The organism is Klebsiella sp. Q11 (assembly GCF_964241505.1).
GTDB classification, from domain to species: Bacteria; Pseudomonadota; Gammaproteobacteria; order Enterobacterales; family Enterobacteriaceae; genus Klebsiella; species Klebsiella michiganensis.
In genome coordinates this window covers 1-113,601 of the sequence record NZ_CAXSXW010000019.1, presented here as the reverse complement: position 1 = coordinate 113,601, position 113,601 = coordinate 1, and the positions used below count along the sequence as shown (strand labels likewise).

At 55.6% G+C, this 113,601-nt stretch carries 107 protein-coding genes and 1 riboswitch (1 of these 108 only partly in view); of the genes, 62 read left to right on the top strand and 45 right to left on the bottom strand.

The window, feature by feature from the left end:
• The 3 genes in view from ACESQ2_RS25230 to fabY are tightly spaced (at most 44 nt apart) and all read left to right on the top strand, a layout consistent with a single transcriptional unit that may run on beyond the window.
• Window positions 1-599, top strand: the 3' portion of a protein-coding gene (locus ACESQ2_RS25230) for a virulence factor BrkB family protein (RefSeq protein WP_004127107.1). The gene continues 262 nt to the left of window position 1, outside the view; only the last 599 of its 861 coding nucleotides appear in the window; the start codon falls outside the window, past its left edge; the stop codon is at window positions 597-599.
• Window positions 596-1,033: a D-aminoacyl-tRNA deacylase gene (gene dtd / locus ACESQ2_RS25225; protein WP_014227372.1), complete on the top strand. Its 438-nt coding sequence runs from the start codon at window positions 596-598 to the stop codon at window positions 1,031-1,033. The genes ACESQ2_RS25230 and dtd overlap by 4 nt, the downstream gene beginning before the upstream one ends.
• 44 nt (window positions 1,034-1,077) lie before the next feature.
• The gene (fabY, locus tag ACESQ2_RS25220; protein WP_046877901.1) at window positions 1,078-2,019 is read left to right on the top strand and encodes a fatty acid biosynthesis protein FabY; all 942 of its coding nucleotides are present in this window, start codon (window positions 1,078-1,080) and stop codon (window positions 2,017-2,019) included.
• 17 nt (window positions 2,020-2,036) lie between these two features.
• Here the strand turns inward: fabY and ACESQ2_RS25215 are convergent, their stop codons facing one another.
• The 5 genes from ACESQ2_RS25215 to fdnG all read right to left on the bottom strand — a co-directional run bounded on the left by ACESQ2_RS25215 (window position 2,037) and on the right by fdnG (window position 9,020).
• The gene (locus ACESQ2_RS25215) at window positions 2,037-2,954 is read right to left on the bottom strand and encodes an alpha/beta hydrolase (RefSeq protein ID WP_368768063.1); all 918 of its coding nucleotides are present in this window, start codon (window positions 2,952-2,954) and stop codon (window positions 2,037-2,039) included.
• Window positions 2,955-3,150: 196 nt separating this feature from the next.
• The gene (gene fdhE / locus ACESQ2_RS25210) at window positions 3,151-4,080 is read right to left on the bottom strand and encodes a formate dehydrogenase accessory protein FdhE (RefSeq protein WP_004132861.1); all 930 of its coding nucleotides are present in this window, start codon (window positions 4,078-4,080) and stop codon (window positions 3,151-3,153) included.
• 342 nt (window positions 4,081-4,422) lie between these two features.
• Window positions 4,423-5,058 carry a formate dehydrogenase cytochrome b556 subunit gene (gene fdoI / locus ACESQ2_RS25205; protein ID WP_004107380.1) on the bottom strand — a complete coding sequence of 212 codons (636 nt, stop codon included), beginning with the start codon at window positions 5,056-5,058 and terminating at the stop codon, window positions 4,423-4,425.
• The gene (gene fdxH / locus ACESQ2_RS25200; RefSeq protein ID WP_014227375.1) at window positions 5,055-5,957 is read right to left on the bottom strand and encodes a formate dehydrogenase subunit beta; all 903 of its coding nucleotides are present in this window, start codon (window positions 5,955-5,957) and stop codon (window positions 5,055-5,057) included. The genes fdoI and fdxH overlap by 4 nt, the downstream gene beginning before the upstream one ends.
• 12 nt (window positions 5,958-5,969) lie before the next feature.
• Window positions 5,970-9,020 (bottom strand): formate dehydrogenase-N subunit alpha, encoded by a 3,051-nt coding sequence (gene fdnG / locus ACESQ2_RS25195; RefSeq protein ID WP_014837000.1) that lies wholly within the window; start codon window positions 9,018-9,020, stop codon window positions 5,970-5,972.
• Between the two features lie 156 nt (window positions 9,021-9,176).
• Between fdnG and fdhD the strand changes: the two genes are divergently transcribed.
• From fdhD to ACESQ2_RS25180, 3 genes are all read left to right on the top strand, one after another.
• Window positions 9,177-10,013, top strand: coding sequence for a formate dehydrogenase accessory sulfurtransferase FdhD (gene fdhD, locus ACESQ2_RS25190; RefSeq protein WP_025106528.1), 837 nt, complete (start codon window positions 9,177-9,179; stop codon window positions 10,011-10,013).
• A gap of 128 nt (window positions 10,014-10,141) precedes the next feature.
• Complete coding sequence (locus tag ACESQ2_RS25185) at window positions 10,142-10,354, top strand: YdgH/BhsA/McbA-like domain containing protein (protein ID WP_004127125.1); 213 nt, start codon at window positions 10,142-10,144, stop codon at window positions 10,352-10,354.
• 145 nt (window positions 10,355-10,499) lie between these two features.
• Window positions 10,500-12,011 (top strand): family 43 glycosylhydrolase, encoded by a 1,512-nt coding sequence (locus ACESQ2_RS25180; protein WP_373171490.1) that lies wholly within the window; start codon window positions 10,500-10,502, stop codon window positions 12,009-12,011.
• Window positions 12,012-12,057: 46 nt separating this feature from the next.
• On the opposite strand, the gene ACESQ2_RS25175 is transcribed toward ACESQ2_RS25180, so the two are convergent.
• From ACESQ2_RS25175 to ACESQ2_RS25145, 7 genes are all read right to left on the bottom strand, one after another.
• Window positions 12,058-12,756 (bottom strand): oligogalacturonate-specific porin KdgM family protein, encoded by a 699-nt coding sequence (locus tag ACESQ2_RS25175; protein ID WP_038423905.1) that lies wholly within the window; start codon window positions 12,754-12,756, stop codon window positions 12,058-12,060.
• Between the two features lie 222 nt (window positions 12,757-12,978).
• The gene (locus tag ACESQ2_RS25170) at window positions 12,979-13,821 is read right to left on the bottom strand and encodes a PTS system mannose/fructose/sorbose family transporter subunit IID (protein WP_373171488.1); all 843 of its coding nucleotides are present in this window, start codon (window positions 13,819-13,821) and stop codon (window positions 12,979-12,981) included.
• Window positions 13,814-14,617 (bottom strand): PTS sugar transporter subunit IIC, encoded by an 804-nt coding sequence (locus tag ACESQ2_RS25165; protein ID WP_047722776.1) that lies wholly within the window; start codon window positions 14,615-14,617, stop codon window positions 13,814-13,816. The genes ACESQ2_RS25170 and ACESQ2_RS25165 overlap by 8 nt, the downstream gene beginning before the upstream one ends.
• An 11-nt stretch (window positions 14,618-14,628) precedes the next feature.
• On the bottom strand, window positions 14,629-15,126 hold the full coding sequence (locus ACESQ2_RS25160; protein WP_014837005.1) for a PTS sugar transporter subunit IIB: 498 nt from the start codon (window positions 15,124-15,126) through the stop codon (window positions 14,629-14,631).
• Window positions 15,127-15,139: 13 nt separating this feature from the next.
• On the bottom strand, window positions 15,140-16,318 hold the full coding sequence (locus tag ACESQ2_RS25155; RefSeq protein WP_049069821.1) for a glycoside hydrolase family 88 protein: 1,179 nt from the start codon (window positions 16,316-16,318) through the stop codon (window positions 15,140-15,142).
• Window positions 16,315-16,797 (bottom strand): PTS sugar transporter subunit IIA, encoded by a 483-nt coding sequence (locus ACESQ2_RS25150; RefSeq protein WP_014837007.1) that lies wholly within the window; start codon window positions 16,795-16,797, stop codon window positions 16,315-16,317. The genes ACESQ2_RS25155 and ACESQ2_RS25150 overlap by 4 nt, the downstream gene beginning before the upstream one ends.
• A 174-nt stretch (window positions 16,798-16,971) precedes the next feature.
• On the bottom strand, window positions 16,972-19,575 hold the full coding sequence (locus ACESQ2_RS25145) for a sigma 54-interacting transcriptional regulator (RefSeq protein ID WP_373171487.1): 2,604 nt from the start codon (window positions 19,573-19,575) through the stop codon (window positions 16,972-16,974).
• A 548-nt stretch (window positions 19,576-20,123) separates the two neighbouring features.
• Here ACESQ2_RS25145 and ACESQ2_RS25140 point away from each other — a divergent pair.
• Genes ACESQ2_RS25140 through ACESQ2_RS25110 form a run of 7 tightly spaced genes read left to right on the top strand, consistent with a single transcriptional unit; the run spans window position 20,124 to window position 24,944 of the window.
• The gene (locus tag ACESQ2_RS25140) at window positions 20,124-21,104 is read left to right on the top strand and encodes a 6-phosphofructokinase (RefSeq protein WP_046877893.1); all 981 of its coding nucleotides are present in this window, start codon (window positions 20,124-20,126) and stop codon (window positions 21,102-21,104) included.
• 11 nt (window positions 21,105-21,115) lie between these two features.
• The gene (locus ACESQ2_RS25135; protein ID WP_004855885.1) at window positions 21,116-21,430 is read left to right on the top strand and encodes a PTS sugar transporter subunit IIB; all 315 of its coding nucleotides are present in this window, start codon (window positions 21,116-21,118) and stop codon (window positions 21,428-21,430) included.
• On the top strand, window positions 21,423-22,790 hold the full coding sequence (locus tag ACESQ2_RS25130) for a PTS sugar transporter subunit IIC (RefSeq protein ID WP_004127157.1): 1,368 nt from the start codon (window positions 21,423-21,425) through the stop codon (window positions 22,788-22,790). The genes ACESQ2_RS25135 and ACESQ2_RS25130 overlap by 8 nt, the downstream gene beginning before the upstream one ends.
• Window positions 22,777-23,619, top strand: a complete 843-nt coding sequence (locus tag ACESQ2_RS25125) for a class II fructose-bisphosphate aldolase (RefSeq protein WP_046877892.1) — start codon at window positions 22,777-22,779, stop codon at window positions 23,617-23,619. The genes ACESQ2_RS25130 and ACESQ2_RS25125 overlap by 14 nt, the downstream gene beginning before the upstream one ends.
• Window positions 23,620-23,676: 57 nt before the next feature.
• Complete coding sequence (locus ACESQ2_RS25120) at window positions 23,677-23,946, top strand: hypothetical protein (RefSeq protein WP_014227380.1); 270 nt, start codon at window positions 23,677-23,679, stop codon at window positions 23,944-23,946.
• Between the two features lie 9 nt (window positions 23,947-23,955).
• On the top strand, window positions 23,956-24,393 hold the full coding sequence (locus tag ACESQ2_RS25115) for a PTS sugar transporter subunit IIA (protein WP_014227381.1): 438 nt from the start codon (window positions 23,956-23,958) through the stop codon (window positions 24,391-24,393).
• Window positions 24,390-24,944, top strand: a complete 555-nt coding sequence (locus tag ACESQ2_RS25110) for an ATPase AAA (RefSeq protein WP_025106530.1) — start codon at window positions 24,390-24,392, stop codon at window positions 24,942-24,944. The genes ACESQ2_RS25115 and ACESQ2_RS25110 overlap by 4 nt, the downstream gene beginning before the upstream one ends.
• A 90-nt stretch (window positions 24,945-25,034) precedes the next feature.
• Here the strand turns inward: ACESQ2_RS25110 and ACESQ2_RS25105 are convergent, their stop codons facing one another.
• Together ACESQ2_RS25105 and ACESQ2_RS25100 are read right to left on the bottom strand one after the other, a co-directional pair.
• Complete coding sequence (locus ACESQ2_RS25105) at window positions 25,035-25,358, bottom strand: AzlD domain-containing protein (protein ID WP_009653628.1); 324 nt, start codon at window positions 25,356-25,358, stop codon at window positions 25,035-25,037.
• Window positions 25,358-26,017, bottom strand: a complete 660-nt coding sequence (locus ACESQ2_RS25100; RefSeq protein WP_009653646.1) for an AzlC family ABC transporter permease — start codon at window positions 26,015-26,017, stop codon at window positions 25,358-25,360. Before ACESQ2_RS25100 ends, ACESQ2_RS25105 begins: the two co-directional genes overlap by 1 nt.
• A gap of 100 nt (window positions 26,018-26,117) precedes the next feature.
• Here ACESQ2_RS25100 and ACESQ2_RS25095 point away from each other — a divergent pair, with 100 nt between their 5' ends.
• The 9 genes from ACESQ2_RS25095 (at window position 26,118) to ACESQ2_RS25055 (ending at window position 36,121) form a co-directional block, all read left to right on the top strand.
• Window positions 26,118-26,666, top strand: a complete 549-nt coding sequence (locus tag ACESQ2_RS25095) for a helix-turn-helix domain-containing protein (protein ID WP_004855902.1) — start codon at window positions 26,118-26,120, stop codon at window positions 26,664-26,666.
• A 229-nt stretch (window positions 26,667-26,895) separates the two neighbouring features.
• Window positions 26,896-28,107, top strand: coding sequence for a PfkB family carbohydrate kinase (locus ACESQ2_RS25090; RefSeq protein WP_046877891.1), 1,212 nt, complete (start codon window positions 26,896-26,898; stop codon window positions 28,105-28,107).
• 17 nt (window positions 28,108-28,124) lie between these two features.
• The gene (locus ACESQ2_RS25085) at window positions 28,125-29,048 is read left to right on the top strand and encodes a dihydrodipicolinate synthase family protein (RefSeq protein WP_046877890.1); all 924 of its coding nucleotides are present in this window, start codon (window positions 28,125-28,127) and stop codon (window positions 29,046-29,048) included.
• Window positions 29,049-29,063: 15 nt separating this feature from the next.
• On the top strand, window positions 29,064-29,555 hold the full coding sequence (locus ACESQ2_RS25080; RefSeq protein ID WP_046877889.1) for a YhcH/YjgK/YiaL family protein: 492 nt from the start codon (window positions 29,064-29,066) through the stop codon (window positions 29,553-29,555).
• Window positions 29,552-30,829, top strand: a complete 1,278-nt coding sequence (locus ACESQ2_RS25075; RefSeq protein ID WP_046877888.1) for an MFS transporter — start codon at window positions 29,552-29,554, stop codon at window positions 30,827-30,829. Before ACESQ2_RS25080 ends, ACESQ2_RS25075 begins: the two co-directional genes overlap by 4 nt.
• Before the next feature lie 106 nt (window positions 30,830-30,935).
• Window positions 30,936-31,931: a substrate-binding domain-containing protein gene (locus ACESQ2_RS25070; protein ID WP_049069826.1), complete on the top strand. Its 996-nt coding sequence runs from the start codon at window positions 30,936-30,938 to the stop codon at window positions 31,929-31,931.
• Between the two features lie 114 nt (window positions 31,932-32,045).
• Window positions 32,046-34,169, top strand: a complete 2,124-nt coding sequence (locus ACESQ2_RS25065) for an alpha-galactosidase (protein WP_046877887.1) — start codon at window positions 32,046-32,048, stop codon at window positions 34,167-34,169.
• 41 nt (window positions 34,170-34,210) lie between these two features.
• Window positions 34,211-35,476, top strand: a complete 1,266-nt coding sequence (locus ACESQ2_RS25060) for an MFS transporter (protein ID WP_032751995.1) — start codon at window positions 34,211-34,213, stop codon at window positions 35,474-35,476.
• A 54-nt stretch (window positions 35,477-35,530) separates the two neighbouring features.
• On the top strand, window positions 35,531-36,121 hold the full coding sequence (locus ACESQ2_RS25055) for a DapH/DapD/GlmU-related protein (protein ID WP_373171482.1): 591 nt from the start codon (window positions 35,531-35,533) through the stop codon (window positions 36,119-36,121).
• Between the two features lie 132 nt (window positions 36,122-36,253).
• On the opposite strand, the gene ACESQ2_RS25050 is transcribed toward ACESQ2_RS25055, so the two are convergent.
• A complete protein-coding gene (locus ACESQ2_RS25050; protein WP_373171480.1) occupies window positions 36,254-36,445 on the bottom strand; it encodes a hypothetical protein in 192 nt (63 codons plus the stop codon).
• Between the two features lie 294 nt (window positions 36,446-36,739).
• On the opposite strand from ACESQ2_RS25050, the gene ACESQ2_RS25045 reads away from it, so the two are divergent.
• The 19 genes from ACESQ2_RS25045 to ACESQ2_RS24955 all read left to right on the top strand — a co-directional run bounded on the left by ACESQ2_RS25045 (window position 36,740) and on the right by ACESQ2_RS24955 (window position 56,422).
• The gene (locus ACESQ2_RS25045; protein ID WP_046877884.1) at window positions 36,740-37,435 is read left to right on the top strand and encodes a winged helix-turn-helix transcriptional regulator; all 696 of its coding nucleotides are present in this window, start codon (window positions 36,740-36,742) and stop codon (window positions 37,433-37,435) included.
• Window positions 37,436-37,758: 323 nt separating this feature from the next.
• The gene (locus ACESQ2_RS25040) at window positions 37,759-38,319 is read left to right on the top strand and encodes a fimbrial protein (RefSeq protein WP_049069828.1); all 561 of its coding nucleotides are present in this window, start codon (window positions 37,759-37,761) and stop codon (window positions 38,317-38,319) included.
• 71 nt (window positions 38,320-38,390) lie between these two features.
• Entirely contained in the window at window positions 38,391-38,948 is a 558-nt protein-coding gene (locus ACESQ2_RS25035) for a fimbrial protein (protein ID WP_046877883.1), read from the top strand.
• 46 nt (window positions 38,949-38,994) lie between these two features.
• Window positions 38,995-39,732 carry a fimbria/pilus periplasmic chaperone gene (locus ACESQ2_RS25030; protein ID WP_032751745.1) on the top strand — a complete coding sequence of 246 codons (738 nt, stop codon included), beginning with the start codon at window positions 38,995-38,997 and terminating at the stop codon, window positions 39,730-39,732.
• Between the two features lie 19 nt (window positions 39,733-39,751).
• Window positions 39,752-42,382 carry a fimbrial biogenesis usher protein gene (locus tag ACESQ2_RS25025; protein ID WP_345911896.1) on the top strand — a complete coding sequence of 877 codons (2,631 nt, stop codon included), beginning with the start codon at window positions 39,752-39,754 and terminating at the stop codon, window positions 42,380-42,382.
• On the top strand, window positions 42,382-43,416 hold the full coding sequence (locus ACESQ2_RS25020; protein ID WP_171820974.1) for a fimbrial protein: 1,035 nt from the start codon (window positions 42,382-42,384) through the stop codon (window positions 43,414-43,416). Before ACESQ2_RS25025 ends, ACESQ2_RS25020 begins: the two co-directional genes overlap by 1 nt.
• Before the next feature lie 131 nt (window positions 43,417-43,547).
• On the top strand, window positions 43,548-44,588 hold the full coding sequence (locus ACESQ2_RS25015) for a fimbrial protein (protein WP_171820973.1): 1,041 nt from the start codon (window positions 43,548-43,550) through the stop codon (window positions 44,586-44,588).
• 9 nt (window positions 44,589-44,597) lie between these two features.
• Window positions 44,598-45,140: a fimbrial protein gene (locus tag ACESQ2_RS25010; RefSeq protein WP_046877882.1), complete on the top strand. Its 543-nt coding sequence runs from the start codon at window positions 44,598-44,600 to the stop codon at window positions 45,138-45,140.
• Entirely contained in the window at window positions 45,140-45,655 is a 516-nt protein-coding gene (locus ACESQ2_RS25005; RefSeq protein WP_373171476.1) for a fimbrial protein, read from the top strand. The genes ACESQ2_RS25010 and ACESQ2_RS25005 overlap by 1 nt, the downstream gene beginning before the upstream one ends.
• Before the next feature lie 7 nt (window positions 45,656-45,662).
• Complete coding sequence (locus tag ACESQ2_RS25000) at window positions 45,663-46,358, top strand: molecular chaperone (RefSeq protein ID WP_373171474.1); 696 nt, start codon at window positions 45,663-45,665, stop codon at window positions 46,356-46,358.
• A gap of 1 nt (window position 46,359) precedes the next feature.
• On the top strand, window positions 46,360-48,084 hold the full coding sequence (locus tag ACESQ2_RS24995; RefSeq protein ID WP_373171472.1) for a Wzy polymerase domain-containing protein: 1,725 nt from the start codon (window positions 46,360-46,362) through the stop codon (window positions 48,082-48,084).
• A 170-nt stretch (window positions 48,085-48,254) separates the two neighbouring features.
• Window positions 48,255-48,545: a hypothetical protein gene (locus ACESQ2_RS24990; protein WP_046877879.1), complete on the top strand. Its 291-nt coding sequence runs from the start codon at window positions 48,255-48,257 to the stop codon at window positions 48,543-48,545.
• Window positions 48,546-48,742: 197 nt separating this feature from the next.
• On the top strand, window positions 48,743-49,600 hold the full coding sequence (locus ACESQ2_RS24985; RefSeq protein ID WP_373171470.1) for a mechanosensitive ion channel domain-containing protein: 858 nt from the start codon (window positions 48,743-48,745) through the stop codon (window positions 49,598-49,600).
• 37 nt (window positions 49,601-49,637) lie between these two features.
• Complete coding sequence (locus tag ACESQ2_RS24980; RefSeq protein WP_373171468.1) at window positions 49,638-49,886, top strand: YceK/YidQ family lipoprotein; 249 nt, start codon at window positions 49,638-49,640, stop codon at window positions 49,884-49,886.
• 31 nt (window positions 49,887-49,917) lie between these two features.
• Window positions 49,918-50,499, top strand: a complete 582-nt coding sequence (locus ACESQ2_RS24975) for a helix-turn-helix transcriptional regulator (protein WP_373171466.1) — start codon at window positions 49,918-49,920, stop codon at window positions 50,497-50,499.
• Between the two features lie 324 nt (window positions 50,500-50,823).
• Window positions 50,824-51,834: a LacI family DNA-binding transcriptional regulator gene (locus tag ACESQ2_RS24970; RefSeq protein WP_046877876.1), complete on the top strand. Its 1,011-nt coding sequence runs from the start codon at window positions 50,824-50,826 to the stop codon at window positions 51,832-51,834.
• A 70-nt stretch (window positions 51,835-51,904) separates the two neighbouring features.
• Entirely contained in the window at window positions 51,905-53,326 is a 1,422-nt protein-coding gene (locus tag ACESQ2_RS24965; protein ID WP_046877875.1) for a glycoside-pentoside-hexuronide (GPH):cation symporter, read from the top strand.
• A complete protein-coding gene (locus tag ACESQ2_RS24960; protein WP_049079701.1) occupies window positions 53,310-54,998 on the top strand; it encodes a glycoside hydrolase family 32 protein in 1,689 nt (562 codons plus the stop codon). Before ACESQ2_RS24965 ends, ACESQ2_RS24960 begins: the two co-directional genes overlap by 17 nt.
• Window positions 54,999-55,057: 59 nt before the next feature.
• Window positions 55,058-56,422 (top strand): NosD domain-containing protein, encoded by a 1,365-nt coding sequence (locus tag ACESQ2_RS24955; protein ID WP_224260741.1) that lies wholly within the window; start codon window positions 55,058-55,060, stop codon window positions 56,420-56,422.
• A gap of 54 nt (window positions 56,423-56,476) precedes the next feature.
• Here the strand turns inward: ACESQ2_RS24955 and rhaM are convergent, their stop codons facing one another.
• The 9 genes from rhaM to rhaB form a co-directional block, all read right to left on the bottom strand.
• Window positions 56,477-56,791, bottom strand: a complete 315-nt coding sequence (rhaM, locus tag ACESQ2_RS24950; RefSeq protein ID WP_009653649.1) for an L-rhamnose mutarotase — start codon at window positions 56,789-56,791, stop codon at window positions 56,477-56,479.
• Window positions 56,788-57,936, bottom strand: a complete 1,149-nt coding sequence (gene fucO / locus ACESQ2_RS24945) for a lactaldehyde reductase (protein WP_373171464.1) — start codon at window positions 57,934-57,936, stop codon at window positions 56,788-56,790. The genes rhaM and fucO overlap by 4 nt, the downstream gene beginning before the upstream one ends.
• Window positions 57,937-58,050: 114 nt before the next feature.
• A complete protein-coding gene (locus tag ACESQ2_RS24940) occupies window positions 58,051-59,055 on the bottom strand; it encodes an ABC transporter permease (protein ID WP_049069838.1) in 1,005 nt (334 codons plus the stop codon).
• Entirely contained in the window at window positions 59,052-60,056 is a 1,005-nt protein-coding gene (locus tag ACESQ2_RS24935) for an ABC transporter permease (protein WP_025106559.1), read from the bottom strand. Before ACESQ2_RS24935 ends, ACESQ2_RS24940 begins: the two co-directional genes overlap by 4 nt.
• Complete coding sequence (locus tag ACESQ2_RS24930) at window positions 60,056-61,567, bottom strand: sugar ABC transporter ATP-binding protein (RefSeq protein WP_373171462.1); 1,512 nt, start codon at window positions 61,565-61,567, stop codon at window positions 60,056-60,058. The genes ACESQ2_RS24935 and ACESQ2_RS24930 overlap by 1 nt, the downstream gene beginning before the upstream one ends.
• 144 nt (window positions 61,568-61,711) lie before the next feature.
• The gene (gene rhaS / locus ACESQ2_RS24925; RefSeq protein ID WP_004127197.1) at window positions 61,712-62,698 is read right to left on the bottom strand and encodes a rhamnose ABC transporter substrate-binding protein; all 987 of its coding nucleotides are present in this window, start codon (window positions 62,696-62,698) and stop codon (window positions 61,712-61,714) included.
• Window positions 62,699-62,779: 81 nt separating this feature from the next.
• A complete protein-coding gene (rhaD, locus tag ACESQ2_RS24920) occupies window positions 62,780-63,610 on the bottom strand; it encodes a rhamnulose-1-phosphate aldolase (RefSeq protein WP_032719438.1) in 831 nt (276 codons plus the stop codon).
• A 137-nt stretch (window positions 63,611-63,747) separates the two neighbouring features.
• Window positions 63,748-65,007 (bottom strand): L-rhamnose isomerase, encoded by a 1,260-nt coding sequence (rhaA, locus tag ACESQ2_RS24915; protein ID WP_025106561.1) that lies wholly within the window; start codon window positions 65,005-65,007, stop codon window positions 63,748-63,750.
• The gene (gene rhaB, locus ACESQ2_RS24910; RefSeq protein ID WP_085521409.1) at window positions 65,004-66,470 is read right to left on the bottom strand and encodes a rhamnulokinase; all 1,467 of its coding nucleotides are present in this window, start codon (window positions 66,468-66,470) and stop codon (window positions 65,004-65,006) included. Before rhaB ends, rhaA begins: the two co-directional genes overlap by 4 nt.
• A gap of 311 nt (window positions 66,471-66,781) precedes the next feature.
• Between rhaB and rhaS (ACESQ2_RS24905) the strand changes: the two genes are divergently transcribed.
• On the top strand, window positions 66,782-67,618 hold the full coding sequence (gene rhaS / locus ACESQ2_RS24905) for an HTH-type transcriptional activator RhaS (protein WP_014227422.1): 837 nt from the start codon (window positions 66,782-66,784) through the stop codon (window positions 67,616-67,618).
• Between the two features lie 73 nt (window positions 67,619-67,691).
• Window positions 67,692-68,540, top strand: coding sequence for an HTH-type transcriptional activator RhaR (gene rhaR, locus ACESQ2_RS24900; RefSeq protein ID WP_004127212.1), 849 nt, complete (start codon window positions 67,692-67,694; stop codon window positions 68,538-68,540).
• 5 nt (window positions 68,541-68,545) lie between these two features.
• On the opposite strand, the gene rhaT is transcribed toward rhaR, so the two are convergent.
• On the bottom strand, window positions 68,546-69,580 hold the full coding sequence (gene rhaT / locus ACESQ2_RS24895; RefSeq protein ID WP_004107493.1) for an L-rhamnose/proton symporter RhaT: 1,035 nt from the start codon (window positions 69,578-69,580) through the stop codon (window positions 68,546-68,548).
• A 291-nt stretch (window positions 69,581-69,871) separates the two neighbouring features.
• Between rhaT and sodA the strand changes: the two genes are divergently transcribed.
• Together sodA and yiiM are read left to right on the top strand one after the other, a co-directional pair.
• Entirely contained in the window at window positions 69,872-70,492 is a 621-nt protein-coding gene (sodA, locus tag ACESQ2_RS24890; protein WP_004127220.1) for a superoxide dismutase [Mn], read from the top strand.
• A gap of 71 nt (window positions 70,493-70,563) precedes the next feature.
• The gene (yiiM, locus tag ACESQ2_RS24885) at window positions 70,564-71,238 is read left to right on the top strand and encodes a 6-hydroxyaminopurine reductase (RefSeq protein ID WP_046877870.1); all 675 of its coding nucleotides are present in this window, start codon (window positions 70,564-70,566) and stop codon (window positions 71,236-71,238) included.
• A gap of 91 nt (window positions 71,239-71,329) precedes the next feature.
• Here yiiM and cpxA read toward each other — a convergent pair whose 3' ends face one another.
• Window positions 71,330-72,703 (bottom strand): envelope stress sensor histidine kinase CpxA, encoded by a 1,374-nt coding sequence (gene cpxA / locus ACESQ2_RS24880; RefSeq protein ID WP_004107505.1) that lies wholly within the window; start codon window positions 72,701-72,703, stop codon window positions 71,330-71,332.
• Window positions 72,700-73,398 carry an envelope stress response regulator transcription factor CpxR gene (gene cpxR / locus ACESQ2_RS24875; protein ID WP_004127228.1) on the bottom strand — a complete coding sequence of 233 codons (699 nt, stop codon included), beginning with the start codon at window positions 73,396-73,398 and terminating at the stop codon, window positions 72,700-72,702. Before cpxR ends, cpxA begins: the two co-directional genes overlap by 4 nt.
• A gap of 149 nt (window positions 73,399-73,547) precedes the next feature.
• Here cpxR and cpxP point away from each other — a divergent pair, with 149 nt between their 5' ends.
• The 3 genes from cpxP to pfkA all read left to right on the top strand — a co-directional run bounded on the left by cpxP (window position 73,548) and on the right by pfkA (window position 76,262).
• Entirely contained in the window at window positions 73,548-74,051 is a 504-nt protein-coding gene (gene cpxP, locus ACESQ2_RS24870) for a cell-envelope stress modulator CpxP (RefSeq protein WP_049069843.1), read from the top strand.
• A gap of 149 nt (window positions 74,052-74,200) precedes the next feature.
• Window positions 74,201-75,097 carry a CDF family cation-efflux transporter FieF gene (gene fieF, locus ACESQ2_RS24865; protein ID WP_014227425.1) on the top strand — a complete coding sequence of 299 codons (897 nt, stop codon included), beginning with the start codon at window positions 74,201-74,203 and terminating at the stop codon, window positions 75,095-75,097.
• 202 nt (window positions 75,098-75,299) lie between these two features.
• On the top strand, window positions 75,300-76,262 hold the full coding sequence (gene pfkA, locus ACESQ2_RS24860) for a 6-phosphofructokinase (RefSeq protein ID WP_004127238.1): 963 nt from the start codon (window positions 75,300-75,302) through the stop codon (window positions 76,260-76,262).
• A gap of 59 nt (window positions 76,263-76,321) precedes the next feature.
• Here pfkA and rraA read toward each other — a convergent pair whose 3' ends face one another.
• The 7 genes from rraA to priA form a co-directional block, all read right to left on the bottom strand.
• Window positions 76,322-76,807: a ribonuclease E activity regulator RraA gene (gene rraA / locus ACESQ2_RS24855; RefSeq protein WP_004127241.1), complete on the bottom strand. Its 486-nt coding sequence runs from the start codon at window positions 76,805-76,807 to the stop codon at window positions 76,322-76,324.
• A 92-nt stretch (window positions 76,808-76,899) separates the two neighbouring features.
• Window positions 76,900-77,826 carry a 1,4-dihydroxy-2-naphthoate polyprenyltransferase gene (gene menA, locus ACESQ2_RS24850; protein WP_014227426.1) on the bottom strand — a complete coding sequence of 309 codons (927 nt, stop codon included), beginning with the start codon at window positions 77,824-77,826 and terminating at the stop codon, window positions 76,900-76,902.
• Between the two features lie 384 nt (window positions 77,827-78,210).
• Window positions 78,211-79,545 carry an HslU--HslV peptidase ATPase subunit gene (gene hslU / locus ACESQ2_RS24845; protein WP_004127247.1) on the bottom strand — a complete coding sequence of 445 codons (1,335 nt, stop codon included), beginning with the start codon at window positions 79,543-79,545 and terminating at the stop codon, window positions 78,211-78,213.
• Window positions 79,546-79,554: 9 nt separating this feature from the next.
• Window positions 79,555-80,085, bottom strand: coding sequence for an ATP-dependent protease subunit HslV (hslV, locus tag ACESQ2_RS24840; protein WP_004107530.1), 531 nt, complete (start codon window positions 80,083-80,085; stop codon window positions 79,555-79,557).
• A gap of 90 nt (window positions 80,086-80,175) precedes the next feature.
• The gene (ftsN, locus tag ACESQ2_RS24835) at window positions 80,176-81,147 is read right to left on the bottom strand and encodes a cell division protein FtsN (protein ID WP_072057170.1); all 972 of its coding nucleotides are present in this window, start codon (window positions 81,145-81,147) and stop codon (window positions 80,176-80,178) included.
• A gap of 91 nt (window positions 81,148-81,238) precedes the next feature.
• The gene (cytR, locus tag ACESQ2_RS24830; RefSeq protein ID WP_004856005.1) at window positions 81,239-82,267 is read right to left on the bottom strand and encodes a DNA-binding transcriptional regulator CytR; all 1,029 of its coding nucleotides are present in this window, start codon (window positions 82,265-82,267) and stop codon (window positions 81,239-81,241) included.
• A gap of 150 nt (window positions 82,268-82,417) precedes the next feature.
• Window positions 82,418-84,613 carry a primosomal protein N' gene (gene priA / locus ACESQ2_RS24825; RefSeq protein WP_014227428.1) on the bottom strand — a complete coding sequence of 732 codons (2,196 nt, stop codon included), beginning with the start codon at window positions 84,611-84,613 and terminating at the stop codon, window positions 82,418-82,420.
• A 230-nt stretch (window positions 84,614-84,843) separates the two neighbouring features.
• Here priA and rpmE point away from each other — a divergent pair, with 230 nt between their 5' ends.
• Complete coding sequence (gene rpmE, locus ACESQ2_RS24820; RefSeq protein WP_004107543.1) at window positions 84,844-85,059, top strand: 50S ribosomal protein L31; 216 nt, start codon at window positions 84,844-84,846, stop codon at window positions 85,057-85,059.
• A gap of 97 nt (window positions 85,060-85,156) precedes the next feature.
• Here the strand turns inward: rpmE and metJ are convergent, their stop codons facing one another.
• The gene (gene metJ / locus ACESQ2_RS24815; RefSeq protein WP_004107547.1) at window positions 85,157-85,474 is read right to left on the bottom strand and encodes a met regulon transcriptional regulator MetJ; all 318 of its coding nucleotides are present in this window, start codon (window positions 85,472-85,474) and stop codon (window positions 85,157-85,159) included.
• A gap of 266 nt (window positions 85,475-85,740) precedes the next feature.
• On the opposite strand from metJ, the gene metB reads away from it, so the two are divergent.
• Window positions 85,741-86,901, top strand: coding sequence for a cystathionine gamma-synthase (gene metB, locus ACESQ2_RS24810; protein WP_014227429.1), 1,161 nt, complete (start codon window positions 85,741-85,743; stop codon window positions 86,899-86,901).
• Between the two features lie 2 nt (window positions 86,902-86,903).
• On the top strand, window positions 86,904-89,336 hold the full coding sequence (locus tag ACESQ2_RS24805) for a bifunctional aspartate kinase/homoserine dehydrogenase II (RefSeq protein ID WP_014227430.1): 2,433 nt from the start codon (window positions 86,904-86,906) through the stop codon (window positions 89,334-89,336).
• Window positions 89,337-89,375: 39 nt separating this feature from the next.
• On the opposite strand, the gene ACESQ2_RS24800 is transcribed toward ACESQ2_RS24805, so the two are convergent.
• The gene (locus ACESQ2_RS24800; protein WP_004856015.1) at window positions 89,376-89,747 is read right to left on the bottom strand and encodes a carboxymuconolactone decarboxylase family protein; all 372 of its coding nucleotides are present in this window, start codon (window positions 89,745-89,747) and stop codon (window positions 89,376-89,378) included.
• Window positions 89,748-89,837: 90 nt separating this feature from the next.
• Between ACESQ2_RS24800 and ACESQ2_RS24795 the strand changes: the two genes are divergently transcribed.
• Both ACESQ2_RS24795 and metF read left to right on the top strand, forming a co-directional pair.
• A complete protein-coding gene (locus ACESQ2_RS24795) occupies window positions 89,838-90,743 on the top strand; it encodes a LysR family transcriptional regulator (RefSeq protein ID WP_049079003.1) in 906 nt (301 codons plus the stop codon).
• 166 nt (window positions 90,744-90,909) lie between these two features.
• The gene (gene metF, locus ACESQ2_RS24790; RefSeq protein ID WP_004856019.1) at window positions 90,910-91,797 is read left to right on the top strand and encodes a methylenetetrahydrofolate reductase; all 888 of its coding nucleotides are present in this window, start codon (window positions 90,910-90,912) and stop codon (window positions 91,795-91,797) included.
• 122 nt (window positions 91,798-91,919) lie between these two features.
• On the opposite strand, the gene ACESQ2_RS24785 is transcribed toward metF, so the two are convergent.
• From ACESQ2_RS24785 to ACESQ2_RS24765, 5 genes are all read right to left on the bottom strand, one after another.
• Window positions 91,920-92,669 carry a DeoR/GlpR family DNA-binding transcription regulator gene (locus tag ACESQ2_RS24785; RefSeq protein ID WP_014227432.1) on the bottom strand — a complete coding sequence of 250 codons (750 nt, stop codon included), beginning with the start codon at window positions 92,667-92,669 and terminating at the stop codon, window positions 91,920-91,922.
• A 128-nt stretch (window positions 92,670-92,797) separates the two neighbouring features.
• Entirely contained in the window at window positions 92,798-93,901 is a 1,104-nt protein-coding gene (locus ACESQ2_RS24780) for a glycerol dehydrogenase (protein WP_049069613.1), read from the bottom strand.
• Between the two features lie 56 nt (window positions 93,902-93,957).
• Window positions 93,958-94,620 carry a fructose-6-phosphate aldolase gene (fsa, locus tag ACESQ2_RS24775; protein WP_004107558.1) on the bottom strand — a complete coding sequence of 221 codons (663 nt, stop codon included), beginning with the start codon at window positions 94,618-94,620 and terminating at the stop codon, window positions 93,958-93,960.
• Window positions 94,621-94,825: 205 nt separating this feature from the next.
• Window positions 94,826-95,689, bottom strand: coding sequence for an AraC family transcriptional regulator (locus tag ACESQ2_RS24770; RefSeq protein WP_046878572.1), 864 nt, complete (start codon window positions 95,687-95,689; stop codon window positions 94,826-94,828).
• A gap of 303 nt (window positions 95,690-95,992) precedes the next feature.
• Window positions 95,993-96,400: a DUF1090 domain-containing protein gene (locus tag ACESQ2_RS24765; protein ID WP_046878571.1), complete on the bottom strand. Its 408-nt coding sequence runs from the start codon at window positions 96,398-96,400 to the stop codon at window positions 95,993-95,995.
• A 608-nt stretch (window positions 96,401-97,008) separates the two neighbouring features.
• Between ACESQ2_RS24765 and zinT the strand changes: the two genes are divergently transcribed.
• Window positions 97,009-97,656 (top strand): metal-binding protein ZinT, encoded by a 648-nt coding sequence (gene zinT, locus ACESQ2_RS24760; RefSeq protein ID WP_116280656.1) that lies wholly within the window; start codon window positions 97,009-97,011, stop codon window positions 97,654-97,656.
• A 96-nt stretch (window positions 97,657-97,752) separates the two neighbouring features.
• On the opposite strand, the gene ppc is transcribed toward zinT, so the two are convergent.
• Entirely contained in the window at window positions 97,753-100,404 is a 2,652-nt protein-coding gene (gene ppc, locus ACESQ2_RS24755; protein ID WP_032747324.1) for a phosphoenolpyruvate carboxylase, read from the bottom strand.
• A gap of 254 nt (window positions 100,405-100,658) precedes the next feature.
• Complete coding sequence (gene argE / locus ACESQ2_RS24750) at window positions 100,659-101,810, bottom strand: acetylornithine deacetylase (RefSeq protein ID WP_004127321.1); 1,152 nt, start codon at window positions 101,808-101,810, stop codon at window positions 100,659-100,661.
• Between the two features lie 184 nt (window positions 101,811-101,994).
• Between argE and argC the strand changes: the two genes are divergently transcribed.
• The 4 genes from argC (at window position 101,995) to oxyR (ending at window position 106,418) form a co-directional block, all read left to right on the top strand.
• The gene (gene argC, locus ACESQ2_RS24745) at window positions 101,995-102,999 is read left to right on the top strand and encodes an N-acetyl-gamma-glutamyl-phosphate reductase (RefSeq protein WP_004870566.1); all 1,005 of its coding nucleotides are present in this window, start codon (window positions 101,995-101,997) and stop codon (window positions 102,997-102,999) included.
• A 6-nt stretch (window positions 103,000-103,005) separates the two neighbouring features.
• The gene (gene argB / locus ACESQ2_RS24740) at window positions 103,006-103,782 is read left to right on the top strand and encodes an acetylglutamate kinase (protein ID WP_086074234.1); all 777 of its coding nucleotides are present in this window, start codon (window positions 103,006-103,008) and stop codon (window positions 103,780-103,782) included.
• 77 nt (window positions 103,783-103,859) lie between these two features.
• Complete coding sequence (argH, locus tag ACESQ2_RS24735; protein WP_046878569.1) at window positions 103,860-105,233, top strand: argininosuccinate lyase; 1,374 nt, start codon at window positions 103,860-103,862, stop codon at window positions 105,231-105,233.
• A gap of 267 nt (window positions 105,234-105,500) precedes the next feature.
• Window positions 105,501-106,418 (top strand): DNA-binding transcriptional regulator OxyR, encoded by a 918-nt coding sequence (gene oxyR / locus ACESQ2_RS24730; protein WP_014227441.1) that lies wholly within the window; start codon window positions 105,501-105,503, stop codon window positions 106,416-106,418.
• Here the strand turns inward: oxyR and sthA are convergent.
• Complete coding sequence (sthA, locus tag ACESQ2_RS24725; RefSeq protein ID WP_004116922.1) at window positions 106,401-107,801, bottom strand: Si-specific NAD(P)(+) transhydrogenase; 1,401 nt, start codon at window positions 107,799-107,801, stop codon at window positions 106,401-106,403. The two genes, oxyR and sthA, sit on opposite strands and share 18 nt — an antisense overlap.
• 196 nt (window positions 107,802-107,997) lie before the next feature.
• Between sthA and fabR the strand changes: the two genes are divergently transcribed.
• Together fabR and ACESQ2_RS24715 are read left to right on the top strand one after the other, a co-directional pair.
• A complete protein-coding gene (gene fabR, locus ACESQ2_RS24720) occupies window positions 107,998-108,633 on the top strand; it encodes an HTH-type transcriptional repressor FabR (protein ID WP_004107582.1) in 636 nt (211 codons plus the stop codon).
• Window positions 108,634-108,648: 15 nt separating this feature from the next.
• Window positions 108,649-109,008 (top strand): YijD family membrane protein, encoded by a 360-nt coding sequence (locus ACESQ2_RS24715; RefSeq protein ID WP_004856046.1) that lies wholly within the window; start codon window positions 108,649-108,651, stop codon window positions 109,006-109,008.
• A gap of 46 nt (window positions 109,009-109,054) precedes the next feature.
• Here ACESQ2_RS24715 and trmA read toward each other — a convergent pair whose 3' ends face one another.
• On the bottom strand, window positions 109,055-110,155 hold the full coding sequence (trmA, locus tag ACESQ2_RS24710) for a tRNA (uridine(54)-C5)-methyltransferase TrmA (RefSeq protein WP_014227442.1): 1,101 nt from the start codon (window positions 110,153-110,155) through the stop codon (window positions 109,055-109,057).
• Window positions 110,156-110,271: 116 nt separating this feature from the next.
• Window positions 110,272-110,454: riboswitch (cobalamin riboswitch) on the top strand.
• Between the two features lie 65 nt (window positions 110,455-110,519).
• Between trmA and btuB the strand changes: the two genes are divergently transcribed.
• Entirely contained in the window at window positions 110,520-112,388 is a 1,869-nt protein-coding gene (btuB, locus tag ACESQ2_RS24705; protein ID WP_046878568.1) for a TonB-dependent vitamin B12 receptor BtuB, read from the top strand.
• Window positions 112,333-113,187 carry a glutamate racemase gene (gene murI, locus ACESQ2_RS24700; RefSeq protein ID WP_004856053.1) on the top strand — a complete coding sequence of 285 codons (855 nt, stop codon included), beginning with the start codon at window positions 112,333-112,335 and terminating at the stop codon, window positions 113,185-113,187. Before btuB ends, murI begins: the two co-directional genes overlap by 56 nt.
• Window positions 113,188-113,601 lie beyond the last annotated feature (414 nt).

Here is a 113,601-nt window from a genome sequence, read left to right as displayed (position 1 = left end):
AGGGCTATATTGAGCAGTTTGTCGCCAACTCCAGCCGGATGACCGCCGTGGGCGCTTTCGGCCTGATTGTGACATCGCTGCTGCTGATGTATTCGATTGATAGCGCGTTGAACACCATCTGGCGCAGTACCCGAACCCGGCCCAAAACCTACTCCTTTGCGGTTTATTGGATGATCCTTACCCTGGGGCCGCTGCTGGCAGGGGCCAGCCTGGCGATCAGCTCCTATCTCCTGTCGTTACGCTGGGCCAGCGATCTGAATAGCGTGATTGACGATGTGCTGCGTATTTTTCCGCTCATTTTATCCTGGGTGGCATTCTGGCTGCTTTACAGCATTGTGCCGACGGCCGAGGTGCGTAACCGCGATGCGATAATCGGTTCCCTGGTCGCGGCGCTGCTCTTTGAGGCGGGTAAGAAAGCTTTTGCTTTATATATCACCGCGTTCCCGTCATATCAGCTGATTTATGGCGTGCTTGCCGTGGTGCCTATTTTGTTTGTCTGGGTGTACTGGACGTGGTGTATCGTCTTGCTTGGCGCTGAAATTACTGTCACTCTCGGTGAATACCGCAAACTGAAAAAAGAAGAAACAGAACAATCATGATTGCATTAATTCAACGCGTATCCCGAGCTAGCGTTACCGTGGAGGGTGAAGTGACGGGCGAAATCGGCCCCGGGCTTCTGGTGCTGTTAGGCGTCGAGAGAGACGATGATGAGCAAAAGGCTAACCGCCTGTGCGAGCGCGTGCTGGGATACCGTATTTTTAGCGATGCTGAAGGCAAAATGAATCTGAACGTGCAGCAGGCTGGCGGCAGCGTGCTGGTGGTTTCGCAGTTTACGCTGGCAGCCGATACCGAACGCGGGATGCGTCCTGGTTTTTCGAAAGGGGCTGCACCGGATAAAGCGGAAGCGCTGTACGAGTATTTCGTTGAGCGCTGCCGCCAGCAGCAAATGAATACGCAGACCGGGAGATTTGCTGCCGATATGCAGGTTTCTCTGGTGAATGATGGTCCCGTGACCTTTTGGTTGCAGGTATGAGCCAGCTTCCGGGCAGGCTGCGGGTAACAAAAGAGAGTACAGCTATGTATCACCTTCGTGTACCGCAAACAGAAGAAGAGTTAGAGAGCTACTACCAGTTCCGCTGGGAGATGCTGCGTAAGCCGCTGCATCAGCCGAAAGGGTCCGAGCGCGATGCGTGGGATGCGATGGCGCACCATCAAATGGTGGTCGATGAAGAGGGCAATCTGGTTGCCGTCGGGCGGCTGTATGTGAATGCGGAAAACGAAGCCTCTATCCGTTTTATGGCCGTCCATCCGTCAGTACAGGATAAAGGGCTGGGAACCCTGATGGCGATGACGCTGGAGTCCGTCGCCCGTCAGGAAGGCGTTAAGCGCGTGACCTGTAGCGCCCGCGAAGATGCAGTGGAGTTCTTCGCTAAGCTCGGTTTTGTGAACCAGGGCGAAATCACGACGCCGACGACCACGCCGATCCGTCATTTTCTGATGATTAAGCCGATAGCCTCGCTGGACGATATTTTACATCGCGGCGACTGGTGCGCTCAGCTGCAGCAGGCCTGGTATCAGCATATCCCTCTCAGCGAGAAAATGGGCGTGCGTATTCAGCAGTATACCGGGCAAAAGTTTATCACCACCATGCCGGAAGCCGGTAACCAGAACCCGCACAATACGCTGTTCGCCGGCAGCCTGTTTTCTCAGGCAACGTTAACCGGCTGGGGGCTTATCTGGCTGATGCTGCGCGAGCGGCATCTTGGCGGCACAATTATTCTTGCCGATGCGCATATCCGCTACAGTCAGCCTATTAGCGGACGCCCCAGCGCCGTTGCCGATCTTGGCTCGTTAAGCGGCGATCTTGACCGGCTGGCGCGAGGCCGCAAAGCGCGCGTTCAGCTGCAGGTTGAGCTATTTGGCGACGAGCGGCTGGGCGCGGTTTTTGAGGGTATCTATATTGTTCTTCCCGCGAAACCGTTCGGCCCCTATGAAGAGGGCGGTAACGAAGAGGAGTAGTCTCCCTTTACGCTTAACTATCGGCCTGGTGTTTTAACCCGCCAGGCGATATCTCTCATCGCGCTGCCTGCCGCCGGGCTGATACCGCCCAGCTGAAAGAAGCCGTGAATCACCCCGAGATAACGCTGACAGGTGCAGTCAACGCCCTGTTCAAGCAGGCGCTGGTAAAGCGCTTCGCCTTCATCACGCAGAGGGTCGTATTCCGCAGTCAGAATATGCACCGGCGGTAAGCCGTGAAAGTCTTTACGCCACAGCGGGCTGGCTTCCGGATGGTGGAGCGCCGTCGCGGCAAGGTACATTTCATAGCCGCTGAGCAGGGTATCTTCGGTGATGATGTAATCTTTACCGTTATCGATATAGCTCTTCATGCTGGCGGTGGCGTCCAGCATCGGGTAAATCAAAACCAGCTGCGCGGGTTGCCAGGCCTGCGCTGTTTTGAGCCGCAGGGCGGTCACTAATGCCAGGTGTCCCCCGGCGCTGTCGCCAGCCAGCGTAATACGGGAAGCGTCGATGCCTAACTGCTCCGCGCGGCGGTGAATAATCAGCGCGCCTCTCTCCGCATCGTCATGGGCTGTAGGGAAAGTATGCTCCGGCGCCAGCCGGTATTGCACGGCGATAACGCGGCAGCCGCTGTGGTATGCCAGCTGGCGGAGCTGATGGTCATGCGTGGCGAAACCGCCGCTGATAAAGCAGCCACCGTGGAAATAGATAATGGCAGGCAGTGCGCCGGAAGCGTTAAGGGGAGAGACAACGCGAAATGCCATGCCGTCGAGCTCGATATCTGCTACCTGAACGCGCTTTTCCTGTTCCCCAGCCAGTACCGTACTGGCGAGATAGCCGCGTCTCCGGTCATCAATATTCTGTTCGCGCGATGAGGGGCGGCCCGCATCGATAAATTCCCGCACCAGCTCTGCGATACCCTTTTCAAGCGCCATTTTTCATTCCCTTAAGCTGTTTGGATATACAGTGTTATAGCCTGATTGTGAGCAAAAGAAAACCGGGGATTTTCGTCGGGAAGTGATTCTGGAAAGCGGCTCGCAAAACCAAAGACTTTGCCGGCATACCGGGAGTGTTTACGCCATTATCAATGGTAAGCCGGGCAGCAGGCGCCGCCCGACATGATGCCTGCCGTTATTCCCCTTCGCCAGGGAACAGGAACGGGTTGATGGAGCTGCGGGCGAAGCCCTCTTGTTCCATCCGTGCGTCCAGTACCAGCGAGGCGAGGTCGTCGGCTACGGCCTCCACTTTTGGGTCTTTTTCCTGATAGAGAATCTTCAGGTAGGTACCGCAGTCGCCGCAGGTTTCGGCTTTAATCGCCGACTGCTCGTTATCCAGTGACCAGTAGTGCAGATCGCGCGTTTGTTCGCAGTTGCTGCACTTCACGCGCACCACGTGCCATTCAGTTTCGCACAGGTTGCAGTGCAGATAGCGCAGGCCCTGTGTGGTACCAATTTGCACCATGCTGGAGACCGGCATCGAGCCGCAAACCGGGCAGAACTGACGCTGTTCACCATATTCAGCGCGGGCTTTTCCGGGGATCAGGCTGGCCATCTGCGCCCAATAGAGCGAAAGCGCGGCCCAGATAAACGGCGCCTTATCGCTGCTGACAGAGGCAAAATCGGACGCAAACAGCGCGCTTGCCATCAGTTCCAGCTCCTGCTCTGAGGCTTTTTCCAGATTCTCGATGACCGCCAGCGCCGGGCCGCTCATCTCCGGCTTCAGTTCGGCAATCAGCGAATGCAGCAGCTTGTGCCAGTGCTTATCGCGCGGCAAAACGTGGATATCCAGCGGCGGTTTACCCTGGTCGTTCGCTTCTTTGATGCGCGCGGTGAGATCCATCTGCAGAGGATGGTCGTACAGCACCACTTCCTGCGCGTGGGCGATAAGCGCGGCAAAGCGCAGGTAATCACCCAGCGGGTTATTTTCAGCCAGTTCGCGCAGGCGTTCGGCGCGACGGTTATATAAATTTTTGAGCCGGGGAAACAACAGCGGCGGGATCATATCCGTCGCGCGTTTCTCGCTCTTTTCCAGCTCATCTTGCGGGATGATACGAATGCTCATTCAGTCACTTCCTGGTTTCAGCAGATTCGGCGATGGTCGCGTCCGCTCTGCGATTTGGCGGGCATCATGCGCCCGCTCTGGTGATGTCATTAATGATAACCGCAATCGGCATACGGGATATAGCCACGACATCGCAATGTGTGCGCTACGATACCTGATATCGATACCCCCGACTATGCACCGTTAGGATTAGCTGCCCTGCGCCATGGCCTAAGCGAAACGGGAAACGTGCCGCTCCCGCCTGCGGCGCACTCTGGCTAACGTTGTCAAAACAGCGCGTTATCCGCAAAAAAATGGCGTCGATATACGACGCCATTTCAGAGACGAACAACGCGCTCGGGCCTACGACTGGCGCTTATCCTGCTTTTCGCGGACTTCACGATACCAGCGCGGGTGATGTTTCTTCGCCCAGGTCTTCGTGACCCAGCCTTCCACCATCGCGGTTATCGTGCCCTTCACCCACAGCGCAGCGTAAATATGCACCATGATCACCACAATCAGCGCCACCGCAGAGAAGGAGTGCAGCATCAGCGCGAAGCGGATAACCGGGATGGAGAAGGCCGGCGCAAAGTACGGACGCCAGATGATCACGCCGCTCACCAGCAGCAGCACCAGGAAGATAATCGCCGCCCAGAACACGCATTTCTGGCCGAAGTTATAGCGCCCGGTGTCGCCCACTTCCTCGTTGACGACAATCTTGCGAATATTTTTCGCCCAGAAAATATCGTCCCGGTTGATCAGGTTGTGGTGCCAGTAGCGGAAGAACATGATGATGAATGAAGCAAACATAATCACGCCCACGAACGGGTGCAGAATACGCGCCAGCTGCGGGGTGCCCATGATTTGCATCAGCCAGTTGAAGGACGGGAAGAAAAAGCCCAGCCCGCTCACCGCCGCCAGCACGAAGCAGAAGGCGGTGACCCAGTGGTTGATTCGCTCCGGCGCGGTGTAGCGCACGATGGTGTCACGTCTTTTCATTTGCGCACCTCGTCTTTCTCTTCATCCAGATTGTCCTCTTCCTCTTCCGCGCGGTTCGGACCGACGCCGACGTAGTGGAAGATGCTGGCGGCGAAGGTGGCCGCAAAGCCGACCGCCGCGAGAGGCTTCCAGATCCCTTTCCAGAACTTAACCGTGGCGCTGATTTCCGGGTTCTCCGGCAGGCCGTGGTACAGATTCGGTTTGTCGGCGTGGTGCAGCACGTACATCACGTGCGTGCCGCCAACGCCTGCCGGATCGTACAGGCCCGCGTTGTCGTAACCGCGGGTTTTCAGCTCGGCGACGCGCTCGCCCGCCAGCGTTTTCATATCCTCTTTGGAGCCAAAGTGGATAGCGCCGGTCGGGCAGGTTTTCACGCACGCTGGCTCCTGGCCAACGTTAACGCGGTCCACGCACAGCGTACATTTGTAGACGCGGTTATCTTCCGGGTTCAGGCGCGGCACGTTGAACGGGCAGCCGGCGATACAGTAGCCGCAGCCGATGCACTGCTCGGACTGGAAGTCGACGATGCCGTTGGCGTACTGAATGATTGCCCCTTCCGCCGGGCAGGCCTTCAGGCAGCCCGGGTCGGCGCAGTGCATACAGCCATCCTTACGGATGAGCCACTCCAGTTTGTCGTTCTGCTCCACTTCCGAGAAGCGCATCACGGTCCAGGATTTGGCGGTCAGGTCGGCGGGGTTATCGTACACCCCGACGTTGTGACCGACTTCATCCCGGATGTCGTTCCACTCGGAACAGGCCACCTGGCAGGCTTTACAGCCGATACAGGTGGTGACGTCGATAAGCTTCGCCACCTCTTCCTGATGGTCCCGCGCGCGGGGCGCGGGGGTGAAGCCGTTAGTCGCGGAACGACGGATAATGTCTTGCGATTGATAAGCCATAATTCGTCTCCGTTACGCCTTTTCCACGTTCACGAGGAAAGCCTTGAACTCCGGCGTCTGCGTGTTCGCATCACCGACAAACGGCGTCAGGGTATTGGCGATAAACCCTTTCTTCGCCACGCCTTCGTAGCCCCAGTGAATCGGAATACCGATAGTATCGATATCCTTACCGTCCGCTTTCAGCGTGCGAATACGCTTGGTCACCACCGCCTTGGCTTTGATATAGCCGCGGTTAGAGGAGACCTTCACGGTATCGCCATGGGCGATGCCGAGCTTGTTCGCCAGCTTCTCGCCGATCTCCACGAACTGTTCCGGCTGCGCGATGGCGTTAAGCAGCGCGTGCTTGGTCCAGTAGTGGAAGTGCTCGGTCAGGCGGTAAGTAGTACCGACGTAAGGGAATTTCTCCGCTTTGCCCATCTGCTCAAGGTCGCCTTTAAAGACGCGAGCAGCCGGGTTAGAGACCACGTTCGGGTGCAGCGGGTTGGTGCCCAGCGGCGTTTCAAACGGCTCGTAGTGTTCCGGGAACGGCCCTTCCGCCATCTTATCGATAGCGAACAGACGCCCCATCCCTTCCGGCTGCATGATAAACGGCCCGACATCGCTGTCCGGCGCCGCGGCGCTGTAGTCTGGAATATCCACGCCGCCCCACTTCGCGCCGTCCCATTTCAGGAGCTGGCGCTTCGGATCCCACGGTTTACCCTGCGGGTCCGCGGAGGCGCGGTTATACAGAATGCGGCGGTTAAGCGGCCACGCCCATGCCCAGCCCAGCGTATTGCCGAGGCCCGATGGATCGGCGTTATCGCGACGCGCCATCTGGTTGCCGTCAGGCGTCCAGCTACCGGCGAAGATCCAGCAGCCGCTGGAAGTCGTGCCGTCGTCACGCAGCTGCGCAAATGAGCTGAGCTGCTGGCCTTTCTTGACGATCACCGCCCCGGTTGCCGGGTCGGTAATGTCTGCCAGCGCCTTGCCGTTGCTCTCCATCGCTACTTCTTCCGACGCTGGTTCATGCGGCGTGGCGTAGTTCCACGTCATGTTCAGCACCGGTTCCGGCGCCGGTCCGCCCTGTTCGGCGTACATCTTGCGCAGGCGTAAGAAGATACCGGCGAGGATCTCACCGTCGGTGGTCGCAATCCCCGGGGCGTCCGCGCCTTTCCAGTGCCACTGCAGCCAGCGGCCGGAGTTAACGATAGAACCGTTCTCTTCGGCGAAGCAGGTGGACGGCAGGCGGAACACTTCGGTCTGGATTTTCGCCGGATCGACGTCGTTCGACTCCCCGTGGTTTTGCCAGAAGGTGGAGGTTTCGGTGTTGAGCGGGTCGATGGTCACCAGGAACTTAAGCTTCGACAGCGACGCGACAACCTTGTTTTTGTTCGGGAACGACGCTACCGGGTTGAAGCCCTGGCAGATATAGCCGTTCACTTTGCCCTGGTTCATCATCTCGAAATATTGCAGGACGTCGTAGCCCTTATCCCACTTCGGTAGCCAGTCAAAGCCCCAGCTGTTTTCCGCCGTGGCTTTATCGCCAAAGAAGGCCTTCATCATTGAGACGAAGAATTTCGGGTAATTACCCCAGTAGTTCACCTGGTCCTTCAACAGCGGTTTCGGCGTGTTGGCGGCGAGGTAGGTTTGCAGGTCAGTCTGTTTCTCGCTCGGCAGCGTCATATAGCCAGGCAGGCTCTGCGAAAGCAGCCCCAGGTCGGTAAGACCCTGAATATTGGAGTGGCCGCGCAGGGCGTTTACGCCGCCGCCCGCCATGCCCATATTGCCGAGCAGCAGCTGGATCATCGCCATGGTGCGGATGTTCTGCGCGCCGATGGAGTGCTGCGTCCAGCCCAGCGCGTAGAGGAACGAGGCGGTTTTATCGTGCGCGCTGGTTTCCGCGATGTACTCGCAGACTTTGAGGAAGTCGGCTTTTGGCGTTCCGCAGATGTTTTCGACAACTTCCGGCGTATAGCGGGAAACGTGCTGCTTCAGCAGGTTCCAGACGCAGCGCGGATGCTGCAGCGTGGTATCGCGTTTGGCAAAGCCGTTCTCATCCAGCTCATAGTTCCAGGATGTTTTATCGTACTTGCGGGCTTCGGCGTCGTAGCCGCTGAACAGACCGTCTTCAAAGCTGTAATCCTCACGCACGATCAGGCTGGCGTTGGTGTAAGCCTCGGTATATTCACGGTTAATTTTTTCGTTGTTCAACAGGTACAGGATGACGCCTGACAGGAAGGTAATGTCAGTACCGGAACGAATTGGGGTATAGAAATCAGCTACCGCCGCGGTACGCGTAAAGCGCGGATCGATCACAATCAGCTTCGCGCCGTTGCGAATCTTGGCTTCCATCGCCCAGCGGAATCCAACCGGGTGAGCTTCAGCGGCGTTGCCGCCCATCACCACGACGAGATTGGCGTTCTTGATGTCGACCCAGTGGTTGGTCATCGCACCGCGACCAAATGTTGGAGCAAGACTTGCTACCGTTGGTCCGTGTCAGACGCGCGCCTGGTTGTCGACCGCGAGCATACCGAGCGCGCGGGTAAATTTCTGGGTTAAATAACCGGTTTCGTTACTGGAGGCGGAGGCGCACAGCATACCGGTGGTCAGCCAGCGGTTGACGGTGGTGCCTTCGCTATTCTGCGCGACAAAGTTAGCGTCGCGGTCCTCTTTCATCAGCTTAGCGATGCGATCGAACGCTTCATCCCAGCTGATTTTCTGCCATTTATCAGAGCCTGGCGCACGGTATTCCGGAAATTTCAGGCGACTTTCGGAATGGATAAAGTCCACCAGACCGGCCCCTTTAGGGCAGAGCGCGCCACGGTTGACCGGATGGTCCGGGTCACCTTCGATATGGAAGATAGACGCTTTGGCATTTTTTGCGCCGTCGCCGAGGCTGTACATTAACAGCCCGCAGCCAACGGAACAGTAAGTGCAGGTGTTACGGGTTTCGCGGGTGCGCAGCAGCTTGTACTGCCGTGTTTCCGCGAGTGCTAAACCGGGCGCAAAGCCCAGTGCCGCTGCCGTGGTTCCTGCCATACCGCCAGCGCAGATCTTAAAGAACTGCCTTCTGCTGACCTGCATGGTTCGCTCCTTGTTTCGACATTGTCACGTATAGTTATTTGCTTTGCGGTAAGGGCCGCAAAGGTTCAGAATTGGGGGTAATTTCCCTCGTTCCCGAAGGGATATAAACAGAATACCACATTGTGTGTATGCCTGTTCCAATACGGTTAAGACAAAGTGAACAAGAAGCCTCTTGAACAAATCGAAAATGTGACAGATATCACAGGTTATCGCCAGGTATCGCTCTGGAAGCGCCAAAATTTGCAACATCCTCAGCCAGACGAGTTAGCTGAAGAGGTACCCGTTGCGCTGGTTTATAACGGCATCTCGCACGTGGTGATGATGGCGACGCCGAAAGACCTGGCGCAGTTCGCCGTCGGCTTTTCCTTGTCCGAAGGGATTATCGAAAACCGGGGCGAGATTTATGGTATGGACGTCGTTCAGGCCTGTAACGGCCTGGAAGTGCAAATCGAACTCTCCAGCCGCCGCTTTATGGGGTTGAAAGAGCGCCGTCGCGCGCTGGCCGGACGCACCGGCTGCGGCGTATGCGGCGTTGAGCAGCTCAACGATATCGGGAAGCCCGTGCAGCCGCTGCCCTTTACCCAGACGTTCGATCTGGCGAATCTCGATCGCGCGCTGGCGCACCTGCATGATTTTCAGCCGATAGGCCGCCTTACCGGCTGTACTCACGCCGCGGCCTGGGTAAGTCCTTCCGGCGAGCTCGCGGGCGGCCATGAAGACGTGGGTCGCCACGTGGCGCTGGACAAGCTCCTGGGACACCGCGCGGAATCAGAAGGCGCCTGGCAGAACGGCGCGGCGCTGGTCTCCAGCCGCGCCAGCTATGAAATGGTGCAGAAGGCGGCCATGTGCGGGGTGGAAATCCTCTTTGCGGTCTCTGCCGCGACCACGCTGGCGGTTGACGTCGCCGAGCGCTGCAACCTGACGCTGGTGGGCTTCTGCAAGCCGGGCAGGGCGACCGTTTACACGCATCCGCAGCGGTTAATTGCGGGTTAAATTTAAGTCAGTTTTTTTGAATGATGACAACAAATCCTTCCGCTTTTGGTTTGGCGATGTGAGGGCTACTATTTATCACATCAAGGCACGGCGCCTTATTCAAACAACTAACGTAAAGGGTTTATATCATGAAAAGCATCAAAACTTTTGTCGCAGTTATCGCTCTGGCCGCTTCTTTTGGTTCTTTCGCTGCGGAAACCGTGACCGCGACCGCCGCAACGATGGACGGTGCGGAAGCGAAAATCGCCGCTCAGGCCCAGGCCGCTGGCGCTTCATCTTACAAAATTACCGAAGCGTTTACCGGTAACCGCGTGCACATGACTGCGGAACTGAATAAATAAGCGTAAAGCTACTGTCGAAAGAGCGCTCTGGGGGCGCTTTTTTTGTGTCTGAAGGTATGTTTATTTCATTGTTAATTAAGCTTTTTTATCCGGTGGTCCGCTTATTGCAACACGACGAACAGTCGACAATAAAAGGTCCCCCACTATGCCGCTGTTCTATCAAAACCCCGTGATTCATGCCGATTACGCCGATCCCGATGTCATTCGCACAGGCGATGATTTCTGGATGGTGGCTTCCAGTTTCCATCAATTGCCCGGCTTACCGCTTCTCCACTCTCGCGATCTCATCCACTGGCAAATCGTTAACCATATTGTTAAACGCCTGCCTTCGCCTGAATACGACAGCGTTCAGCCGGGAAAGGGGATTTGGGCGCCCTCCATTCGTTTCCATGGGGGCCTGTTCTGGGTTTTCTACAGTTTGCCCGACGAGGGTATTTTTGTTTCCCACGCCCGGGATCCGCGAGGCGAGTGGAGCGAACCCTATTGCCTGAACGCTTCCCCTGGCTGGATAGACCCTTGTCCGTTCTGGGACGATGATGGACGGGCCTGGCTGATTCACGCTTTCGCTTTCAGCCGCAGCGGAGTGAAAAACAAGCTCCAGATTTTTGAAATGGCGCCGGATGCATCCCGGCTGTTGGATAACGGCCAGATCGTTGTTGACGGAACGCCCTCCCATCCCACTCTGGAGGGCCCCAAATTATATAAGCGCAACGGCGAATACTGGATATTCGCTCCGGCCGGAGGCGTCAAGCGAGGCTGGCAAACGGTCATGCGCGCCCCGACGCTATCTGGTCCATGGCAAAGTCGCGATGTTCTGCAACAGGGAGATTCACCGATAAATGGCCCTCATCAGGGGGCGTGGGTTGAACTGGAGAACGGTGAAAACTGGTTTTTCCACTTTCAGGATAAAGGCGTGTACGGCCGCATAGTGCATCTTCAGCCGCTAAGCTGGCGGGCTGACGGCTGGCCGCAAATTGGGCAACGGCTTGACGATCACGGTAAGGGGCAGCCCGTAAGCCTCCATCGCTTACCCGCGCTGCCTCTTGCTCCATGTTGTTTGCAGACCAGCGACGATTTCCCGTGCGGCCAGCCCGGCCTTCAATGGCAATGGCAGGCAAACCCCCAGCGCCGCTGGCTAATGCCGCATGCGCAAGGGCTACGCTTGCGCTGCGCGCCGACCGCTTCCGATATCAGCCTGTATCGTTTACCTCAATTGCTGCTACAAAAATTTCCCGCTGAACGTTTTCACGTGCAGACCGCGGTTCATCCGATGTTTTCTCAGGATGGCGATGAAGCGGGAGTCGCGATTTACGGCCAACGCTTTGCCGCACTGCGCGTGAGGTACTGCGCGCCGAATCTTCAGCTATCGCTGTGCCACGGATGGATAGACGATCGCGGTGAAACGCATCAAGAAGCCATCGAACTTGAGGCGATCGCCTGTTGCAACGAGATTGCGCTGGGGTTCCGGGTGGACTACGACGGGATAGTCCGCTTTCGTTATCGGTTTACGCAGCGTGAATGGCAGCAGGTGACGCCGTCGTTTTCCGCCGGTGCGGGAAAATGGATCGGCGCGCGTATGGGCATTTACGCGCGTGGCGCGCATGAAAACGTCGGCGGCAGCGCCGTTTTCTCTCCGTTTATCGTGCGCTTGCAGTAAGCCGGACGGTGATATGAGAAGGGCAGCTTCGCTGCCCTTGCGGGGTTTAATCGAAGTAATAGCGAATGCCGAGGCGGAATCTCACCTGATCGTCGTGATTCTGATCCTGATCGAGCCAGGCCACTTCCGCATAGGGAAGCCAGTGTTTATCGACGCGGTAGCGCGCCACAATGCTTGGTTCCCAGTGAGTTTTCTGCCCGTTAGAGGCATTGAAGTCGTTTGTGTTGATGAAGAACTCCGGGTTGAACTGAAGCCACAGTTTCTCAGTCGCCTGGTAATTAAGGTACAGGTCGAACTGATGGCTGTCGTTGTAATCCATATAGCCGTTGTAATCGCGATCTTTATGGGTCATATGGTTATAGCGGTAGCGGCTGCTAAAACTTAAAGATTTACTGATTTTATAATCGAGGCTGATATAAGGCGCCAGCTTCGTTCCTTTACTATCAATATCGGTTAATCCGCCCGGCGTCAGCGTCCATTTTTCATTAAGCGGGATCGGATACCAGCCTTCAAACTCCTGAAAGGAGCTTTTCATTTGATTAAAATCTTGTCCGAGGTCGTACATGGCGGAGGCCAGAACACCGGCGCCATTATCAAATATATGACCCAGGCCTATTTTATACTGATTTTTCTCAGAAGCCGTAGTATGCGCGTAGCGATTATCAACCCAGGTTGCCGCGGCAAGCGTATTTAGCGTAAAACAGGACAGCGGGATGCCGATCAATAGCGTGCGTAATGTTTTCATTTTAATTCCTGTAGGATTTATTAAGTGCCATGATTTCTGAAGAGAAATAAAAGACACTTATTAAATAGCAATTGCTGTGCCAGAATATAAAATCCTTAAAATACATGGCGTTGTTTTTATGTGTTGGGCATTAATTCGACACTGACTGATTTTTTATTTGCGTCGATATATATCACGAGTAAGAGGACGACTCCCTTTTATTAAAGGGAGCCAGGAGATGGGTTAAATTATGCCAATACCCGCAGCGGCAAAGCCGAAGACAATCAGCATAATTAACACCTTATTGGGGCTGACCTTTTTATTGAGCAGCTTCAGGCAGCCCAGAACTAAAAGCAGAGGAATTAGCCCGACGCAAATTTTGTCGAGGATCTCCTGCAGTACAAAGGGCTGCCCGGCGATGGTGGTTTTAAAGGTAGTGGTAAACTTCACCATACTGGCGCTCATCGCCCCCACCATCATTAATCCCATAATTGATGAGGCTTTGGTGATACAGCTCAGCAGCCCGGACTGCGTCGCTTCGGCGATATACTTCGAGCCTAAACGGTAGCCCATGACGCCGCCGTAATAGCGCAGCAGATAGCTGGGAATATTGTAAATCAGCAAGAACAGCAGCGGCCCCAGTGGATTACCCTGCGACGCCAGGCCAATGGCAATCCCGGTGGCGATAATACGCAGCACGCCGTAGAAGAAGGAATCACCGACCCCGGCAAATGGCCCCATTAAGGCCACTTTGATGCCGTTAATACTGGAGGTATCAAAGTTCGGGTTGGCGGCATTCTCTTTTTCCATTGACAGCGTCAGGCGCATAATAAAGGGCGCCAGATGCTGGTTGGTATTGAAGAACTGGCTGTTTCGCTTAAGCGACTCAAGATAACGGTGCGGGTCGTTGGCGTAGATTTTCTTCAGCATTGGCGCCAGCGCCCAGCCGTAGCTTAATCCCTCCATACGGGTGAAGTTCATCGACCCCAGCAGCGGAAACTGGCGGATAAAAAGCTGACGAAAAAGCTTTTTCTCGCTTTTATCATCGGCGTAAGCGCTAACGCTTTGTGTCTGGATATCAGTCATTGAAGAACCCATCCTTATCGTCAACTGAGGCGGACGCGGCCGCCGTTGCCGTTTGTTTATTCGCTTTAAGCTGATTGAATTCGTTAAAGCACAGATAGACCGCTACCGAGGCTGCAATAATCGCAATCCCCATAATCGGCAATTGCAGATAGGCCGCCATAGCGAAACCGATAAAGAAGAAGGCGGCGATGTTACGGTTCCACAGCGCCTTCAGCAGAATGGCGAACCCGAGCGCCGGAAGAATGCCGCCAACCGCCGTCATGCCGCGCATGACCGTACCCGGAATGCTCTCGACCAGGCTGCGGATGACCTCGGTGCCGAAGAGCACGCCAAAAAAGGCGATCAGGGCGAAGGGGATGCCGTAAAAGAAGGTCATACCGAGCGTCAAACCCAGCGCCGCACGGTCACGCCCCTGTTCCAGTAGCGCATCGTATTTTTCAACCAGAGCGGTATAGACCAGCTTCAGCACCTGATAAACAAAGACCGCCAGCAGGCTGATAGGCAGCGCCAGCGCAACGGCCACCGGCGGCTCCGCGTGGGTCAGAATCGTAAAAGCGGTTGCCAGTACTGACCCCACCGCAAGGTCGGCAGGAACCGAGCCGCCGATGGTGATGGTGCCAAGGAAAATCAGCTCCAGCGTGGCGCCGATAATAATGCCCTGTTGCAGGTCTCCCAGCACCAGCCCCACCAGCGCGCCGCAGATGAGCGGGCGTTCAATCAGCGGTTGACCCAGCGTATGGTCGGCGGTTTTCACCAGAAACATAATGACAGCAACAAGAATTGCGGAAGTTAACATAGCGACCTCGCTTAACTGGCGGCGTTATCCAGCATCTCAATCAGGTTTTTCACCGGATGAGATGGCAGGACCTGGTATTCAACGGCAACGCCGCGGTCGGCGATAGCGTGGAAATCCGCCACATCTTCCGGCGTCACGTAGACGGTATCGCTAATGCGCTTTTTCGCCGCCAGGTTGTCGGTGATGCGCCCGAAGTTAGCGACGTTCAGCGTTTTTATCCCCGGCGCCTGTTCGACGAGCCGACGGGCGTCGGCGGCATTGTTAACGATCACCATAATTTTCATGGCTTCTGAACGCGGGTCGTTAAGCACATCGCCCGCGTCCTTCACCGCCATAATGGCGCACTTTGCGGTATCGGGAGCCGCCATGCGCAGCGACATTTTCTGCACTTCGTTATTCACGATCTGGTCATTGGCGACCAGGATGCGGTTCACGCCCAGATGCTTGGTCCAGACCACGGCAACCTGTCCGTGGATTAAACGATCGTCAATACGTACTAAAGAAATCATGGTGTAGCTCCAGTTAGCAAAAGTAGGGTGTCCAGACGCGGGAAAGGCGAACCAGGGCTTCGAAATAGAAGTAATCGCCCCAGAGGTTAGGTTCGTTAATGCCCATATTGCGGCCAAAGTTATAAACGCCTTCGCGCAGCAGGCCGTCCTGCGCGTGGGCAAAGTAGCGCTCGCGTAAATTGCGCATCATCAGTTCGATAGCGTTGCCGTAGGCCGGACGCAGCGGGTCGGTGAGCGGTAATAGCTTCAGCAGTTCCGCCAGACCGCAGGCCGCGATCGCTGCCGCAGAGGTATCCCGGTACTGGTTATCTTCGGCGGTAAAAATCAGATCCCAGTAGCAGACAAAATCTTCCGGTAAGCGGTTAAGAAAATAGTGCGCCAGCCGGCGGGAGAGCTCGGGCTGCCAGGCATCGCCGGTGTGGGCGTATCCCAGCGCGAAACCATAAATTCCCCACGCCTGGCCGCGCGCCCAGCAGGAGCTGTCGCTGAATCCCTGGTGCGTATCGCCGCGCAGCGGCTGGCCGCTATGAACATCCATATAAAATGTATGGAAAGTAGAGGCGTCTTCACGCACCAGATAGCGTGCCGCCTGCGCCAGATGACGGCTGGCGGCCTCACGCCACCGTTGATTTCCGGTTTCGTTGGCGGCCCAAAATAGCAGCGGAACATTGAGATTGCAGTCGATGATCATCCGCCCCTGGCGCGCCGGGTCGTTTAAATCTCCCCAGGCCTGAATGACGCCCGCCGTGGCGTTAAAGCGGCGATAGAGCAGCTCGGCCGCGCGCAGGGCGAGTTCGCGTGCGCGCAGGTTGCCGGTGAGCTTCCAGGCGTTAACGCAGGAGAGGAGATAGAGAAAGCCCAGGTCGTGGGTATCCACTTTAATCTGCTTATCGAGACGTTCTTCAAAGCTATCGAGCAGGCTTTCCCCCACCGCCCGATATTTATCATCGCCGGTGACCTCCCAGGCGAGCCACAGCATGCCGGTCCAGAATCCCTCGGTCCAGTCGACTTTCTCTACGCTTTCATAGCGGCCCCGTGTCGCACTGGCGGCGGGAAAAGTTGCCGTAAAGCGCGGCAGCATGGCGTCGAGCTGCGTCAGCACTTCGCCGATTGCCGCGTTAAGCCAGGTATGATTTAACCTCGGCTGCGGCGAGAGATAGCGCGCATCAAGCGCTTCGAGTGCGATAGTCACGGGTTTCCCTCTTCGGCAAAAAAATCATCAATATTGTCCTGCGTTTTGTGCTGCGCAGCCTGGCGCGCCGCGATGATTTCCGGCAGCTGATTCATGTACTGCATCGCCCCGCTGGCGGCGGCGACGGCATCCTGAAGCCGCTGCGCGGTTTCGACGTGTTCCGACATGCAAAACTCCATCAGCATAATCAGGCTGGCGCCGCTGATGACGTGCGCGTGGGGATATTTGACCATCATCTGTACGGCGGTATTGTTGACGCTTCCGCCGGGCATATCGGTAAACAGCACCAGCTCATTGCCGCGACCGGCCGCCTGCCGGGCGATAGCGTCAAAGCGGATGGCCAGTTCAGCCGTTGACTCAATTTCACCGCAGTAGGCGCAGACGGGCGTGACGCCATGGTCGTCGCCAATCAGCAGATTTAATGCCGACACTATCCCTTCTGCGTAGCGGCCATGGGTTGCGATGTACATCTCTCGCATTGCATATTCCTTCATCTTTTCAGGTATCTGAAAATGAAATAGCAATCAGCGTGCCATGTTTTTATATGTATGTTTTTAAATGATAAAAACGGATTTTTGGACGCTTTTTGCAGTGTTGAATGGGCAGTTTATTCAGTGTCGACAGGTTTGCCAGCCGACGCTGGCAACGGGGGGTTAATGGTCGGGGTCAAAGGCGATCCACGGCTCCATGATTTCATAAATCATCAGCACTTCGGTAAGCGGCAGGGTGATATTATATTTGCGGTTCAGGGCCTGGAAAAAGGTGTCGTGGACGGCGACAAACGCCTGCTGCGCCAGCGTCAGCTCCGCCTCTTCCCGGTGGCGCACGCCGTTGTTGACCATTACCCGCTCGATCATCAGGGCGATATGCATAAACAGATTGATGCGCAGATAGCTTTCAAAATGGATTTTGTAGAAGGCTTCATACTGCTTAATGACCGCTTCGACTTCATCAATAATCACCACCGGATTGAGGAAGTTAAGGCGGCTGGCGACGCCTTCGACGGTAAACAGCTTGACCACTTCATCAATCATGGGCTCCAGGCCGCCTTCCATCAGCAGGCCGTTGAAGTAGTCGCGTTTTAACACCCGCGTCTTTTCTTTAATCAGCTGCTCTACGCTAAGTAGCGGAATATACCCGGCTTCCAGATCGGTGGTGGTAATGATCAACCGCGTGCCGTTCAGCGCCGGGTCGGCGTGGGCGATTTTCCACTTCAGGTCGTCATACTCCATCGTAATAATGTCGATCTCCTCCTGTGCCAGGAAGCGCTGAACGATATCCTTCAGCTTGCGGGAGATCCCTTCGCCGGAGATGCAGGAGATAATGATTTTATTGCCCGGCAACACGCCCGCGTAGTAGCGCGTTTCCACCTCGTACGCGCCTTTGGCGCTCTCAATAATCGCCTCCATCGACAGCTTATCCTGAATTTTGGCCGCAATATCCAGCGCCATGGCCGTACTGACGTTGTTGATAACCAACAGTTCGCCGTGCAGGTGGAGCTTAATCTCTTCGTAGATCTCTTTTAGCGACCCCATATCCACCAGAATAATCAGCCCCGCGCCTTGTTTAAGGCGGGAAACGTGGGCAATCAGCAGGTCGATGATCTCTCTGGTGGACGTCGCGTTCGCCATGTCGAAGGCTTTAAAGTAGTAGCCGCCGGTGAGCTGGTTGGCGATCCCGGCGATGCTCGACGCCGTGGCGCGACCGTGGGACACGATAATGCCCTGAATCGGATCGTCTTCGCCGGCGAGGGTGTGAAAAGCGCAGCTTAGCAGCGGCTGAAGCAGGGGGAGCGGCTGCCGGGTGACATGTTTGCTCAGCAAAGCGAGGCACTCTTCGGCCAGCAGCCGTGCCTTAGCGGAAACATAATCGGAAATGGTTTGCAGTTCGCCTGGGTCGAGCGCCTCCTCCGGAGCATGCAGCGCATAGCTCAGGCAGAGCCAGACCGCCTTGCGGATCTCCGGGCTACAGGAGATGCCGGTCAGGCTCTCCAGCTCCTCCAGCGCGTGAATGGTGTTCTGCCAGATATAGCCGCTGTACAGCGACTCGGCGGAGACCGCGCCGCTGACGGTAGTCAGCAGCTGTTCTACTTTGCGATTCAGCAACAGCACGTTACCGCTGTGGCAAAAGTCGCGAAAAATCACCTCATCGCGCATCGCTTTGGGCAGCAGCTGGCTGACATTCAGCGCATCTTCATGCGCGCTGGCGGCAATACGGATTATTTCACCGCCGGACGCCGGGCCGCGTAGCGTGATGACGTCAGCCTCACGATTCTCGCTCCAGGCGCTGGCGCACATCACTTTAATCTGATTTTTTAACTCGCCAATATTGCCGCGCACCGGGGAGGTGACCAGCTGATGCATCAGCTGATTATCGAGATGGATATCCCGACGCAGGCTGCGCGCTTCCTGCTGCAAAAAGTGGCTGACCTGAGCGACGCGCTCGGTCAGCGGGCGCGAAATATAGTTGGGCAGCGTGACGCGCACCGGGATGCGGCGACGGAAGGTGTTAAGCAGGACGGTATCGATATTTTCCGTGGTGGCGAAGATAAAGCGCAGCGACGCCGGATGGCGCGTACGGTTATCGCCAAGACGGTAGAAATATCCTTTATCCATATACAGAAACAGTTTTTCCTGGTTCTCTGCCGAGAGACGATGCACTTCATCGAGAAACAGAAATCCGCCATCGGCGTCATCAAAGGCGCCGCGTTTCTCGCGGTCAGCGCCGGTGAAAGCGCCGCGGGTATAGCCGAAAAGGGTTGCCGAAAGCAGCTCCGGATTGTTGGCGTAATCGGCGCAGTTAAGCTCAACGAAGGGTTTATCCGCTGCGATAACTCCGCGCTCGAGGGCGTACTGATAAATCAGCGTCGCCAGATGGCTTTTGCCGACGCCGCTCTCCCCGGAGAGCAGGACAGGCAAACCGTCACCGGGATAGTCCACCGCCGAGCGGTACAGCGCGACGGCGTCGGCCAGGCTCCCGTGCGCGCCAATCAGCGGCTGAAAGGCGTCGTACTTTTTCGACACTATGCGAGATAGCTGAGTCTTTTCCCCGCCGTTTTGCTGCACATAGAAGCGCACCGGGCGGGTGTTTTCTTTACGCAGATAACCGTCATCGCACAGCCTGTTGAGGTAATGGCTGATAACGCTGCGGTTAACCTGCATAAAGTCCGCACAGTCCTGAGCCGTGAATCCTGCGGGTTTCCGTGCGTAGTGGGTGACTATTTTCTGGAATAATTTTTCTTTTGCCGACAGCGCCATTCTTCAATGCCCCGGATAGAGTAGAAAATAGCGTCGATTTAATTTCGACACTAGACACTACTGCTTTTATTAGACACTGAGTACTTTCTACGGCATTAGATAAAAATGAAACTATGTTTTGATTAGAATGTGATGGAGATCGCCACAGATTTTATGGGATGTAAAAGCAGGCGGCGCACTCGCGAACGCCAGAAGAGCGCTATTGCCCGAACCGCGTGATACGCGAGCCGTGAACCTTCCTGACGCAAAAAAATGCGCTATTTATCACATTTCTGCCTTTTCATCATCGCTGGGTTTACGGGAGAAAACAGGCAGCCCACCCGCGCAATTATCGCTTCAAGCAACTTAATGATCTTAAAGAAAATAAAAAGATAATTGTTAAGGCGATCTCATTTTATAAAAGGGATATGCATCACAAAAAATGAGGAAATAAACCCACTGTCAATATTAGGCTTGGAGGGATTTATCAGCATATTGTGATCTCTATTGCAAATAACGGTCTTGAACTCAGGGAAAAATGTGGGCAAGCAAAGCAACGGAGACAGGCAATGAAAATTGGCATGGTTATTAGCGGCGGCGATGTTTCTGGAATTAATAATTTTATATTTCAGATAGCCAGACTGGCGAGTGCCGATATCACTCTTTTTAATGGCGGAATACCCGGACTGCTGGATAAAAATCATCACGAAGTCGCCTGGCGCGATCTGGTTGATTTCTCCATTGCCTCTATTCCGATCATCACCTCCGGGCGAACCAGCCGCAGGCTGGTGCGCAGTGAATATGAAACCATAGCTAAAAAAATTAAATCACTGCGCATTGATGTGCTGATTATGGCCGGCGGCGACGGCAGCCTGCAGTTTCTCAATACGCTGAGCGAATTTGATATTAACTGCTTTGGCGTCGGGATGACTATCGATAATGATGTGTACGGCAGCGATTATACCATTGGTTTTTCCACCGCCTGCGAGCAGATTATTAAGGAAGTTTCCCGGTTAAGAAATACCGGAAGAGCATTACCGGGCCGCGTCTTTATGGTCGAAATATTAGGAGGCTATTGTGGAGAGTTAACGCTGCAATCCGCGATTAAATCGAATGCTGATATCGCCCTGATTCCGGAATCGCAGATGCCGTTAGAAACGCTGGCCGAGCGGGTGAAGCATAAGCTGACACAGCAGAACAGCGTGGTGATCCTGTGCTCTGAAGGCTACACCAGGGAGTATTCCCCCGGCTTTCAGGGGGCCATTGATACCATGATTAAGCAGCTTGAACCGCAAATTGGCGTGCGTATTCGTAAAACCATCGTAGGCTACGGTTTGCGCAATGGCGATCCGACCTGCGAAGAAATTTACCAGGGCACGATTATGGCCAGTGAAGTGGTTCGCTGTATTCAGTCAGGGATGAAAAATAAAGCCATTATAATTAATTCAAGCAACAAACCTATTCCGATTGATTTAGTTAGTATGAAAAAACGTCTGGTCGACACTGAAGGACATCATTATAAACTTGCCAAACAACTCAATATTATTTGAGGAGACCCTACATGCTGAAAATTCTATGCGTATGTGGCTGCGGCCTCGGTTCAAGCTTTGCCATTGAAATGACGGCGAAGGCAGTTTTAAAGAAGCTGGAGATTCCCGCACAGATTGAACATACCACTATTTCCGAAGCCGGGGCGTTTAAATCAGATATGATTCTGACGCAAAAAACCTTTGCCGATATATTAACGGCGGATGCCAGTGCCGAGGAAATTAAACGCGTGGTGGTACTGCATAAGCTCACGGATAAAGATGAAATTGAAGCTAAGATCGTCGCATTCTTAAAAGAGCGTAACCTGAAGGTAGCGGACTATGAATAGCTTTGTAGAGTTTATCGTTAAAGATTTACTCGGCCAGGCTTCAATATTAATTGCATTTATTGCGATGCTGGGCCTCATTCTGCAAAAAAAATCAGCGGGCAAAACGGCGGAGGGGACGTTTAAAACGCTGCTCGGTTTCTTAATTATGATGGCCGGCATCAACATTATTGTCGCCACGCTAACGTTCCTTAACGATATCTTCACGCAGGGATTCGGCATGAAAGGCTACATTACCGATGTCGCCGCCATCGCCGGATTAGCCAACCGTGAATTAGGTTCCGAAGTCGCGCTGACCCTGATGGTGATTTTTGCCGTCAATATCATTATCGCCCGCCTGACGCCGCTGAAATATATCTTTCTGACCGGCCAGGCGCTGCTGTGGATGGCAACTATCGGCGCGGTGATTGGCTATAAAGCCGGGCTGACCGGACTGCCGCTGATTTTAACCGGCGGTATTTTCGGCGGCGTGATGGCGGTACTGATGCCCGCCCTGGCGCAGCCGGTCGTCAGGCGCATCACCGGTTCCGATGACGTAGCGCTGGGGCATTTCTGCACTATCGGCTATCTGGTGCAGGCGGCGGTGGCTAAAGTGGTGGGTAAAGGTTCCCGCTCAACGGAAGATCTTGAATTACCGGATAACTTTAAGTTCCTCCAGGACACCTATCTCGCGATGGCGGTGGTGATGGTGCCGATGTACCTCATTCCCGCGGTTGCGGCGGGCCCGGAATATATCGCTCAGTTCTCCAACGGCATTAACTACCTGATGTACGCCTTTATGCAGTCCATTCAGTTTGTGGCGGGGGTATTCGTTCTCTACAGCGGCGTGCGCCTGTTGCTCAACGAGCTGGTGCCGGCATTTCGCGGGATTGCGATGCGCATTGTCCCGGACGCTAAGCCTGCGCTCGATTGCCCGGTGTTGTTCCCGTATGCGCCCAATGCGGTGATCGTCGGCTTCCTGGCGACGACCGTCGGCTCCATCATCGGCATGCTGGTGTTCCCGATGTTTGGCCTGGCGATGATCCTGCCCGGTCTGTTAACCAACTTTTTTGCCGGCGGTACGGCGGGCGTCTTCGGTAACGCACTGGGCGGCCGCCGCGGGGCGATGATTGGCGGCGTCATTCACGGCCTGTTTATCACCTTCCTGCCCGCCATTTTGGTACCGATGCTGGAAAGCTACGGTTTTACCGGCGTCACCTTCAGCGATTCGGACGTTATTAGTTCCGGTCTGGTATTAGGCCACGCCTTCCAGAACAACTGGCTCTTTGTCGCCTTGTTCATTGTTTTTGTTGCCGCACTGGCATGGTTCGTAAACGGTAAATCAGCGAAGCCGAAAGGGGAAAATGTTCATGAGTCTGTATAACTTCAACGCTATTCTGAAAATTGCGCAGGAAAGAGATTTTAAAGCCATTGGCTCATTTAATTTGCACTGTATTGAAATGCTGCCCGCCTTTTTTAAAGCGGCGCAACAAAGCGATAGCCCATTAATGATTCAAATCTCTACCGGGACGGCGGAATATCTCGGCTATCGTTTACTGGTGGATGCGGTTCGTTCATTAGCGGAAAGTGAAAACGTGCCGACCTGCCTGCACCTGGATCACTGCTCTGATATCAGCGCCATTGAAACGGCCATGGATGCCGGATTTTCATCGGTGATGTACGACGGCTCCCATCTGGATCTGGAAGAGAATATTGGCAATACCCGCATCGTGGTGGAAATGGCGCGCCCGCGGAATATCACGGTAGAAGGCGAGCTGGGGGCGATCGGCGGATCGGAAGATGGCAAAGCCGTGGCCGCGGAGGATATCTGCTTCACCACGGTGGAGGACGCCAAACGCTTTGTGGAGGAGACGCAGGTGGATATGCTGGCGATCTCCGTGGGCACGGTGCACGGCCTGTATACCGGTAAGGCGCAAATTCAGCACCAGCGGCTGAAAGAGATTAGCGCCGCGACCGGCGTGCCGTTAGTGCTGCACGGCGGCACCGGCGTCAGCGATGAAGATATGCGCCTGGCCGTCACTGAAGGTATCAACAAGGTGAACGTCGGCACTGAAATGAATGTGCAGTGGGTCGATCAATGTAAAAGCACGTTTGAAAAAGGCAAAGTGAACGACAGCGTGCGCAAATTTTTAATTCCGGCGAATAACGCGGTCACCCATGTATTAATGGAAAAAATCGCCCTGTTTAAATAAACGCATATTTTTAAACCGTATTCCGTTGCCCTGCTGTCCGTCGGGGAGGAGCTCGCTATGTTTGAATCTTTGAAAACGCTGTGGAAAAAAGAGAATCAACCCCCGCAGGATTATGACGAACAGTCTCGCCAGCTGGCGGGGGAAATTGCCAGGCTGGAAGGCGAGTTACGGGGCAACCCGGCTAATGGCGAAGTGCAGAAAGCATTAATGCTGATATATAACCGGGCGCTGTCGGTCTATGCCAAAAGTCATACGCATCGCGAGGAAATCGATGCGCTTTTTATGCGCATTGATGAGTTACGTAACATTATTCGCCATAATATATAGGAAGTGATAATGACGATAAAAGAACTGCTGATTGAGGCCGATGCGATTCAGGTCGGCGTCACGGAGTCCGACTGGCAGAAGGTGATCCAGCTGGCGGCCAGCCCGCTGGTTGCAAAAGGCTATATCTCGGCAGATTACGGCCAGGCGGTGATCGATAATACCCTGCATCATGGCGCCTATTACGTGTTTGATGAAGGTGTCGCCATCCCTCACGCCAGGCCGGAATGTGGCGTCAAACGCAACTGCTTCAGCCTTGTGGTGTTGAATAAGCCGATTCAATTTGCCGATAGCGAGAAGGCGGATATCGTCATTATGTTCGGCGCGCAGGACAGCAATGCTCATATTGAAGAGGGGATTCGGGCGATTGTCGCTCTGCTTGATAATAACGAGACCATGGCGAAGCTGCGGGCCGCCAGCAGCAGAGAGGAGGTCGTCGCGTTGTTATGAACAGACATCTCACACCCGGCTGCAAAACGGTGATTTTAATTAACGGTATTCCCGCATCGGGTAAAAGCACCGTCACCCGGCAGCTATCGGCAGCGTTTAATCTGCCGCAGCTGACCATCGACGGTATTAAAGAGCCGTTTATGGCGTGCTTTACCGGGATCGACCGGACCTTCAACCGGCAGCTGGGCTGCGCCGCGTATGAAGTCATCTGGTCGATCGTCGGCCAGTCGCCGGCAGGCTGTATCTGGCTTATTGACGCCTGGTTTGGCTTTCAACCGCGCGACACGCTACAGCAGCTGCTGCAACACGCGGGCGTTGAGAAAGTGCTGGAGGTCTGGAACCACATCTCGCCTGAGCTTGCGGTGTCGCGCTATGCCAGCCGGTTGCAGGATCGTAAGCCGGGGCACCCGGGCGAAGAGTATCTTCCGGAACTGGCGCAGCTGGCGCAGCAGGCGGAACCGATGCGGCTGGGGCCGGTGTTCACCGTGGATCAGCACAAGCCGCTGGATATGGCGTCCGCTACCCGTTGGATCGAAGCACAAATAGCGTAAGCCCTTAAGGGCAACTGCCCGGCGGCGCTTTGCTGGCACGGCCTATAAAAATTGCATAACAACATGATGTTTCGCGTTTCGTAGGTCGGATCAGGCGACGCCCGCCATCCGCAGCAGCGCCGTCGCCACGGCGGCGGCGATAATCACCACGATCAGCGGCATCTTACGCCAGGCGAGGAACACCGCCAGGCCCACGCCCAGCACCCGCGCCATCCCGGCAAAATGTTCGCCTTCGTAAAAGGTGGTCGCCAGCGCCACGGAAAAGAGCAGCACCGTCGCCGCATCGGAGAGCAGCGCTTGGGCGCGCTCGGAAAACGCCAGCCGGCTACCGAGCTTCGCCCCGCCTAAACGCATTAAGTAGGTGCCCAGCGACAGAATCGCAATACCGGCGATAAATAGCGTCATATTGCCCATTATTTTTTCCTCGTCAGCAGGCCAAACAGCGACAGCAAAACCGGCAGGCCAACCGGTGCGAAAGGAACGGCGGCCAGCGACAGGGCCGCTCCGCTGCAGGCGCGGATCAGGGTGGTGCGGTTTTTAAAGGCCGGCACCACCAGCGCCAGCAGAATCGCCGGGAATACCGCATCGAGGCCAATGGTTTCCGGGGCCGGGAGCAGTTTGCCGACCCCCGCGCCCAGGAGCGCCCCCAACGGCCAGATCAGCGCCACGCCCAGACCGCACAGCCAGTATGCGGCCCGCCGCTGCTCGGGGGTTTTCTGCGACAGACCAAACACCACGCTTTCATCGTTCATAATATGGCAGCCGAGGAAGCTGGCGGCGCGCTGGCCGACCAGGTCGCGAACCGTCACGCCGAAGGGAATATGCCGCGCGTTGACCAGCAAACCGGCCGCCGCTGCCGCCAGCGGGTTGCCGCCGCTGGCGACAATGCCGATAAACATAAACTCTGAGGCCCCCGCCAGGACGCAAACCGAAAGCACAAAGGGGACCCAAATCGGGAAGCCGTAGGCGACGGCCAGCGAGCCGTAGGACATCCCGACGATGCCTACCGCGAGGCAGACTAAAACAATTGCTCTGAGGGTGTCGCCTTTAAGCGTAGCGAAGTGTTGTTTCATACTCTTTAGCCATATCGAACGTATTTCCATTATAATGAACGCAACAGAATCGCATTTCAAGACGAACGAAACGTTCGTTATAAAAAACACGGAGGGATGTATGACTCAGCCAATTAGCCTGATTGCCAAAAGCCTGGTGCGGGAACGCGCGCGCACCGGTCTTTCCCTTGCCGAAGTTGCGCGACGGGCGGGAATCGCCAAATCAACGTTATCGCAGCTGGAGTCCGGCAACGGTAACCCGAGCCTGGAAACCCTCTGGGCGCTGTGCGTGGCCCTCGATATCCCCTTTGCCCGGCTGCTGGAGCCGCAGGTGAATACCACCCAGGTGATCCGCCGCGGCGAGGGAACGAAAGTGATCGCCGAACAGGCAAACTATCAGGCGATTTTACTGGCCGCCTGCCCGCCGGGCGCGCGGCGCGATATCTATCTCCTGCTGACCCAGCCGGGCGCGGACCGCATTTCCCACCCTCATCCGCCGGGTTCGGTGGAGCATATTATTGTCACCCAGGGGCGCGCGCGGGTCGGCCTGACGGAAGCGCCGGAAGAGCTGGGGGAGGGAGATTACATCTGCTATCCCGCCGATCGGGAGCACGTTTTCCAGGCGCTGGAGCCGGATACCCAGGCGCTGCTGGTCGCCGAGCAGAACTAAATTCAATAACATTCTGCGCATTTATTCGTAATACGCAGAATGTTATGCCGTTATATACGTTAATGACATTTATATTATTTTACTCCCTATAGTACCGGGAATATCGCTTTTTCGTCTATCCTTTTTCTTCATTTTTGTTTGCTTCCGTTTCGTCTGGAAACATGGGATTGATGTCACTCTTCCGCCCTTAGGTGGTTCGTATACTGCAACGGTGATATCGGGGTTAATTATGTTTCTTGAAGAACGCAGGAAGTCTATTTTACGATATTTAGATGAACATGAGCGTGGTTATGTTAATTATTTTTCTGCTCATTTTAATGTCACAAAAGAAACGATACGCAGTGATTTAAATACTCTTGCAGAGATGGGGCTGGTGCAGCGCTGTTATGGCGGAGCAATTATTTCGCGCCGTAGTTTGCAGGCGGAACTTATTTCTGAAACCGGTGATAGTTTTGAGGTGCTGCTGCAACCTCTTAATCACCGTAAATCACCAGGCGATGAGCGACAAAAAGGAAAAGTTATGCAGGGTAAGGTATGTGTATTTGGTTCGTTCAACGTTGACATTGTGGCTAAGGTTGAACGCTTCCCGCGAGGCGGTGAGTCGCTAATGGCGCTGGGTAGCAGCCTGGGGCCGGGAGGGAAAGGCGCGAACCAGGCAACGGCCGCCAGTAAAGCCGGTGCTCAGGTGCATTTTGTTGCCAAGGTGGGTAAAGATCAGTTCAGTCATTTAGCGGCCGATCATTTAACTCGCTCTGCAATTCACTCTTACACGCTTTATCAGTCAGAGAGTGAACCAACCGGTAATGCGATTATTTATGTTTCTCAGGAAAATGGCGAAAATATGATTGCTATTTATTCCGGGGCAAATACCACTATTACCTATAGTGAAATTCAGAAAATTATTCCGGAATTATCTTCATCAGATGTTTTATTGGTTCAGCTGGAAAATAATTTCGATGCTACTCATTCACTAATCAAGATAGCGCATGAGCTGGGCAAGCGAGTTATTCTTAATCCAGCCCCCTATTCTGCTGAAATTATCCCCAGCATTCCCTTTGTAGATGTTATTACGCCGAATGAAACGGAAGCATCTTTATTATCGGGAATCGACATTCGCGATTTTGATACGGCAAAAGAAGCGGCGCTACGTATTGCCGAACTCGGCGCTAAAAAAGTGCTGATTACGATGGGGTCGCGCGGCGCGCTGCTGCTGGACAACCGCCAGTTCAGTCATATTCGCGCTTTCCCAGCCGTCACCGTGGATACCACCGGCGCCGGCGATGCTTTCAACGGTGCGCTGGCCGCATCGCTTGCCGCCGGAAATAGTCTGGTGCAGGCCGCGACCTGGGCCTCCGCCTTCGCCTCTCTGGCCGTTGAGCTGGAAGGGGCATCCAATATGCCTGAATTTGAACAGGCAAACGCACGACTCCGTACCCTCTGAACTCAGGAAAAAACAATATGAAAACGATTAACGGTATTGTCCCGGTAATGCTGACGCCATTTACCGCCGACGATCGGATTGATTATCCGGCGCTGGCGAAATTAATCGACTGGTATCTGGAGAAGGGCGTTGATGCGCTGTTTGCCGTCTGTCAATCAAGCGAAATGCAGTTCCTTTCCTTAGAAGAACGCGTTGAGCTGGCGCGTTTTGTGGTACAGCACGTTAACGGCCGCATTCCCGTTATCGCTTCTGGCCATATCAGTGATGATATTGAAGCGCAAAAAGCCGAGCTGCTGGCGATGGCGCAGACCGGTATTGATGCCCTGGTGCTGGTGACTAACCATCTCGATCCGCGTCATGAGGGGAGCGACGTTTTCTATGCAACGCTGAACACGCTGCTGGAAACGCTGCCAGCCTCGCTACCGCTCGGCCTTTACGAGTGTCCGGCGCCTTATCGCCGCTTGCTTACCGATGATGAATTTGCCTGGTGCGCCAATAGCGGGCGCTTCGTTGTGCTGAAGGATGTGAGCTGCGATCTACCAACCGTTGAACGTCGCGTACGTCTGGCGCAGGGCACGCCGCTCAACGTCATTAACGCCAACGCGGCGATTGCCTGGCCAGCGATTCTGGCGGGCTCACAGGGCTTTAGCGGTGTGTTTACCAACTTCCACCCTGAACTATATAGCTGGCTGTGGCGAGAGGGGAAAAACCAACGTGCACTGGCCGATGAACTGGCGATTTTCCTCTCCCTGGGGGCGGTGAGCGAAACGCTGGGCTATCCGAAAAACGCCAAAATTTATCATCAGCGTCTGGGGACTTTCGACAGTATCACCTGCCGGGTTAATAAAGATGATGTGCTGAATAAGTACTGGGGGCTGACGGTGATTCTCGACCAGATTCGCGCCGGAACTGAACAGTGGCGTCAGCGTATCGTGGGCTAAGCGGAGGATGCCATTATGATCGTAACCAGTCTAAAGGCATGGCCCGCACAGTCGATGGCTTATCATCCGGTTATTCGCCAGGCGCTGGCTTTTCTTGCAGAGCAAGATTTTCAGGATTTCGCGCCGGGAAAAATCGACCTGATCCCTGACCGACTCTTTTGCCTGCTACAGGAGATGGATAGCGTGCCTTTTACCGAGGCTCGTCCAGAATCGCACCGTCAGTTTATCGATATTCAGTACCTGATTTCAGGCCATGAGCGTATGGGCGTCAGCCGCGTGGAAAGCAGTCTGCATACCGTTGTTGATGACCGAACGCCGCAGCAGGACATCATGTTCTGGCGGGTAGAAGAAGCAGAGACGCAGGTAACGTTAACCCCCGGTATGTTCGCGATTTTCTTCCCGGAAGATATTCATCGTCCCTGCTGCCATCCTTTGGGCGGTGGCGTTAGCCATCTGCGCAAAGCGGTGATCAAAATCGATCGCGCATTACTGGAGGTATCGGCATGAGCACCGTGAATCAGGCTTCCTCAGCGGCAATCGAGCCGCCGAAACTCTCCCGCCGGCGCTGGGGAATTATTTTGATTTTGCTGCTGGCTGCGGTGGTGAACTATCTTGACCGCGCCAACCTGAGTATTGCTAATACCACCATTTCGAAGGAGTTTGGTTTCTCCGGAACCGAAATGGGCCTGCTGCTATCGGCGTTTCTCTGGCCTTATGCGCTGGCGAACCTGCCGGCCGGCTGGCTGGTCGACCGCTTCGGCCCGAAGAAGATGTTCACCGGCGCGCTGACGCTCTGGTCCGCCGTGACCTTTCTGATGGGATTTGTGAACACCTATAGTTTCTTCTACGGCCTGCGGGTGCTGCTGGGGGTAGCAGAGTCGCCGTTCTTTACCTCCGGTATCAAAATCACCCAAAGCTGGTTTTCGGATAAAGAGCGCGGCCTGCCGACATCGATCATCAATACGGGTTCGCAAATCGCTAACGCCATCGCGCCGCCGCTGCTGACGCTGCTGCTGCTGTGGGTTGGCTGGCGCGGGATGTTTATCGCCGTGGGTCTGCTGGGTATCCCGTTGATTCTGGCGTGGCTGAAGTTTTATCGCGATCCGGATGCGCGGGAAGCGATGCTGATCCACACCGGTAAGGTGGTGGTGGCTGAGGCTGATAAGCCACAGGTTAGCTGGGGCGAGCTGTTTCGCAACAAAACGACCTGGTTCATGATTTCCGGCAACTTCTGCATCATGTTTACTATCTGGGTTTATCTGACGTGGCTGCCGGGTTATCTGGAAACGTCGCTGGGTTTCAGCCTGAAGCAGACAGGCTTTATTGCCTCGATTCCATTCTTTGCCGGTATTCTTGGCGTCCTTTGCGGCGGGATGCTCTCTGACCGTCTGGTGCGCAGAGGGATTAATGCGGTAACGGCGCGGAAGGTGCCTATTGTGGTGGGGGCGGCAATGGCGGCCTGTTTTGTGATGCCAATTCCGTTTGTCAGCAACAGCGGTACCGCGATTACGCTACTGACGCTGGGCTATTTCTGCTCGCAAATGCCGTCCGGGGTTATTTGGGCGCTGGCGGCGGATATGGCACCCAAAGAGCAGGTCGCTTCTCTCGGTGCGATCCAGAACTTTGGCGGTTTTCTCGGTGCCGCGCTGGCACCGGTGATCACCGGGATTATCCTTGATGCGACTGGTCAGTTCACCAATGTCTTTATTCTCGGCGGCTGCCTGCTGTTCCTTGGCGCCTGTCTCTATGGCTTCTTTGTGCGTAAACCGTTGGCGCAGTAGTTTTTCCTCAGAACAAAGCGCCGTTCGGCGCTTTGTCGCTCTTGCTGGACGCCATGCCCGTATTGCGGGACACTAGCCGCATTCTCCCGCGAAGACAGGGATACTTATGTCGCTGAAAGCCATTGCTAAAGAACTTGGGATCTCGGTAACGACCGTCAGCCGTGCGCTAAACGGCTATGATGACGTGTCGCAGGAGACGCGCGCCCGCGTGGAGGCCGAAGCCCAGCGCCGTGGATATCGGCCAAATACCTTCGCCCGCCGCCTGAAAATGGGCAAAATTGACGCCGTTGGCCTCGTTTTTCCCGTGCGTCCCGCGCCGTTGAATAACAACGTCTTTCTCGAAATGGTGGGAGAAATCAGTCACGAGCTGGCGCGCTATGAGATTGATTTACTGCTGATTGCCGACGATGAGCAGGCCGATAAGCACGGCTATATGCGTATGGTGCAGAGTCGTCGCGTCGATGCGCTGATCGTGGCCCATACCCTGGACGACGACCCGCGCCTGGTTCAGCTGCTCTCTTCCGGTTTTCCTTTTCTCGCCCTGGGGCGCAGCCGCCTGCCGCAGCCCTACGCCTGGTTTGATTTCGATAACCAGGCGGGAACGTACCGCGCCACCCGTCATCTGATTAGCCAGGGGCATCAGCGCATCGCGTTGCTGAGCGAAAATAACAATCAGGCGTTTATTACCCAGCGCCGCAACGGTTACCTGCAGGCGCTGCGCGAAGCGGGCCTGGCGGAAACCTGGCTGCGCAGCGTGCCGCCCACCCGCCGCGGCGGGTTTCAGGCAACGATGGAGCTGCTGCGCTTGCCGGAACCGCCAACGGCGATTGTCACCGATTGCAACACCCACGGCGACGGCGCGGCGATGGCCCTGGCTCAGCTCGGACGCCTCACCGGCGCCGATCGCGTCTCGCTGGTGGTTTACGACGGCTTGCCGCAGGACAGCATCATCGAAACCCCGGTGGGCGCGGTGGTTCAGTCCACCCGGCAGGGCGTGGGCCGCCAGATTGCCACCATGGTCCGCCGCTTAATCGCCGGCGAGGATCTCGCCTCTCTCCAGGTGCTCTGGCAGCCTGAATTTATTCCCGGCGAAACCGCCTGATTCTCCTCCCGTCAGATTAATTTCCTGAACTCGATCACGGATCCGAAACGTTTTGGTTGGCACCCGAAACGTTTCGGATAAACAGTAAGGCATTCCTTGTTGTGGAGATGTCTCATGTCTGATTCGATTTTACGTCTGCAAAGCGCAGCGGCTGATGTGGTGATCAAAACCCGTCCGTTCGCCGAAATTATCTACTGGGGGCCGCATTTAAGCCACTTTTCGCCGCAGGATGCGGCAAGCATCGCCCGCCCGGTGGCCAATGGCCGCCTCGACGTCGATTCCCCGGTAACCTTAATGGCCGAACTGGGCCACGGTCTGTTTGGCGCGCCGGGCATTGAAGGCCACCGCCAGGGGCTGGACGCCTCACCGATGTTTACCACGACCGAGGTGGTGCAGGATGGGCAGAATTTAACCCTTCTCAGCGAAGACGCGCAGGCGGGCCTGCGGCTGTGCAGTGAAATTCAGCTTGATAGCAGCGGCGTGCTCAGCGTTCGTCATGGTTTAACCAACCTGCGCCCGCAGCCGTGGCAGGTGGACCGCCTGGCGGTCACGCTGCCGGTCGCCGAGCGCGCCCGCGAAGTCATGGCCTTTCATGGCCGCTGGATCCGCGAATTCCAGCCCCATCGTCTGACCCTTGAACACGACAGCTTTGTGCTGGAAAACCGTCGTGGACGCACTTCTCACGAACATTTTCCGGCGCTGATTACCGGCAGCCGCGCTTTTAGCGAGATGCAGGGCGAAGTGTGGGGCGTGCATCTGGGCTGGAGCGGTAACCACCGCCTGCGGGCGGAAGTGAAAACCGACGGTCGCCGCTACCTGCAGGCGGAAGCGCTCTATCTGGCGGGAGAAATGGCGCTGGCGGAAGGGGAAACGCTGTGGACGCCGAACCTCTACGCCAGCTATTCGGCGCAGGGGCTGAACGGCATGAGCCAGCAGTTCCACCGCTATCTGCGCGAACAGATTATTCGCTTCCCGGACAACAAGCCGCGCCCGGTGCATCTCAACACCTGGGAAGGGATCTATTTCGACCACGACCCGCAGTACATCATGCGCATGGCGGATGAAGCGGCGGAGCTGGGCGTGGAGCGCTTTATCATTGATGACGGCTGGTTTAAAGGGCGCAACGACGACTGGGCGGCGCTCGGCGACTGGTATCTTGATGAGGAAAAATACCCTGATGGTCTGACGCCGATTATTGACCACGTGAAGTCGCTGGGGATGGAGTTCGGCATCTGGGTTGAGCCAGAGATGATTAACCCGAACTCCGATCTCTACCGCGCCCATCCCGACTGGCTGCTGGCGCTGCCGGGCTATACGCCGCTGCCCGGGCGTCATCAGTTTGTCCTGAACCTGAATATCCCTGAAGCCTTTGATTATCTGCTGGAACGGATGAGCTGGCTGCTGGGCGAGCACGCGGTTGACTATGTGAAGTGGGATATGAATCGCGAGCTGGTGCAACCTGCCCATAACGGCAAAGCCGCCGCCGATGCGCAAACTCGCCAGTTCTATCGCCTGCTGGATACGCTGGTGGCCCGCTTCCCGCATATTGAATTTGAATCCTGCTCTTCCGGCGGCGGGCGTATCGATTATGAAGTGCTGAAGCGCAGCCATCGCTTCTGGGCTTCCGACAATAACGATGCCCTTGAGCGCAACACCATCCAGCGCGGCATGAGCTACTTCTTCCCGCCGGAAGTGATGGGCGCGCACATCGGCAACCGCCGCTGCCACGCCACCTTCCGCCAGCACAGCATTGCGTTTCGCGGCCTGACGGCGCTGTTCGGTCATATGGGGCTTGAGCTGGACCCGGTGACCGCCGATGAGCAGGAGCGCGCGGGCTATCGCAAATACGCGGCGCTGCATAAGCAGTGGCGCGATGTCATTCATCACGGCGTGCAGTGGCGTATCGATATGCCGGACGCCACAACCCTCGCGCACGGCGTGGTGAGCGAGGATCGGCATCGGGCGATTTTCCTCGTCAGCCAGCTGGCGATGCCGGACTACACCCTGATGGCGCCGCTGCGCGTGGCGGGACTGGAAGCGGGCGCCCGTTACAAGGTGACGCTGCTCGACCATCCCGATATTCAGATTACGGGAGAGGGCGGCCATACCATGCGTAAGCTGCCGGAATGGATGACGAAGCCGCAGACCGTCAGCGGTGAGTGGTTGCAACAGGCGGGGCTGGCGCTGCCAATCCTCGATCCGGAAAGCGCCATTTTGATTGGCCTGCAACGCGTGTAATGACGACGGGCCGCGCGTCGGCCCTTTTTGAGGAATACACCATGAACCCGACCGTCTGTACCCATAAAAACAACCCCAATTTCTGGATTTTCGGGCTGTTCTTCTTTCTCTATTTTTTCATCATGGCCACCTGTTTTCCGTTTCTGCCGATCTGGCTATCGGACGTCATCGGCCTGAATAAAACCGAGACCGGTATTGTTTTCTCCAGCCTGTCGCTGTTTGCCATCTGTTTTCAGCCGATACTGGGTGTGATCTCCGATAAGCTGGGGCTGAAAAAGCATCTGATGTGGATCGTGACGGTGCTGCTGGTGCTGATCGCGCCCTTTTTTCTCTACGTTTTTGCGCCGCTGCTGAAAACCAATATCTGGCTCGGCGCGCTGAGCGGTGGGGCCTACATCGGCTTTGTGTTCTCCGCCGGCGCCGGGGCGATGGAAGCCTATATCGAACGCGTGAGCCGCAATAGCGGGTTTGAGTACGGCAAAGCGCGGACTTTTGGCTGCCTCGGCTGGGCGCTGTGCGCCACCACGGCGGGGATGCTGTTCAGCGTTAACCCCGAGTGGGTGTTCTGGATGGGGTCGGCCGCCGCGCTGGTACTGGTCGTGTTGGTGGCCATCGCGAAACCGCAGGCCAGCCAGACCGCGCAGGTAATGGACTCGCTGGGGGCTAACCGCTCATCGGTGGATTTAAAAACCGCCGTACGCATGTTCCGTCAGCGCAAAATGTGGATGTTTATTCTGTATGTCATCGGCGTCGCCTGCGTCTATGACGTTTTCGATCAGCAGTTCGCCACCTTCTTTAAATCCTTCTTTGCCACCCCGGAGTCGGGAACTCGCGCCTTTGGTTTTGCGACCACCGCCGGGGAAATATGCAACGCGATTATTATGTTCAGCTCGCCGTGGATTATTAACCGCATCGGCGCGAAGAATACCCTGCTGATTGCCGGCATGGTGATGGCGGCAAGGATGATCGGATCATCGTTCGCCACGACGGCCGCTGAAGTGGTGGCGCTGAAAATGCTCCATGCGCTGGAAGTCCCGTTCCTGCTGGTAGGCGCGTTTAAATATATTACCGGCGTGTTTGACGTCCGCCTGTCGGCGACGATTTACCTGGTTGGCTTCCAGTTTTCCAAACAGGTGGCGGCGATCTTTCTCTCCGCTTTTGCCGGGAATATGTATGACCGTATCGGTTTCCAGGATACCTATATGATCCTTGGCGGCATTGCGCTGAGCGTCACGTTAATCTCCGCCTTTACCTTATCGGGTAAGGCCACGTCGGAAAAGATGAGCGATAGCGCGATGACGGTTTAGAAAATAGTTCGATAATTCACAAGGATGGGATTGATAAATGAGGAAATATTGACCATGGATATGAAGGAAAGAATGAACAGCGGCGAGCTCTATCTTGATTCAGGATATGGGTTACCGCAGCAGCGGCTGATGGGCAAGGCGCGAGCTTACGAATACAACCACTCGCACCCCTTTAATCTGGAATTAAGAAACGACATTATTCAGCGGATGTTCGCCGCCGTGGGCGAGCAGTGCTGGATAGAGCCACCGATCCATTTGGCCTACGGCACCCACACCACCATTGGTGATAATTTTTACGCCAACTTCAACCTGACGCTGGTCGATGATGCCGACATTATCATCGGCAATAACGTGATGTTTGCGCCCAACGTGACCATTTCCACCGCCGGCCATCCGATTCATCCGGATCTGCGGCACACCCAGCAGCAGTTCTCTCAGCCGGTGGTGATTGAAGACGGCGTCTGGCTGGGCACCGGGGTGATTATCAACCCAGGCGTCACCATTGGAAAAAACTCGGTCATTGGCGCCGGCAGCGTGGTGAACCGTTCCATACCGGCAAACGTGGTCGCCGCTGGGGTCCCTTGCCGGGTATTAAGAGCGATCGCCGACAGCGATAAAGAGAAATTTCAGCTTTTTACAGCGTAACTTGTCGCGGCGCTGGGCGAGCATCGCGAAGCCTGGGCGCCCGCTTCATGCTCCGCGCGGGAAAATGCCAGGCAATTTGCCAGCAGGGACGTGCTTCCGCGGAATCTCACGATGCTTTTGCCTGACTATTCATTACGTAGCTACTGCGCGCGTTACGCAGAATGCTAATTTTTCGTGAAACTTAGCCCCTTCCATCATAATCAGACAAACGTTTGCCATCGTTATTTTCTCGTTTTTTTTATTCATTTCCTCAGCCTTTTTCAGCTGAGGAGGATAAGCGTTAATATGCTTTTTCAGTGCCTTTTTAATTATCATTTTAGCCATTATTTTTTATGATAATGTGATTTTTTATAGCGTTTTTATGTGGTTTTTATGTGAATGAATTTATCATTCATGAGTGGAAGGAGTAATGGTTTCTCCCTTCGTGAGAGTATTTTTTGCATTCAGAAAATGAGAATTTTTATGCTGATATATCAGTAAGATACGGCGAGTGAAAGAATGAGGGAAATGCTCTTAATGTTTTGATTTGTAGTGATATTTTAATTTTTTTTGTTTCGTCGATTTTTGGTGCTAGTATTTTAATTAAGTAATGTCGTAGGCTAAATAAGAGAGAAAATAATGTTTATTGTCGATGATGATTTTGACCGTGGTGCCTTACGCTCCTTTTCGTTTGGCCGTAATACCAAGCCCATATTAGCGGTCCAGCGTATTATGCAGGCGCTGCTGCCGGTTAGCACACCGCTTGAGTTGCAGCCGGATAATCGGTTTGATTTTTTTGATGCTGAAAATAACGCGAATATATTGCTTCTGCTCGAGGGAACCGGCGTGGTGTGCCATGATGAAAATAATATGGCGATAACTACGTTGTTTTCTCCCTCAGTGCTGGGGCTGATTGATGGATATAGTACCTTTTATGACGTTGAGGCCAGGCCGAAGCATTTTTTTTCTGCAGAAACACATTGTACATGTCAGCTAGTGCCGCTTGCTAAATTTGTGGAGATTATGGACGAGCAAAATCTCTGGCATGATATCGCCCGGATTCTGGCCCATCGGTTATTGGTCATGGCCATCCGCGAGAAGGAGTTTATTGGCGTGGAATCATTCATCATGATCCGGACGTTGATCCTGGAACTCGGCTCCTATCCTGAGGAATATCGCGAGCAGATTAACGTGCTCAATTTTATCCAGCGGCGCACCAATCTTTCCCGCAGCGGAATACTGTACGTCCTGTCTGAACTGCGCAAGGGGGAGTACATCAGCGTCCATCGAGGCGTGCTGAAGGGAATTAATAAACGAATTCCTATCGATTTTTAAATGCATTGATAACAATATACTAACAATAGCGCCTGTTTTTTAGATATGCCAGCTCTTTGCATTATTAACTTTATGATTTTTATACGTAATTATCATTATTGACTTGCATCAAATTCGAATGTCCAGTTTTGGACGAAAAAATTGATTTAGATTCATAAAACTTTCTGCAAGAATTATTCCCAGGACAACATGGAGTGTCTTCTTATATTTAAACCGTCTTTTTATCGCCGCGGGGGAACGTTCCCTGGTAATTGCTTCGGCTATAAAGAATAAGCGGTAATGAATGAGGGAATAAAAATCAATTTAATGTGTATGGATTAAAAATGAAAAAAGCATTTATGGTAAAAAGCGTTGTTCTGGCAATGGTTATGGCTGGCGGTATCTCTTCTGCAATGGCTGCAACCAGCGGGTCTTCTTCCACCGTTCAGGGCGGCACCGTTGAGTTTAAAGGCTCTGTTGTCGATGCGGCCTGTGCGGTAACCGCAGATACCACCAACCAGATCGTCAATATGGGTCAGGTTCGTCTGGCTGCCTTCACCGGTAAAGACTCCGTGGCTAACCAGAAAACCCCGTTCAGCATCAAGCTGGCTGACTGCGATACCACCATCGCTTCCCAGGCTTCTGTGACCTTCGACGGCAACGCGGCGGCGGGTGAAGCTGGCGTGCTGGACAACACTTCTGGCGCGGGCAACGCGGCAGGCGTCGGCATCCAGATTTATGACAAAGACGGCTCTGCGCTGGATCTGGGCACCGCGTCTCAGGCTGTGACGCTGATCGACGGCGACAACACCCTGAACTTCTCCGCTGACTACTACCAGACTGCGGATACCGCGACTGCCGGTAGCGTGGACACCACTGCCACGTTCAACGTGACTTACCAGTAAGGTCGCGTCAGTTATTTTCATTTAGGGATCCTGTGCCAGGGACGGCGGCTGTGTCATTGAAAGGAGTAGATATGAATTTCACTACACAACGGCTGAAGGCGTTTTTCCTCGCGGGGGCGTTTTTGTTTCCCGCTCTGGCACAGGCAGGCAACCACCACGTGGTGACGGTAAAGGGCGGCGACGTTGAGTTTCAGGGCGCCGTGGTCAATGCCGCCTGCGCGGTGGATGCCGGTAGCGAGGATTTGACCGTTGAGATGGGGCAGGTGCGCTCCAATGAATTTCATGGGCTGGGAAGCTGGACCGATCCGCAGGCGTTTACCATTACGCTGAAGGATTGCGATACCACGGTGAGCCAGCAAGTCAGCGTGGCCTTTCGCGGCCTGACGGATGGCAAAGATCCGGGGGTACTGGCGGTGACCGACGGTGCGCAGAGCGCGCAGGGCGTCGGGTTAGGCATTTTTGACAATCAGGGAAATCAAATTATCCCGAACACGCAGCCGATGAATTTTACCGCTATTCAGGACAATACGACCGTACTCAATTTTGTCGCCAAATATCGCGCGACCTCGAGAACCGTCGTGGCAGGGGATGCAAACGCACAAACCTGGTTCACGTTAACCTATTTGTAATTTCCTGATGCCGTCCGCGGCAAATCTTTATTGTGAAAGGCACTTTATGTCCGTTATTTCTTTTTCCCGCCTGTCTCTGGTTGCGCTGGCCTTAGCCGGTGCCGGTCTGGCTGTGCCCGCGGCGCAGGCGCAAACCGAAGCGCAGGCGCACGCCGCGGCGAACGGCGGGGTATCATTAGGTTCCACCCGCGTCATCTATCCGCAGGGCAATAATCAGGTCTCACTGGCGGTGAATAATACCGACCCGAAAGCCACCTTTTTAATTCAGTCATGGGTGGAAAACGCCAGCGAAAGTAAAAGCAGCGATTTTGTCATCACTCCGCCGCTGTTTGTGATGAAGCCGCAGAAAGAAAATACGCTGCGCATTATGTACGTCGGGCCGAATAATCTGCCGGCGGATCGCGAAAGCCTCTACTGGGTTAACGTGAAAGCGATTCCTTCGGCGGCAAAAGACACCAAAGGGAAAAATACCCTGCAGATTGCGGTGCTGAGCCGGATTAAACTTTTTGTTCGCCCGAAAAATCTGCCGATGGCCTCGATCGATGCGCCGGCGAAGCTGCGCTTCCACGAAAGCGGTAATACCCTGACGGTGAAAAACCCAACGCCCTATTATATGACGCTGGTACAGATCCACGCCGGTACCGCAACATTACCGACGACAATGGTGGCGCCAATGTCGCAGGCGGATTTAAAACTGCCGGCGAACGCGCAGGGAAATATCACCTTCCAGACCATTAATGATTACGGGGCAAACTCGCCCGAACAGAAAGCCATAATAGAATAATAAACAGGTCGGCAAAATAATGACGTTAAAAATAAAATATATCACCCTCGCGGTGATGCAGGTTCTATTTGCCCGCCGTCGGGTATACCGTATTATTTTGCCGGCAACCTTATCGGCATTACCGTTATCCGCGCTGGCGGATAACTATTTTAACCCTGCGTTTTTATCGGACGACCCTAACGCGGTGGCCGATCTCTCGCATTTCGAAAAGGGCGATAGCCAGGCCCCGGGTAAATATCACGTTGATATTTACCTGAATAAGCAGCTGGTCTCCACGGAAGACGTGAACTTTAAAGCGGCAAAAGGCGGCCAGGATGATACCGGGCTGGCGCCGTGCTTTACCACCGGGCGCCTGGAACAGATGGGGGTCAATACCAAAGCCTTCCCGGACCTGGCGAAGCTGGCGCCGGAGCAGTGCGTGCCCTTTGCCGCCATACCGGAATCCTCCACCGAGTTCGACTTTGAGCATCAGCAGCTGAACATCAGCGTGCCGCAGGCGGCGCTGAAGCAGAGCGCGCGCGGGTATATCCCCCCGGAAGAGTGGGACCAGGGGATCAACGCGCTGCTGCTGAACTATGACTTCACCGGCGGCAACAGCGGCGGTGATACCAAAGAGGACAGCTACTATCTTAACCTGCAAAGCGGTCTGAACCTCGGCGCCTGGCGCCTGCGCGACTACTCCACCTGGAACTACACCAGCGGCGAGGGCGACACGCAGAACAAGTGGGAGCATATCAGCACCTACGTCGAGCGCACGATTGCGCCGCTGAAGGCGGAGCTTACGCTTGGGGAAAGCTACACCCCGTCGGACGTTTTTGACAGCCTCGGCTTTCGCGGCGTCCAGATTGCCTCCGACGACAACATGCTGCCGGACAGCCTGAAAGGCTTTGCGCCGACGGTCCGCGGTATCGCGAAGAGTAACGCCAGGGTCACCATTAAGCAGAACGGCTACGTTATCTACCAGACCTACGTTTCGCCGGGCGCCTTCGCCATCAACGACCTCTATCCGACCTCGTCGAGCGGCGACCTGCAGGTGACGGTAAAAGAGAGCGACGGCAGCGAAAATACCTTTACCGTGCCGTACTCCGCGGTGCCGCTGCTGCAGCGCGAAGGGCGGCTTAAATACGCCCTGACCGCCGGGAAATACCGCAGCACCAACGATGATCAGGATGAGGTCAATTTCGCCCAGGGAACGGCGATCTACGGTTTGCCGCATGGCTTCACGCTGTACGGCGGTACGCAGGTCAGCAACGACTACCACGCTTTTGCGCTGGGCGCCGGGCTGAACATGGGGGACTTCGGCGCGATCTCCGCCGATATCACCCAGGCCAACAGCACCCTCGCCGACGGTAGCCAGCACGACGGCCAGTCGGTGCGCTTCCTCTACGCTAAGGCGCTGAACGATCTCGGCACCAACTTCCAGCTGCTGGGCTACCGCTACTCGACGGAGGGGTTCTACACCCTCGACGAGACGACGTATAAAAACATGAGCGGCTATACCGGCGACAATGAGTGGAAAGATGAGGATCACGACGGCAAGCAGGATAAGCCGGTGTGGACCGATTACTACGATCTCTACTACACCAAAAAAGGCAAAGCGCAGCTCAATATCTCGCAGCAGGTCGGCAAAATCGGCTCGATTTTTGTCACCGGCTCCGAGCAGACCTACTGGCACACCGATGAGAAAGATCGCATGTTGCAGGTGGGCTATAACGGCAGCTGGAACGGCATCTCCTATAGTCTGACGTGGAACTATGACAAGTCGCCGGGGGAAGACGAGGCGGATCAGATCTACGCCTTTAATATTTCGCTGCCGATTGGCCAGTGGCTCTCCAGCAACCATAGCGCGGATATCTACCGTTCGGCCAACACCACCAATATGAGCTTTGGCACCACCACCGACCAGCACGGTAAGACCACTGGGACCACCGGCATCAACGGGACGCTGCTGGCGGATAACAACCTGAGCTATAACGTGCAGGAGAGCGACGGCAACCACGGCACCAGCAACAGCGGCAACGCCAACATGAGCTATCAGGGCACCTACGGTAACCTGCAGGCCGGCTACAACTATAGCGACGGCTATCACCAGGTGAACTACGGTGTCAGCGGCGGCGTGGTGGTTCACCGCAACGGCGTTACCCTTAGCCAGCCGCTCGGTGACACCAACATTCTGGTGAAAGCGCCGGGGGCGGCCGGGGTCGAGCTGGAAAACGCCACCGGGGTGAAAACCGACTGGCGCGGCTACGCGGTGATCCCGTACGCCACCACCTATCGCCAGAACCGCGTGGCGCTGGATACCAACTCCATGGGGCAGAACGTCGATATTGAAGACGCGGTCACCAACGTGGTGCCGACCCAGGGGGCGCTGGTGCGCGCCGAATTTAACGCCCACGTTGGGGTGCGCGCGCTGATGACCCTGATGCATAACGGCAAGCCGGTGCCGTTCGGCGCCACGGTTAGCCAGAAGGCGGGCAACAGCACCATCGTCGGCGACGACGGCCAGGCCTACCTCGCCGGGCTGCCGTTGAACGGTATGCTGGAAGTACAGTGGGGCGAGGGCGCCGGACAGCACTGCATGGTGAAATACCAACTTCCGGAGAGCGCGAAGCAGCAGCCGGTGAATAAATTAAGTGAAAGGTGCCAGTGATGAAATTAATATTATTAATAATGATTATTCTCAATGTCATTATTTGCAATATATCCCCTGCGAATGCAGCTTCTGGGGATTGTGTCCCTGTTGGTGGCATACAAACAATGGCTGTTTCAATGGGAACAATCAATGTAAACGATACCTCTAAAAATAAACCTGGAACTAGCTTTGTTGATGTCTATACTTGGAACTTAGGTAAACAGTATCAGATGGAATGTGATTGTACGGGACTAAATAACCCTACGCCATATTATGAAACACAAACAAATTTACCTGTTGGGCATTCAGATGGTGATAAACAATACTATAAGTTAAATGATTACCTTGAGGTTTCCACATCTATCTATTTGGGTGGCCAATATAGCAATTATAAAGAAACACCATGGGTTGATGTAACAGCTGGTAACTATCTGGCTAATTGTACAACTTCGGGATCTATTCATAATGTAAGTACAGGTAGCCAAGGGAAGGTATCGTTATACATTACTAAGGCCTTTGTTGGTACAGTAAATATACCCTCGACGCTAGTTCAATCAGTATTAATCTCTGGAATTAAAGGTGTTTATGCTGCTGGGCCTGTGGCTAGTGTATATATTTCTGGGCAGGTCATTGTCCCTCAAACCTGCACTATTAACGCCGGGCAAATCGTAACCGTTGATTTTGGCTCCTTTATGTCGGGCGAATTTAAAAATAAGGGCCAGATGCCCGCCGGCTATACGCCGAAAACGATCACCGTACCGATCAAATGTAACGGGATGGATGCTAACGCCAGCTTAACCCTGCGCTTCCAGGCGGAAGCCTCGGCTGATGAACCGTCGGCGATTAAAACCAGCAACGACGATGTCGGCGTGCAGATCACCGATAGCAGCGGCAAGGTGATTGAGCCGAACAGCGGCCTGCTCCCGTTCCAGCTGGACGATAACCTGCAGGCGACGGTGACCTTCCACGCCGCGCCGATTAGCACCACCGGAAATGCCCCGGCAGAGGGGACCTTTTCGGCGACAGCCTATATTCGCGTTGACTTTGCCTGAAGCGCAAAAATCGATAAATGGCGTAGTGGTGGTATCGCAAATCGCGAGCAGACAATAACGTCAGATGCAATATTAACGATCTGAAATCCTGAAGCGGTATCCGGTCAGTATATATAGTAAAAGGTCTGGTAATGAAAAAATGTATCGCTCTATCAATTGTGCTCATGGCCTTGATAAAGTTAATCAGCGTTCCTGTATATGCTACCGATTATCCTTCTGGTTCATGCTATCTTCCTGATGGATCTACAAAAGGAACGTATGATTTTAATATCAATACGGTCGTATCCGATCCCACGAAAAACACATCCGGGGAGATTTTACCCGCCGTGAACTCGAGCAGTAGCGGTTCATTCTCCGTTGAGTGTTCTTGCCAGAGTGATTCGGTTTTTTATACGCATCAATGGACAACAACGGATCTGGTTTCGTCGGGAGCCTCCGGTAGTTTAAATTTTTATAAAGCCAACGACTATCTTTCAGTGGCAGGAGAAATTAAAAACCCCGGTGACGGCACATATTATCCTTTGCCTTTGGTTGACTTATATAAGCCCGTTGGGAATGGCATGTTATGTAATAGCGTGACTTCAGGCTTTCATTTTGGCAATGATGTTAGAGTTACGTTCAGAATAGATCGTAAATTTGTTGGGACGGTGAGTTTGCCGCATATAAAATTATTTGATTTATGGTACACCGTCGGCAGTGATTTTGTGCAAGGCTCGCCAGTGGCTACCGCTTATATTGATGGCCAAATATCGGTCCCCCAAACCTGCTCAGTTAACGCCGGGCAGATCGTGACCGTTGATTTTGGCTCATTTATGTCGGGCGAGTTTAAAAACAAGGGCCAGATGCCCGTCGGCTACACGCCAAAAACGATTTCGGTACCCATTAAATGTAATGGCATAGAGGCCAATGCTAATTTGACGGTTCGCTTCCTGGCAGACGCCTCGGCGGATGAACCGGCGGCGGTTAAAACCAGCAACGATGATGTCGGGGTGCAGATCTCCGATAGCAGCGGCAAGGTGATTGAACCTAACAGCGGCCTGATCCCGTTCCAGCTGGATGACAACCTGCAGGCGACGGTGACCTTCCACGCCGCGCCGATTAGCACCACCGGAAACGCCCCGGCAGAGGGAACCTTTTCGGCGACGGCCTATATTCGCGTTGACTTTGCCTGAGGAAAAAAGATGAAACCGGCAACACTATTCTTTCCCCTGTTGATGACCCTCGCGGGCGTTCATAGCGCCAGCGCCGATGATATTGATAGCGGCCAGGTCGAGCTGGATATGACCGGCACTATCGTCGCGGAAAGCTGCGATATCGACACCGCCAGCCAGAACCAGACTATCCATATCGGCGATTTCAGCGCCGGGATATTTCAAAGCGTCGGCGATGCCTCGGAGTGGAAGCAGTTTGATATCAAATTAAATAACTGCACCTCGGCGATCAGCCAGTCGACGGTGGCGTTCAGCGGCACCGCGGATGGTACCGACCCGTCGCTGTTAGCCCTCTCCGATACCTCCGGCGGCGGCAATATGGCCAGCGGCGTGGCGATTGAGCTGCTGGACAGCAGTATGAACACCATTGCGATCAACAGTACCGATAACGCATACCCGATTACCCAGGGAAATAACGACCTGACGTTTCGCCTGCGCTATAAAGCTACTGCGGTGCCGGTTACGCCCGGCAACGCCTCTTCGGTACTCTATTTTGATGTGAGCTATCAATAATGAAAAAGACGATCCTGCTGTTATCGCTATCCTGCTTGTCCTGCTCAGCGCTGGCCCACGACGGCACCGTTAACATTACCGGCACGATCCAGGGAAACACCTGTACCGTGACCACCGATACCGCGAACCAGCAGGTGACCCTGGGCGACATTGCAGCGAAACAGTTTACCGCGGCCGGCAGCGTGTCCCAGCCGATAGCGTTCACCATCGGGCTGGAAAACTGCGGCAGCGCGGCGTCGGCGGTCTCATTAACCTTTACCGGCGAGGCGGATACGACCAACAGCGCCCTGCTGGCGTTAACCAGCCAGGCGGGTAGCGCCGCGGGCGTCGGGGTGGCGATCTTAGACAGCCAGCGTACGCTGGTGCCGCTGAACAGCGCCAGCCGCCAGTATACGCTCGACCCGCAGCAAACCAGCCAGAACCTCACCTTTTACGGTGAGATGGTAGCGACGAGCAGCCCGGTTACCGCCGGCAGCGTTGACGCCACGACCACCTTTAGCCTGACCTATCAGTAGCCTGTCCATGTTGAGAAAAATCGCTGTACTGCTGGCGCTCAGCGCCTTATCCCTTCAGGCGCAGGCGGGCGTGGTGATCGGGGGGACCCGCTTTATTTATAATGAGGGTAAGCCGTCGATATCGTTCCGGGTGATCAATCAATCGCCCTCGCGCTACTTGATTCTGAGCAAAATTGTTGCCGATGGCGACCCGCAGGCGGCGGTACCCTTTGTGGCGACGCCGCCGGTCTTTGCGCTAAACGGCCATAAAGAAAATGAAATTCGCGTGATGTACACCAGCGGCCAGCTGCCGGCGGACCGCGAAAGTCTGTTTTGGGTCACGGTGGCCAATATCCCTCAGGCCGACAGTCAGCAGCAGAATACCCTGCAGATTGCGGTGCGCAGCCGCATGAAGCTGTTCTACCGCCCGAAAGGCGTACAAGGGGATTCACAGCAGGCTTATCGCCAGCTGACCTGGCGGCGCCAGGGTAAAATGGTAACGGTGCAGAATCCGACGCCGTTTTACGTCACGCTGCTGAATATGCAGGCCAATGGTCAGAGTATCGCCAACGCCGGGATGGTCGCGCCGCTTTCCAGCCGCTCGGTGGCGTGGTGTCCGGCGCAGGGCGGCTGCGCGCTGCAGTGGCAGACCCTTAACGACTATGGTCGGGCCATGCCGGCCATGCATATTTCGCCCGATGCGCAGGCCAGGAAGGGGCAATAAGATGCAAACAAAACTCGGGGAGGCGCCGGTAACGGCGGCCTCCCGCTGGCTCCTTATGATGCTGGGGTTGATCCTGCTTGGCGTTATGCATATTGTCCTGCCCAGCACCGGCGGCAGCGGCGCTGATTTACCGGAACCGCTGCTGGTCTGGTGCGTGCTGCTGGTCGCGATGGTCGGCTGCGCCTGGTTTTTGCGGCATCAGAGGCTACGCAGCAGCCCGTTCCTGCGCGGCATGGCGCTGGCGGCGTTCCTGCTGACGCTGCCCCTGCTCTGGAGCCCCTCCGCCGACTGGCGGCTGGATGCCTTCCCGCGCCTGGCGGGCCTGTGGGCGGGCGTGGTGTTTTATTATCTGCTGCTGAACTGCCGGCTCACGCCGCGTCAGCAGCAGACCGTACTGTGGCTGATCGTTGCCGCTACCCTGATTCAGGCGGCCTACGCGCTGGTGGGTATCGGCCATCCGGCGTGGCTGCCGCTGCCGGCGCAGGCGGCGCAGCGCCAGGCCGGTCAGTTCGCGATCGGCGTTTTTCTGCAACGCAACGTCACCGGCTCCTTTATTGCCACCGGCGCCGCGGTGCTGCTGTGGCTGGCGGCCGACGCCCGCTTTGTCTGCCGCAGCGTCGCGAGGGAGAGATATCGGCAGTGGGGAAGCGGGCTCGGGCTCGGGCTGCTCTACGCTACGCTGACCCTGCTGAAGTCCCGCACCGGATGGCTGGGCGGCGTGGTCTGCTGGCTGATGATGGTGACCATTTTTTGCTTCTCGCCGTTACGCCGCTCCGCCGCGCGCGGGGCCCGCTGGCGTGTCGTACTGGCGCCGGTGGCCGGCGTGCTGCTGGGGCTTGCCCTGCTATCGGTCTCGTTACTCAACGCCCTGCATGAACATGACGGCTCGAATCTTGAGCGAGTTTTTATTCTGCAGCAGACCTGGAAAATGATACTGCAGCATCCGATCGTCGGCTGGGGCTACGGGGGATACGCCTGGTCCTTTGCCCATTTCGTGGCCGATAGCGTCCCGCCGTTGTCCCGTCGGGTCCCGGGGTTAACCTATCCGCATAATGACCTTCTGTTCTGGTGGGTCGAGGGCGGAGCGGTCGCCCTGCTCGGGCTGCTGGTGCTGGGCGTTAGCGGATTCTGGCTACTGCTGCGCCGTCCCGGCGTACGGCAGCTGGCGCTGCTGGCCTGCCTGATGCCCATTTTGCTGCACACGCAGCTGGAGTATCCGCTGTATCAATCGCCGATACACTGGTTGTTCGTTCTTATCCTGGTCAACCTGGCCGATCGCTGTCCAACCGGCGAACAGGCGCCGCTGTCCACATTCACCGCGCCCTCCACGCGGCCGGTGCCCTGCGCGCTGATGATCCTGGCCTGCTACGGCGCGCTGCTCACCGGCTGCGCTTTCTGGCAGGGGCACTACCTGACCGCTTTTCAGCAGTCGCCGCAGCGTTTTGCCAGCCGCGTACTGCGGCTGCATGACATCGGCATCGGCAGCGAAAGGCTGCGTAAAGATCGGGCTCTCAGCTATATCATCCGCTATCAGTCGAGCGCTAACGTGGAGGATCTGGAGGCTTTCAACCAGCTCGGAAGGCGCTGGATTGCGGTGTGGAACGATGCCGATATGTACAACAATCTTATTAACGTCGAGCGGTATCTTGGGCAACAGAAAAATGCCCGGGCTTTGCTCGAGGAGGCCCGGCGGCTCTATCCTGAAGACCGGCGTTTTTCATCGTAGCCACGATGCCTGTTATGATCCCGGGCTCAGCGTCGCAGAGGCAGCTGAGCCTTTTTACGTATATTGCCGGTCGGGGCTAAAAAAGCATTGATCGAATATAATTAGCGGTGTAATTATCTCCTGTGGTTTGAAATTGATTTCAAAAATACCCAACACAGGAGTGTTACCCCATGGACGCACGTCAATGCACTGCCGCAGCGGCTTTACTTCTCGCCTGCACTTCTTCTTTTTGCTACGCCGGCCATACCGGAAAAGTCCGCTTCATTGGCACCGTTGTGGAGTCGGGATGCTGGAACAAGCCCGGCCAAAATGAATTATTCTGTTATCGCGATAAGACCGTTTCTCATTATTCCGCGGCGCACGTCAGCAGCGTTTCGCTGGATGTCAGTAATGCCGTGGTGCAAAAAACATTTCTTGATAAACAAAAGCAGCTTGAGCAGTTAACGATTAATTACTATTAAGTTTAATGACATTTAAATATCTTCAGCTCATCGGGTTGAAGATATTTATCTCGTCGGAAAATTAAGATGTTAGCAAGAAATTACATAATTTTATTATTCTTACAATCTACGACCACTTTATCGCTGCGAATTTATTGAATCACCACATATTCCTCTATACTATTCCTTATATGTTTTACGCAGAAAAGAAATAATATATGGCTAAGGTGGTTTTATTTCCGCAGATCGCTTCGTCGCTGGAGTGGTTAGAAGGGCATGGTGACACGATTCTTCAGTATGGCTGGAACGTGATTGCCGCTTGTTTTCTCTTTTTTATCGGCCGGGTTGTCTCAACTTTATTATCTAAAGGTATCGAGAAAATACTTCTGCGGCGCAGGGTAGATATTACCGTTATCCATTTCTTTGCCGCCCTGGTGCGCTATATCACGCTGGCGTTTGCGGCCATTGCCGCGCTTGGCCGTTTAGGAATAGAAACGTCCTCAATTATTGCGGTCATCGGCGCGGCGGGGCTGGCGGTGGGGCTTGCGCTGCAGGGATCGCTATCAAATTTTGCCGCTGGCGTACTGTTAGTGACGCTACGTCCTTTCCAGGCCGGAAACCTGGTGCAGATCGGCGCCATTACTGGAGTGGTAGAAACCGTACATATATTTTCTACCACCTTGCTCACCGCGGATAATAAAGATGTGGTGATCCCGAACGGCAAAATTATCGCTGACAGCATCGTTAACTATTCGCGCCATCCCTTCCGGCGTATCGATTTGATGATTAGCGTCGGCTACGATAGCCGGATTGCGGAAGTAAAGCGCGTTATTCTGGCGGTCATCGATGCTGACAGACGCATCGATCGGCAGCGTGACACCACCGTTCGTCTGGCCGAACTTGGCGCCTCGTCACTTAATTTTACCGTGCGCGTGTGGGTGAAAAACGCCCATTACTGGGATACCTATTACGATCTGCTGGAGAATATTAAAGAGGCGCTGGACGAACATCATATTGCGATTCCTTATCCGCAGATGGATATTCGCGTGGCCGGCACGGTACCGACGTTATCCTGATGGCTGAGATGATATGAATCCGAAAGCGATGGGTTGTATGGCTGTCTGTTTTCTGCTGACGGGCTGCGGCAGCGTCATGGGAAGAACCACTCTGGCGGAGGGCGAAACGTGGTATCCAGGGGTTAAAACGGATATCGCGGTGATCCGCGGTGACAGCGAGTATGATTATAATTATCTTCAGGGAACATTATGGACCCTGGATACGCCGCTGTCGTTTATTGGTGATACGCTGATGCTGCCGATTGATTATTTTCACGGCCCGTGGTCAATTCACTCCGCAAAATAAAAAATATATTATAAGATGGTGTTTATTCATTATGAGTTCTATTTTACATGTGGCCGTAATGTCACCAAATCGTTATTTCTGTTTGGGACTGAATAGCCTGCATGAACAAAAGGCGATGCCCGCTATTCAGCTGCACTTTTGTCACGATCTGAAGTCTTTAAAAGCATTAATGGAGAGCGCTACGCTCTCCGGCGTGCTAATGGAGACGTTTGGTGAAGGAGAAAACATCTACGATGCGTTTGTTTTTGGCGATTATCTAAAAAAGCAGGCCAGGGACATCGCCGTGTTTGTTTTTCGCTCATTCTGGAGCAATCTTTCTGATTTGCCGCACTATGCGCGCTATCATGTTTCCTCAACTGAAGATGAAATATGGCAATATTTTACACTGATACTGAAGGGCTACCATTGTAATAATTATATCTCCCGCTGGGAGGCCCTGCTGGCCCATAAAGAGTATCAAGTTATCAGGATGCTGTGCTGCGGAAAGCAGTATCATCACATCGGGAAATCACTGGGTATTACGATTAAAACCGTGAGCACGCATAAAATCAAAGCGCTGAAAAAACTCGGCGCGCCCAGCATGTCATCTTTAATTCTACAATTTAAACGCTAATGGTCGCGCGCCGCAGGCTGCCGTGACCGGGCGTGCGTACGGCTATTCGCGGATTCCCTTATGCTGCGCATTTATCGCGTCAGCCAACGCCATCCCGCAGCAATAGCATAATCTCTTATTCTCCCTTCCTGTATTCTGCTTTCCTGTTGATGGTGTCCGTAATATATTCTCGCCAGGTTTTAATAAAAATCCATAATAGAGCAATGAAATTGCGAAGGCTCAACGTGATTCCATGTAACAAAGCAACATGTGAACTGGCTTACATTTTCAACCGCGCTCGCCATTTATAGTGAGCGCCAGTGTTAGAGGGCGTAATCAATCATCATGGCATCCATTAAAGACGTAGCGAAAAGAGCTGGGGTCTCGACGGCGACCGTGTCGCGAGTGCTCAACAATCATCCCAGCGTCGTGCCGGAAACGCGGCAGGCGGTGCGTGATGCGATGGATTATCTCTGCTATGTCCCCAGCAAGAGTTCGTTTCAGCTTAGCGGGAAATGTTCAGGGCTGATTGGTGTGGTTTTGCCTAATCTGGTGAATCCTCACTTCTGTGAACTGTTGGCGACGGTGGAAGAAGAGGCCCGGTATATCGGCAAATCGGTGATCGTTAAAACGCATCAGAATCAGCCGCAGCAGGATAAACATATTATTCAGACCTTAGTGGGCATGGGCATTGACAGCTTGCTATGGGTGCCGACAGAAGCAGAAGCCGAACTTTCAGAATGGTTAAGCATTACCCGGATCCCGGTCGCCGTTGTCACCCAGGTGTCCCGGTTCTTCAATTCCGTATCGATTAACCAGGATCGGGGGGCGGAAAGTATTGCGGAACATTTTATTCATACGGGCCATCTTTCATTTGGCTTTGTTGCCCAGGAAGGGGTGGATAGCCGTAAGGTCTCGTCGTACAGCAAAAAAATAGCGAGTCACGGTTTAAAGCTTGCTAGAGATAATTCGTTCTGGATAGCCAAAGGCGAGGGTGAAAAGATATCAGGCCATATTAGTATTCTTGATGACATTATCGAGAAACTCAGCGAGCCGACGCGAACCTGTACCTGTCTGTTAGTGTATAACGACATTGCGGCAAACTATATTATCGATGGGCTAAAAGAAAAGAGCATCTCCGTTCCTGAAGATATTGCGATTGCCAGCTTTGATAATACCCTGCTGGCGCAAACTAAAAAAATCACCAGCGTTGCACAGCCGGTAAATGAAATTGCTCACCTCGCGTTTCAGATGGTGAAACATCAACAGCAGCCGGACAGTATTGAAATGCACGAAATTGTCTCGCGGTTAATTATCCGTGAGAGCAGCGTAAAAATTAATATTACTTCCCTGTAAGGGATTTATGTTTAGAAATGGCGCGACAATTTGCGCCATGGGCTCCTTTTAACAAAAAATAGGTATATTTATGTCTGCTACCGCAATGGAAAAGCCAGGCGCTTATGAAAAGCTGGGGCTGAGGGAGAAGATCGGCTACGGCATGGGTGACGCTGGTTCAGGAATGATATGGAGCGTACTGGCGCTCTATCTGACGTGGTTTTATACCGATGTATATGGCCTGAACGCCGGGGTGGTGGGCACATTATTCCTGGTTATCCGCATCTTTGACGCTTTTAGCGATCCGCTGATGGGGGCCATCTGCGACCGCACCGTCTCGCGCTGGGGTAAATTCCGCCCATGGTTATTATGGATGGCGTTTCCGTTTGGTCTGGGCGCGGTACTGATGTTCACGACCCCAGAGCTCAGCATGAACGGCAAGATTATCTATGCCTGGGTTACCTATCTGGTCATGTCGCTGATTTATACCGCGATTAATATTCCCTATTGCTCGGTCGGCGGCGTCATTACGCTCAATCAGAAAGAGCGCATGGGCTGCCTGTCGTGGCGCTTTTTCCTTAATGGCCTGGCAACATTAATTATCTCCTCCTCTATTCTGCCGTTAACGGACTGGCTGGGTAACGGCGATCGTGCGTCCGGTTTCCAGCTAACCATGATCATTATGGGTGGTGCGGCAACGCTGATGTTCCTGTTCTGCTTTTCCAGCATTAAAGAGCGGGTGGTGTCGGTTAAGCAAAACGAGTCGTTGAAGAAAGACCTGCGGGATATTATCAAAAACGATCAGTGGCTCTTGATGATCACTATTACCTTCCTGAACGTTTTCCCGGCATTTATCCGCGGCGGCGTCACTATCTATTATGCTACTTACGTCATGAAAGAGTCGGTCGGATTTATTACCTTCTTTATGGCGCTGGGCGTGGCCTGTAATATGCTGGGCAGCGTGCTTGCCAAACCGCTGACCGATCGCTTTGATAAGCTGGCGCTGTTCCGCATTATTAATATTATTCTCGGCATTCTCTCATTTGCGCTGTGGTTTGTTGATCCGCAATCCCTGACCCCGCTGATGACGCTATTCATCATTATTAACGTTCTGCATTTAATTCAGTCTGGTCCCATTTTGTGGGCAATGATGTCCGATGTCGATGACTACGGCGACTGGAAATTTGGTAAACGCCTGACCGGCATCTCCTTCGCGGGAAACCTGTTTATGCTCAAAATGGGGCTGGCGGTCGCCGGCGCTATCGTCGCCTGGATTCTGGCGTTTACCGGCTATGTCGCGAATGAGCCGCAGCAAAATTCGCAGACCATTCAAGGCATTATCATGATGTTCTCACTGCTGCCGATGGTGAGTTATTTCATCAGCGCGTATCTGGTGCGCTACTTCAAGCTGAATAACGCGTTCCTTGAGAAAATCAAAACGGATCTTGCAAAACGTGAGCTGGAAAAAGGTCGCGGTCAACCACAGGAGGTTCAGGATGTCCCTGTCATTTAATATTAAACAAGGTCAGCGCATTGATTTGTGGCTGAAAGCGTCCGAACCGGCGGCGCAACCCCTGTTTTCTATTCGCGTGAACGGTCAGGTTGTATTTAAGATTCAGGAGGCGCCGCGCTACTTCCAGTATTTTACCTGGACCTCGTTTCAGGACGGCGTTGCCACCCTGGAGTGGCTGCCGGAATATAGCGAGATATCGCTTTGTTACACCTGGCATCCGGATTCACTGCGCGCGCGCGGCGTTACCTTTATCGCGACAGCCGGGCAGGATTTGCGCCTGATGAGCGGTCAGGATATTGCTGACGAGTATCTGCGGGAGCCGCTGCGTCCGGCATTGCATTTCTCGCCCCGTACCGGCTGGATGAACGACCCTAACGGGCTGCACTACAAGAACGGCGAGTGGCATCTGTTTTACCAGTATCATCCGCACTCCAGCCAATGGGGCCCCATGCACTGGAATCATGCGGTGAGCCGCGATCTGTATCACTGGCGGCATTATCCAGTTTTCCTCCAGCCAGAGCAGAATCTTTCGGCGCTGGGCGCGACGGGCGGCGCGTTTTCCGGCAGCGCGTATATTGATAAACAAGGAAAAACCCGCTTCTGGTATACCGAACGGCTCCCGGCTTACGATCTGTATCGCGGCTACCGGGAAGTGCAGAAAATGGCCGTTGCGCACGACGACTACGATAAGCCGGAATGGGTGAAAACCGTCTTAACCGACCTGCCTGCGGGCGTGGACTGCGATTTCCGCGATCCAAAAGTGTGGTACGAAGAGGCCGATGCCACTTTTTATATGATCCTCGGCGCGTCGGTAAACGGCGATCCGGCGATGCTGCTCTTTCACTCTGCGGATAGTGAACGCTGGACGTTCCATCATGTGCTGTATGTCGCTCCCGGCTATTTTCGCGAAAACGGCGGTCGCTGCGTCGAATGCCCGGATTTCTTCTGCCTGGATGGCGTATGGGTATTAATTATCGGCGTCGTTGGCTATACGGAGCCGACAACCGGGCGGCATAATTTGCTTTTTGCCCAGACCGGTACTTTCCGGAACGGCTATTTCACGCCGTCCGAGCAGCCGCTACAGACTTTAGATTTCGGTACGGATTTCTACGCCCTGCAAACCTGGGGCGAGGACGACCGAAGAATCGGCTTTGCCTGGTTATATAACTGGGCGACCCAGAAACCGGTGGATTCCGCTTACTCGGGGGAAATGTCGCTCCCGCGTCGCTTTCATCTCAATGCGCAGCAGCGGCTATGCATGATGCCGGAGCTGCCGCCGGAATCATTGGTCGTCAGCCGCCATGCGCTGGATGACGGTGATATCTGGGTTAATGAGAAAGGCTGTAAAGCCGGCATTGTAACCTTTATGCCTGCCGGTGGTTTCCGTTTGACGTTAACGGGCGATAGCGGTCAGCAAATCATCCTCGAACAGGAGGGTAAAAATCTGACGCTATATGAAAAAGGCCGGGACGATGGGCGTTACCGCGCGCCGGTGGCCGGCGTCAGCGACGTCACCCTGTGTTTTGATGCCGGGATTGTTGAGGTCTTCGCAAATCAGGGCAGCGTATGCGGTACGCGACGCTATTACTCATGCAGTCAGCTCACCCGGATCCAGCTCTCCGGCGCGCCGGCACAGCTTACGCAATATCGCTCGACGTATTCGCAGGAATAAGCAAAGTCAAATTTAAGCGTTGATGTTCGATTTCTTATTATCATTAGAGGCGGTTTTTCATGGTACGTAAAAATTATTATGATGTTACGCAGTGGCACGTCGGCAACCCGTATGAGGATATTGGCGAAGTCATTAACAGTATTCTCGCCGATATTAAATCCAGGCAAACGGAAACCGATATTAACGACGGGGGTAAACCGGGCGCCGCGATTTATATTCCGCCCGGCGATTATCATCTGAAGACGCAGGTCTTAATTGATATCAGTTATTTAAAAGTTATGGGTTCCGGGCATGGTTTTGTCTCCTCGAGCATTCGCTTTAATACGCCGGCGGACGAGTGGGCGAATTTGCACGATATATGGCCGGGCGGGAGCCGTATCCTGGTCGATCTCTGCCCGCAGCCCGGCGATGAAGAACACGCTGGCGCTGCATTTTACGTGAAACGCAGCGGGGCGCCGCGTATCAGTTCGGTGGCGTTCGAAAACTTCTGTATTGATGGTCTGCACTTTGTTGATGATGGGCTGGGAAACAACGACCCGGAAAATAGCTATACGAACGGCAAAACCGGCATTTATATCGCCAGCGCGCAGGACGCTTTCCGCATTACCGGGATGGGATTTATCTATCTGGAGCATGGCCTCACCGCGTACAATAGCGACGCGATGGCAATTCATAATAACTTTATCGCCGAATGCGGTAACTGTATCGAGCTGCGTGGCGCCGGGCAGGCTTCAAAAATAACCGATAACCTGATTGGCGCGGGCTACAAAGGCTATTCTATTTATGCCGAAAATTTTGGTGGGCTATTAATTTCTACCAACAATATCTTCCCGCGCGGCGCAAGCAGCGTTCATTTATCTGGCGTGGTTCGTTCTTCCATTACCAGCAATCGATTCCATTCATTTTATCCGGGAATGCTCGTTCTCGAGAACAACTGTGCGGAGAATCTGATCTCAGCAAACCATTTCTTGCGCGATCGTGAACCCTGGCCGCCGATGCAGGCCTATGATAACGGCCTGGATGATGCCTATGGCTTGCTGCATATAAACGGCAGTAATAATTCGGTTATTGCCAATCATATTTCCGAAACGATTGATGTCCAGTATCTCAAGCCGCTGGGAATAAAACCGGTCATCATCCGGCTTGTTTCCGGCAAAGGGAATTATATTGCGAATAACCATATCGTGGCGACCACGGAGACGTCAGCGGCGCAGGCGCAGTCCTCCGAAGAGGATGCCTGCTTTGCGGCGCAGGTCAGCGCTTTGCTGACGACGGCCAGGTTAAAAGAGCTCGATGCGGTTGCCGTGCAGGTAGAAAAAGAATCCGCGCAAAACACGATACTGGATAGCGGAAGCGACGATCGGGTGCTGATGGACAGGGCGGTAAACGCCTTCAGGGCCACGCCCGTTCCCGGAACGATTTAACGCTCTTCGATCTGAAGCGGTGGCCCCGCTAAACGCAGCGGGGCCGTTATGGATTTAATCGAGATAAAACACCTCTTTAAGCTCCGCGCTTACTGGACTGTTGTCCGGATTGGCAGGCATCACATCGCGCATATGCTGCCACCAGCGCTGGCACACCTCGGTCCCGGCGACGGCGTCCCAGCGCGCTTCGGATTCAATCTCCACCGTGGCAAACAGCAGATGGCGCTCTTTATCGAGATAAATCGCGTAGTGGTGCGCGCCGTGGGCTTTCAGCACCGCTTCCAGTTCCGGCCAGATGGGGTTATGACGGCGCTGATACTCTTCATGCGCGTCCGGGTTTACCTGCATCACGAAAGCTTTGCGGATCATAATGCCTCCAGATAGAGTTCGCGGACTTCATCGCGGCTGGCGGTGCGCGGATTGCACGGTGCGCACGGGTCGGCCAGCGCTTTATCCAGCCAGCCTTCAATATCGGCTTTGCTGACGCCAAGCTGGCTGAAGCCTTGCGGAATGCCGACGCGTTTGCTTAGCGCGCGGATGGCGTTGATGGCCTCCATGCTGGCCGCTTCATCGCTTATACCGCGAGTATCGACGCCCATCGCCTGCGCCACGCGCGCGAAGCGGGCAACCGCGTTCGGCCGGTTAAAGTTTTCGATGATCGGCAGCAGGATGGCGTTGCATACGCCGTGCGGCAGGTTGTGGGTAGCGCCCGGCTGATGGGCCAGCGCGTGCACCAGGCCGAGACCGGCGCTGTTAAACGCCATGCCCGCCAGATACTGGCCAAACGCCATCTGCTCGCGGGCTTCAAGATTGTGTCCGTCGTCCACGGCTTGCGGCAGCCACAGGGTGATCAGGCGAATCGCTTCCAGGGCATTGGCATCGGTCAGCGGGTGCGCGCCCACGGAAACAAAGGCTTCAACGGCGTGGGTCAGCGCGTCCATGCCGGTGGCGGCGGTAATGGACGGCGGGATATCCAGCATCACGCTGGCGTCATCGACGGCGATATCGGGAATGATATTGGGGTCGATAATCACCTCTTTTACCTGGCGCTCGGCGTCGATAATAACCGCGTTGCTGGTCATCTCCGCCGCGGTGCCGGCGGTCGTGTTGATGGCCACCAGCGGCACGCCGGCGTTTTTCACTTTGCCGACGCCGGAGTAGGCGGTCGATGGCCCCGGGTTGGCGGTGAGGATTTTTATCGCTTTGGCGGTATCAATCGGGCTGCCGCCGCCGAAGGCGATAAGGTAATCACACCCGGCCTCCCGATACGCCGCGTAGCCTTTTTGCACCAGCGCTTCCGTTGGGTTAGGGAACACCTCGTCAAACAGATGGTAAGACATCTGCTGTTCATCCAGGGCGGTAAACAGGCTGTCGAGCAGCCCCAGCTTCACCAGCTGGCCGTCGGTGACGATCAGCGCTTTGCCCCAGCGCTTACCCGCCACCAGCTTGACCATATCGCCGATTGCGCCCGCGCCGTGGAGGCTGATTTTGGGCAGTGCCAACATAAAACTCATGATAATTCTCCTTAATGTTGATTTGGGTAATCCGTTTCCCTTCACCCGCCCCCGGGTCGCGGCTGGCGCCTTACCCGGGCTACACGTACCGGTCAGATTAGGGTGAAGGGGAAATTAAATTCGTCTTCGCAGCATCATCCGCCGGGTAATAATCGGTAGCGAGATCACCACGATCAGCATCGCGCCGATGATGATCGACATCACGATCCCCGGCACGTTGAGCAGGCTCAGGCCAAACGTCACCAGCCCCATCAGGAAGGCGGCGATAATCACCCCCACCATGCTGCCGGAGCCGCCGAGAATATTGACGCCGCCGAGCACCGCCATCGTGACGACCGCCAGCTCCCAGCCCATCGCCAGCGTCGGGCGGGTGCTGCCGAGCCTTGAGGTCAGCAGGACCGCCGCCAGCCCGGCCATCAGCCCGACCAGCGCGAACAGCACCAGATTGTGGCGCTTGACGTTGATCCCGGAGAACCAGGCTCCGGTCGGGTTATTGCCGATGGCGTAGGTCCGGCGGCCAAAGTTGGTTTTATGCAGCAGGAAGGTAAAGGCGGCGGCGAGGAGGATAAACAGCGCGAACTCAAAAGAGAGCGCCCCCCACACGTAGCCCTGGCCGAACCAGGCGAAGCTGTCCGGGTAGTGATTGAGCGCCTTGTCGCCCAGCAGAATGTAGGTTATTCCGCGATACAGGCTCATGGTGCCGATGGTGATCACAATCGACGACAGGTTAAAGCGCGTCACCAGGATACCGTTGAACAGGCCGCACAGCAGCCCCACGCCCAGCCCGACGGCCACCAGCAGCGGCGTATCCATACCCGCCGCCGCGCAGAAGCCCATCGCCGTTGAGCTCAGCGCCATCGTCGAGGCTACCGAAAGGTCGATCTCTCTGGCGATAATCAGCATCGCCATCGGCAGCACGATGATCGCTTTTTCGGTAAAGTTAAACGTGGCGTCCGACAGGTTCCAGATATTAAGGAACCAGGGTGACGCCAGGGCGTTAACCGCGAATACCGCCAGGGTTACCGCCAGCAGAAACCCTTCCCAGCACAGCAAGCGGCGCAGCGGGGACGGCGCGGCCGGGGCGCTTTTCATCTCTTCAGACATCATTATTTTGCTCATGATTTCACCGCCTGTTTCTGCCGCGCCAGCGCCGCGTTGCGCAGGATTAATCGTCCGCTACCTTTATTACCGCGTTCGTTAAGCAGCACCGCAATGACGATCACCGCGCCGGAAATGGCCATTTGCCAGAACGGCGAAATGCCAATCACCGGCAGCGCGTTATTGATAACGCCGAGGAACAGCGCGCCGCACAGGCAGCCGAGCACGCGACCGGTTCCGCCCATGGTGCTGATGCCGCCGATGACGCAGGCGGCGACCACCTGCAGTTCAAAACCGTTGGCGACATCGACATAGGCGACGGCGAAGCGCGAGATCCACAGATAGCCGCAGAACCCGGCCAGCGCGCCGGAGAGGCAGAAGCTGACAAACTGCATTTTCCCGGCGTTAATCCCGGTGTAGTACGCCGCCGTCGCGTTGCCGCCCGCGGTGTACAAGGCCCGGCCGGTGCGGCTGTAGCGGAGGAAATAGCCCACCAGCAGCAGCGCGGCGATGGCGCACCAGCTCAGCAGCGGCAGCCCCAGCAGCGAGGCGCGCGGCAGGCCGAGAAAATCGGCGCTCATCTGGTGCGAGTTAACCCAGCCGCCGTCGGAAAGCAGGAAGATAATCCCGCGATAAATACTCATGGTGCCCAGCGTGACCACGATGGCCGGAATGCCGAGCCGCCAGACCAGCAGGCCGTTAATCATCCCCATCAGCAGGCCAAGCAGGGTCGCCAGCGCCAGCAGCGCCGCCACCGGGATACCCGGATAGTGGGCGTTGAGCAGCGCGACGATCATCCCGGTCAGCGCCAGATTGGCGGCCATCGACAGATCGATGCCTTTGGTGAGCAGTACCATCATCTGGCCGAGGGCGAGGACGATCAGAATGGCGGTGTCGTTAAACATCTCCACCAGATTGCCCGGCGAGACGAACGACGGCGCCCGGCTGCCGATAGCGCCGATCAGCAAAACGATCACCGCCGCCAGCAGCGCTTCGCGGTGTTTAAGCAACTGTTTACCCATTACGCTGCCTCCCGACCGGCGCCGCTGGCAGCGCTGACGATGGTTTCCGCCGTCGCTTCACCGGCGCGATACTCGGCCACCATCAGCCCTTCGTGCATCACGATAATCCGGTCGGCCATGCCCATCACTTCCGGCAGCTCCGAAGAGACCATAATGACCGCCAGCCCCTGGCTGACCAGCTCGGACATAAACTGGTGCACCGCCGCTTTGGAGCCGATATCGATGCCTTTGGTCGGTTCGTCGAGGATAATCACCTCGGGATGGGTCGCCAGCCATTTGCCGATCACCACTTTTTGCTGATTGCCGCCGGAAAGGGTTTCCACCGCCAGCCGCCAGCTAAAGGCCTTAACCTGCAGGCGCGAGGCGTACTCGTCCGCCAGCCGCCATTCGCGGGCGTCGTTAAGCACGCCGCCGGGGTTCAGTTTGCTGAGCTGCGGCAGGCTGATGTTCTGGGCGATCGGCAGGGCGATAATTGCTCCCTGCTTCTGCCGCTCTTCCGGCACGCAGACGATACCGGCGCCGATCGCGTCGGCCGGCTGGCGAAAGCGCATCGGTTTTCCCTTCAGCACGATATCGCCGGAAGAGGGATGCGAGACTCCGGAGAGCGCCTGCATCAGCTCGGTGCGCCCGGCGCCCACCAGCCCGTAAAAGCCAAGGATCTCCCCTTTGCGCAGGCTGAAGCTGATATGGGCGAACTCGGTGGGGTGGCAGAGGTCTTTCACCTCCAGCACCGTTTCCCCTGGGATACAATCGACTTTCGGGTAGGTTTGGGTAATCGCGCGGCCCACCATCATCGCCACCATCCGCTCTTCGGTGATGTCGTTGATCGCACCGGAGCTGACGTACACGCCGTCGCGCAGAATGGTGTAGTAGTCCGCCAGCTCGAAAATCTCATCGAACTTATGCGAAATAAACAGGATCGCTTTGCCGTCCTGCTTCAAGCGCTCAACGATCTGATAAAACTCCAGAATTTCATGCTGCGAGAGCGCGGCGGTCGGCTCATCGAGGATTACCACCTGAGCTTCAAAGGAGAGCGCCCGGGCGATGGCGACCATATGGCGCTGGGCGATACTGAGGGTTTTCAGCGTCGCGCGCGGGTCAATCTGTACCTCGAGGCGGGTGAGAATTTCGCTGGCTTTGCGGTGCATGGCGGGCCAGTCGAGCTTCTTCAGCAGGCCGCGATGCAGATACTGGCCGACAAAGATATTTTCGGTGACCGAGAGTTCGTCGAACAGCACGGTTTCCTGATGAATCGCGGTGATCCCGACCTTATGCGCCGACTCCGGGTTCGGCAGTTGGATAGGGATCGCTTTATAGAGAATCTCGCCCTCTTCGGGCTGATAAATGCCGGTCATCACTTTGACCAGCGTCGATTTCCCCGCGCCGTTTTCGCCGATTAAAGCGGTCACTTTGCCGGGCCAGAGATCGAGCTGTACGTTTTCAAGGGCGCGCACACCGGGAAAAATCTTGGTGATGCCCTTCAGCGACAGCAGTGGGGTGGATGCTGACATGATAGTTCTCCGTAAAATCACCCCTCACCCTAACCCTCTCCCCAAAGGGGCGAGGGAACCGTTCAGTGCTCGCTGGCAGCAGTGCGCAGAGGGCCTGACTTTCTCCCTCTCTTTTTGGAAGAGGGCCGGAGTGAGGAAACAGGGTTAGAAAATTTTCGAGAACTTATCGATGTTGCTCGCATCGTAGACGAACGGTTCGGCCATCGCGCCGCTACCGTCGGCGTCCAGCTTCACTTTGCCCAGCTTGCCCATATTGGCTTCGGTTTTGGTCGCCGTGCCTTTGACTAAATCGTCGGCCAGATACGTGGCGGCGTAGCCAAGGTCAATCGGGTTCCAGATGGCGAAGCTTTTGCTGGCGCCGGACTTAATCGCCCCCGCCATTTCCGACGGCAGCCCCAGCCCGGTGACGTAGACCTTGCCAATTTTTCCCTGATCTTTCACCGCCTGCGCGGCGGCCACGATCCCCACCGACGAAGGCGAAACAATCACTTTCAGGTCAGGGTATGACTTCAGCAGGCCCACCGCTTCGCGGTAGCTTTTATCCGACAGATCGTCACCGTAGGCCACGGTCACCAGATTGACGGACGGATACTGCGGCAGCACCTTTTTCATCTCCTCAATCCAGATGTTCTGGTTGGTGGAGGTTGGGGTGGCGCTTAAAATCGCCACATCGCCTTTTTCCACGTTCAGCGCCTTCAGCGCATCGGCGGCGAGCTTAACGTTGGTTTCGCCAATCAGCGCGTTATTGGACGGGTTAAGATGGATCTGGCGGCCCGCCGGCGCGACGCCGGAGTCCCAGGAGACCACCTTAATGCCGCGCTGCATCGCTTTTTTCAGTACCGGCACCACGGCGTCGGGATCGTTAGCGGAAATGGCGATCGCATCCACCCCCTGGGCGATCAAACCATTCAGCACTTCGATCTGCGCTTCGGCGGTGGTGGTGGTCGGGCCGGTATAGATCACTTTGACATCGCCTAACTCTTTGGCCGCTTCCTGCGCGCCGACGTTCGCTGCTTCGAAGAATCCATTTCCCAATGATTTCGCCACGAGGGCGATTTTGACTTCGGCTAAAGCGGAACCGGACAACGCCAGGATGGCAACGGTGAGGATCAAGCTTGTGTTTGTTTTCATTGCTTTTACTCCACATGAGTTAGTTTGTAGGGTTTGCAGGTGATTTTTTCGCCCCGTCTCGGTGAGCGGGGCGCGATGTTGTTATGGATAAAGGTCTAACGCGGACTGCAGGGGTTGAACGTTGAAGCGTTTGCCAAGGGCGACCAGCTCTTCGCGGGTGATGGTTTGTTTCATCCCGCCCATTGAGTAAACTTTCACCAGCACCTCGGCGGATTTCTCAGCGGTATCGATCAGGCCGAAAGTTTCGTCCAGATTGGGGCCGCTGCCGAAAACGCCGTGGAACGGCCACAGCACCAGCGAGTGTTTCTGCATCGCCTCGGCGGTGGCCTGGCCGATTTCGTCGGTGCCCGGCACCATCCACGGCAGGATGCCGACGCCGTCCGGGAAGACCACCAGGCATTCGGTACTCCCTTCCCACAGCTTGCGGGTAAACAGATCGCTGTTGTTCTCCAGCACGTAGGTCAGGGCGATCAGATTGGTGGCGTGGCAGTGCATGATCACCCGGTCTTTACCGTTGGTCAGCCGGATGCGCTCGCTGTGCGACAGGAAGTGCGCCGGCAGCTCGGATGTTGGCACCGCATCGTTGGTCAGGCCCCAAAGAATATGGTATCCCGCGCCGTCGCTGTCGACTTTCACCACCCCGAGGTTCGCCGCCGGGTCGAGCTGGACGTTACGGAAGAATTTACCGGAACCGGTGACGATAAACGGCTGGTTAGCCAGCGTCGGCATCGGCTGGCTCAGGGCGATATAGCGCGGTTTGGCGTGGAAATCCGCCGCGTAGGGTTCGATATCCGCTTCGTCGAGGCGCAGCGTCAGGTTGCCGCCGTTGCGCTCGTCCCAGCCTTTCAGCCAGGCGTCAGAAGTGGCTTTAATCATGCCCTGGACGAACCAGGCGTCGATAATGGTCTGCATAGTCTTGTCTTTCCTGTTGATTCGGCGCGGGGTTGGCCCCTCGCCCTGAATATGTGCGAGCCCCCGGATTGCGCCGTAAACGGCTTATCCGGGCTACCGGTTTGTAGCCCGGCCGCGACCCGGGGAACGTCCGGGTTTTACCCGCGCTGGCTCAGAACCGCATTCTCATAAGCGCGTACGTTATCCAGCCACTGGCTGCCTGCCGGCGTATCGTGACGCTGACAGTACATCTCCCAGATGGCCTGCCACGGCAGGCACTTCTGCTCTTCCAGCAGCGCCAGACGGGCGGTGTAGTCGCCGTCGACTTCCAGCTGACGCAGCTGGGCGGTCGGTTCCAGCAGGGCGCGCAGCAGGGCTTTCTTCATATTGCGCGTGCCAATCACCCACGCCGCGATGCGGTTAATCGAAGCGTCGAAGAAATCGAGACCGATATGCACGCGGTCGAACAGATCGTGACGGATGATTTCGCTGGCGATGGCCTGGGTTTCGTCATCCAGCAGCACCACGTGGTCGCTGTCCCAGCGTACCGGACGGCTGACGTGCAGCAGCAGGCGCGGGATATAGAGCATGGCGGCGGAGATTTTGTCGGAGATGACCTCCGTCGGGTGGAAGTGGCCGGCATCCAGGCACAGGGCGGTCTGGCGGCTGGTGGCGTAGCCCATATAGAACTCATTGGAGCCGACGGTGTAGCTTTCCGCGCCGATACCGAACAGTTTGCTCTCGACGGCATCAATGTGGTGCGCCGGGTCCAGCTTCTCGCTGATCACTTCATCGAGCGCGTTCAGCAGGCGCTGGCGCGGCGCGAAGCGGTCAACGGTAATATCCTTCATGCCGTCCGGGATCCAGATATTCATTACCGACGGCGTGCCCAGCTGCTCGCCGAAGTAAGCGGAAATACGGCGGCTGGCCTTGCAGTGATCGATCCAGAACTGGCGGATTTCATCGTTGGCGTGCGACAGCGTAAAGCCGTCAGCGCTCAGCGGATGCGAGAAGCAGGAGGGGTTAAAATCGAGCCCCAGCTTGTTGGCTTTCGCCCACTCAACCCAGTTTTTAAAGTGCTCCGGCTTAATTTCATTGCGCGGCACCGGCGCGTCGGATTCGAGATAGAGCGCGTGCAGGTTCAGGCGTTTTGGCCCGGGGATCAGGCTCAGCGCCTGCTCAAGGTCGGCGCGCAGCTCGCTGGCGTTACGCGCTTTACCCGGGTAGTTGCCGGTGGCCTGAATACCGCCGGTCAGGCTTCCTTCCGGGTTTTCGAAACCGACGACGTCATCGCCCTGCCAGCAGTGCATGGAAACGGGCAGGCGATCCAGCTGGCGCAAGGCCTCCTCGACGTCCACGCCGACGCTGGCGTAGCGCTGTTTGGCAATTTCCCAGGCTTGTTCAAGTTGAGTGGTCATGCGCAAAGCTCCTTGGTCTGTTGTGGCTGAAACTGCGCGACGAAGCGGGCAATTTCACTTTCAGGATTGGGGGTAAAGGTGGTGAGGGCGTAGTTTTGCCGCACCACCTGACGGAATTCATCGACGTTGTGCAGCTCGTCCAGGGTCATCAGCTGAATGCCGATATTGCCCAGGGTGGAGGCCTCAATCGGGCCGGCGGTCACGGTGATGCCGCAGGCGTCGGCGCACAGCTGGTTGAGCAGTTCGTTCTGGCAGCCGCCGCCGACAATATGCAGCTGGCTGAACGGCTGACCGCGCAGCGCCGCCAGCTCGTTAAGCACCCGGGCATAGAGCAGCGCCAGGCTGTCAAAAATACAGCGCGCCAGCTCGGCGTCGGTATCGGGAACCGGCTGCCCGGCTTCGCGGCAGGCGGCCTGGATTTCCGCGCTCATGTTGTCCGGGTTGATAAAGCGGTCATCGTTGCAGTCAATGACGAAGCGGCAGGCCGGAAGCGCAGCGGTACGCGCGATCAGCGCCGGCAGGTCGCCGACGTTTTGCTCCTTGAGCACCCGCTGCAGCAGCCACAGGCCCATAATATTTTTCAGCACCCGATAGCGGCCTTCGGCACCGCCTTCGTTGGTGATATTGGCCCTTAGCGCCGCATCGCTGGTGCAGGGGGTTTTGCTTTCAAAGCCCATCAGCGACCAGGTGCCGGAAGAGAGATACGCGGCGTTTTTGCTGGCCAGCGGCGAGGCGATAACCGCGCTGGCGGTATCGTGGCTGGCGACGGCGACCACCGGGATGTTATTGCCCTGCGGGCAAATCCAGTGGCCAATAACGTTGCCGGGATGGGTCGGCGTACCGAACCATTCGCGCGGCGCGCCGCTCCAGTTCAGCAGATCTTCGTCCCAGCTATCGCTGTTGATGTTGACCAGCTGCGTGGTGGTGGCGTTGGTGTATTCCCAGTTCATGTTGCCGGTCAGGCGGAAGCTAAAGTAGTCCGGGATCAGCAGCGCGTGCGCGGCCTGGCTGACCAGCTCCGGCTGCTGTTCAACCAGCGCGCGCAGCTGATAAAGGGTATTAAACGGCAGAAACTGAATACCGCTGCGGCGGTAGATCTCCGCCCGGCCCAGCTGCTCTTCGGCATGGCGCATCAGGCCCTGGGTGCGGGAGTCGCGATAGGAAACCGGCAGGCCGACGCGCTGACCCGCTTTATCCAGCAGGACATAATCCACGCCCCAGGTATCGATGCCGATGCTGTCGATCAGGATGCCCTGTTCGCAGACCTTCTCCAGACCGCGGCGAATTTCCCCTTCCAGGCTATCGAGATCCCAGCAGTCGAAGCCATCCACCTTTTGCAGGCTATTGGTAAAACGGTGAATTTCACGCAGCGCCAGCGTTTGCTGGCCGGGCTGATAACCGGCGAGCATCACCCGCCCGCTGGAGGCGCCTAAATCGACGGCGACACAATGACGAAAACTCATGGGAAGATCCTTGTGAAAATCATTGCATACAGTCTAAAAAAGTCGCGTCGGGCTCACCTTCTTGTTACTGACAGGGAAAATTGGCCGCTGGCAAGAAAGCAAAGGTGACCGTGAGGGAGGTCACAGTTTCGTTTTCTCCGCGCTGGGGTGAGGGATGTGATGTTGTCCGCAGTTCCCGATCTTTCCCGTCATTTCTTGAAAAAGCGGCAGGCTTTACGAATTTTGCGGTCAAAAATTGAAGGCCGGATCGCCGACCCTTAATTACTATTTGCTCCACTGATTGATAACTTTTCTCATCTCGAGGAGCGGCTATGACTATGTTGCACAGTGTGGATTTCTTTAAGTCCGGCGTTTCAGCTGTCGCCATTGAGCCGCGGCTCCCGCAATCCGCTTTTCCTGAGCATCACCATGATTTTCATGAGATTGTTATTGTGGAGCACGGCACCGGGATTCACGTTTTCAACGGCCAGCCCTACACCATCAGCGGCGGCTCGGTCTGCTTTATCCGCGATCACGATCGCCATCTCTACGAGCACACGGATAATTTATGCCTGACTAACGTGCTCTATCGCGCGCCGGACGCGTTTCGCTTTTTGTCCGGCCTGAACGCGCTGTTGCCGCAGGAGCAGGAAGGGAACTACCTCTCGCACTGGCGGGTGAATCAGAATGCGTTGCAGCAGGTGCGCCAGATTGTGGAGCAGATGGAGAACGTTGGCGCGGATGCGGATATGCACGCCATCGCCAGCCGCGAGATTTTATTTATGCAGCTGCTGGTGCACCTGCGTAAAAGCAGCCTCGCCGAAGGGGCCGCCAACAACGACGCGCGGCTCAACCATTTAATGGCCTGGCTGGAAGACCATTTTGCCGAAGATATCTGCTGGGAAGAGGTGGCGGCGCGCTTTTCGCTCTCCTTGCGAACCCTGCACCGTCAGTTAAAACAGCAAACCGGGCTGACGCCGCAGCGCTATCTGAATCGGGTGCGGTTGATGAAAGCGCGCCATCTGCTGCGCCATAGCGATGACAGCGTGACCGATATCGCCTATCGCTGCGGATTCGGCGACAGTAACCACTTTTCGACGCTTTTCCGCCGCGAGTTTGACTGGTCTCCGCGCGATATTCGCCAGGGGCGCGACGCCATTCTTCAGTAACGGGAGAGCAGTCAACGTTTTGACAGACATAAACGCGAATAATGAAACGTTATTCGCGTCCGGAGTTGATGTCGTGGCAGGTCAGCTGATTCTTCGCAAAGATGAATTTTTTGCCTCTCCCGCTCAGGCGGTGGCGGTGGCGGATCGCTATCCGCAAAACGTCTTCGCCGAGCACACCCATGAGTTCTGCGAACTGGTGCTGGTGTGGCGGGGTAACGGCCTGCACGTCCTGAACGATCGCCCGTGGCGCATTACCCGCGGCGATCTGTTCTATATCCGCGCGGAAGATAAACACTCCTACGCCTCGGTGAACGATCTCGTCCTGCAAAACGTCATTTATTGCCCGGACCGGCTGCGGCTTAACTTTGACTGGGCGGCGCACATTCCCGGCCTGTTCGGCACCCCGTGGGTTCCGCACTGGCGGATTGGCAGCAGCGGCATGGCTCAGGTCAGGCAGGTGATTACCCAGCTGGAGCATGAAAGCAGCCGCAGCGATGCGCAGGCCAATAATATGGCCGAACTGCTGTTTGCGCAGCTGGCGCTTATTCTTCAGCGCTATCGCTACGCCACCGATAATCTGGCGGCAACCCAAAGCGAAGCGCTGCTCGATAAGCTGCTCACCGAGCTGGCGGGCAGCCTCAATCGTCCTTTCTTTCTTGACCGTTTTTGCGAGCGCGAAGGGTGCAGCGAACGCGCGCTGCGCCAGCAGTTTCGTCAGCAGACGGGGATGACCATCAACCACTACCTGCGCCAGCTGCGCATCTGTCACGCGCAGTATCTGCTGCAGCATACCGAACGGCTGATTGGCGAAGTGGCGATGCAGTGCGGGTTTGAAGACAGCAACTACTTTTCGGTGGTGTTTAACCGCGAGATAGGCATGACGCCGGGGCAGTGGCGGCAGCGCAGTCGCACCGCCGCCTGACGACGCTAGTTCGCCATTCCCAGACCAACGATATTGGCGGCGATAATAATCACCACGCAGCCGAGGCTGAGGACGCCCACCGGACGACGACCGGCGTTGTTCCACTCTTTCAGTATCAGACCCACCAGGCCGCCGCACAGCACGTAGAAGCTCATATGCAGCATCCAGCTCATGTAGTCGTACTGCGCCGGAATGCTGGCGTGGCCCCAGGCGTAGAAAAAGAACTGCAGATACCACATCAGGCCGCCTAACGCCGAAAGCAGGATATTGCTGATGATGAGCGGTTTTGCCAGCGAGAAGTCGGCTTTTATCGACAGGTTTTTTACTTTTGCCAGACGGATAAAGCAGAAGCCGAGGTTGACCAGCGCGCCGCCGCCCATGATCACCACATAGCTTGGCAGCGCGGTGTAGAGCGGATCAACGCCGAGCGCGGCGGCGGCTTCATGCATCGGCTTGGCGGCGTTCATGGCGAACGACATACCGGCCGAGAAGATGCCGCACATCACCGCCAGCAGCAGCCCCTTTTTCAGGTTGAAGTCTTCGGCTTTGATGCCCATTTTGCGCTCTTTCAGCTGGCCTGCGCGGGTGACGATACCCACGCCAATCACCGCGACCAGCACGCCGAGCAGCGTCATCTGGCCGCCTTTAGTGTTAATGAGAACATCAAACTGACCGTTAAGAATCGGCGTCATTAACGTGCCGACAATCAGCGTGATACCAATGGCGATGCCGATCCCCATCGACATCCCCAGGTAACGCATCGTCAGGCCGTAGTTGATATTACCGATACCCCACATGGCGCCGAACAGGAAAACGGGCAGCAGAGTGGAGGCGTTAAAAGAGCCGTAATAGGCCCAGAAATCGGGCAGCAGCATGGCGCTGATGGCCCAGGGGAGGATCAGCCAGGAGACAATACCGCCGATAGACCACATGGTTTCCCAGGACCAATGTTTAACTTTCTTGAACGGGGCATAGAAACAGGCTGCACTGGCTGCACCTATCAAATGCCAAAAAATACCCATCGTAATCGCGTGATTCATTGATTTTATCCTCATCTATTTTTTATCGGATAAATCTTCTTCCGACCCGATGAGTGTAAAAATCGGTCAGTTTTTCCGCCTTTAAGCTGTTGCCACCCGAAGCCTGAACCTGGCAACCAAAAACTTAATTAGTTGTTCTGTATCACAAAACGACATCTATTACCCGTTGTTATAACCTTATTAAAAATACGGCATTGATAAGCGTTTTCAATATCATTTAATTAACTATAATGAACCAACTGCTTACGCGGCATTAACACTTTCCGCCGCTCGACAATAATGGAGATGATTATGAGTTATACACTGCCTGCCCTGCCGTACGCTTATGACGCCCTGGAACCGCATTTTGACAAGCAGACGATGGAAATCCATCACACTAAACACCACCAGACCTACGTAAATAACGCTAACGCAGCGCTGGAAAGCCTGCCTGAATTCGCGAGCCTGTCCGCAGAAGAGCTGATTACCAAACTGGATCAGCTGCCGGCAGACAAAAAAACCGTGCTGCGTAACAACGCAGGCGGCCACGCTAACCACAGCCTGTTCTGGAAAGGCCTGAAAACCGGTACCACCCTGCAGGGCGACCTGAAAGCGGCTATCGAGCGTGATTTCGGTTCCGTTGACAACTTCAAAGCGGAATTTGAAAAAGCGGCTGCTACCCGTTTCGGCTCCGGCTGGGCGTGGCTGGTGCTGAAAGGCGACAAGCTGGCGGTGGTTTCAACCGCTAACCAGGACTCCCCGCTGATGGGCGAAGCGATCTCCGGCGCTTCCGGCTTCCCGATTATCGGCCTGGACGTGTGGGAACACGCTTACTACCTGAAATTCCAGAACCGCCGCCCGGACTACATCAAAGCGTTCTGGGACGTGGTGAACTGGGACGAAGCCGCAGCGCGTTTTGCCGCCAAAAAATAAGGTTGCATTGTGCTGAGCGAGAAGCGAGTCTGATGACTCGCTTTTTTTATATCCGCAGCAAAGGAGCAGCGATGCACTATCCGGTGAATGTCTTTGTGGGCAAGGTAAGGGATTATGACGGCAGCCGTCCAAGCGCCATCGGTAAAATTCAGGTCGATGGTGAACTGACCCTTGGCGATTTGGGGCTGGAGGGCGATGAGCAGGCGGAGAAGAAAATTCACGGCGGGCCGGACCGCGCGCTGTGCCACTATCCCCGTGAACACTACGCCCACTGGGCCCGTGAGCTTCCGCAGCAGGCGGATCTTTTCTGCGCCCCGGCGTTTGGCGAAAATCTCTCGACCGAAGGGCTGACCGAAAAAAACGTCTACATTGGCGATATCTTCCGCTGGGGAGAAGCGCTGATTCAGGTCACCCAGCCGCGATCGCCGTGCTTCAAGCTCAACTATCACTTTGCCGTCAGCGATATGGCGCAGCTTATGCAAAACAGCGGCAAAACCGGCTGGCTGTATCGGGTGGTGGCGGGCGGGCAGGTGTCCAGCGATGCGCCGCTGGCGCTGGTTTCCCGGCTCAGCGACGTGAGCGTTCACGAAGCGGGCGCCATCGCCTGGCAGATGCCGTTTGATGATGAGCAGTACCACCGTCTGCTCTCCGCGGCGGGGCTGTCGGTAAGCTGGAGCCGTACCATGCAGAAACGGCGCCTGAGCGGGACGATCGAAAATAATTCGCGGAGATTGTGGGGAAAATAGCGCTTCCGTGCGCGTTCCCGGATGGCGGCGCGTTGCGCCTTATCCGGGCTACCCGTTTCGAACCCGGCCCGGCGAAGCCAGGTCGGGGGGATCAGGTGCGCTTGTACAGCGGCAGCCAGAGGGTTAAGCGCAGGCCGCCCAGCGGGCTGTCGTCGGCTTTCACCCAACCGCGATGCTGTTGAATCGCCGCCTCGACAATCGCCAGCCCCAGGCCGGTACCGCCAGACTCGCGGTCGCGCGCCTCATCGGTACGGTAGAACGGGCGGAAAATCTGCTCGCGATCCTCCGGACTCACGCCCGGGCCGTCATCATCGACGTTCACCGTGATGCCGTCTTTATCCACTGAGAAGCTTACCGAAATTTTAGTATGCGAGTAGCGCAGCGCGTTACGCACGATATTCTCCAGCGCGCTTTCCAGCGCATTGGGGTTACCGTACAGCGGCCACGGCCCCGGCGGATACTCGACGGTGAACGATTTCCCCATCTGTTCGGCTTCAAAGGCGGCGTTATCCAGCACCTCGCCCCACAGCTGGTTGGCTTTCACCGTTTCGCTGACCAGCGCGGTTTTCGCCTGATTGCGCGACATCACCAGCAGGTCGTTGATCATGCTATCCAGCCGGTGCGCTTCCATCTCAATACGCTCCAGCTCTTTGCTTTCCCCGCTGCGGCGGCGCAGCAATGCGGTGCCTAACTGCAGGCGGGTCAGCGGCGTGCGTAGTTCGTGCGAGATATCGGACAGCAGACGATGCTGGCTGGACATCATGCGCTCCAGCGCGGTCACCATCTGGTTAAAACTGGTCCCGGCGGCTAAAAACTCCTGCGGACCGGCTTCCAGCTCCGGATGCTGACGCAGGTTGCCCTGGGCGACTTCATCGGCGGCATTTTTGAGCTTACGCGCGGGTTTCGCCAGGCTCCACGCCAGCCATAGCAGCAGCGGGGCGCTGACTAACATCGTGACGATCAGCAGCAGTAGCGGCCGGTCGAACAGCAGATTGATGAAGTCTGATTGTGACGTATTGGCAGGACGAATCAGATAGAGCTGGTAGTTATCTTCTCCATCCCTGACGGAAAAAGGCCCGACCATTTCCAGACGACCATAGCGCTTTTTCTGCGGATGGTCGGCGTTATCCGCCTGGCCGATAAAGTTGCGGATAATCTGCATTTCGTTGCGTTCGGCACCGATAACGCGACCTTCGCTGGTGACCAGCAGCAAACGCTGGCCCGGCGGAGCCCACTTATCGATGGCGCGAAACAGACGACGCCACCACATCAGGTCGTTTGGCGGATCGTTCGCCAGTTCGGCCTCGACGTGCTGTTCAATCATGATGCCCTGACGTTGCTCGCTCTCCAGCAGCTCGGTCATCTGGCGCGAGTCCAGCTTAGGCAGCATCAGAACCAGCATCAACACCAGCGCCAGCGTGAGCCAGAAAATAGCGAAGATGCGTGCGGTTAAACTTCCAATCATGAAGCCGATACCATCAGATAGCCGCGTCCGCGCAGGGTTTTAAACCACGGATGGCCGTCTTTGCGCTCCGGCAGCTTGCGCCGCAGGTTGGAGATGTGCATATCGATCGCGCGATCGAATGGCGTCAGGCGTTTACCCAGCACTTCCTGGCTAAGATGCTCACGCGATACCACCTGGCCAAGATGCTGCGCCAGAAGATAGAGCAAGGTGAACTCGGTGCCGGTCAGCTCGAGGGTCAGACCATCGAAGCTGGCTTCCTGGCGGCCGGGGTTAAGGCTTAGCGCATCCACTTCCAGCGTCGGTGAACCGGCTTCGGTTGTCTGCTGCTGCTCGCTCCAGTGCGACCGGCGCAGAATCGCGCGTATACGCGCCACCAGCTCACGATCGTTGAACGGTTTAGGCAAATAATCGTCCGCGCCCAGCTCGAGGCCGAGAACGCGATCCAGCTCGCTCCCGCGGGCCGTTAGCATGATAACCGGGGTCTGGTGTGTCTGACGCAACTCTTTGAGCGTGTCGATACCGTTTTTCTTCGGCATCATCACATCAAGCAAAAGTAAATCGATGCTGTCGTCCAGAAGGGCCAGCGCCTGTTCCCCATCATGGGCGACGAGCACATTAAAACCTTCCATATCGAGCAGCTCTTTTAACAGGGAGGTGAGCTCCCGGTCATCATCTACTAACAGGATTTTATTCATTGTTTAAATACCTCCGAGGCAGAAATTACGTCATCAAGGCTCGCTAATCCATGACTTTACGTTGTTTTACACCCCCTGACGCATGTTTGCAGCCTGCATCGTAAACTCTCTCTCGTTGAATCGCGACACAAACGTTTTGGGAGTATGTGATGCGCAATGTTATCGCTGCCGTCATGGCCTCAACGCTGGCGCTAAGTGCATATAGCCAAGCCGCTGAAGTCGTCACCAGCGTTAACTGGCTTCCCGGAGACGAAGGGGTCCAGCGCAGCAGCCAGAGCCATATGTTTGACGGCATAAGTTTAACTGAACACCAACGGCAACAGTTACGAGATCTTATGCAGCGGGCACGCCACGACAGGCCACCCGTTAATGTTAGCGAAATGGAGACAATGCATCGCCTTGTCACCGCAGAAAATTTTGATGAAAACGCTGTACGCGCTCAGGCAGATAAGATGGCGCAGGAACAGGTTGCCCGCCAGGTTGAAATGGCAAAAGTTCGCAACCAGATGTATCACCTGCTAACGCCAGAGCAGCAAGCGGTTTTAAACGCTAAGCACCAGCAACGAATGAACCAGTTGCGTGAGGTAGCACGGATGCAAAAAGGCTCAGCGATGATGCTTTCGAGTAGTAGCAATACCCTGCAACCCCAGTAACAACCCTGTTTTCCTTGCCATAGACACCATCCCTGTCTTCCCCCACATGATGTGGGGGTTTTTTTTGCCCGTTATTCAGCGCCCTCCTGGCTCCCCGTCCCGGTAAAAGATCGGGTTATACTAAGCGCATCGCGAAGTAAGGAGCGTTTATGAATCAATCTTATGGGCAGCTGGTGAGCCGCGCGGCGATTGCGGCGACGGTGATGGCCTCTGCGTTACTTTTGATCAAGATTTTTGCATGGTGGTATACCGGGTCTGTGAGTATTCTGGCGGCGCTGGTTGATTCACTGGTGGATATCGCCGCCTCGTTGACCAACCTGCTGGTGGTGCGTTATTCGCTGCAGCCTGCCGATGAAGAACATACCTTTGGCCATGGTAAAGCGGAATCGCTGGCCGCGCTGGCGCAAAGTATGTTTGTCTCCGGCTCGGCGCTGTTTCTGTTCTTGACCGGTATTGATCATCTCGTTCGTCCTGAGCCGATGAATGCGGCGGGCGTAGGGATGGTGGTGACGCTGATTGCGCTGGTCAGCACGCTGCTGCTGGTCACGTTCCAGCGCTGGGTAGTAAGAAAAACACAAAGTCAGGCGGTACGGGCGGATATGCTTCATTATCAGTCTGATGTTATGATGAACGGCGCAATTCTGGTGGCGCTAGCCCTCTCCTGGTACGGCTGGCACCGTGCTGATGCGCTGTTTGCATTAGGTATAGGCGTCTATATTTTATATAGCGCGCTGCGCATGGCTTATGACGCCGTTCAGTCGTTGTTAGACCGCGCGCTTCCTGATGAGGAACGCCAGGAAATTATCAATATCGTGACCGCGTGGCCAGGCGTCAGCGGGGCGCACGATCTACGAACGCGGCAGTCAGGGCCGACTCGCTTTATTCAGATTCATTTGGAAATGGAAGATAACCTCCCGCTGGTTCAGGCACACGTGATTGCCGACCAGGTGGAGCAGGCGCTGTTGCTCCGTTTTCCCGGGTCCGATGTCATTATCCACCAGGACCCCTGCTCTGTGGTGCCGTTAGGGCGGCAGGGTGTTTTATGATCTTTAGGTTATAGTCTGTAAACTCGATGTAAAAGTGTGGGGCGGATCGGCATTTTTTGTATAAATTACCGCCATTTGGTCTGACCTGAATCAATTCAGCCAGAAGCGTTTGATATACTATTGCAATTATCGTTGTGCACTCCTCGTGAGGGGCGCTTCAGGCAACAGGATTATTTTTTGCTTCCTAAGTTCAGAGGTAGTCATGATTAAGAAAATCGGTGTGTTGACAAGTGGCGGTGATGCCCCGGGCATGAACGCAGCAATTCGTGGCGTTGTGCGTGCGGCATTAACGGAAGGTCTGGAAGTTTTTGGAATCTATGACGGTTACCTCGGCCTGTATGAAGATCGTATGGTTCAGCTCGACCGCTACAGCGTTTCCGACATGATCAACCGCGGCGGCACCTTCCTGGGGTCGGCGCGTTTTCCAGAATTCCGCGAAGAACATATTCGCGCCGTCGCGATTGAAAATATGAGAAAGCGCGGCCTGGATGCGCTGGTGGTTATCGGTGGTGACGGTTCCTACATGGGCGCCGTGCGTCTGACTGAGATGGGCTTCCCCTGCATCGGTCTGCCGGGCACCATCGACAACGATATTAAAGGCACCGACTATACCATCGGCTTCTTTACCGCATTGAGCACCGTGGTAGAGGCTATTGACCGCCTGCGTGACACCTCTTCCTCCCACCAGCGTATTTCCGTTGTTGAAGTGATGGGCCGCTACTGCGGCGATCTGACCCTGGCGGCAGCTATCTCCGGCGGCTGTGAGTTCATCATGGTGCCTGAGGTTGAATACACGCGCGACGACCTGGTTTCAGAAATTAAGGCGGGTATCGCGAAAGGCAAAAAACACGCGATTGTGGCGATCACCGAGCATATGTGCGATGTCGACGAGCTGGCTCACTACATCGAGAAAGAGACCGGCCGTGAAACTCGTGCCACCGTACTGGGCCACATTCAGCGCGGCGGCTCTCCGGTTCCTTATGACCGTATTCTGGCATCCCGAATGGGCGCGTACGCGATTGACCTGCTGCTGCAGGGCTTCGGCGGCCGCTGCGTCGGTATTCAGAACGAGAAGCTGGTTCACCACGACATTATCGACGCTATCGAAAACATGAAGCGTCCGTTCAAAAGCGACTGGCTGGATTGCGCTAAGAAACTGTACTAAGCCTCCGGCGGAAATAAAAAGGCCTTCTCAGAGAGAAGGCCTTTTTTATGGGCGGGACGCTACTCGATATCCAGGGCATCCTCGGAGAGGATAATCCCGGTATTATCGGCGTAGAGATGGTCGCCGGAAAAGAAGGTGACGCCGCCGAAGTTGACGCGCACGTCGCTTTCGCCGATACCTTCACCTGCGGCCCCGACGGGGATGGCCGCCAGCGCCTGGATGCCGATATCCAGCTCTTCCAGATCGTCAACCTGACGCACCGCGCCATAGACGACCAGCCCTTCCCACTCGTTTTGTACGGCCAGACGCGCCAGGTCAGCGTCAATCAATGCGCGTCGAACGGAACCACCGCCGTCAACCAACAGGACATGGCCACGGCCGTTCTGTTCGAGCATATCGTAGAGCAACCCGTTATCCTCGAAACATTTTACCGTGATGATTTGTCCACCAAACGACGAGCGCCCCCCAAAGTTGGAGAACAGAGGTTCCACGACGTTGACATCCTCCTGGTAGATGTCACAAAGCTCGGAAGTATCGTATTTCATAGGCTTAACGTTCAGTTGCTGCGAGAATTTTCAGTATATCGCGTGAATCGTACTGTTGGCAAAATCATCAATTGTTAATTGATATTTGTCAGTTAACCCACAAGCCGGCTGCAAATAATTCCGATAACAAACAGCAGGTTGGTCAGCAGCGCCCCTTTAACCGTTCTTTCGAGCATCGGACGCATGGCGACAGGGTCGCGTTCGCGCATCACATAACGCGCCTGTTTGACCAGCAGCGGCGTTGCCAGCAGGAACAGCCAACCCCACGGATTATGCAGCGAGAGAAGGTTAAACAGCGCCAGGCACAGCGGCGCGCCAAACAGCAGGCAGGCGTGGTAGCGGCGAGCGTTAACCGGCCCCAGGCGCACGGCGAGGGTGTTTTTACCGTTTTCACGATCGCTGTCGATATCACGCAGGTTGTTAATATTCAGCACCGCCGTTGCCAGCAGGCCGCAGGCGGTGGCGGGTAAGAAAATAACCGCTTCAACGCTGTGCGCCTGGAGGTACCAGCTCCCGACCACGCTAAGCCAGCCGAAGAACACCAGCACGGAGATATCGCCAAGGCCGATGTAGCCGTAAGGACGAGTGCCGACGGTGTAGGTAATGGCGGCCACGATCGATAGCCCGCCAAGCACCATAAAACCGATAAAATCGGCCATGGTCTGCCAGGCCAGGAACAGCAGCGCCAGGCCAGAGAGACAAATCAGCGCCACGGTGAGAATCAACGCGCGTTTCATCTGCGCCTGGGTGATTGCCCCTTTCTGCATCCCGCGCAGGGGGCCGATACGGTCAGGTTTATCGCTGCCTTTTACCGCGTCGCCATAATCGTTGGCCAGATTGGAGAGGATTTGTAATAAACCGGCGGTGATGATGGCCAGCAGGGCAACCCAGGGATCGAAGCTGCCCTGATGCCAGGCAAGCGCGGAGCCGACAATAATGGCGGCAAAGGCCAGAGGTAACGTTTTGGGGCGCAGGCTTTCCAGCCAGGCCTGGGTGCGAGTGATAGCGTGTTCGGTCATAAGTCCCGGCCAATAAAAAATGGGGCTCTACCCTTCATACTTCAAGCTGCAGATGCGTTGGCGACGCGCATTCACCCCAGGCACTGCCGGGATAAATGAGGGCCCTCAGCCAACGGCTGCCTTCCCACAACTCGAATTATTTAGGGTATCTATACCCGTCATACTTCAAGTTGCTTATGTGTTGGCTACGCTCATTCCCCCCAGTCACATAGTTATCTATGCTCCTGGGGACTAATGAGAGGCTCCTGCCTCTCACCGGAGGCCAGCCTTCGGCTGGTCAAATTCGTTCCCGACGAATTTGTCACTCCCTTGCCGCCTTTAAGCAACTCGAATTATTTTGGGTATATAGCCTCATCTATAGTAATGAAAATATATTGAACCGGATTATAAGATAAAACGGCTCAGATCTTCATCTGCCACCAGAACATCCAGATGCTTACCGACATATTCCGCATCGATGGTGACGGTTTGGCCATTCATTTCGCTGGCATCGTAGGAGATGTCTTCGATCAGACGCTCCAGTACGGTATGCAGACGACGCGCACCGATGTTCTCGGTGGTCTCGTTGACCTGCCACGCGGCCTGAGCGATACGCTTGATGCCATCTTCCGTGAACTCGATATTGACGCCTTCGGTGGCCATCAGCGCTTTATACTGCACGGTGATGGACGCGTTCGGCTCGGTCAGGATGCGCTCGAAGTCGTGGGTGGTCAGCGCTTTCAGCTCAACGCGAATCGGCAGACGACCCTGCAGCTCCGGGATTAAGTCAGACGGGCTGGCTACCTGGAACGCGCCGGAAGCGATAAACAGAATATGATCGGTTTTCACCATGCCGTGCTTGGTGGAGACGGTGCAGCCTTCAACCAGCGGCAGCAGATCGCGCTGTACGCCTTCGCGGGATACGTCCGGGCCGGAGGAGTTGCCGCCGCGCTTACAGATTTTGTCGATTTCGTCGATAAACACGATACCGTGCTGCTCAACGGCGTCGATGGCGTCCTGCTTCAGCTCTTCCGGGTTGACCAGCTTCGCCGCTTCTTCTTCAATCAGCAGCTTCATCGCGTCTTTAATTTTCAGCTTACGCGGTTTTTGCTTCTGGCCGCCCAGGTTCTGGAACATGGACTGCAGCTGGCTGGTCATCTCTTCCATGCCCGGAGGGGACATGATTTCAACGCCCATCGGCGCGGCGGCGAGATCGATCTCAATCTCTTTATCATCGAGCTGCCCTTCGCGCAGTTTTTTACGGAAAGACTGACGCGCGGCGGACGGTTCCTGAGGCTGTTCAGCCTGGCCCCAGTTGTTTTTCGCCGGCGGGATCAGCACGTCAAGGATGCGCTCTTCCGCCAGTTCTTCCGCACGATAGCGGTTTTTGTCGATGGACTGCATGCGCACCATTTTGATCGCCGCATCGGTCAGATCGCGGATGATGGAGTCCACTTCTTTACCAACATAGCCCACTTCGGTGAATTTCGTCGCTTCAACTTTGATGAACGGCGCGTTGGCAAGCTTTGCCAGACGACGGGCGATTTCCGTTTTACCGACGCCGGTCGGGCCGATCATCAGAATGTTTTTGGGCGTGACTTCGTGACGCAGCTCTTCGTTGAGCTGCATACGACGCCAGCGGTTACGCAGAGCGATGGCGACGGAGCGCTTGGCTGCGTCCTGGCCGATAATGTGTTTGTCCAGTTCGCTGACAATTTCGCGTGGGGTCATTTCAGACATGGGAGATCCTTACGCTTTAGACGGTAATTCTTCGATGGTATGGAAGTGGTTGGTATAAATGCAGATATCACCTGCAATATTCAACGCTTTCTCTGCGATATCGCGTGCGCCCATATCGGTATTTTCCAGCAGGGCGCGAGCCGCGGCCTGGGCGTAAGGACCGCCGGAGCCGATAGCAATCAAATCGTTTTCTGGCTGCACCACGTCACCGTTACCGGTGATGATAAGCGATGCGTTTTCGTCAGCCACGGCCAGCAGCGCTTCCAGCTTGCGCAGCATGCGGTCGGTACGCCAGTCTTTCGCCAGCTCAACGGCGGCCTTTACCAGGTGGCCCTGATGCATTTCCAGCTTACGTTCAAACAGTTCGAACAGCGTGAAGGCGTCAGCGGTGCCGCCCGCAAAGCCGGCGATCACTTTGTCGTTGTACAGGCGGCGCACTTTTTTGACGTTGCCTTTCATTACGGTGTTGCCCAGCGTGGCCTGGCCATCACCGGCAATAACGACATGGCCGTTACGGCGAACACTTACAATTGTAGTCACGAGCAGACCCCTTGGTTGCAAAAGCGGAATAGGGGCCCCGCGGTTACGCGGGGCAGAATGCAATTATAGATGGGGGGGATTTTGAGGGTTTCAACCCCTGGCGGCGAGACGAATGCAGTTTGCGTGTCCGGCCATTTTCAGCCGTTCAATCATATTGCTGGCGTTTTCTTTGCCTTTCAGCGGCCCAATCACCACGCGGTTCCAGCCGTTATTGGTGGTGATATGCGAGGCGAAGCCTTCAAACGCCAGCTGCGCGCGCACGGTTTCCGCCTGCTCAGCGCCTTTGAAGGAGCCGCACTGGATCATCCAGCTGCGATCGTCTTTTTTCTCCGCGGCGGCGGTTTTTGGCGCCTCTTCAACGCGGGTTACCGGCGCGGCGGCCTGGGTTTTAGGCTGCGCGGTACTGGTATGCGCCGGCGTTTGCAGCAGATCCTGATACGGCTGCTGGTTCGACGCCGTTTGCTTCGGCGGCTGCTGCACCGGTTTCGGCTGCTCGACGGCCCGCGGCTGGGTTCGCGGTTGCTGTACCTGCGTCTGTGTCTGCTGCTGCACCTGCGCGAGCTGCTGCTGCTGCTGAACTAAACGCTGACGCTGCAGGGTCTGCTGGCGCTGCGCCGGGGTTTGTTCATTCCACGGCACTTCGGTCAGCTGCGTAGGCTGCTGACGCATATCGGCCTGCATTTGCGCCAACAGCTGGCGCTGCTCGTCCGTCAGCTGCTCCGGCTTCATGACTTCGCCGCCTGCCGTGGGTTCCGTAGGCGCACGTACGCCGGGCTGACGGCTCTCCAGCTCTTTAATATAGCGCCAGCGCTCTTCCGGCTTCGGCGGGAGGCCGTTGCCAGCGGCCTGGCGGTTTTGCAGCGCTTCAGCCTCTTCTTTCTTGTGGTGCGTGATGAAGTACAGTCCACCGATAAAGGCCACCAGCACTGCCGCAGCGATCGCCACCATAGTCGGTGAAACCGCCGAAAGGCCGCCTTGCTTGTTCCTTGAGCTTCGGGTATTGCTCTTTTTGCGCCGCGAAGAAGCCGGTTGGCTGCGGCGTACATAATCTCGTTGTGCCACTATCGTTTCGCTGTCTTATTCGTTTTTCAGCCCGCCATGTTACTTAAGCGGCGGGCCTTTGACCAGAAGGGCAGGCCCGAAAGCCTGAAGGTTATGTTCGGATTTTTCGCGTACTGCCGCGAACGATAAGCTCGCAGTCGAGTAATCGTGAACCGCTGCTGACGCTGTGACCGTGCAGTTGATCCAATAAAAGCAGCATCGCTTCGCGGCCAATATCAAAACGTGGTTGCGCGACGGTCGTCAATGGCGGATCGCAAAATTCAGACAAAGAGATGTTATCGAAACCAATAATAGACAGATCTTCAGGAACTTTCAGGCCGCGACGTTTCGCCAGCGATAATGCCCCCAGCGCCATAATATCGCTATGGCAGAAAACAGCCGTCGGCGGTACCGGCAGCGCCAGCAGCTGTTCCAGGGCGTTGGCGCCGGCTTCATAGGTAAAATTGCCGCGGGCGATATAGTGAGGATCGACGGTTATCCCGCTACGACGCAGCGCCTGGACATAGCCCTGCAGGCGATAATGGCACAGCGGCATCTCTTCCGGGCCGGCGATACAGCCGATGCGGCGATGCCCCAGCTCGTGCAGATAGTTAACGGCGTTAAAGGCGGCGGTGAGGTTATCGATATGCACCGTCGGCAGCTCAAGCTCGGGAGCGAATTCATTGGCCATCACCATCGGCGGCAGATTGCGCTGCTCCTCTACGCCCGCATCGAAGGGCAAACGGGAGCCAAGCAGCAGCATACCGTCTATCTGCTTGGTAATGATCAGGTCGATAAAGGTCTTTTCCTGACGGTTCTGGTGGGCGCAATCGCCAATCAGCACCAGATACTCCTGTTCCGCCGCGGTGACTTCAATACCGCGAATGATCTCGCTGAAAAAGGGGTCGCAGATATCCGGCACAATCACCAGAATGGTGCGTGACTCGTTGCGCTTCATATTGCGCCCGAGCGATTGCGGTAAATAGCCGACTTCCAGCGCGGCCTGCTCGACCCGGTTACGGGTGCTCTGCGAAACCTTATCGGGATTCATTAACGCTCGGGATACGGTTGCCGTGGAAACGTTTGCCTTTTGGGCAACGTCTTTCATAGTGGCGGCAACGACCTGTTTTTTGGGCTTCACCTGATTTCTCCTCGCTGACTGGCGCAGACACATCCCTGGCGTTCTGACATCAGCAACATTTTTAACAGATAGTACATCCAGAGAGTTACAGAATTTTCATGAAAAACGTGACGATGGTTGAATTTTTCGATCCGCCTCGCAAGAGAAGCCTTAACCTTCAATAGGATCGACGTCCAGAACCCATTTCACTTTTCGCGCTTCCGGCAGCGTGTTAATCAACGCCAGCGTTCCGCTGACGATATGCTGTAGCTGAACGCGCGACGGATGCTGGAGGAGAATTTGCCAGCGCCAGCGGCCGCCACGCTTTGGCGCCAGCGCCGGAACCGGCCCGAGCACCCACAGTTTCTTATCGGCCAGCGGGCTGGCCTGCAGCAGGTTGCGCAGCTGTTGTAAAAAAAGCGGCGCCTGCTGGTTGTTATGATCCTCGGCGCGAATCAGCACGTGGCTGGTCCACGGCGGCAGCTGCATGCTTTGCCGTTCCGCCAGCGCCTGCTCGGCAAACGCGTCGTATCCTTTATAAAGCAGCGTTTGCAACAGCGGGTGTTCCGGGTGGTGGGTCTGCAGGATCACCTCGCCCTGTTTGCCCGCCCGGCCTGCGCGGCCTGAAACCTGCGTGTAGAGCTGAGCGAAGCGCTCCGCCGAGCGGAAATCGGCGGAAAACAGCGCGCCGTCAACGTCCAGCAGGGAAACCAGGGTGACATCCGGGAAGTGGTGCCCCTTCGCCAGCATTTGGGTGCCGATAAGAATGCGCGCGCCGCCGCGATTGACGTCGGCAAGATATTGCTCAAGCGCGCCTTTGCGGCTGGTGGTATCCCGGTCGATACGGGAGATCGGGATAGCGGGAAACAGCGGTCCCAGCGCCTGCTCAAGCTGTTCGGTCCCCAAACCTACCGGTACCAGATGCGTTGAGCCGCAGGAGGGGCACTGGCGCGGAATCGGGCGCTGGCTGTCGCAGTGGTGGCAGCGCAGATGATGCTGAGCCTGGTGCAGCGTGTAGTAGCTGTCGCAGCGCGGACACTCCGCTATCCAGCCGCAGTCGTGGCACAGCAGCGCCGGCGCGAAGCCGCGGCGGTTCAAAAACAGAATCACCTGGTTATCGGCCTGCAGATGCTGGCGCATGCGGCCAATGAGCGCCGGAGATAGTCCGGCCTGCAGCTGCTGGCCCTTTAAATCCAGAACGTGCTGCTGAGCCGGGCGCGCATTGCCCGCTCGTTTGGTGAGCTTCAGCTGGCGATACTTGCCCTGGCGGACGTTATGAAGCGTCTCCAGCGCCGGGGTCGCCGAGCCGAGGATAATTGGAATTTGTTCGCTGTGGGCGCGCCAGACCGCCAGATCGCGGGCGTGATAGCGCCAGCCTTCCTGCTGTTTATAAGAGCTGTCGTGCTCTTCATCGATGACGATGACCCCGAGGTCTTTAAAAGGGGTAAATAGCGACGAGCGGGTACCGATCACAATCGCCGCTTCGCCGTTTTTGGCTTTTAGCCACGCGGAGAGGCGTTCGCTGTCGTTCAGTCCGGAGTGCAGCACTTCCACCGGGGCGCTAAAGCGGTGGCGGAAACGGGCGATAGTCTGCGGCGTCAGGCCGATCTCCGGCACCATCACCAGCGCCTGGCGCCCCTGCGCCAGTACGTTTTCAAGGACGCTCAGATACACTTCCGTTTTGCCCGAACCGGTGATCCCGGCCAGCAGCCAGGCGGAAAAGCTGTCCGAGGCGCTGTGAATCGCGCCCACGGCGGTGGCCTGTTCGGTATTGAGCCGCAGGCGCTCGCCGGGTACCGAGAAGCCCGTGCGCCAGTCGGCGATCGCGGGCGCTTCGCTGGCGAGTTCGGCCAGGCCTTTACCCCGCAGCGCCTGCAGGGCGGCGTCGTTAAATTCGAGTTCGGCAACCTGATGGCGCCAGATCTTGCCCTGACGCAGCGCAGCCAGCGCCTGCTGCTGTTTCGGTGAGCGCTTAAGGCTGTTGATATCAACCGCTTGCCCCTGTTCGGTGGCAAACCAGTACCACATTGGCGCCGCGCTGGCGGGCTTCCCCTGGCGCAGCACGATCGGTAGCGCGTGAAACAGCACATCGCCGATGGGATGATGGTAGTAATCCGCCGCCCACAGCAGCAGCCGCCAGACCGAAGCGGAGAAGACCGGCTCGGCGTCGAGGGCTTCGGCCACCGGCTTAAGTTCGTCGAGCGGCAGTTCGCTGCGCTCACTGACCGCCGTTACGATACCTATCCGCTCCTGCTTGCCGAACGGGACGCGTACGCGACAGCCCGCTTTGACCGGCATACCGTCAGGCAGCAAATAGTCAAAAGTGCGGGGCAGCGGAACGGGCAGGGCAACGTGAGCGACGGGCATTTAATCTTCCTGACTTGAAATCTGGCGGGTTAGTATACACATTGTGATAAGGGCTCGCGGATCAGTTTGCATATGCTGGTCAAATTCTGTATGATTCGCCGCCTTTGATGCGCTTTGTGCGACATCAAAATCTATTACCCGGTAGTGTAATCGCTCCGGGAATTATTAACATCGCGTGGTGTCTGGCGTTAGGGCTGGAAGAGCGACGCGGCCTTAACTGAGGTTCTCCCATGAAAAAAGATATTCATCCGAAATACGAAGAAGTTACTGCTTCCTGCTCTTGCGGTAACGTCATGAAAATCCGTTCTACCGTAGGTCACGACCTGAACCTCGACGTGTGCGGTAAATGCCACCCGTTCTACACTGGCAAACAGCGTGATGTTGCTACCGGTGGCCGTGTTGACCGCTTCAACAAGCGCTTCAGCGTACCGGGTACCAGCAAGTAATTTGCTGAAGAAGCCGCCTCAGGGCGGCTTTTTTGTTTCTCTTGCGCTAAACGCGAGAAAAAAGGGCAGAAGATTTCTTCTGCCCTTTTTTATGGTTTTAGTATTCCCACGTATCCGGGTCGATGCCCAGTTCGCGCATAATCTCTTTCGCCGCTTCCGGGATTTCATCGCTGCGCTCTTTACGCAGGTCTTCATCGTTAGGCAACGGTTGACCGGTAAAGGCATGCAGGAACGCTTCGCACAGCAGTTCGCTGTTAGTCGCGTGCCGCAGGTTATTCACCTGACGACGCGTGCGTTCATCGGTGAGGATTTTTAACACCTTCAGAGGAATGGAAACCGTAATTTTTTTTACTTGCTCACTCTTCTTACCGTGCTCAGCGTATGGGCTGATATATTCGCCGCTCCATTCAGCCATGAGTTACCTTTAATCCTCTATTCATTAGTTAAGGGCCTGAACGCGAGTCCTGGCCATAATTGCGCGTAGTTTACCGTAGAGGGGCGCGTCTGGCACCAAACAAGCCGCTACGGATGTGCGCTAATGCATATAATTTTAACGGCTATTTCCAGTTTGCTCAATCTATACGCAAAGAAGTTTAGATGTCCAGATGTATTGACGTCTATTATAACAATGATTACTCTGGAGCCTGACTTTTCACCGACTCAGCCCAGGAACTCCCCAACATGACGCGTAAACAGGCCACCATCGCAGTGCGTAGCGGTTTAAATGACGACGAGCAGTACGGTTGCGTTGTCCCGCCCATTCATCTCTCCAGCACCTATAATTTCACCGGATTTAACGAACCTCGCGCCCACGACTACTCTCGTCGCGGTAACCCGACCCGTGATGTGGTGCAGCGTGCGCTGGCGGAGCTGGAGGGCGGCGCGGGGGCGGTTCTGACCAATACCGGCATGTCGGCCATTTTGCTGGTCACCACCGTATTTCTGAAACCGGGCGATCTGCTGGTGGCGCCGCACGACTGCTACGGCGGCAGCTACCGCCTGTTTGACAGCCTGGCGAAGCGCGGCTGCTATCGCGTGCTGTTTGTCGATCAAAACGACGAGCAGGCGCTGAGCGCCGCGCTGGCGGAAAAACCGAAGCTGGTTCTGGTCGAAAGCCCAAGTAATCCATTGCTGAGAGTTGTGGATATTGCGAAAATCTGCGGTCTGGCGCGTGAGGCCGGAGCGGTCAGCGTGGTTGATAACACCTTCCTGAGCCCGGCTTTGCAGAATCCGCTGGCGCTGGGCGCCGATCTGGTGTTGCATTCGTGCACTAAATATTTGAACGGCCACTCTGACGTCGTGGCCGGGGTGGTGATCGCTAAAGATCCGGCGACCGTCACCGAACTGGCATGGTGGGCGAATAATATCGGCGTTACCGGTGGAGCGTTTGATAGCTATCTGCTGCTGCGCGGCTTACGTACGCTCTCTCCGCGTATGGAAGTGGCGCAGCGTAACGCGCTGGCGATTGTCGACTATCTGAAATCCCAGCCGCTGGTGAAAAAACTGTACCATCCGTCCCTGCCGGAAAACCAGGGGCATGAGATTGCGGCGCGTCAGCAAAAAGGTTTTGGGGCGATGTTAAGCTTCGAACTGGATGGCGATGAGCAGACGCTGCGTCGTTTCCTGAGCGGGTTATCGCTGTTTACGCTGGCGGAATCGCTGGGCGGCGTGGAAAGTCTGATTTCCCACGCAGCGACGATGACCCATGCGGGCATGGCGCCTGAAGCGCGTGCGGCCGCCGGGATCTCAGAAACGCTTCTGCGTATTTCGACCGGTATTGAAGATGGTGAAGATTTAATTGCCGACCTGGAAAATGGCTTCCGGGCAGCAAACGAGGAATAAACATGAGTGTGATTGCGCAGGCAGGGGCGAAGGGTCGTCAGCTGCACAAATTTGGTGGGAGTAGTTTAGCGGATGCGAAATGTTACCTGCGCGTCGCGGGTATTATGACGGAGTATTCGCAGGCGGGCGACATGATGGTCGTCTCTGCCGCCGGCAGTACCACCAACCAGTTGATCAGCTGGCTGAAGCTCAGCCAGACCGATCGCCTTTCTGCGCATCAGGTGCAACAATCGCTCCGTCGTTATCAGATGGAGCTCATCTCCGGACTGCTGTCACCAGACGCTGCCGACACGCTGATTGCCATCTTTATTCAGGATCTTGAGCGCCTTGCCGGGTTGCTTGACGGCGGCGTCACCGACGCGGTATACGCCGAAGTCGTCGGTCACGGCGAAGTCTGGTCGGCCCGCCTGATGGCGGCGGTGCTGAACCATCTTGGCGTAGAAGCCGCCTGGCTGGATGCGCGTAGCTTCCTGCGCGCCGAGCGCTCCGCGCAGCCGCAGGTGGATGAAGGTTTATCCTATCCGCTTTTGCAGCAGCTGATAGCGCAGCACCCGAACAAGCGTCTGGTGGTGACCGGCTTTATTTCGCGTAACAACGCCGGGGAAACCGTCCTGCTGGGGCGTAACGGTTCCGACTATTCCGCCACCCAAATCGGCGCCCTGGCCGGGGCGTCTCGCGTCACTATCTGGAGCGACGTGGCCGGGGTCTACAGCGCGGATCCGCGTAAAGTGAAAGACGCCTGTCTGCTGCCGCTGCTGCGCCTGGATGAAGCCAGCGAACTGGCCCGCCTGGCGGCGCCGGTGCTGCATGCCCGTACGCTGCAGCCGGTCTCCGGCAGCGATATCGATTTACAATTACGCTGTAGCTACACCCCGGATCAGGGCTCAACGCGCATCGAACGCGTGCTGGCTTCCGGTACCGGGGCGCGTATCGTGACCAGCCATGATGATGTCTGCCTGATTGAGTTCCAGGTACCCGGCGGCCAGGATTTCAAACTGGCGCATAAAGAGCTGGACGCTATCTTAAAACGCGCCCAGCTGCGTCCGCTGGCGGTTGGCGTACACGCCGACCGTAAGCTGCTGCAGTTCTGCTACACCTCTGAAGTGGCCGACAGCGCGCTGAAGCTGCTGGACGAAGCGGGGCTGCCGGGCGAGCTGCGCCTGCGTCAGAAACTGGCGCTGGTGGCGATGGTTGGCGCTGGCGTGACCCGCAATCCGCTGCACTGCCACCGTTTCTGGCAGCAGCTGAAGGGTCAGCCGGTAGAGTTTACCTGGCAATCAGAAGAGGGCATCAGCCTGGTCGCGGTGCTGCGCGCCGGGCCGACGGAAAGTCTTATTCAGGGGCTGCATCAGTCGTTGTTCCGCGCGGAAAAACGCATTGGCCTGGTGCTGTTTGGCAAAGGTAATATCGGGTCCCGCTGGCTGGAGCTGTTCGCTCGCGAGCAGACCACGCTTTCCGCCCGCACCGGGTTTGAATTCATCCTTGCCGGGGTCGTGGATAGTCGCCGTAGCCTGCTTAATTACGAAGGCCTTGACGCCAGTCGCGCGCTGGCTTTCTTTAATGATGAGGCCGTTGAGCAGGATGAAGAGTCGCTGTTCCTGTGGATGCGCGCGCATCCGTACGATGATTTAGTGGTGCTGGACGTAACCGCCAGCGCGCAGCTGGCCGACCAGTACCTCGATTTCGCCAGCCATGGTTTCCATGTTATCAGCGCGAATAAGCTGGCTGGCGCCAGCAGCAGCAGTAAGTATCGCCAGATCCACGACGCGTTCGAGAAGACCGGGCGCCACTGGCTGTACAACGCCACCGTCGGCGCCGGTTTACCGGTCAACCATACGGTGCGCGATTTGATTGATAGCGGCGATACCATTCTGGCGCTGAGCGGTATTTTCTCCGGCACCCTCTCATGGCTGTTCCTGCAGTTTGACGGCACCGTGCCGTTTACAGACCTCGTCGATCAGGCCTGGCAGCAGGGGCTGACGGAACCGGACCCGCGCGTCGATCTCTCCGGGAAAGACGTCATGCGCAAGCTGGTGATCCTGGCCCGTGAGGCGGGTTACAACATCGAGCCGGATCAGGTGCGCGTTGAGTCGCTGGTGCCCGCCCACTGCGAAGAGGGGTCTGTCGATCACTTCTTTGAGAACGGCGAAGCGCTGAACGAGCAGATGCTGCAGCGTCTGGAAGCGGCGCGCGAGATGGGCCTGGTGCTGCGCTACGTCGCGCGCTTTGATGCTAACGGTAAAGCCCGCGTTGGCGTTGAAGCGGTGCGCGAAGAGCATCCGCTGGCGGCGCTGCTGCCGTGTGATAACGTCTTTGCTATCGAGAGCCGCTGGTATCGCGATAACCCGCTGGTGATCCGCGGTCCGGGCGCCGGTCGCGATGTGACCGCCGGGGCGATTCAGTCGGATATCAACCGTCTGGCGCAGCTGCTGTAGCCATAAGTCAAAGACCAGGCAACGCCTGGTCTTTTCACCTTAGTGCGCCGCGAAGACTTCTTTGGCGGCAAACAGGCCATTCAGGGCCGCCGGGAATCCGGCATAGACCGCCATCTGCATGATCACTTCCGTAATCTCTTCCTGCGTCAGCCCGACATTTAACCCGGCGGCAATATGCACTTTTAGCTGCGGCGCGGCATTGCCGAGCGCCGTGAGCGCGGCGATAGTGGCAATTTCACGGCTGCGTAAATCGAGTCCTGGCCTGGCGTAAATATCGCCGAAGGGGAACTCAATCAGATAGCGGGCAAAATCGGGGGCGATATCCTTCAGGCTGTTGACGACGGCGTCGCCACCTTTGCCGTCCACGCGCTGTAGCATTTCTCGTCCGATGGTATAACGTTCGCTGGTCATGGCTTTTCCTCAGTGTGATGATGCGTAATGAGGAAGGTTAGGGAAGTTTTCCTGACTTGAGTAATACCCTTTTCGTGATACCTTTTCAGTATGACAAATTCACGTTTACACACTCTGGATATTCGCCTGCTGCGCTACTTTGCGGTGGTGGCGGAGGAAAATAACATCAGCCGGGCCGCGCAGCGGCTATTTATTTCGCAGCCGCCGCTGAGCCGTCATATTCGCCATCTGGAAACGCAGCTGGGGGTAACGCTATTCTTGCGGCATACCAAAGGTCTGATCCTTACCGACGAGGGAAGACGGGTGCTGGATATCATTCGGCCTCTGCTGGCGCTTCAGGATCGCACCCTGGCGGCGTTGAGCCAGCTCTCTGCGCCCGCGCAGCAGCCTCTGCGTCTGGGGTTGACCACCGCCTTTGAGCAAGGCGTTTTCGCCGCCGCGGAATCCGCTCTGGGTGAGTACACCGGCGCATTGCACATCACTCGTCAGTCATCACCGGCGTTGGCCCAACTGGTGCGAAAGGGCAAGCTCGATGCGGCGCTGGTGGCGCTGCCGCTGAATACCGAGGGGCTTCACCTGCATCCGTTGCCGTATGGCGAGCCGCTTATCGCGGCGCTACCCGCATCCTGGCCGGAGGCCGCCAGGGCGGAGCTGACGTTAAGCGCACTCAATCATCGGCCGCTGTTCTGGTTTAAACGCGAGCGTAATCCCGATTTTTTTGACTATACGCGACGTATTTTTGACCGGGCAGGCTATGTGCCCACCTACGTGGAGGAGCCTGCCGAGCATGATGTTCTGCTGGCGCGGATTGCGCGCGGAGAAGGCCTGATCCTCCTGCCGGCCTCTTTTTCCGCGATTCAGCGGCAGGGGGTCGTCTTTTGTCCTTTGCAGGATGCCAGCCAGCAGCTTCCGCTTAGGCTGGGAATGGTGACGCTGCCCGCAAATGAGAGGGTCCGGGAAAGGGTAACAGCAGTCGTTGAAAAATCATTGCCTTAGCGAAAAAGAGATGAATTGATTTCATCCTGGCTGAATATTCCTCACTGTTTACGCTGATTTTTCTATTGACGCGGATGCCCTTTTCCGTCATTTTTACATCTGGACGTCTAAACGTATAGAAGTTCGCGACACAACAAACAATAAAATGCGATTGATGAGGTAAGGTATGAGCTTTTTTCACGCCAATCAGCGGGAAGCCCTGAATCAGAGCCTGGCGGAAGTGCAGGGCCAGATTAACGTCTCCTTTGAATTCTTTCCGCCGCGCACCAGTGAAATGGAGCAAACCCTCTGGAAATCCATCGATCGCCTGAGCAGCCTGAAGCCGAAGTTTGTCTCCGTGACCTACGGCGCTAACTCCGGTGAACGTGACCGCACCCATAGCATTATCAAAGGTATTAAAGAGCGTACCGGTCTGGAAGCCGCCCCGCATCTGACCTGTATCGATGCCAGCCGCGATGAGCTGCGTACCATTGCTAAAGATTACTGGGATAGCGGAATTCGCCATATCGTTGCGCTGCGTGGCGACCTGCCGCCTGGCAGCGGTAAGCCGGATATGTACGCGGCCGACCTGGTGACTCTGCTGAAAGAGGTCGGGGACTTTGATATTTCCGTTGCGGCTTATCCGGAAGTCCATCCGGAAGCCAAAAGCGCGCAGGCCGATCTGCTTAACCTGAAGCGCAAGGTCGAAGCCGGAGCAAATCGCGCGATTACCCAGTTTTTCTTTGATGTTGAAAGCTACCTGCGTTTTCGCGACCGCTGCGTCTCTGCGGGTATCGACGTCGAAATTATTCCGGGCATTCTGCCGGTCTCTAACTTCAGGCAGGCGAAAAAATTTGCCGATATGACCAACGTGCGTATCCCGACGTGGATGGCGAAAATGTTCGAAGGTCTGGACAATGACGCCGAAACCCGCCAGCTGGTGGGGGCGAACATCGCCATGGATATGGTGAAGATTCTCAGCCGCGAAGGGGTGAAGGATTTCCATTTCTATACCCTGAACCGCGCGGAAATGAGCTACGCGATTTGCCACACTTTAGGCGTGCGCCCGGCGTAAGCAGGCTTCAGATTTCCCCGTCCTTCTCTTCTCTCTGCGGCGTCAAAACATCTTCGGCGCCGCTTGTTCTGGTTATTTCCTTAAAACATCTTTTCTGGCGGTAAAACGGGGCGCCTGCGCCATCAGAGGTGACTATCCGCCAGCAGCAGCGGTACGTTTTGCGTTTGCATCAGAGAGAGGATATCGGGGGAGAGGCCGGTCTGGCTGATAACGAGGTCAAGGTCTGCCAGGCGGGCATGGCCTGCAAGGAACGTTTGACCAAATTTACTGCTGTCCGCCAGCAGGATTTTTTGCCGCCCGGCGCGCATCAGCGCTTGTTTGACGTGGGCATCGGTCATTTCAGGAACCGTCAGCTCTCCAAGATCGTTGACGCCCTGAGTGCTGAGGAAGACTTTGTCGGCGTGGATATGACGAAAGAAGTCGGCGGTACTGAAAGAGACCATTCCCTGGCTGGCGTCTTCATATTCACCGGGCGCGACGATCAACTTGATATTTTTTCTTCCTTTCAGGAGATTAACCACCGGAATGGAGTTGGTTATCACCATGATTTTTTTATCGAAAATAAAATGAGCGAGCGCCAGCGGCGTGGTGCCGCAGTCGATAATAATCGTGTCGCCATCTTCAACCTGCTCGGCGGCTTTCTGGCCAATCAGGTGCTTATCATCGGCCATTTGTATCGATTGCAGCTGAAAGCCGGGCTCGACGCTGGCGCCGCGGGTTAAGTAGGCTCCACCGTAGGTTGTTTTTACAATGCCTTGTTTTTCAAAGAAAGAGAGATCGCGACGGATGGTCATTTTGGTGACGCCGAACTTTTCGGCGAGGTCATTGACGACGACTTTTTTGTCCTGTTGCAAAATGGCGTAAATGCTCATTCTTCGATTTGATGACTGCATATCTACGATTCACCCAAAGGAAAATCGCACTATAAAATACATCGTTTTGGCGGGCAATGGCGGGCGAAAAGAACATACCCGCCTGCTGGCGGGTATGTCGCGAGGGGTTATTCCCACTCTTGCAGGAAGCGTTGACCGTACTGGTCGGCCACCAGAAGCGCGGCATAGACCTGATCCGGCGTCGCGCCGCCGGGCATATTGTGGATGGTTTCACCTTCCGCGCAGGCGGCTTCGGCCACGGTACGCATTTTGCCCGGGATATCGACTTTAATATCCAGCTGCGCCAGGGTGATGGGCAGCCCGACGCTATGGCACAGCGCCGCTACGGTTTCGATCTCTTCCACCGGCGCGTTTTCCAGTACCAGCTGCGTAAGCGTACCGAAAGCCACTTTTTCACCATGGTAGTAGTGGTGAGCGTCCGGAATAGCGGTCAGACCGTTGTGGATAGCGTGCGCAGCCGCCAGGCCGCCGCTTTCAAAGCCGACGCCGCTCAGATAGGTGTTGGCTTCAATCACCCGTTCCAGCGCCGGCGTCACCACGTGCTGCTCCGCCGCCAGCATCGCTTTTTCGCCCTCTTCAACCAGCGTGTTGTAGCACAGTTCAGCCAGCGCCAGCGCCGCCTGAGTGCATTTTCCGCCCGCCATGGTGGTCGCGCCGCTGCGGGAGCAGGCACGCGCTTCAAACCAGGTCGCCAGCGCATCACCGATACCGGCTGCCAGCAGGCGCGCCGGGGCGCCTGCAACGATTTGCGTATCGACAATGACCATGTTCGGGTTGCGCGGCAGCATCAGGTAGCTATCAAACTCGCCGTCATCGGTATAGATGACCGAGAGCGCGCTGCACGGCGCGTCGGTGGAGGCAATCGTCGGGGCAATAACCACCGGCAGATTCATAAAATGTGCTAATGCTTTTGCGGTATCCAGCGTCTTGCCGCCGCCGATACCCAGCACGGCGGTGCAGCGGGCGGAACCGGCAATATCACGCAAGCGGTTGATTTCGTTATGTGAGCATTCGCCGCCAAACGGTGCGATTTCGCCAGTCAGCCCCGCATCCGCCAGGCTTTTACGCAGTTTTTCTTCGGCAAAACCGAGTACGAATTTATCGCCCACGATGAGCCAGCGTTCTGCCAGCGGCTTGAGGTATCCACCAAGGCGGGTAATGACGTCCGCGCCCTGAATGTACTTACCGGGTGATTGAATAATGCGATCCATTTCTATTCCTCCTGGATGACCGTGATGCCACCCCCCTGGGCAGCTCGCCGATCGGGTTACAGGTTTAGCGTTCCAAAAGCGTTATTCCAGTCCTGCTCAAACTTCTCAATAGCTGACTCTACCGCAGGGGTACCGAGCATTTGTTGCGCTACATCTAACGGAAGGGTGATCGCTTCGCAGCCTGCTAACAGGCAATCCAGCGCCTGGCGCGGCGTCTTAAAGCTGGCGGCCAGCACTTTGCTTTCCGGCGCATGGAGCTCCAGCAGGGACTGTAGCTCTTGGACCATGCGGATGCCGTCACCGCCCTGGGCGTCGACGCGGTTGACGTACGGCGCCACATATTTTGCCCCGGCCAGCGCGGCCAGCAGGCCCTGAGATGCGCTGTATACCGCCGTACCCAGCGTGGGGATACCTTCTTTTTTCAACAGCTTGATAGCGGCAAGGCCTTCGGCGGTGACCGGGATTTTTACCACGATACCGGGGACGGCGTTGCTCAGGCGTTTGGCTTCTTCCACCATGCCCTGCGCGTCGCGGCTCATGGTCTGGGCGAACAGAATACCTTCCGGACCGACGGCTTTTTGCAGGCGCGGAAGAACATCCCAAACCGGCGTTTTACCGGCTGCGATAATGCTCGGGTTGGTGGTCACGCCGGCCAGCGGGTAGATGCGCGCCAGGCGTTCAACTTCTGCTACGTTTGCGGTGTCCAGATAGAGTTCCATGATGCTTTCCTCAATGCTTAATTCGGTAGTGTCGTTGAGGAAAGAATACGGCTTTCACGCGGAGGGTCGCCAGATGACAAATTTGCCAAAAACTGGATAAATGTACGCATTGCGGTTAAGGATGATTTAGATCACATTTATCCCGCTACCCGGATTAAAATGGGAAAATAAGAACGCACAAAAGTCAGGTTTAACACACAAAAATCTAGTTTTTTAGCGAAGCCGTTTTTTCCGTCAGCTGGCTGTGATACTGACGGCGATACTCCGACGGCGAGCGCTCGGTGTTTTTGCGAAACAGGCGGCAGAAGTAGTTGCTGTCGGCGAAACCGCAGGCGTGGGCGATATCTTTCACTTTCATATCGTGGCCTTTTAACAGCATTCTGGCCTGCTCCAGACGGATGTGATTCAGGTATTCGTTAAAGCCCATTGGCCCGCATTTCTGGAACAGATGGGAAAGATAGTTTGGTGAGAGATAAAACGCCTGCGCCACCGACTCGCGGGTTAACGGGTCGGCAAAATGGGCATCAATATGTTTACGAATCGCTTCAAAAAGCGCCTGGCTGCGCGATGACGTTTGTACCTGGCTGCCCAGCAGATCGGCACAGTGGCTGAGCAGGCTGGTGACAATACAGCGGGCCGTGTGCTGTTCCTGCGGCTGCATCTGCATTTCATTCAGCGCCTGCAGCAGAAACGATCCAACCCGGGGGCCGCGGCGAGGAACCTGCTGTTTATCCAGCACGTTAAGCGCGCTACCGTCCCAGTGGCGTAGGACGAATTCCAGCTGCTGCTTACCAAATAAGACAGTTAACAGCGTGGAGGGCATCAGCCACTGCGGGTCATTCCATCCGCCTGCGGGGACGTACAGCACATCGTGCGGCGTCAGCTGCGCCTGGTCGGCCTTAATCGCCGGATCGCGAAGCTGCCCCGCAAGCATGATTTCGAGGCGCGGAAAATCGACGCTTAGCGCTTTCTCAGAAGCCGGTCTGGATTCTGTGGAAAAGTGGACTTTGCCGATTACCGCCGGGCCTTTAATAAAAGAATCAATAACCTGATTGATGCCGTTATCCATAATCGCTCCGCAAAACATGCTTTATCTGCATCATACCGAACATCGTGGAAAAGGCAGAATACCAGAGGGCGGCATGAGATACTCCATCGAAGCAGGATTATTCTTCAACCCGCGCTGGTTTTATATTTTCATAATCATGTGCTTACAAGTTATTGCAACGTACCGATAGACGCTTTTAGCGACATCACATAACCGGGTTTTCCATGACTAAACATAGGAGGTTAGTGAGGGGAGTATCTTGCCGGAAAGAGAGTTACGGAAAGAGAGCTGGCTTAACCAGGGGGTTAATCCAGTCCCTTTTCTTTATTGCCTGGTCAGTGATTGATTGAGGCCAGATTGTACTTCCATAAGCTCATTTTTGGCTTCTTGTAGCTTCTTCTCTTTTTTTCTGATTTTTTCAGGATCGCCTGAAGCCTGGGCGTGGCGTAGTTCTTCCATGCGCTCGCGGACCTTACTCTCCTTGTCTGCTACCTTCTCCTGCCATTCAGAAGTAAGCTTACCGTCTGTGCAGTAGCGTTGTACGTTTGTCAGCGCTCTTTCCAGCCCCCTGACTCTATGTATATTTCCGTACGCTTTGGCATACTCCAGCTGTTTTTGAATTTGATATTCTTTTTCTGCACAGCCTGACCATTTACTGGATGCAGTGGCTACACCAGCAACAAAAGGGCTAACTAATATAAGGCAGGTAAGTGCTTTAATTATATACTTCACGATAAATCCTTTATCAGTGTAAACATTAATGGCGAGAGTTTTGTAATTATTTAATGTTCAATGTTATTTGAGAATAGATTCCTGGTCAATAACCATCGAGTAGGAATGGTCTTATAGTTATTTAATGCTAGTTTTATTGTTAACTTTATGATTTTTAAATTAAATTTATGCACTCAGTAATCCCGTCTATTTGCGTGATGAAACCTTGTAGGAAAAATATAAACCTAAGGGATTCTGACATTCAGACGAGCGTTTTTTAATAAATCTCTCGCTTTATTTTTTCACTGGCACTTATATCGATGGGATTTATTTATTTGTCGATGATATACCCTTTTTTGGGATGAACGTACAACCACTGTCGATGGATAAATTAGACTACATGATTATTTCGTGTTTATTTCATGATCCCTACGGTTTTGTATCCGTACACGGAAAACCCATCTGCTAAAAAAGATCTCAGGGGTTATTTTCTGACCAAACCGGCTTCTCTTTGACGCAATGGGTGTCGTCAAGAAGGGGGAGAGTCGATTTATGAAAGAGTATTGCATAGCCCTGATGGTATGTTATATCGTAACATATTATTGCAAACCTAAACTCAGGAGAGAGTGATGACCCGAAAGATTTCCGCGCTTATGCTTGGTGTAAGCCTGGTCCTGGCGAGCAGTCAGGCGGTCGCCCACGGCCACCATAGCCATGGCCCGGCGCTGACCGAAGCGGAGCAGAAGGCGAGTGAAGGCATTTTTGCCGACCAGGACGTAAAGGACAGGGCGCTGAGCGACTGGGAGGGTATCTGGCAGTCGGTTAATCCCTATCTGCTGAACGGCGATTTAGATGCCGTGCTGGAGCAGAAGGCCAAAAAAGCCGGTAAAAGCGTGGCGGAATATCGGGAGTATTATAAGAAGGGCTACGCTACCGATGTGGACCAGATTGGTATCGAAGATAACGTCATGGAGTTTCACGTCGGGAAAACCGTCAACGCCTGCCGGTACGCCTATTCCGGCTACAAAATTCTGACCTACGCATCCGGTAAAAAAGGCGTGCGCTACCTGTTCGAATGCCAGCAGGCGGATTCAAAAGCGCCGAAGTTTGTTCAGTTTAGCGATCACACCATCGCGCCGCGCAAGTCCCAACATTTCCATATCTTTACGGGCAATGAGTCCCAGGAAGCGCTGCTGAAAGAGATGGATAACTGGCCAACCTACTATCCTTATGCCCTGCATAAAGAGCAGATTGTCGACGAAATGCTGCACCACTAATAAAAAAAGCTCCGGTAAACGCAATGCTTACCGGAGCTATGGTTTTTAACCCGGCTCGCGCTACGCTTAGCCGGGCTACAGGTTTCTCAGGGCGAACTAGCCGGTGTTACGCATGCCTGCCGCAACGCCTGCGATGGTGACCATCAGCGCTTGCTCAACGCGCGGGTCCGGTTTTTCACCTTTCTCTTCCGCCAGACGTGAACGATGGAGCAGCTCGGCCTGGAGCACGTTCAGCGGGTCGGTATAGATATTACGTAGCTGGATGGACTCCGCGATCCACGGCAGGTCGGCCATCAGGTGGGAGTCGTTGGCGATTGCCAGTACCACGTTGATATCGGCGGACAGCAGTTCACGCAGCTCTTCGCCCAGCTTCCACAGTTCCGGTTTCACCAGACGCTGATCGTAATATTCCGCCAGCCACAGGTCGGCTTTTGAGTAGACCATCTCCAGCATGCCGAGGCGGGTAGAGAAGAACGGCCAGTCGCGGCACATGCTTTCCAGCTCGCTCTGCTTGCCGCCTTCAACGACTTTTTGCAGCGCGGCGCCGGCGCCCAGCCAGGCTGGCAGCATCAGGCGGTTTTGCGTCCACGCGAAGATCCACGGAATAGCGCGCAGCGACTCGACGCCGCCGGTCGGGCGACGTTTTGCCGGACGCGAGCCCAGCGGCAGTTTGCCCAGCTCCTGCTCCGGCGTCGCGGAACGGAAGTAAGGAACAAAATCTTTATTTTCACGCACGTAGCCGCGATACATCTCGCAGGAGACGTCGGACAGCTCGGCCATGATGTCGCGCCATTGCGCTTTTGGCTCCGGCGGCGGCAGCAGGTTGGCTTCCAGAATCGCGCTGGTGTAGAGCGACAGGCTGCTGATGGTGACTTCCGGCAGGCCGTATTTAAAGCGGATCATCTCGCCCTGTTCGGTAACGCGCAGGCCGCCTTTCAGGCTTCCCGGAGGCTGAGAGAGCAGGGCCGCGTGCGCCGGCGCGCCGCCGCGGCCGATAGAACCGCCGCGACCGTGGAACAGCGTCAGCTCAATGCCGGCTTTTTCACAGGTCTTAATTAACGCGTCCTGCGCCTGATACTGCGCCCAGGAGGCGGCCATCACGCCCGCATCTTTCGCCGAGTCGGAATAGCCGATCATGACCATCTGCTTGCCCTGGATAAAGCCGCGATACCAGTCGATATTCAGCAGCTGGGTCATAACGTCGTCGGCGTTATTCAGGTCGTCCAGCGTTTCGAACAGCGGGGCGACCGGCAGCGCGAAGCCGATGCCGGCCTCTTTCAACAGCAGATGCACGGCCAGGACGTCTGACGGCGTTTTGGCCATCGAAATCACGTAGGCCGCAATAGAGCCGCGCGGCGCTTCGGAGATGACTTTGCACGTCTCGAGCACTTCGCGCGTCTCTTCGCTTGGCTCCCACTGGCGCGGCAGCAGAGGACGCTTGGAGTTCAGTTCGCGGATCAGGAAGGCCTGTTTATCGGCTTCTGACCAGCTTTCATAGTCGCCTATGCCGAGATAGCGGGTCATTTCGCCCAGCGCTTCGGTGTGGCGGGTGCTTTCCTGACGGATATCGATACGCACCAGCGGTACGCCAAAGGCTTTTACGCGGCGCAGGGTATCGAGCAGCTCGCCGTTGGCGATAATGCTCATACCGCAGGCTTGTAGCGACTGGTAACAGGCGTAAAGCGGTTCCCACAGCTGCTCGTTTTGCGTGATAAGGCCCGCCGGTTTCGGCAGTTTTTGTCCTTTCAGGCGCGCTTCCAGCCAGGCCTGGGTCTCCATCAGCTGCGTGCGCAGTTTTTTCATCAGGTAACGATAGGGTTCCTGAGCGCCTTCCGCGCCTGCCAGCTCACGCAGCTCGTCGGTGCACTCAACCATCGACAGCTCGGAAATCAGCAGCTGGACATCTTTCAGGAACAGATCGGTTGCCTTCCAGCGGCTGAGCAGCAGGACGTGGCGGGTAATGTCGGCGGTCACGTTCGGGTTGCCGTCGCGGTCGCCGCCCATCCAGGACGTAAAGCGAACCGGAACAAAATCGACCGGCAGCCGATAGTTCAGGTTATCTTCCAGCTGTTCATTCAGCTCGCGCAGGTAGTTCGGTACGCCTTCCCACAGGCTATTTTCGACAACCGCGAAGCCCCATTTGGCTTCATCCACCGGGGTAGGGCGATGCTTGCGGATTTCATCGGTGTGCCACGACTGGGCAATCAGCTGGCGCAGACGGCGCATGACCTGATGACGTTCATAGTCCGCAATGTCGTTGTTATCGAGCTGCTTCAGGCAGCTGTTGATCTCGCCCATCTTGTGGATCAGCGTACGACGCGTGATTTCGGTCGGGTGCGCGGTCAGCACCAGCTCCAGCGACAGGGATTCAACGGCTTGTTTAATAATCGTTTCGTTGAGATTGGGTTGCTCTTTGAGCTTTCTCAGGGTGCGGGCAATCACTTCCGGATTACTGGCCGCTTCGCCTTTTGGCGAAATGCTGTGGTATTGCTCAGCGGTATTCGCCAGGTTCAGAAACTGGCTAAAGGCGCGCGCCACCGGCAGCAGCTCGTCGTTGGACAAGTTTTGCAGCGTGGTGAGCAGCTCCTGGCGGTTGGCTTCATTGCCAGCGCGAGAAGATTTGGACAACTTACGGATAGTTTCGACACGATCAAGAATGTTTTCTCCCAGCGCATCCTTGATGGTGTCGCCCAGCACCTTACCGAGCATACTGACATTACTACGCAAAGCGGAATATTGTTCGTTCATGTTACCCCAGACACCCCATCTCATTTTATTTTGTTATATCCGGCGCTCGATAATTTGAGCAGTGGATAAGCAACCGTCTTTTATAAAGCCACGTAAAAACCCCCACGTCAATTGTTGCGAAATCGCTTCAGCAAACGAATAAATGGCGGCAATTTGCGAAATTTAACTCGGAGGTCGCTTGATAAGCGTTGCTTATGAAAATGTGATAATTGTCACCCTCTCGCGCCGATGAAATCGCACGAGAGAATGGGTATTTAATGCCAGCAAAAATGGTGAACCACCTGAGTGATGAGCTCGCGGGTCGGCTTAATAAAGCGCGTTTCCAGGTACTCATCCGGCTGGTGGGCCTGGTTGATAGAGCCCGGGCCTAACACCAGCGTTGGGCAGAGGGTCTGAATAAACGGCGCTTCGGTACAGTAGTTGACCACGTCGGTTTGCGCGCCGAGGAGTTTTTCGACGACCTCAACCAGCTTATGGTCCGGCGGGCATTCGTAACCGGGGATCGGCGGATGCAGTTCAGAAACGGTCAGGCGACCAGGCCAACGCTCGCTCACCGGTGCCAGCGCTTCGTTAAGGAGCCCGTTGAGATCGTTGAGCGTCATTCCGGGCAGCGGACGAATATCCATATGCAGTTCGCAGCAGGCGCAAATGCGGTTGGAGGCATCGCCGCCGTGGATGGCGCCGAGATTCAGCGTCGGCCAGGGAACGGTAAAGGCGGCATAGTGATAACGCTCTTTTAAGTCGTCGCGCAGCTGCATGATGCGGCCAATGGCGTCGTGCATCAGTTCAATCGCGTTGACGCCGCGTGCCGGGTCGCTGGAGTGGCCCGACTGCCCCTGAATGCGAACCGCGTTGGACATGTGGCCTTTGTGCGCGCGTATCGGCTGCAGCGACGTGGGCTCGCCGATAATGGCGCAGTCCGGTCGCAGCTGGGTCGTCTCGGCGAAGTAGCGGGCGCCGGCCATGCTGGTCTCTTCATCGGCCGTCGCCAGAATATAGAGCGGCTTTTTCAGCTGAGTGACGTCAACGTCGCGCAGGGCGTCGAGAATAAAAGCAAAGAAGCCTTTCATATCCGCGGTGCCGAGACCGTACAGCTTATTGTCGTGCTCGGTCAGGGTAAAAGGGTCGCGGGTCCAGCGGCCATCATCAAACGGGACGGTATCGGTGTGCCCGGCAAGCAGCAGGCCGCCAGCGCCGTGGCCGCTGCTGGCCAGCAGGTTGAATTTATTACGCGTGTCCGGGACTGGCTGAACTTCAACATTAAAGCCGATATCGCGGAACCAGCCTGCCAGTAAATTGATTAAAGACTCATTGCTTTGATCCAGCGCCTCTTCGGTTGCGCTGATGGAAGGTGTGGCGATCAGCGCGCGGTAAATCTCGATAAAGGGCGGTAATTTGTTTTTCATTGTTGACACACCTCGGGTCGTGATAGTATCAATATTCATGCATTATTTGTGAATAAAAATACATTATCGTTGAGCGTAAGAAAACCCATCGAATGTAAGGATGATGCTCTTACGGCTCAACAGGGTGGGGAAGGCAACGGTCTTCCAGGGCAAATATACGTAAGCAAGAAGGTGAAGAGCCCCAATGTTGAACACGCTAATTGTGGGCGCCAGCGGTTATGCCGGCGCAGAGCTAGTGGCCTATGTAAATCGCCATCCTCATATGACCATAACCGCATTGACGGTCTCCGCGCAAAGCAATGATGCGGGAAAATTAGTTTCCGATTTGCATCCGCAGCTGAAAGGCATTGTCGATCTGCCGCTGCAGCCGATGTCCGATATCAGCGAGTTTAGCGCCGGAGTCGATGTCGTTTTTCTGGCTACCGCGCACGAGGTAAGCCATGACCTGGCGCCGCAGTTTCTCGCCGCTGGTTGCGTCGTGTTCGATCTCTCCGGGGCGTTCCGCGTTAATGACGGCGCCTTCTATGAAAAATATTACGGTTTCACTCATCAGCACCCTGAACTGCTGGAGCAGGCGGTTTACGGCCTGGCCGAGTGGAGCGTCGAAAAGCTAAAAGAAGCTAATCTGATCGCCGTACCGGGCTGCTACCCGACGGCGGCTCAGCTATCGTTAAAACCGCTGATCGACGCGGGGCTGCTGGATCTTAACCAGTGGCCGGTGATCAACGCGACCAGCGGAGTCAGCGGCGCCGGGCGTAAAGCCTCTATTGGCAATAGCTTCTGCGAAGTCAGCCTGCAACCTTACGGCGTTTTCAACCACCGTCATCACCCGGAAATTTCAACCCACCTGGGCGCGGACGTTATTTTTACTCCGCATCTGGGCAATTTTAAGCGTGGGATTCTGGAAACCATTACCTGCCGTCTGAAGCCTGGCGTGAGCAAAGAGCAGGTGGCGGCGGTATTCCAGCAGGCCTATGCGGATAAGCCGCTGGTACGTTTATACGATAAAGGTGTCCCTGCATTGAAAAATGTCGTGGGTCTGCCATTCTGTGATATCGGTTTTGCGGTCCAGGATGAACATATCATCGTGGTGGCGGCGGAAGATAACCTGCTGAAAGGCGCGGCCGCGCAGGCCGTGCAGTGCGCAAATATTCGTTTCGGCTTCGCTGAGACGCAGTCTCTTATTTAAGGTGTGATGATGAATCCTTTAATTATCAAACTTGGCGGCGTCCTGCTGGACAGCGAAGAAGCGCTTGAGCGCCTGTTTACGGCACTGGTGAACTACCGCGAATCCCATCAGCGCCCGCTGATTATTGTGCACGGCGGCGGCTGCGTGGTGGATGAACTTATGAAGCAGCTCAACCTGCCGGTGAAAAAGAAAAACGGTCTGCGGGTCACGCCCGCGGATCAGATCGACATTATTACCGGCGCGCTGGCGGGAACCGCCAACAAAACGCTGCTGGCGTGGGCGAAGAAGCACGGCCTGGCTGCCGTTGGGCTATTCCTTGGCGATGGCGATAGCGTCAAAGTGACGCAGCTTGATGAAGAGCTGGGTCATGTCGGATTCGCTCAGCCGGGTTCTCCGGCGCTGATTAACACGCTGCTGGCGGGCGGTTATATGCCGGTCGTTAGCTCCATCGGCGTCACCGATGAAGGCGAGTTGATGAACGTCAACGCCGACCAGGCGGCGACCGCGCTGGCGGCAACGCTCGGCGCAGACCTGATTCTGCTGTCTGACGTAAGCGGCATTCTTGATGGCAAAGGGCAGCGCATCGCGGAAATGACCGCCGAGAAGGCTGAACAGCTGATCGAGCAGGGCATTATCACCGACGGCATGATCGTCAAAGTGAATGCGGCCCTGGACGCGGCGCGGACATTAGGCCGCCCGGTCGATATCGCCTCCTGGCGCCACGCGGAGCAGCTCCCTGCGCTGTTTAACGGCACGCCGATCGGCACGCGTATACTGGCATAATCAATTTATCATTTTGTCGGCCCGGTAAGCGTAGCGCCGCCGGGTAATAAAATTCAAAGATATTAAGGAAGCATGTTATGGCACTTTGGGGTGGGCGTTTTACTCAGGCAGCGGATCAGCGGTTCAAACAGTTCAACGACTCTTTGCGCTTTGACTATCGCCTGGCGGAGCAGGATATCGTTGGCTCTGTTGCCTGGTCCAAAGCGCTGGTGACGGTGGGCGTACTGTCCGCCGATGAGCAGCTACAGCTGGAAGAGGCGCTGAACGTTCTGCTGGAAGACGTGCGGGCTAACCCGCAGCAGATCCTTGAAAGCGATGCGGAAGATATTCATAGCTGGGTGGAAGGTAAGCTGATCGACAAGGTCGGCCAGCTGGGCAAAAAGCTGCACACCGGGCGTAGCCGTAATGACCAGGTGGCGACCGACCTGAAGCTGTGGTGCAAAGATACCGTGATGGAACTGCTGTCGGCGAATCGTCAGCTACAAAGCGCGCTGGTTGAGACGGCGGAGAATAATCAGGACGCCGTTATGCCGGGCTATACCCACCTGCAGCGCGCGCAGCCGGTGACGTTTGCCCACTGGTGTCTGGCCTATGTCGAAATGCTGGCGCGTGATGAAAGCCGCCTGCAGGATGCGCTTAAACGTCTGGACGTCAGCCCGCTGGGCTGCGGAGCGCTGGCGGGTACCGCCTATGAAATCGATCGTGAACAGCTTGCCGGCTGGCTGGGCTTCGCATCGGCGACCCGCAATAGTCTGGACAGCGTGTCCGATCGCGATCACGTACTGGAACTGCTGTCCGATGCCTCAATCGGTATGGTCCACCTGTCGCGTTTTGCTGAAGATCTGATCTTCTTCAATACCGGCGAAGCGGGCTTTGTTGAGCTTTCTGACCGCGTGACTTCTGGCTCATCCCTGATGCCGCAGAAGAAAAATCCGGATGCGCTGGAGCTGATCCGCGGTAAATGCGGCCGCGTGCAGGGTGCGCTGACCGGCATGATGATGACCCTCAAAGGTCTACCGCTGGCCTACAACAAAGATATGCAGGAAGATAAAGAAGGCCTGTTTGACGCGCTTGATACCTGGCTCGACTGCCTGCATATGGCGGCACTGGTGCTCGACGGTATTCAGGTAAAACGCCCGCGTTGTGAAGAAGCCGCGCAGCAGGGTTACGCCAATGCCACCGAACTGGCGGATTACCTGGTTGCCAAAGGCGTACCGTTCCGTGAAGCGCACCATATTGTCGGTGAAGCGGTAGTGGAAGCCATTGCCCAGGGCAAGCCGCTGGAGGATCTGCCTCTGGCCGATTTGCAGAAATTTAGCCCCGTGATTGTGGATGACGTCTATCCGATTCTGGCGCTGCAGTCGTGTCTGGATAAGCGTGCGGCTAAAGGTGGCGTTTCTCCTCAGCAGGTGGCTCAGGCGATTGCCGACGCTAAACAGCGTCTGGTGTGATCCGCCTGCGGGGCTGCTTTTAAGGCGGTAAATATACGAAGCTCGGGTAACTCCGGGCTTTTTTATGCAAAAAAAAGCGGACACAAGGTCCGCAAAAGTTCACGTTGGCTTTAGTTATCCGGGTAGAGAGGTGATGAGGAAGCTCAATGATTTTCTGAACTTTTCCTCATTTATGGGTTTATTATTGAACAGAAACCTTGATAGGGATAATCGTTCGTTGCTATTCTATCTATCGCCATGGACTATCGTGGCGATGGAGGATGAATAATGAATATTCGCGATCTTGAATATCTGGTAGCGCTAGCCGAACACCGCCACTTCCGCCGTGCGGCGGATTCTTGCCACGTCAGCCAACCGACGCTCAGCGGGCAAATCCGTAAGCTGGAGGATGAACTCGGCGTGATGTTGCTGGAGCGCACCAGTCGTAAGGTTCTGTTCACCCAGGCAGGGCTGCTGCTGGTGGATCAGGCGCGTACCGTGCTACGAGAAGTCAAAGTGCTTAAGGAAATGGCGAGCCAGCAGGGAGAGACCATGTCCGGGCCGCTGCATATTGGACTGATCCCGACGATTGGCCCTTATCTGTTGCCGCTGATTATCCCGATGCTGCACCAGACCTTTCCCAAGCTGGAAATGTATCTGCATGAAGCACAAACCCATCAGCTTTTAGCGCAGCTTGATAGCGGTAAGCTCGACTGCGCGATTCTGGCGCTGGTCAAAGAGAGCGAAGCGTTTATTGAGGTGCCGCTGTTTGATGAGCCCATGATGCTGGCTATCTACGAAGATCACCCGTGGGCGAACCGCGAGTGCGTGCCGATGTCGGACCTGGCCGGTGAAAAGCTGCTGATGCTGGAAGATGGGCACTGCCTGCGCGATCAGGCGATGGGCTTTTGTTTTGAAGCGGGCGCCGATGAAGATACCCATTTCCGGGCGACGAGCCTCGAAACGCTGCGTAACATGGTGGCTGCCGGTAGCGGCATCACGCTGTTGCCAGCCCTGGCCGTGCCGCAGGAGAGAAAGCGCGATGGCGTGGTCTATGTGCCCTGCATCAAGCCGGAGCCGAGACGTACCGTGGGGCTGGTTTATCGCCCGGGTTCGCCGCTGCGTAGCCGCTATGAACATCTGGCGGAGGCCATCCGCGGTAAGATGGATGGCCATTTCGACGCCGCGTTAAAACAGGCGGTTTAAGCCATTTAACGCCGCTACCCGATAGGCTTCCGCCATCGTCGGATAGTTAAAGGTGGTGTTAACGAAGTACTCAATGGTGTTACCACCGCCTTTCTGCTCCATTATCGCCTGGCCGATGTGAATAATTTCGGCCGCGCGCTCGCCAAAGCAGTGAATCCCGAGGATCTCTTTCGTTTCGCGATGAAAGAGGATCTTCAGCGTACCGACGCTCATACCGACGATCTGCGCCCGGGCCAGATGTTTGAACTGCGCGCGACCCACCTCGTAAGGCACCTTCATTGCCGTCAGCTGCTGCTCGGTTTTACCGACGGAGCTGATTTCCGGAATGGTGTAAATCCCGGTAGGGATATCCTCAATCAGGTGCGCCGATGCCTCGCCTTTTACCAGCGCCTGGGCAGCGATGCGGCCCTGGTCGTAGGCGGCGGAGGCCAGGCTTGGATAGCCAATCACATCGCCGACGGCATAAATATGCGGCAGGGCGGTTTGATACATGCTGTTGACCTTCAGCTGGCCGCGGCTGTCGGTTTGCAGACCGATATTTTCCAGCGCCAGTGAGTCGGTGTTCCCGGTACGGCCGTTAGCGTACAGCAGGCAGTCCGCTTTGAGCTTTTTGCCGGATTTCAGATGCATGATGACGCCGTCATCAACACCCTCAATCTTTTCGTACTCTTCATTGTGGCGAATGACCACGCCGCTGTTCCAGAAGTGATAGGAGAGCGAGTCGGACATCTCCTGATCGAGAAACGCCAGCAGACGATCGCGGGTGTTGATCAGATCCACTTTGACCTCCATCCCGCGGAAGATCGACGCATATTCGCAGCCGATCACCCCGGCACCGTAGATGATCACATGGCGCGGTTCGTGATGCAGGCTGAGAATCGAGTCGCTGTCATAAATGCGCGGATGATGGAAGTCGACGTCTGCCGGATGGTACGGGCGTGAACCGCAGGCAATCACGAACTTTTCCGCCGTCACCGTTTCCACGGTACCGTCGTGGCACTCCAGCGCGATAGTGTGTTCATCAACAAAATGGGCATTGCCCTGCAGGATTTCGCAGTGGTTACGCTCATAGAAACCCTGACGCATATGGGTTTGCTGGTTAATGACGCTGTCGGCATGGTTCAGGATGTCGGCGAAGGAAGAACGAAGAAGACGGGAATGGTCGCTGTAGAGGGGATTTTGGTTAAACTCGATAATACGGCTGACGGCATGGCGGAGGGCTTTTGACGGGATGGTACCCCAGTGGGTACAACCGCCGCCGACGTTATGGTAGCGCTCAATGACGGCAACGCGTGCTCCCTGTTTCACCAGCCCCATGGCGGCACCTTCTCCGCCAGGACCGGAACCAATCACAATTGCATCATAATCCCAAGAGTGTGACATGGCATTACTCACCTGTTTTATACATAAAATAAACACGATGATAACATTCGCCGCGCTTTAACCCAATTATCGTTGTGCTTTTTTGCGGCATAAAAGCAGAAACAGCTCGTAAACAATCATTCACAATCCAGTGTAAACCGATTAGTTCTAATCTCTGGTATAGTGCCGGAAGGGCTTATGGAAGGATTCAGACAACGTGATGGGCGTAAGAGCGCAACAAAAAGAAAAAACCCGGCGTTCGCTGGTGGAAGCGGCATTCAGTCAGCTGAGTGCTGAGCGCAGTTTTGCCAGCTTGAGCCTGCGCGAAGTGGCGCGGGAAGCGGGGATTGCCCCGACGTCCTTCTATCGTCATTTTCGCGATGTCGATGAGCTGGGTCTGACCATGGTGGATGAAAGCGGGCTCATGCTGCGCCAGCTGATGCGCCAGGCGCGCCAGCGTATCGCTAAAGGCGGCAGCGTCATTCGCACCTCTGTTTCCACCTTTATGGAATTCATTGGCAACAACCCGAACGCCTTCCGCCTGCTGCTGCGGGAACGCTCCGGTACCTCCGCGGCTTTTCGTGCCGCCGTGGCGCGTGAAATTCAGCATTTTATCGCGGAACTTGCCGACTATTTAGAAATCGAAAACCATATGCCGCGCGCCTTTACCGAAGCGCAGGCTGAAGCTATGGTCACCATCGTATTTAGCGCTGGCGCCGAGGCTCTCGATGTGGGCCCGGAGCAGCGTCGACAGCTGGAAGAACGCCTGGTGCTGCAGCTCAGAATGATCTCGAAAGGCGCGTATTACTGGTATCGCCGTGAACAAGAAAAAATATCAAATCATTCCGAATAACGTGAAGGACGAGCAATGAAACACTCAGTACAAGATAGAGGTACGCTGCTGCTGGCGCTGATCGCAGGTTTATCCATTAATGGTACCTTCGCCGCGCTGTTCAGCTCCATTGTCCCTTTTTCCATCTTCCCCATTTTGTCGTTGGTGCTGACGGTTTACTGCCTGCATCAGCGCTATCAGAATCGTAGTATGCCCGTGGGTTTGCCGGGGCTCGCCGCCGCCTGTTTTATTCTCGGCGTGCTGGTTTACAGTACCGTCGTGCGCGCGGAATACCCGGACATCGGATCTAACTTCTTCCCGGCGGTTCTGTCGGTGATTATGGTGTTCTGGATTGGCTACAGGTTACGCAACCGCAAGAACGCGGTCGCTGAATAATCTCTCACCCGGCAGCAGCGTTGTTGCCGGGTTTTCTCGCGCAGCTTTACTTCTTCGTTAGCAGCACGCCGCATTCCATATGATGGGTATAGGGGAACTGGTCGAATAGCGCCAGGCGCGCGATCTCGTGGGTCTCACTGAGCGTTTCCAGGTTCTGGCATAGGGTCTCCGGATTGCAGGAGATATAGAGAATACGCGGATACGCCTGCACCATTTTCTCCGTTTCGCTATCCAGCCCGCTGCGCGGCGGATCGACGAAAATCGTCTCGCACTGATAGCTCTTCAGGTCGATTCCCTGCAGGCGGTTAAACTCCCGCACGCCGTTCATCGCCTGGGTAAACTCTTCCGCCGACATGCGGATAATCTGCACGTTATCAATGTGGTTCGCTGCAATATTGTATTGCGCCGCCGCGACGGACGGTTTGGCGATTTCCGTTGCCAGCACGCGTTCGAAATTACGCGCCAGCGCCAGCGAAAAGTTGCCGTTGCCGCAGTACAGCTCAAGCAGGTCGCCGGTTGCGCCTTTAGTGGCGTCGATAGCCCACTCCAGCATCTGAATGTTCATCGCCGCATTTGGCTGGGTGAAGCTATTCTCAACCTGACGATAGATCATTTCACGCCCGCCAACCGGCAAGCGTTCATCGATATAGTCTTGATCCAGCTCGATTTTAGTTTTCGTGGCGCGGCCAATCAGGTGCACATTCAGATTTTGCGCCCGCAGCGCATCGCGCAAGCGCGCCGCCTGCTGACGCCATTCATCGTCGAGCTTTTTATGATACAGCAGCGATATCACGGCCTGGTTGCTCAGGGTGGTGAGATAATCCACCTGAAACAGTTTGTGGCGCAGTACCGGGTTATCGCGTACGCCCTCAATCACCGCGGCCATCAGCTGATTAATCAGCTCGCTGGCGGCCGGGAAAGTCTCGACGCGGATCCGGGATTTGGTCTGCTGGTCGAACATAATGTGGTACAGATCGTCGCCATCGTGCCACAGGCGAAACTCTGCGCGCATGCGGTAGTGGCTGACCGGCGAACGAAACACTTCCGGAACCGGGGCGCTAAAAGGCGCCATCATTTTCTGCAAACGGACGACTTTTTCTGCCAGCTGCGCTTCATATTGTTCGGTAGGAAGGTGTTCGGGGGTCATGATGCATCCTGAATAAAATAAGTACGCGGGGATTGTAGGGAAAGCGCCGGGGATGTCCAGCCCTGATGATATAAGGAAATATAACGGTAGAAGTCTGGACATCTATATGTTTCTGATTATAGCATCGTGCTACCGGTCCTATGAGTTAATAGGGAATCCAGTGTAAATCTGGAGCTGACGCGCAGCGGTAAGGAAAAGTGGGATGAGCGCATTATGCAGACACTGCGGCTATTTAGCGGGAAGTCCTCGTCCATTAAACACTCCAAGCCCGAAGACCTGCCGGAATACGTCGCATTTGGTTTCTATCATCGCGTGCTACTGATAGAGCCGGCGGCATCCTTTGTTTATTACGGATGCTTTAAAAATGATTAAAAAAGCTTCGCTGATGACGGCGCTCTCCGTCACGGCATTTTCCGGCTGGGCGCAGGACAGCAATTCAGATACGTTAGTGGTCACAGCAAACCGTTTTCAACAGCCGGTCAATACGGTTCTTGCGCCGACCGATGTGGTTACCCGGGAAGATATCGATCGCTGGCAGGCGAAAGATTTAAACGATGTGATGCGCCGATTGCCTGGCGTGGACGTCGCACAAAATGGTGGCATGGGTCAATCCTCCTCTCTTTTTATCCGTGGTACTGAAGCCAAACAAGTTCTGGTGCTGGTTGACGGCGTTCCCATGGCCCGACCGGGTATTACAAATAACCCCGATCTGAACCAGATCCCTTTGTCGCTGGTGCAGCGCGTCGAATATATCCGCGGCCCGCGTTCAGCGATTTATGGTTCCGGGGCAATGGGCGGCGTGATTAACGTCATTACGCATTCCGATAAAGAACAATCCAAAATTACCGCTGGGGTAGGATCGAAAGGCTACCAACAATATGACGGTACCCTGCGCCATCGCTTTGGCGATACGGTGGCGACGGTTGCGGGTTCTTATGAGGGTAATAAAGGCTTTAACGTTCAGCCCGATTCAACCTGGGATCACGACGGCGATCGCGACGGTTTTCGTAATAAAACGTTTTGGGGCAGCCTCGAGCATAAATTTAACGAGAATGTTGACGGTTTCTTCCGCGGACACAGCTACACCAACAACTCTGATTACGATCTGGGAAGCCCGCCGTATAGCCCGGCCTACAGCGCCGATGAAAGCCAGCTCTATAACCAGAGCTGGGATGCGGGGCTGAACTTTAATTCCGGAATTTATTCCTCCCAGCTCATCGCCAGCTATCAGAAAATAAAGGACTACAACTACAGCAGTATTTATGGCCGCTATAATGATGGGACGACGCTCGACAGGATGACGCAGCGTAACCTGCAATGGGGCAATAACGTTATTGTCGGTCATGGCTCTGTCAGCGCAGGGGTGGACTGGCAGCAGCAGCGGTTAACTTCATCAGATACGGCGATGTCGGATACCTACAAACGTGACAATACGGGACTGTACCTGACGGGCCAGCAGCAAGTTGGCGACGTGACCCTCGAAGCGTCCGGACGTGAAGACCACGATGAGCAGTTTGGCTGGCACGGTACCTGGCAGACTACCGCAGGCTGGGAGTTTGTCGAAAATTATCGCCTGACTCTCGGCTACGGTACCGGCTTCCTCGCGCCTTCTTTAGGGCAACAGTTTGGCTCCACCCGATTTGGTATCAACGCGAATCCTAATCTGAAACCTGAAGAGTCGAAACAGTGGGAAGCTGGGCTGGAAGGGCTCACCGGTCCCGTGGACTGGCGCTTGTCCGCGTACCATTACAAAATTACTAACCTGATTACCTATTATTCCGATCCTGTTACCTATGACGGGGAATACGACAATATCAATGCCGCGACGATTAAAGGCGTGGAATGGACGGGAAGTATCGATACCGGTATTTTCAGCCATCGCGTAACGTTGCAGTATATCGATCCGCGTAACGATGATAACGGTGAAGTGCTGGCCCGACGTTCTAAACGACAGGCAAAGTATCAGCTGGATTGGTCCGTGTTTGATGTCGATATGGATGTGTCCTGGCAGTATTATGGGAAGCGTTACGATAACAACACCTCCCAGTACAACAATACGCAAAGAATTTTGCCGAGCTACAGCACGGTAGACGTTTCTGCATCGTATCCGATCACCGATCGCCTGACAGTTCGTGGTAAAATAGCTAACCTGTTCGATAAAGATTACGAGACAGCTTATGGCTACCAAACTGCAGGACGAGAATACTACTTGTCTGGCAGCTACACCTTCTGATCCACGTCCCACCGTGCTGGTGTTTGATTCCGGCGTCGGTGGGCTGTCGGTTTACAATGAGATTCGGCAGCTTCTGCCGAATCTGCATTATATCTACGCTTTCGATAACGTTGCTTTCCCCTACGGCGAGAAGAGCGAAGAGTTTATTGTTGAACGCGTCCTGGAGATTGTGACTGCGGTTCAGCAGCGTTACCCTCTGGCGCTGGCCGTTATTGCCTGTAACACCGCAAGTACCGTTTCCCTCCCCGCCTTACGCGATAAATTCGCCTTTCCGGTTGTCGGCGTCGTTCCGGCGATAAAACCGGCGGCCCGCTTAACGGCGAATGGCGTTGTTGGCCTGCTGGCGACGCGCGGAACGGTAAAACGCCCTTATACGCGCGAACTGATCTCCCGTTTTGCGAATGAATGCAAAATCGAAATGCTGGGGTCGGCAGAGCTGGTAGAACTGGCAGAGGCCAAACTGCACGGTGAGCCGGTCCCGCTGGATGAACTGCGGCGCATCCTGCGTCCCTGGCTACGAATGCAGGAACCGCCTGATACGGTTGTGCTGGGATGTACGCATTTCCCTCTAATACAAGAAGAGCTGCAGCAGGTTCTGCCGGAAGGGACGAGAATGATCGACTCCGGAGCTGCGATTGCGCGTCGCACCGCCTGGCTATTAGAGCACGAAGCGCCTGACGCAAAATCGAGTGATGCCAATATTGCGTACTGTATGGCGCTGACGCCTGAAACTGAGCAGCTTTTGAGCGTTTTGCGGCGCTATGGCTTCGAGTCGCTGGAAAAACTGGCGCTTTCATAGCGTTTTGCACAAAAAAGAGACGGTTGAAAGATTTTTTGAAAACAGGGCTTGTCAACGTCTCAGAACTCCCTATAATGCGCCTCCACTGACACGGAACAACGGCTTACAGCCCGCCGGGTCAGCGGAATTCAGCGATGAATACCGGCAGAGAAAAGCGAAAATAATCGCTTGACTCTGAATGAGGAAAACGTATTATACGGGACCTCGCGACAGAGCGCTGAAGCGCGTCGCAACTGCTCTTTAACAATTTATCAGACAATCTGTGTGGGCACTCAAAGTGACATGGATTCTTAACGTCGCAAGACGAAAAATGAATACCAAGTCTCTGAGTGAACATACGTAATTCATTACGAAGTTTAATTCACGAGCATCAAACTTAAATTGAAGAGTTTGATCATGGCTCAGATTGAACGC

Excerpts from the sequence above, each read along its gene's own strand:
- ACESQ2_RS24970 (WP_046877876.1), top strand. The coding sequence starts at position 50,824 with ATGGCATCCATTAAAGACGTAGCGAAAAGAGCTGGGGTCTCGACGGCG.
- ACESQ2_RS25170 (WP_373171488.1), bottom strand. The coding sequence starts at position 13,821 with ATGACTGATATCCAGACACAAAGCGTTAGCGCTTACGCCGATGATAAA.
- cpxA (WP_004107505.1), bottom strand. The coding sequence starts at position 72,703 with ATGATTGGAAGTTTAACCGCACGCATCTTCGCTATTTTCTGGCTCACG.
- btuB (WP_046878568.1), top strand. The coding sequence starts at position 110,520 with ATGATTAAAAAAGCTTCGCTGATGACGGCGCTCTCCGTCACGGCATTT.
- ACESQ2_RS25045 (WP_046877884.1), top strand. The coding sequence starts at position 36,740 with ATGTTTATTGTCGATGATGATTTTGACCGTGGTGCCTTACGCTCCTTT.
- ACESQ2_RS25120 (WP_014227380.1), top strand. The coding sequence starts at position 23,677 with ATGTTTGAATCTTTGAAAACGCTGTGGAAAAAAGAGAATCAACCCCCG.
- ACESQ2_RS25050 (WP_373171480.1), bottom strand. The coding sequence starts at position 36,445 with ATGGCTAAAATGATAATTAAAAAGGCACTGAAAAAGCATATTAACGCT.
- rhaS (WP_014227422.1), top strand. The coding sequence starts at position 66,782 with ATGACTATGTTGCACAGTGTGGATTTCTTTAAGTCCGGCGTTTCAGCT.
- metJ (WP_004107547.1), bottom strand. The coding sequence starts at position 85,474 with ATGGCTGAATGGAGCGGCGAATATATCAGCCCATACGCTGAGCACGGT.
- ACESQ2_RS24980 (WP_373171468.1), top strand. The coding sequence starts at position 49,638 with ATGGCTGTCTGTTTTCTGCTGACGGGCTGCGGCAGCGTCATGGGAAGA.
- trmA (WP_014227442.1), bottom strand. The coding sequence starts at position 110,155 with ATGACCCCCGAACACCTTCCTACCGAACAATATGAAGCGCAGCTGGCA.
- ACESQ2_RS25060 (WP_032751995.1), top strand. The coding sequence starts at position 34,211 with ATGAACCCGACCGTCTGTACCCATAAAAACAACCCCAATTTCTGGATT.
- argH (WP_046878569.1), top strand. The coding sequence starts at position 103,860 with ATGGCACTTTGGGGTGGGCGTTTTACTCAGGCAGCGGATCAGCGGTTC.
- ACESQ2_RS25125 (WP_046877892.1), top strand. The coding sequence starts at position 22,777 with ATGAGTCTGTATAACTTCAACGCTATTCTGAAAATTGCGCAGGAAAGA.
- hslU (WP_004127247.1), bottom strand. The coding sequence starts at position 79,545 with ATGTCTGAAATGACCCCACGCGAAATTGTCAGCGAACTGGACAAACAC.
- ACESQ2_RS25005 (WP_373171476.1), top strand. The coding sequence starts at position 45,140 with ATGAAAAAGACGATCCTGCTGTTATCGCTATCCTGCTTGTCCTGCTCA.
- murI (WP_004856053.1), top strand. The coding sequence starts at position 112,333 with ATGGCTACCAAACTGCAGGACGAGAATACTACTTGTCTGGCAGCTACA.
- ACESQ2_RS24975 (WP_373171466.1), top strand. The coding sequence starts at position 49,918 with ATGAGTTCTATTTTACATGTGGCCGTAATGTCACCAAATCGTTATTTC.
- ACESQ2_RS24940 (WP_049069838.1), bottom strand. The coding sequence starts at position 59,055 with ATGAGCAAAATAATGATGTCTGAAGAGATGAAAAGCGCCCCGGCCGCG.
- ACESQ2_RS24805 (WP_014227430.1), top strand. The coding sequence starts at position 86,904 with ATGAGTGTGATTGCGCAGGCAGGGGCGAAGGGTCGTCAGCTGCACAAA.
- ACESQ2_RS25095 (WP_004855902.1), top strand. The coding sequence starts at position 26,118 with ATGACTCAGCCAATTAGCCTGATTGCCAAAAGCCTGGTGCGGGAACGC.
- ACESQ2_RS24715 (WP_004856046.1), top strand. The coding sequence starts at position 108,649 with ATGAAACACTCAGTACAAGATAGAGGTACGCTGCTGCTGGCGCTGATC.
- ACESQ2_RS25165 (WP_047722776.1), bottom strand. The coding sequence starts at position 14,617 with ATGTTAACTTCCGCAATTCTTGTTGCTGTCATTATGTTTCTGGTGAAA.
- fdoI (WP_004107380.1), bottom strand. The coding sequence starts at position 5,058 with ATGAAAAGACGTGACACCATCGTGCGCTACACCGCGCCGGAGCGAATC.
- ACESQ2_RS25145 (WP_373171487.1), bottom strand. The coding sequence starts at position 19,575 with ATGGCGCTGTCGGCAAAAGAAAAATTATTCCAGAAAATAGTCACCCAC.
- priA (WP_014227428.1), bottom strand. The coding sequence starts at position 84,613 with ATGCCCGTCGCTCACGTTGCCCTGCCCGTTCCGCTGCCCCGCACTTTT.
- ACESQ2_RS25175 (WP_038423905.1), bottom strand. The coding sequence starts at position 12,756 with ATGAAAACATTACGCACGCTATTGATCGGCATCCCGCTGTCCTGTTTT.
- ACESQ2_RS24780 (WP_049069613.1), bottom strand. The coding sequence starts at position 93,901 with ATGGATCGCATTATTCAATCACCCGGTAAGTACATTCAGGGCGCGGAC.
- ACESQ2_RS24995 (WP_373171472.1), top strand. The coding sequence starts at position 46,360 with ATGCAAACAAAACTCGGGGAGGCGCCGGTAACGGCGGCCTCCCGCTGG.
- fsa (WP_004107558.1), bottom strand. The coding sequence starts at position 94,620 with ATGGAACTCTATCTGGACACCGCAAACGTAGCAGAAGTTGAACGCCTG.
- fabY (WP_046877901.1), top strand. The coding sequence starts at position 1,078 with ATGTATCACCTTCGTGTACCGCAAACAGAAGAAGAGTTAGAGAGCTAC.
- ACESQ2_RS25090 (WP_046877891.1), top strand. The coding sequence starts at position 26,896 with ATGTTTCTTGAAGAACGCAGGAAGTCTATTTTACGATATTTAGATGAA.
- ACESQ2_RS24985 (WP_373171470.1), top strand. The coding sequence starts at position 48,743 with ATGGCTAAGGTGGTTTTATTTCCGCAGATCGCTTCGTCGCTGGAGTGG.
- argB (WP_086074234.1), top strand. The coding sequence starts at position 103,006 with ATGATGAATCCTTTAATTATCAAACTTGGCGGCGTCCTGCTGGACAGC.
- rhaS (WP_004127197.1), bottom strand. The coding sequence starts at position 62,698 with ATGAAAACAAACACAAGCTTGATCCTCACCGTTGCCATCCTGGCGTTG.
- rpmE (WP_004107543.1), top strand. The coding sequence starts at position 84,844 with ATGAAAAAAGATATTCATCCGAAATACGAAGAAGTTACTGCTTCCTGC.
- ACESQ2_RS24930 (WP_373171462.1), bottom strand. The coding sequence starts at position 61,567 with ATGTCAGCATCCACCCCACTGCTGTCGCTGAAGGGCATCACCAAGATT.
- ACESQ2_RS25085 (WP_046877890.1), top strand. The coding sequence starts at position 28,125 with ATGAAAACGATTAACGGTATTGTCCCGGTAATGCTGACGCCATTTACC.
- metB (WP_014227429.1), top strand. The coding sequence starts at position 85,741 with ATGACGCGTAAACAGGCCACCATCGCAGTGCGTAGCGGTTTAAATGAC.
- ACESQ2_RS24955 (WP_224260741.1), top strand. The coding sequence starts at position 55,058 with ATGGTACGTAAAAATTATTATGATGTTACGCAGTGGCACGTCGGCAAC.
- fucO (WP_373171464.1), bottom strand. The coding sequence starts at position 57,936 with ATGAGTTTTATGTTGGCACTGCCCAAAATCAGCCTCCACGGCGCGGGC.
- fdhE (WP_004132861.1), bottom strand. The coding sequence starts at position 4,080 with ATGAGCATTCGTATCATCCCGCAAGATGAGCTGGAAAAGAGCGAGAAA.
- ACESQ2_RS25150 (WP_014837007.1), bottom strand. The coding sequence starts at position 16,797 with ATGCGAGAGATGTACATCGCAACCCATGGCCGCTACGCAGAAGGGATA.
- ACESQ2_RS25080 (WP_046877889.1), top strand. The coding sequence starts at position 29,064 with ATGATCGTAACCAGTCTAAAGGCATGGCCCGCACAGTCGATGGCTTAT.
- zinT (WP_116280656.1), top strand. The coding sequence starts at position 97,009 with ATGACCCGAAAGATTTCCGCGCTTATGCTTGGTGTAAGCCTGGTCCTG.
- rhaT (WP_004107493.1), bottom strand. The coding sequence starts at position 69,580 with ATGAATCACGCGATTACGATGGGTATTTTTTGGCATTTGATAGGTGCA.
- ACESQ2_RS25185 (WP_004127125.1), top strand. The coding sequence starts at position 10,142 with ATGAAAAGCATCAAAACTTTTGTCGCAGTTATCGCTCTGGCCGCTTCT.
- yiiM (WP_046877870.1), top strand. The coding sequence starts at position 70,564 with ATGCACTATCCGGTGAATGTCTTTGTGGGCAAGGTAAGGGATTATGAC.
- ACESQ2_RS24935 (WP_025106559.1), bottom strand. The coding sequence starts at position 60,056 with ATGGGTAAACAGTTGCTTAAACACCGCGAAGCGCTGCTGGCGGCGGTG.
- dtd (WP_014227372.1), top strand. The coding sequence starts at position 596 with ATGATTGCATTAATTCAACGCGTATCCCGAGCTAGCGTTACCGTGGAG.
- fieF (WP_014227425.1), top strand. The coding sequence starts at position 74,201 with ATGAATCAATCTTATGGGCAGCTGGTGAGCCGCGCGGCGATTGCGGCG.
- menA (WP_014227426.1), bottom strand. The coding sequence starts at position 77,826 with ATGACCGAACACGCTATCACTCGCACCCAGGCCTGGCTGGAAAGCCTG.
- ACESQ2_RS25055 (WP_373171482.1), top strand. The coding sequence starts at position 35,531 with ATGGATATGAAGGAAAGAATGAACAGCGGCGAGCTCTATCTTGATTCA.
- rraA (WP_004127241.1), bottom strand. The coding sequence starts at position 76,807 with ATGAAATACGATACTTCCGAGCTTTGTGACATCTACCAGGAGGATGTC.
- argE (WP_004127321.1), bottom strand. The coding sequence starts at position 101,810 with ATGAAAAACAAATTACCGCCCTTTATCGAGATTTACCGCGCGCTGATC.
- fdxH (WP_014227375.1), bottom strand. The coding sequence starts at position 5,957 with ATGGCTTATCAATCGCAAGACATTATCCGTCGTTCCGCGACTAACGGC.
- ACESQ2_RS25180 (WP_373171490.1), top strand. The coding sequence starts at position 10,500 with ATGCCGCTGTTCTATCAAAACCCCGTGATTCATGCCGATTACGCCGAT.
- ACESQ2_RS25035 (WP_046877883.1), top strand. The coding sequence starts at position 38,391 with ATGAATTTCACTACACAACGGCTGAAGGCGTTTTTCCTCGCGGGGGCG.
- ACESQ2_RS25015 (WP_171820973.1), top strand. The coding sequence starts at position 43,548 with ATGAAAAAATGTATCGCTCTATCAATTGTGCTCATGGCCTTGATAAAG.
- ACESQ2_RS25010 (WP_046877882.1), top strand. The coding sequence starts at position 44,598 with ATGAAACCGGCAACACTATTCTTTCCCCTGTTGATGACCCTCGCGGGC.
- cpxR (WP_004127228.1), bottom strand. The coding sequence starts at position 73,398 with ATGAATAAAATCCTGTTAGTAGATGATGACCGGGAGCTCACCTCCCTG.
- ACESQ2_RS24965 (WP_046877875.1), top strand. The coding sequence starts at position 51,905 with ATGTCTGCTACCGCAATGGAAAAGCCAGGCGCTTATGAAAAGCTGGGG.
- ACESQ2_RS25000 (WP_373171474.1), top strand. The coding sequence starts at position 45,663 with ATGTTGAGAAAAATCGCTGTACTGCTGGCGCTCAGCGCCTTATCCCTT.
- argC (WP_004870566.1), top strand. The coding sequence starts at position 101,995 with ATGTTGAACACGCTAATTGTGGGCGCCAGCGGTTATGCCGGCGCAGAG.
- ACESQ2_RS25030 (WP_032751745.1), top strand. The coding sequence starts at position 38,995 with ATGTCCGTTATTTCTTTTTCCCGCCTGTCTCTGGTTGCGCTGGCCTTA.
- pfkA (WP_004127238.1), top strand. The coding sequence starts at position 75,300 with ATGATTAAGAAAATCGGTGTGTTGACAAGTGGCGGTGATGCCCCGGGC.
- ACESQ2_RS24795 (WP_049079003.1), top strand. The coding sequence starts at position 89,838 with ATGACAAATTCACGTTTACACACTCTGGATATTCGCCTGCTGCGCTAC.
- ACESQ2_RS24785 (WP_014227432.1), bottom strand. The coding sequence starts at position 92,669 with ATGAGCATTTACGCCATTTTGCAACAGGACAAAAAAGTCGTCGTCAAT.
- ACESQ2_RS25065 (WP_046877887.1), top strand. The coding sequence starts at position 32,046 with ATGTCTGATTCGATTTTACGTCTGCAAAGCGCAGCGGCTGATGTGGTG.
- metF (WP_004856019.1), top strand. The coding sequence starts at position 90,910 with ATGAGCTTTTTTCACGCCAATCAGCGGGAAGCCCTGAATCAGAGCCTG.
- ACESQ2_RS25130 (WP_004127157.1), top strand. The coding sequence starts at position 21,423 with ATGAATAGCTTTGTAGAGTTTATCGTTAAAGATTTACTCGGCCAGGCT.
- oxyR (WP_014227441.1), top strand. The coding sequence starts at position 105,501 with ATGAATATTCGCGATCTTGAATATCTGGTAGCGCTAGCCGAACACCGC.
- ACESQ2_RS25160 (WP_014837005.1), bottom strand. The coding sequence starts at position 15,126 with ATGATTTCTTTAGTACGTATTGACGATCGTTTAATCCACGGACAGGTT.
- ACESQ2_RS24800 (WP_004856015.1), bottom strand. The coding sequence starts at position 89,747 with ATGACCAGCGAACGTTATACCATCGGACGAGAAATGCTACAGCGCGTG.
- ACESQ2_RS24960 (WP_049079701.1), top strand. The coding sequence starts at position 53,310 with ATGTCCCTGTCATTTAATATTAAACAAGGTCAGCGCATTGATTTGTGG.
- ppc (WP_032747324.1), bottom strand. The coding sequence starts at position 100,404 with ATGAACGAACAATATTCCGCTTTGCGTAGTAATGTCAGTATGCTCGGT.
- ACESQ2_RS25070 (WP_049069826.1), top strand. The coding sequence starts at position 30,936 with ATGTCGCTGAAAGCCATTGCTAAAGAACTTGGGATCTCGGTAACGACC.
- sthA (WP_004116922.1), bottom strand. The coding sequence starts at position 107,801 with ATGTCACACTCTTGGGATTATGATGCAATTGTGATTGGTTCCGGTCCT.
- ACESQ2_RS25105 (WP_009653628.1), bottom strand. The coding sequence starts at position 25,358 with ATGGGCAATATGACGCTATTTATCGCCGGTATTGCGATTCTGTCGCTG.
- ACESQ2_RS25025 (WP_345911896.1), top strand. The coding sequence starts at position 39,752 with ATGACGTTAAAAATAAAATATATCACCCTCGCGGTGATGCAGGTTCTA.
- ACESQ2_RS25100 (WP_009653646.1), bottom strand. The coding sequence starts at position 26,017 with ATGAAACAACACTTCGCTACGCTTAAAGGCGACACCCTCAGAGCAATT.
- ACESQ2_RS24770 (WP_046878572.1), bottom strand. The coding sequence starts at position 95,689 with ATGGATAACGGCATCAATCAGGTTATTGATTCTTTTATTAAAGGCCCG.
- rhaM (WP_009653649.1), bottom strand. The coding sequence starts at position 56,791 with ATGATCCGCAAAGCTTTCGTGATGCAGGTAAACCCGGACGCGCATGAA.
- ACESQ2_RS25115 (WP_014227381.1), top strand. The coding sequence starts at position 23,956 with ATGACGATAAAAGAACTGCTGATTGAGGCCGATGCGATTCAGGTCGGC.
- sodA (WP_004127220.1), top strand. The coding sequence starts at position 69,872 with ATGAGTTATACACTGCCTGCCCTGCCGTACGCTTATGACGCCCTGGAA.
- ACESQ2_RS25140 (WP_046877893.1), top strand. The coding sequence starts at position 20,124 with ATGAAAATTGGCATGGTTATTAGCGGCGGCGATGTTTCTGGAATTAAT.
- rhaD (WP_032719438.1), bottom strand. The coding sequence starts at position 63,610 with ATGCAGACCATTATCGACGCCTGGTTCGTCCAGGGCATGATTAAAGCC.
- ACESQ2_RS25075 (WP_046877888.1), top strand. The coding sequence starts at position 29,552 with ATGAGCACCGTGAATCAGGCTTCCTCAGCGGCAATCGAGCCGCCGAAA.
- ACESQ2_RS25215 (WP_368768063.1), bottom strand. The coding sequence starts at position 2,954 with ATGGCGCTTGAAAAGGGTATCGCAGAGCTGGTGCGGGAATTTATCGAT.
- ACESQ2_RS25135 (WP_004855885.1), top strand. The coding sequence starts at position 21,116 with ATGCTGAAAATTCTATGCGTATGTGGCTGCGGCCTCGGTTCAAGCTTT.
- rhaA (WP_025106561.1), bottom strand. The coding sequence starts at position 65,007 with ATGACCACTCAACTTGAACAAGCCTGGGAAATTGCCAAACAGCGCTAC.
- cpxP (WP_049069843.1), top strand. The coding sequence starts at position 73,548 with ATGCGCAATGTTATCGCTGCCGTCATGGCCTCAACGCTGGCGCTAAGT.
- ACESQ2_RS25020 (WP_171820974.1), top strand. The coding sequence starts at position 42,382 with ATGAAATTAATATTATTAATAATGATTATTCTCAATGTCATTATTTGC.
- ACESQ2_RS24990 (WP_046877879.1), top strand. The coding sequence starts at position 48,255 with ATGGACGCACGTCAATGCACTGCCGCAGCGGCTTTACTTCTCGCCTGC.
- ACESQ2_RS25040 (WP_049069828.1), top strand. The coding sequence starts at position 37,759 with ATGAAAAAAGCATTTATGGTAAAAAGCGTTGTTCTGGCAATGGTTATG.
- ACESQ2_RS25110 (WP_025106530.1), top strand. The coding sequence starts at position 24,390 with ATGAACAGACATCTCACACCCGGCTGCAAAACGGTGATTTTAATTAAC.
- rhaB (WP_085521409.1), bottom strand. The coding sequence starts at position 66,470 with ATGAGTTTTCGTCATTGTGTCGCCGTCGATTTAGGCGCCTCCAGCGGG.